This window comes from Klenkia taihuensis (assembly GCF_900112525.1).
Classification (GTDB): Bacteria; Actinomycetota; Actinomycetes; order Mycobacteriales; family Geodermatophilaceae; genus Klenkia; species Klenkia taihuensis.
In genome coordinates this window covers 619,915-734,840 of the sequence record NZ_FOMD01000002.1, presented here as the reverse complement: position 1 = coordinate 734,840, position 114,926 = coordinate 619,915, and the positions used below count along the sequence as shown (strand labels likewise).

The 114,926-nt window shown below is 74.8% G+C and carries 104 protein-coding genes, 1 tRNA gene and 1 pseudogene (2 of these 106 only partly in view); 62 read left to right on the top strand and 44 right to left on the bottom strand.

Annotation, left to right across the window (positions count from 1 at the left end; all coding sequences use genetic code 11):
• A tRNA-Ser gene (locus BM158_RS11450) sits at nt 1-2 on the top strand; it begins 85 nt to the left of the window's first position.
• Nucleotides 3-159: 157 nt separating this feature from the next.
• On the opposite strand, the gene BM158_RS11445 is transcribed toward BM158_RS11450, so the two are convergent.
• Entirely contained in the window at nt 160-354 is a 195-nt protein-coding gene (locus BM158_RS11445) for a hypothetical protein (protein WP_191328683.1), read from the bottom strand.
• Here BM158_RS11445 and BM158_RS11440 point away from each other — a divergent pair.
• From BM158_RS11440 to BM158_RS11425, 4 genes are all read left to right on the top strand, one after another.
• Nucleotides 319-960 (top strand): SpoIIE family protein phosphatase, encoded by a 642-nt coding sequence (locus tag BM158_RS11440; RefSeq protein WP_165628897.1) that lies wholly within the window; start codon nt 319-321, stop codon nt 958-960. The two genes, BM158_RS11445 and BM158_RS11440, sit on opposite strands and share 36 nt — an antisense overlap.
• Nucleotides 961-1,170: 210 nt before the next feature.
• On the top strand, nt 1,171-3,162 hold the full coding sequence (locus BM158_RS11435; RefSeq protein ID WP_091558146.1) for an oxidoreductase: 1,992 nt from the start codon (nt 1,171-1,173) through the stop codon (nt 3,160-3,162).
• Nucleotides 3,152-4,117, top strand: a complete 966-nt coding sequence (locus BM158_RS11430; RefSeq protein WP_131802026.1) for an MBL fold metallo-hydrolase — start codon at nt 3,152-3,154, stop codon at nt 4,115-4,117. The genes BM158_RS11435 and BM158_RS11430 overlap by 11 nt, the downstream gene beginning before the upstream one ends.
• Complete coding sequence (locus BM158_RS11425; protein ID WP_229827682.1) at nt 4,114-5,910, top strand: acyl-CoA dehydrogenase; 1,797 nt, start codon at nt 4,114-4,116, stop codon at nt 5,908-5,910. Before BM158_RS11430 ends, BM158_RS11425 begins: the two co-directional genes overlap by 4 nt.
• Nucleotides 5,911-5,920: 10 nt before the next feature.
• Here the strand turns inward: BM158_RS11425 and BM158_RS11420 are convergent, their stop codons facing one another.
• The 5 genes from BM158_RS11420 to BM158_RS11400 form a co-directional block, all read right to left on the bottom strand.
• Nucleotides 5,921-6,637 (bottom strand): TetR/AcrR family transcriptional regulator, encoded by a 717-nt coding sequence (locus BM158_RS11420; RefSeq protein WP_091558140.1) that lies wholly within the window; start codon nt 6,635-6,637, stop codon nt 5,921-5,923.
• Nucleotides 6,638-6,649: 12 nt separating this feature from the next.
• On the bottom strand, nt 6,650-7,075 hold the full coding sequence (locus tag BM158_RS11415; RefSeq protein ID WP_091558137.1) for a VOC family protein: 426 nt from the start codon (nt 7,073-7,075) through the stop codon (nt 6,650-6,652).
• 35 nt (nt 7,076-7,110) lie between these two features.
• A complete protein-coding gene (locus BM158_RS11410) occupies nt 7,111-7,881 on the bottom strand; it encodes an SDR family NAD(P)-dependent oxidoreductase (protein ID WP_091558133.1) in 771 nt (256 codons plus the stop codon).
• Nucleotides 7,878-9,290 carry a phenylacetate--CoA ligase family protein gene (locus tag BM158_RS11405; RefSeq protein ID WP_091558131.1) on the bottom strand — a complete coding sequence of 471 codons (1,413 nt, stop codon included), beginning with the start codon at nt 9,288-9,290 and terminating at the stop codon, nt 7,878-7,880. The genes BM158_RS11410 and BM158_RS11405 overlap by 4 nt, the downstream gene beginning before the upstream one ends.
• A gap of 96 nt (nt 9,291-9,386) precedes the next feature.
• Nucleotides 9,387-10,031 (bottom strand): TetR/AcrR family transcriptional regulator, encoded by a 645-nt coding sequence (locus BM158_RS11400; RefSeq protein WP_091558130.1) that lies wholly within the window; start codon nt 10,029-10,031, stop codon nt 9,387-9,389.
• Nucleotides 10,032-10,118: 87 nt separating this feature from the next.
• On the opposite strand from BM158_RS11400, the gene BM158_RS11395 reads away from it, so the two are divergent.
• The 3 genes from BM158_RS11395 to BM158_RS21785 all read left to right on the top strand — a co-directional run bounded on the left by BM158_RS11395 (nt 10,119) and on the right by BM158_RS21785 (nt 12,301).
• A complete protein-coding gene (locus BM158_RS11395; protein WP_091558127.1) occupies nt 10,119-11,324 on the top strand; it encodes an acetyl-CoA C-acyltransferase in 1,206 nt (401 codons plus the stop codon).
• Nucleotides 11,321-12,070, top strand: coding sequence for an SDR family oxidoreductase (locus BM158_RS11390; RefSeq protein ID WP_091558124.1), 750 nt, complete (start codon nt 11,321-11,323; stop codon nt 12,068-12,070). Before BM158_RS11395 ends, BM158_RS11390 begins: the two co-directional genes overlap by 4 nt.
• 69 nt (nt 12,071-12,139) lie before the next feature.
• Entirely contained in the window at nt 12,140-12,301 is a 162-nt protein-coding gene (locus BM158_RS21785) for a hypothetical protein (protein ID WP_165628896.1), read from the top strand.
• An 11-nt stretch (nt 12,302-12,312) separates the two neighbouring features.
• On the opposite strand, the gene BM158_RS11385 is transcribed toward BM158_RS21785, so the two are convergent.
• Nucleotides 12,313-13,203, bottom strand: coding sequence for an alpha/beta fold hydrolase (locus tag BM158_RS11385; RefSeq protein WP_091558121.1), 891 nt, complete (start codon nt 13,201-13,203; stop codon nt 12,313-12,315).
• Between the two features lie 104 nt (nt 13,204-13,307).
• On the opposite strand from BM158_RS11385, the gene BM158_RS11380 reads away from it, so the two are divergent.
• From BM158_RS11380 to BM158_RS11370, 3 genes are all read left to right on the top strand, one after another.
• Nucleotides 13,308-15,419 carry a hydantoinase/oxoprolinase family protein gene (locus tag BM158_RS11380; RefSeq protein ID WP_091558118.1) on the top strand — a complete coding sequence of 704 codons (2,112 nt, stop codon included), beginning with the start codon at nt 13,308-13,310 and terminating at the stop codon, nt 15,417-15,419.
• Nucleotides 15,416-17,740, top strand: coding sequence for a hydantoinase B/oxoprolinase family protein (locus BM158_RS11375; protein WP_091558115.1), 2,325 nt, complete (start codon nt 15,416-15,418; stop codon nt 17,738-17,740). The genes BM158_RS11380 and BM158_RS11375 overlap by 4 nt, the downstream gene beginning before the upstream one ends.
• Before the next feature lie 107 nt (nt 17,741-17,847).
• Nucleotides 17,848-18,540 carry a TetR/AcrR family transcriptional regulator gene (locus tag BM158_RS11370; RefSeq protein ID WP_091558870.1) on the top strand — a complete coding sequence of 231 codons (693 nt, stop codon included), beginning with the start codon at nt 17,848-17,850 and terminating at the stop codon, nt 18,538-18,540.
• A gap of 3 nt (nt 18,541-18,543) precedes the next feature.
• On the opposite strand, the gene BM158_RS11365 is transcribed toward BM158_RS11370, so the two are convergent.
• The 5 genes from BM158_RS11365 to BM158_RS11345 are packed head-to-tail and all read right to left on the bottom strand — an operon-like array spanning nt 18,544 to nt 23,220.
• Entirely contained in the window at nt 18,544-20,256 is a 1,713-nt protein-coding gene (locus BM158_RS11365; protein ID WP_091558111.1) for a (2,3-dihydroxybenzoyl)adenylate synthase, read from the bottom strand.
• A 43-nt stretch (nt 20,257-20,299) separates the two neighbouring features.
• Nucleotides 20,300-21,544 (bottom strand): alpha/beta hydrolase, encoded by a 1,245-nt coding sequence (locus BM158_RS11360; protein ID WP_091558107.1) that lies wholly within the window; start codon nt 21,542-21,544, stop codon nt 20,300-20,302.
• Complete coding sequence (locus BM158_RS11355; RefSeq protein WP_091558104.1) at nt 21,541-21,786, bottom strand: hypothetical protein; 246 nt, start codon at nt 21,784-21,786, stop codon at nt 21,541-21,543. The genes BM158_RS11360 and BM158_RS11355 overlap by 4 nt, the downstream gene beginning before the upstream one ends.
• On the bottom strand, nt 21,783-22,439 hold the full coding sequence (locus tag BM158_RS11350) for a VOC family protein (protein WP_091558100.1): 657 nt from the start codon (nt 22,437-22,439) through the stop codon (nt 21,783-21,785). Before BM158_RS11350 ends, BM158_RS11355 begins: the two co-directional genes overlap by 4 nt.
• 25 nt (nt 22,440-22,464) lie before the next feature.
• Nucleotides 22,465-23,220: a maleate cis-trans isomerase family protein gene (locus tag BM158_RS11345; protein WP_091558098.1), complete on the bottom strand. Its 756-nt coding sequence runs from the start codon at nt 23,218-23,220 to the stop codon at nt 22,465-22,467.
• Nucleotides 23,221-23,368: 148 nt separating this feature from the next.
• On the opposite strand from BM158_RS11345, the gene BM158_RS11340 reads away from it, so the two are divergent.
• Nucleotides 23,369-24,964 carry an FAD-dependent monooxygenase gene (locus tag BM158_RS11340; RefSeq protein ID WP_091558096.1) on the top strand — a complete coding sequence of 532 codons (1,596 nt, stop codon included), beginning with the start codon at nt 23,369-23,371 and terminating at the stop codon, nt 24,962-24,964.
• A gap of 41 nt (nt 24,965-25,005) precedes the next feature.
• Here BM158_RS11340 and BM158_RS11335 read toward each other — a convergent pair whose 3' ends face one another.
• Nucleotides 25,006-25,617: an NAD(P)H-dependent oxidoreductase gene (locus BM158_RS11335; protein ID WP_091558092.1), complete on the bottom strand. Its 612-nt coding sequence runs from the start codon at nt 25,615-25,617 to the stop codon at nt 25,006-25,008.
• Between the two features lie 71 nt (nt 25,618-25,688).
• Here BM158_RS11335 and BM158_RS11330 point away from each other — a divergent pair, with 71 nt between their 5' ends.
• Entirely contained in the window at nt 25,689-26,141 is a 453-nt protein-coding gene (locus tag BM158_RS11330; RefSeq protein WP_091558089.1) for a MarR family winged helix-turn-helix transcriptional regulator, read from the top strand.
• A gap of 37 nt (nt 26,142-26,178) precedes the next feature.
• On the top strand, nt 26,179-26,886 hold the full coding sequence (locus tag BM158_RS11325) for a dienelactone hydrolase family protein (protein ID WP_207506406.1): 708 nt from the start codon (nt 26,179-26,181) through the stop codon (nt 26,884-26,886).
• Nucleotides 26,887-26,888: 2 nt separating this feature from the next.
• On the opposite strand, the gene BM158_RS11320 is transcribed toward BM158_RS11325, so the two are convergent.
• Complete coding sequence (locus BM158_RS11320) at nt 26,889-28,772, bottom strand: helicase-related protein (RefSeq protein WP_091558082.1); 1,884 nt, start codon at nt 28,770-28,772, stop codon at nt 26,889-26,891.
• A gap of 198 nt (nt 28,773-28,970) precedes the next feature.
• On the opposite strand from BM158_RS11320, the gene BM158_RS11315 reads away from it, so the two are divergent.
• Together BM158_RS11315 and BM158_RS11310 are read left to right on the top strand one after the other, a co-directional pair.
• On the top strand, nt 28,971-30,077 hold the full coding sequence (locus tag BM158_RS11315; RefSeq protein WP_131802025.1) for a GGDEF domain-containing protein: 1,107 nt from the start codon (nt 28,971-28,973) through the stop codon (nt 30,075-30,077).
• 41 nt (nt 30,078-30,118) lie between these two features.
• Nucleotides 30,119-31,138, top strand: a complete 1,020-nt coding sequence (locus BM158_RS11310; RefSeq protein ID WP_091558074.1) for a GGDEF domain-containing protein — start codon at nt 30,119-30,121, stop codon at nt 31,136-31,138.
• Here the strand turns inward: BM158_RS11310 and BM158_RS11305 are convergent.
• The 6 genes from BM158_RS11305 to BM158_RS11280 all read right to left on the bottom strand — a co-directional run bounded on the left by BM158_RS11305 (nt 31,095) and on the right by BM158_RS11280 (nt 36,638).
• Nucleotides 31,095-32,237: an NAD(P)/FAD-dependent oxidoreductase gene (locus BM158_RS11305; protein ID WP_242657466.1), complete on the bottom strand. Its 1,143-nt coding sequence runs from the start codon at nt 32,235-32,237 to the stop codon at nt 31,095-31,097. The two genes, BM158_RS11310 and BM158_RS11305, sit on opposite strands and share 44 nt — an antisense overlap.
• On the bottom strand, nt 32,222-32,785 hold the full coding sequence (locus BM158_RS11300; protein WP_091558070.1) for an LOG family protein: 564 nt from the start codon (nt 32,783-32,785) through the stop codon (nt 32,222-32,224). Before BM158_RS11300 ends, BM158_RS11305 begins: the two co-directional genes overlap by 16 nt.
• Nucleotides 32,786-32,850: 65 nt before the next feature.
• The gene (locus tag BM158_RS11295) at nt 32,851-33,318 is read right to left on the bottom strand and encodes a MaoC family dehydratase (RefSeq protein ID WP_091558067.1); all 468 of its coding nucleotides are present in this window, start codon (nt 33,316-33,318) and stop codon (nt 32,851-32,853) included.
• Complete coding sequence (locus BM158_RS11290; RefSeq protein ID WP_091558063.1) at nt 33,315-34,859, bottom strand: acyl-CoA synthetase; 1,545 nt, start codon at nt 34,857-34,859, stop codon at nt 33,315-33,317. The genes BM158_RS11295 and BM158_RS11290 overlap by 4 nt, the downstream gene beginning before the upstream one ends.
• Nucleotides 34,856-35,719 carry an amidohydrolase family protein gene (locus tag BM158_RS11285; protein ID WP_091558865.1) on the bottom strand — a complete coding sequence of 288 codons (864 nt, stop codon included), beginning with the start codon at nt 35,717-35,719 and terminating at the stop codon, nt 34,856-34,858. The genes BM158_RS11290 and BM158_RS11285 overlap by 4 nt, the downstream gene beginning before the upstream one ends.
• A 13-nt stretch (nt 35,720-35,732) precedes the next feature.
• The gene (locus tag BM158_RS11280) at nt 35,733-36,638 is read right to left on the bottom strand and encodes an SDR family NAD(P)-dependent oxidoreductase (RefSeq protein WP_191328685.1); all 906 of its coding nucleotides are present in this window, start codon (nt 36,636-36,638) and stop codon (nt 35,733-35,735) included.
• 76 nt (nt 36,639-36,714) lie between these two features.
• Here BM158_RS11280 and BM158_RS11275 point away from each other — a divergent pair, with 76 nt between their 5' ends.
• The gene (locus BM158_RS11275) at nt 36,715-37,143 is read left to right on the top strand and encodes a MarR family winged helix-turn-helix transcriptional regulator (RefSeq protein WP_207506404.1); all 429 of its coding nucleotides are present in this window, start codon (nt 36,715-36,717) and stop codon (nt 37,141-37,143) included.
• Nucleotides 37,144-37,259: 116 nt separating this feature from the next.
• On the opposite strand, the gene BM158_RS11270 is transcribed toward BM158_RS11275, so the two are convergent.
• Nucleotides 37,260-38,084, bottom strand: coding sequence for a PaaX family transcriptional regulator (locus tag BM158_RS11270; RefSeq protein WP_091558059.1), 825 nt, complete (start codon nt 38,082-38,084; stop codon nt 37,260-37,262).
• A gap of 134 nt (nt 38,085-38,218) precedes the next feature.
• Between BM158_RS11270 and BM158_RS22970 the strand changes: the two genes are divergently transcribed.
• From BM158_RS22970 to BM158_RS11230, 8 genes are all read left to right on the top strand, one after another.
• Nucleotides 38,219-39,781 carry an ATP-binding cassette domain-containing protein gene (locus BM158_RS22970; RefSeq protein ID WP_091558056.1) on the top strand — a complete coding sequence of 521 codons (1,563 nt, stop codon included), beginning with the start codon at nt 38,219-38,221 and terminating at the stop codon, nt 39,779-39,781.
• Complete coding sequence (locus tag BM158_RS11260) at nt 39,778-40,671, top strand: branched-chain amino acid ABC transporter permease (RefSeq protein ID WP_091558053.1); 894 nt, start codon at nt 39,778-39,780, stop codon at nt 40,669-40,671. Before BM158_RS22970 ends, BM158_RS11260 begins: the two co-directional genes overlap by 4 nt.
• Complete coding sequence (locus BM158_RS11255) at nt 40,664-41,785, top strand: branched-chain amino acid ABC transporter permease (RefSeq protein WP_091558049.1); 1,122 nt, start codon at nt 40,664-40,666, stop codon at nt 41,783-41,785. The genes BM158_RS11260 and BM158_RS11255 overlap by 8 nt, the downstream gene beginning before the upstream one ends.
• The gene (locus BM158_RS11250) at nt 41,782-43,035 is read left to right on the top strand and encodes an ABC transporter substrate-binding protein (RefSeq protein ID WP_091558046.1); all 1,254 of its coding nucleotides are present in this window, start codon (nt 41,782-41,784) and stop codon (nt 43,033-43,035) included. The genes BM158_RS11255 and BM158_RS11250 overlap by 4 nt, the downstream gene beginning before the upstream one ends.
• Nucleotides 43,036-43,038: 3 nt before the next feature.
• Entirely contained in the window at nt 43,039-44,538 is a 1,500-nt protein-coding gene (locus BM158_RS11245; RefSeq protein ID WP_091558042.1) for a class I adenylate-forming enzyme family protein, read from the top strand.
• On the top strand, nt 44,535-45,263 hold the full coding sequence (locus tag BM158_RS11240) for an IclR family transcriptional regulator (protein ID WP_207506402.1): 729 nt from the start codon (nt 44,535-44,537) through the stop codon (nt 45,261-45,263). Before BM158_RS11245 ends, BM158_RS11240 begins: the two co-directional genes overlap by 4 nt.
• A 137-nt stretch (nt 45,264-45,400) precedes the next feature.
• The gene (locus BM158_RS11235) at nt 45,401-46,336 is read left to right on the top strand and encodes a PDR/VanB family oxidoreductase (RefSeq protein ID WP_091558039.1); all 936 of its coding nucleotides are present in this window, start codon (nt 45,401-45,403) and stop codon (nt 46,334-46,336) included.
• An 11-nt stretch (nt 46,337-46,347) separates the two neighbouring features.
• Nucleotides 46,348-47,544 (top strand): cytochrome P450, encoded by a 1,197-nt coding sequence (locus BM158_RS11230; RefSeq protein ID WP_229827683.1) that lies wholly within the window; start codon nt 46,348-46,350, stop codon nt 47,542-47,544.
• An 83-nt stretch (nt 47,545-47,627) separates the two neighbouring features.
• Here BM158_RS11230 and BM158_RS11225 read toward each other — a convergent pair whose 3' ends face one another.
• Nucleotides 47,628-48,506 (bottom strand): PaaX family transcriptional regulator, encoded by an 879-nt coding sequence (locus tag BM158_RS11225; RefSeq protein ID WP_091558035.1) that lies wholly within the window; start codon nt 48,504-48,506, stop codon nt 47,628-47,630.
• A 38-nt stretch (nt 48,507-48,544) separates the two neighbouring features.
• Nucleotides 48,545-49,942, bottom strand: coding sequence for an alpha/beta fold hydrolase domain-containing protein (locus BM158_RS11220; protein WP_207506398.1), 1,398 nt, complete (start codon nt 49,940-49,942; stop codon nt 48,545-48,547).
• Nucleotides 49,943-50,048: 106 nt separating this feature from the next.
• On the opposite strand from BM158_RS11220, the gene BM158_RS11215 reads away from it, so the two are divergent.
• The 11 genes and pseudogenes from BM158_RS11215 (at nt 50,049) to BM158_RS11165 (ending at nt 61,124) form a co-directional block, all read left to right on the top strand.
• Nucleotides 50,049-50,561 (top strand): MarR family winged helix-turn-helix transcriptional regulator, encoded by a 513-nt coding sequence (locus BM158_RS11215; RefSeq protein WP_165628895.1) that lies wholly within the window; start codon nt 50,049-50,051, stop codon nt 50,559-50,561.
• 141 nt (nt 50,562-50,702) lie between these two features.
• Nucleotides 50,703-51,587 (top strand): transporter substrate-binding domain-containing protein, encoded by an 885-nt coding sequence (locus tag BM158_RS11210; RefSeq protein WP_091558028.1) that lies wholly within the window; start codon nt 50,703-50,705, stop codon nt 51,585-51,587.
• 23 nt (nt 51,588-51,610) lie between these two features.
• The gene (locus tag BM158_RS11205) at nt 51,611-52,447 is read left to right on the top strand and encodes an amino acid ABC transporter permease (protein ID WP_091558025.1); all 837 of its coding nucleotides are present in this window, start codon (nt 51,611-51,613) and stop codon (nt 52,445-52,447) included.
• Between the two features lie 10 nt (nt 52,448-52,457).
• Nucleotides 52,458-53,237 (top strand): amino acid ABC transporter ATP-binding protein, encoded by a 780-nt coding sequence (locus BM158_RS11200; RefSeq protein WP_091558021.1) that lies wholly within the window; start codon nt 52,458-52,460, stop codon nt 53,235-53,237.
• Nucleotides 53,238-53,296: 59 nt separating this feature from the next.
• Nucleotides 53,297-54,544 carry a CaiB/BaiF CoA transferase family protein gene (locus BM158_RS11195; protein ID WP_091558018.1) on the top strand — a complete coding sequence of 416 codons (1,248 nt, stop codon included), beginning with the start codon at nt 53,297-53,299 and terminating at the stop codon, nt 54,542-54,544.
• Complete coding sequence (locus BM158_RS11190) at nt 54,544-56,844, top strand: 2-hydroxyacyl-CoA dehydratase family protein (protein WP_091558014.1); 2,301 nt, start codon at nt 54,544-54,546, stop codon at nt 56,842-56,844. Before BM158_RS11195 ends, BM158_RS11190 begins: the two co-directional genes overlap by 1 nt.
• Nucleotides 56,841-57,995 carry an MFS transporter gene (locus BM158_RS11185; protein ID WP_091558012.1) on the top strand — a complete coding sequence of 385 codons (1,155 nt, stop codon included), beginning with the start codon at nt 56,841-56,843 and terminating at the stop codon, nt 57,993-57,995. Before BM158_RS11190 ends, BM158_RS11185 begins: the two co-directional genes overlap by 4 nt.
• Before the next feature lie 90 nt (nt 57,996-58,085).
• Entirely contained in the window at nt 58,086-59,162 is a 1,077-nt protein-coding gene (locus tag BM158_RS11180) for an aromatic ring-hydroxylating oxygenase subunit alpha (RefSeq protein WP_091558849.1), read from the top strand.
• Complete coding sequence (locus tag BM158_RS11175; RefSeq protein WP_091558009.1) at nt 59,159-59,437, top strand: hypothetical protein; 279 nt, start codon at nt 59,159-59,161, stop codon at nt 59,435-59,437. Before BM158_RS11180 ends, BM158_RS11175 begins: the two co-directional genes overlap by 4 nt.
• Nucleotides 59,431-60,390, top strand: a pseudogene (locus BM158_RS11170) (PDR/VanB family oxidoreductase); the annotation flags it as partial. The gene BM158_RS11175 and the pseudogene BM158_RS11170, both read left to right, overlap by 7 nt.
• Before the next feature lie 2 nt (nt 60,391-60,392).
• Nucleotides 60,393-61,124: an IclR family transcriptional regulator gene (locus tag BM158_RS11165; RefSeq protein ID WP_091558002.1), complete on the top strand. Its 732-nt coding sequence runs from the start codon at nt 60,393-60,395 to the stop codon at nt 61,122-61,124.
• Here BM158_RS11165 and BM158_RS11160 read toward each other — a convergent pair.
• Nucleotides 61,102-62,700, bottom strand: coding sequence for a GGDEF domain-containing protein (locus BM158_RS11160; RefSeq protein WP_229827684.1), 1,599 nt, complete (start codon nt 62,698-62,700; stop codon nt 61,102-61,104). The genes BM158_RS11165 and BM158_RS11160 overlap by 23 nt on opposite strands.
• A gap of 140 nt (nt 62,701-62,840) precedes the next feature.
• On the opposite strand from BM158_RS11160, the gene BM158_RS11155 reads away from it, so the two are divergent.
• Nucleotides 62,841-63,971, top strand: a complete 1,131-nt coding sequence (locus BM158_RS11155; protein ID WP_091557995.1) for a hypothetical protein — start codon at nt 62,841-62,843, stop codon at nt 63,969-63,971.
• Here the strand turns inward: BM158_RS11155 and BM158_RS11150 are convergent.
• Together BM158_RS11150 and BM158_RS11145 are read right to left on the bottom strand one after the other, a co-directional pair.
• Entirely contained in the window at nt 63,931-64,230 is a 300-nt protein-coding gene (locus BM158_RS11150; protein WP_131802024.1) for a hypothetical protein, read from the bottom strand. The genes BM158_RS11155 and BM158_RS11150 overlap by 41 nt on opposite strands.
• A gap of 43 nt (nt 64,231-64,273) precedes the next feature.
• A complete protein-coding gene (locus BM158_RS11145; protein ID WP_165628894.1) occupies nt 64,274-64,627 on the bottom strand; it encodes a VOC family protein in 354 nt (117 codons plus the stop codon).
• Nucleotides 64,628-64,703: 76 nt separating this feature from the next.
• Between BM158_RS11145 and BM158_RS11140 the strand changes: the two genes are divergently transcribed.
• Entirely contained in the window at nt 64,704-65,990 is a 1,287-nt protein-coding gene (locus BM158_RS11140) for an O-acetylhomoserine aminocarboxypropyltransferase/cysteine synthase family protein (protein WP_091558844.1), read from the top strand.
• Nucleotides 65,987-66,469: a CoA-binding protein gene (locus tag BM158_RS11135; protein ID WP_091557991.1), complete on the top strand. Its 483-nt coding sequence runs from the start codon at nt 65,987-65,989 to the stop codon at nt 66,467-66,469. The genes BM158_RS11140 and BM158_RS11135 overlap by 4 nt, the downstream gene beginning before the upstream one ends.
• Nucleotides 66,470-66,578: 109 nt before the next feature.
• Here the strand turns inward: BM158_RS11135 and BM158_RS11130 are convergent, their stop codons facing one another.
• A complete protein-coding gene (locus BM158_RS11130) occupies nt 66,579-67,679 on the bottom strand; it encodes a hypothetical protein (RefSeq protein WP_091557988.1) in 1,101 nt (366 codons plus the stop codon).
• 259 nt (nt 67,680-67,938) lie between these two features.
• On the opposite strand from BM158_RS11130, the gene BM158_RS11125 reads away from it, so the two are divergent.
• Nucleotides 67,939-68,406: an NUDIX domain-containing protein gene (locus BM158_RS11125; RefSeq protein WP_091557985.1), complete on the top strand. Its 468-nt coding sequence runs from the start codon at nt 67,939-67,941 to the stop codon at nt 68,404-68,406.
• 897 nt (nt 68,407-69,303) lie between these two features.
• Nucleotides 69,304-69,939, top strand: coding sequence for a Pr6Pr family membrane protein (locus tag BM158_RS11120; RefSeq protein ID WP_091557981.1), 636 nt, complete (start codon nt 69,304-69,306; stop codon nt 69,937-69,939).
• Here the strand turns inward: BM158_RS11120 and BM158_RS11115 are convergent.
• Nucleotides 69,923-70,699: an endonuclease/exonuclease/phosphatase family protein gene (locus BM158_RS11115; RefSeq protein WP_229827685.1), complete on the bottom strand. Its 777-nt coding sequence runs from the start codon at nt 70,697-70,699 to the stop codon at nt 69,923-69,925. The genes BM158_RS11120 and BM158_RS11115 overlap by 17 nt on opposite strands.
• A gap of 78 nt (nt 70,700-70,777) precedes the next feature.
• Here BM158_RS11115 and BM158_RS11110 point away from each other — a divergent pair, with 78 nt between their 5' ends.
• The 3 genes from BM158_RS11110 (at nt 70,778) to BM158_RS11100 (ending at nt 74,228) form a co-directional block, all read left to right on the top strand.
• Nucleotides 70,778-72,604 (top strand): thiamine pyrophosphate-requiring protein, encoded by a 1,827-nt coding sequence (locus tag BM158_RS11110; RefSeq protein ID WP_091557975.1) that lies wholly within the window; start codon nt 70,778-70,780, stop codon nt 72,602-72,604.
• A gap of 10 nt (nt 72,605-72,614) precedes the next feature.
• Nucleotides 72,615-73,505, top strand: a complete 891-nt coding sequence (locus BM158_RS11105) for a 1,4-dihydroxy-2-naphthoyl-CoA synthase (protein ID WP_091557973.1) — start codon at nt 72,615-72,617, stop codon at nt 73,503-73,505.
• A gap of 111 nt (nt 73,506-73,616) precedes the next feature.
• Nucleotides 73,617-74,228 carry a TetR-like C-terminal domain-containing protein gene (locus BM158_RS11100; RefSeq protein WP_165628893.1) on the top strand — a complete coding sequence of 204 codons (612 nt, stop codon included), beginning with the start codon at nt 73,617-73,619 and terminating at the stop codon, nt 74,226-74,228.
• Nucleotides 74,229-74,231: 3 nt separating this feature from the next.
• On the opposite strand, the gene BM158_RS22045 is transcribed toward BM158_RS11100, so the two are convergent.
• Nucleotides 74,232-74,984, bottom strand: a complete 753-nt coding sequence (locus tag BM158_RS22045; protein WP_091557969.1) for a TetR/AcrR family transcriptional regulator — start codon at nt 74,982-74,984, stop codon at nt 74,232-74,234.
• 42 nt (nt 74,985-75,026) lie between these two features.
• Complete coding sequence (locus BM158_RS11090) at nt 75,027-75,476, bottom strand: DUF5946 family protein (protein ID WP_091557965.1); 450 nt, start codon at nt 75,474-75,476, stop codon at nt 75,027-75,029.
• A gap of 81 nt (nt 75,477-75,557) precedes the next feature.
• On the opposite strand from BM158_RS11090, the gene BM158_RS11085 reads away from it, so the two are divergent.
• Complete coding sequence (locus BM158_RS11085) at nt 75,558-76,232, top strand: HAD family hydrolase (protein ID WP_091558840.1); 675 nt, start codon at nt 75,558-75,560, stop codon at nt 76,230-76,232.
• Between the two features lie 98 nt (nt 76,233-76,330).
• Here the strand turns inward: BM158_RS11085 and BM158_RS11080 are convergent, their stop codons facing one another.
• The 7 genes from BM158_RS11080 to BM158_RS11050 form a co-directional block, all read right to left on the bottom strand.
• A complete protein-coding gene (locus BM158_RS11080; protein ID WP_091557961.1) occupies nt 76,331-77,311 on the bottom strand; it encodes a glucosyl-3-phosphoglycerate synthase in 981 nt (326 codons plus the stop codon).
• Between the two features lie 90 nt (nt 77,312-77,401).
• Nucleotides 77,402-77,803: a hypothetical protein gene (locus BM158_RS11075; protein ID WP_091557958.1), complete on the bottom strand. Its 402-nt coding sequence runs from the start codon at nt 77,801-77,803 to the stop codon at nt 77,402-77,404.
• A 117-nt stretch (nt 77,804-77,920) separates the two neighbouring features.
• Nucleotides 77,921-80,032: a phage holin family protein gene (locus tag BM158_RS11070; RefSeq protein WP_091558837.1), complete on the bottom strand. Its 2,112-nt coding sequence runs from the start codon at nt 80,030-80,032 to the stop codon at nt 77,921-77,923.
• On the bottom strand, nt 80,032-80,646 hold the full coding sequence (locus tag BM158_RS11065; RefSeq protein ID WP_091557955.1) for a DedA family protein: 615 nt from the start codon (nt 80,644-80,646) through the stop codon (nt 80,032-80,034). The genes BM158_RS11070 and BM158_RS11065 overlap by 1 nt, the downstream gene beginning before the upstream one ends.
• Nucleotides 80,643-81,404, bottom strand: coding sequence for an MBL fold metallo-hydrolase (locus tag BM158_RS11060; RefSeq protein ID WP_229827686.1), 762 nt, complete (start codon nt 81,402-81,404; stop codon nt 80,643-80,645). The genes BM158_RS11065 and BM158_RS11060 overlap by 4 nt, the downstream gene beginning before the upstream one ends.
• Nucleotides 81,401-83,947 (bottom strand): diguanylate cyclase domain-containing protein, encoded by a 2,547-nt coding sequence (locus tag BM158_RS11055; protein ID WP_091557951.1) that lies wholly within the window; start codon nt 83,945-83,947, stop codon nt 81,401-81,403. The genes BM158_RS11060 and BM158_RS11055 overlap by 4 nt, the downstream gene beginning before the upstream one ends.
• Nucleotides 83,944-86,577, bottom strand: coding sequence for a putative bifunctional diguanylate cyclase/phosphodiesterase (locus tag BM158_RS11050; protein ID WP_131802023.1), 2,634 nt, complete (start codon nt 86,575-86,577; stop codon nt 83,944-83,946). Before BM158_RS11050 ends, BM158_RS11055 begins: the two co-directional genes overlap by 4 nt.
• Nucleotides 86,578-86,743: 166 nt before the next feature.
• Here BM158_RS11050 and BM158_RS21780 point away from each other — a divergent pair, with 166 nt between their 5' ends.
• Nucleotides 86,744-86,890, top strand: coding sequence for a hypothetical protein (locus tag BM158_RS21780; RefSeq protein ID WP_165628892.1), 147 nt, complete (start codon nt 86,744-86,746; stop codon nt 86,888-86,890).
• Nucleotide 86,891: 1 nt separating this feature from the next.
• Here the strand turns inward: BM158_RS21780 and BM158_RS21355 are convergent, their stop codons facing one another.
• Both BM158_RS21355 and BM158_RS11035 read right to left on the bottom strand, forming a co-directional pair.
• On the bottom strand, nt 86,892-87,713 hold the full coding sequence (locus BM158_RS21355) for a hypothetical protein (RefSeq protein ID WP_109504845.1): 822 nt from the start codon (nt 87,711-87,713) through the stop codon (nt 86,892-86,894).
• Nucleotides 87,714-88,048: 335 nt separating this feature from the next.
• The gene (locus tag BM158_RS11035) at nt 88,049-89,437 is read right to left on the bottom strand and encodes a hypothetical protein (RefSeq protein WP_091557938.1); all 1,389 of its coding nucleotides are present in this window, start codon (nt 89,435-89,437) and stop codon (nt 88,049-88,051) included.
• Nucleotides 89,438-89,626: 189 nt separating this feature from the next.
• Here BM158_RS11035 and BM158_RS11030 point away from each other — a divergent pair, with 189 nt between their 5' ends.
• The 6 genes from BM158_RS11030 (at nt 89,627) to BM158_RS11005 (ending at nt 97,134) form a co-directional block, all read left to right on the top strand.
• Complete coding sequence (locus BM158_RS11030; RefSeq protein WP_131802022.1) at nt 89,627-89,833, top strand: hypothetical protein; 207 nt, start codon at nt 89,627-89,629, stop codon at nt 89,831-89,833.
• Nucleotides 89,834-89,881: 48 nt separating this feature from the next.
• Nucleotides 89,882-90,442: a molybdopterin-binding domain-containing protein gene (locus tag BM158_RS22965; RefSeq protein ID WP_091558829.1), complete on the top strand. Its 561-nt coding sequence runs from the start codon at nt 89,882-89,884 to the stop codon at nt 90,440-90,442.
• A 12-nt stretch (nt 90,443-90,454) separates the two neighbouring features.
• On the top strand, nt 90,455-93,163 hold the full coding sequence (gene fdh, locus BM158_RS11020) for a formate dehydrogenase (RefSeq protein ID WP_207506396.1): 2,709 nt from the start codon (nt 90,455-90,457) through the stop codon (nt 93,161-93,163).
• The gene (locus tag BM158_RS11015; protein ID WP_091557930.1) at nt 93,160-94,248 is read left to right on the top strand and encodes a 4Fe-4S dicluster domain-containing protein; all 1,089 of its coding nucleotides are present in this window, start codon (nt 93,160-93,162) and stop codon (nt 94,246-94,248) included. The genes fdh and BM158_RS11015 overlap by 4 nt, the downstream gene beginning before the upstream one ends.
• Entirely contained in the window at nt 94,245-95,405 is a 1,161-nt protein-coding gene (gene nrfD, locus BM158_RS11010) for an NrfD/PsrC family molybdoenzyme membrane anchor subunit (RefSeq protein ID WP_229827687.1), read from the top strand. The genes BM158_RS11015 and nrfD overlap by 4 nt, the downstream gene beginning before the upstream one ends.
• Nucleotides 95,406-95,601: 196 nt before the next feature.
• Nucleotides 95,602-97,134: a glycosyl hydrolase family 28-related protein gene (locus BM158_RS11005; protein WP_091557927.1), complete on the top strand. Its 1,533-nt coding sequence runs from the start codon at nt 95,602-95,604 to the stop codon at nt 97,132-97,134.
• Between the two features lie 14 nt (nt 97,135-97,148).
• Here the strand turns inward: BM158_RS11005 and BM158_RS11000 are convergent, their stop codons facing one another.
• Complete coding sequence (locus BM158_RS11000; protein WP_091557924.1) at nt 97,149-98,228, bottom strand: acyltransferase family protein; 1,080 nt, start codon at nt 98,226-98,228, stop codon at nt 97,149-97,151.
• A gap of 74 nt (nt 98,229-98,302) precedes the next feature.
• Here BM158_RS11000 and BM158_RS10995 point away from each other — a divergent pair, with 74 nt between their 5' ends.
• From BM158_RS10995 to BM158_RS10975, 5 genes are all read left to right on the top strand, one after another.
• Nucleotides 98,303-99,910: a GumC domain-containing protein gene (locus BM158_RS10995; protein WP_131802021.1), complete on the top strand. Its 1,608-nt coding sequence runs from the start codon at nt 98,303-98,305 to the stop codon at nt 99,908-99,910.
• The gene (locus BM158_RS10990; RefSeq protein ID WP_091557916.1) at nt 99,907-101,301 is read left to right on the top strand and encodes a lipopolysaccharide biosynthesis protein; all 1,395 of its coding nucleotides are present in this window, start codon (nt 99,907-99,909) and stop codon (nt 101,299-101,301) included. The genes BM158_RS10995 and BM158_RS10990 overlap by 4 nt, the downstream gene beginning before the upstream one ends.
• On the top strand, nt 101,298-102,620 hold the full coding sequence (locus BM158_RS10985; protein WP_091557912.1) for a hypothetical protein: 1,323 nt from the start codon (nt 101,298-101,300) through the stop codon (nt 102,618-102,620). The genes BM158_RS10990 and BM158_RS10985 overlap by 4 nt, the downstream gene beginning before the upstream one ends.
• 62 nt (nt 102,621-102,682) lie before the next feature.
• Entirely contained in the window at nt 102,683-103,717 is a 1,035-nt protein-coding gene (locus BM158_RS10980; protein WP_229827688.1) for a glycosyltransferase, read from the top strand.
• Nucleotides 103,714-104,166, top strand: a complete 453-nt coding sequence (locus BM158_RS10975; RefSeq protein ID WP_091557906.1) for a hypothetical protein — start codon at nt 103,714-103,716, stop codon at nt 104,164-104,166. The genes BM158_RS10980 and BM158_RS10975 overlap by 4 nt, the downstream gene beginning before the upstream one ends.
• A gap of 6 nt (nt 104,167-104,172) precedes the next feature.
• Here the strand turns inward: BM158_RS10975 and BM158_RS10970 are convergent, their stop codons facing one another.
• The gene (locus tag BM158_RS10970; protein ID WP_091557902.1) at nt 104,173-105,378 is read right to left on the bottom strand and encodes a right-handed parallel beta-helix repeat-containing protein; all 1,206 of its coding nucleotides are present in this window, start codon (nt 105,376-105,378) and stop codon (nt 104,173-104,175) included.
• 12 nt (nt 105,379-105,390) lie between these two features.
• Nucleotides 105,391-106,464 carry a glycosyltransferase gene (locus BM158_RS10965; RefSeq protein WP_207506394.1) on the bottom strand — a complete coding sequence of 358 codons (1,074 nt, stop codon included), beginning with the start codon at nt 106,462-106,464 and terminating at the stop codon, nt 105,391-105,393.
• Nucleotides 106,465-106,829: 365 nt separating this feature from the next.
• Here BM158_RS10965 and BM158_RS10960 point away from each other — a divergent pair, with 365 nt between their 5' ends.
• Nucleotides 106,830-108,392, top strand: coding sequence for a sugar transferase (locus BM158_RS10960; protein WP_091557895.1), 1,563 nt, complete (start codon nt 106,830-106,832; stop codon nt 108,390-108,392).
• A 369-nt stretch (nt 108,393-108,761) separates the two neighbouring features.
• On the opposite strand, the gene BM158_RS10955 is transcribed toward BM158_RS10960, so the two are convergent.
• Nucleotides 108,762-109,751: a hypothetical protein gene (locus BM158_RS10955; RefSeq protein WP_091557892.1), complete on the bottom strand. Its 990-nt coding sequence runs from the start codon at nt 109,749-109,751 to the stop codon at nt 108,762-108,764.
• A gap of 327 nt (nt 109,752-110,078) precedes the next feature.
• Here BM158_RS10955 and BM158_RS10950 point away from each other — a divergent pair, with 327 nt between their 5' ends.
• Both BM158_RS10950 and BM158_RS21775 read left to right on the top strand, forming a co-directional pair.
• The gene (locus tag BM158_RS10950) at nt 110,079-110,300 is read left to right on the top strand and encodes a hypothetical protein (RefSeq protein ID WP_091557886.1); all 222 of its coding nucleotides are present in this window, start codon (nt 110,079-110,081) and stop codon (nt 110,298-110,300) included.
• A 217-nt stretch (nt 110,301-110,517) separates the two neighbouring features.
• Nucleotides 110,518-110,664, top strand: coding sequence for a hypothetical protein (locus tag BM158_RS21775; RefSeq protein ID WP_165628891.1), 147 nt, complete (start codon nt 110,518-110,520; stop codon nt 110,662-110,664).
• Between the two features lie 140 nt (nt 110,665-110,804).
• On the opposite strand, the gene BM158_RS10945 is transcribed toward BM158_RS21775, so the two are convergent.
• Nucleotides 110,805-111,914 carry an LCP family protein gene (locus BM158_RS10945; protein WP_229827689.1) on the bottom strand — a complete coding sequence of 370 codons (1,110 nt, stop codon included), beginning with the start codon at nt 111,912-111,914 and terminating at the stop codon, nt 110,805-110,807.
• A gap of 401 nt (nt 111,915-112,315) precedes the next feature.
• On the opposite strand from BM158_RS10945, the gene BM158_RS10940 reads away from it, so the two are divergent.
• Nucleotides 112,316-113,797 carry a sugar transferase gene (locus BM158_RS10940; RefSeq protein WP_229827690.1) on the top strand — a complete coding sequence of 494 codons (1,482 nt, stop codon included), beginning with the start codon at nt 112,316-112,318 and terminating at the stop codon, nt 113,795-113,797.
• Between the two features lie 185 nt (nt 113,798-113,982).
• Nucleotides 113,983-114,926: the 5' portion of a DUF1972 domain-containing protein gene (locus BM158_RS10935; RefSeq protein WP_207506392.1), read on the top strand. 259 nt of this gene lie beyond the right edge of the window; only the first 944 of its 1,203 coding nucleotides appear in the window; the start codon lies at nt 113,983-113,985; the stop codon falls past the right edge of the window.

Here is a 114,926-nt window from a genome sequence, read left to right as displayed (position 1 = left end):
CGCTCCGACGTGCCCGTACGGGTTCCGCGTGTGCCCGCGGCTGGGTGACCGCCGACCTCCGTGCACGGTCCCGCGGTGCCGTGACGTGGTCCGGGACCGGTGCCATCCAGGTGTCGATTCCTGGGCGGCACCCCTGCACGCGAGGCCGGTCGTCGGGGATCAGTCCCCAGCGGCCACGTCGGCTCGTTCCTCGACGATCAGGTCCTTGCTGCGGACCAGCCGGAGGAGGGTGACGACGAGGAGGCCGCCGGCCATGTTGGCCAGGACCGTGTACCAGAGCCAGGCCAGCCAGTGGGCGTAGCCGAACGGGGCCCCGGCGTGCAGGGCGGCGAAGACGACGAGGGTGTCCAGCACGACCTGTTCGACTGGTCGGTCGACGGTGACCAGTTGTGGGCCTGCCTGGTGGAGTGCGCCGGTGCCGACGTGCCGGCCACCGACACCTCCCTGGCCATCGCTGCGGTCCGGCAGGCCCGCCGGACGGGTCTCGGCCTGCTCGACCAGGTCGCCTGCGTGGACGACGTCCTGGCCCGGGCCGGCGCCGTCGACCACCTGCGAGCGGTCTTCCTGCTGTCCAGCTGCAGGACGACCGAGGTCGACGTGGTCGTGGCCGGGGCGCCGCGGCTGTGGACCTCCGGTGGTACGGCCGCCCCCGTCGAACGGGTGCACCTCCCGCCCGGCCCGTTGCTGGGCAACCACGGGGTGCGCACGGTGCACACCGTCGACCTGGCACCCGGCGCTGCGGTGGTGGCCCTCAGCGACGGCGTCATGGCCGCCGGTGTGCACACGGGGCGGGGCATCACGGGCGCCGACATCACCCGACTGATCGCCTCCGCCGCCACCACCCAGGACGTCCCGCGGGCCCTGCTCGAGGAGGTGCGGCGCCGCGAGGCATCGACGGGGCTGCCCGACGACGCCACCTGCCTCGTCCTGGGCAGGGACGGACCGGCAGAACAGGCCTGACCGGCGGGGACCGCCGCCCCGCCGTCCTGCCGTTCCTGCGTGCCGATCGACACCGGCACGGTGCCGTCGTCGCGCCCGTGTGCGCTGCACGAGGTCCTTGACAAGTGTGTGCGGGCCCACAACAGTGACGGCATCCGACCGGGTGGTCGGTTTCTTGAACTACAAGTCGGATCAGCGACGGAGCTGCCGACTGGCCCGCGGAGGTCGGACATGGAGAAGTACGCGCCGTTGTGGGAGCCGCTGCAGGTGGGCTCCGTGACGCTGAAGAACCGCGTCGTGGTCACCGCGCACGCCCTGCAGTACGCGGTCGACAACCTGATGACCCAGCAGAGCGTCGACTACTACGAGGAGCGGGCCAAGGGCGGCGCCGGCCTCATCCTCACCGAGGCGCAGGCCGTCCTGCCCAACAGCCGCGGCCTCGCGCCCCGCACCCACCAGGGCTGGGACCCGGCGGTCATCCCCGTCTACCGGCGGCTCGCCGAGGCGGTCCACCGGCACGGCGCCAAGGTGTTCGTCGACCTGTCCCACTTCGGCGTCGAGGACCACAGCTCGATGTTCCTGGACAACTGGCGTGCCCTCTGGAGCGCCTCCGGCGTCCCCTCGTTCACCTACAACGAGATCGGCAAGCCGATGACCCGCGAGGACATCGCCGAGCTCGCCTCCGGGTTCGCCCGCAGCGCCCGCAACGCCAAGACCGCCGGCCTGGACGGCGCCGAGGTGCACGCGGCCCACGGCTACCTGCTGTGCAGCTTCCTGTCCCCGCTGACCAACCTGCGCACCGACGAGTACGGCGGCAACACCGAGAACCGCTGCCGCATCGTGCTGGAGTGCGCGCAGGCCGTCCGCGACGAGTGCGGTCCCGACTTCCCCGTCGGGGTCCGGCTCTCCCTGGTCGAGGGCGTGCCCGGTGGCATCGACGCCGAGGAGGGCGAGCGGATCGCCCGGTACCTGGCCGACTCCGGCCTCTTCGACTACTTCTCCATCAGCGCGGGGAACGCCTCGACCTTCGACCAGGTCGTCTCCCCGATGAGCATGCCGGGCGCCCGCCTGGTCGACCTCGCCGCCCGCGCCAAGAAGGTGGTCAACGGTCTGCCGGTGCTCACCGCGAACGGCATCACCGACCTCTCCATCGCCGCCGACATCGTCGAGCAGGGCCACGCCGACATGGTCGCCATGACCCGTGCGCACATCGCCGACCCGCACCTGGTCAGCAAGGCCCGGTCCGGCCGCGAGCAGGAGATCCGGCACTGCGTCAGCGCCAACCAGGGCTGCATCAACCGGATGGCCCAGGGCTGGTCGCTGACCTGCACCCAGAACCCGGCCGCCGGCCGCGAGGAGCTGCTCGGCATCGACACCTTCAGCCGCACCTCCACGCCGAAGAAGGTCGTCGTGGTCGGCGGCGGCCCGGCCGGCATGCGGGCCGCGGAGGTCGCGGCCTCCCGCGGGCACGAGGTGGTGCTGCTCGAGCGCGACGACCGGCTCGGCGGGCAGATCCGCTACGCCGCGCAGATCGCCACCCGCGGCCGCTGGAACGTGATGGTCAAGGACATGGAGCGCCAGCTCGCCCTGCACGGCGTCGACGTGCGGCTCGGGACCGACGCCACCGTGGACGACGTCCGCGCACTGGCGCCCGACCACGTGGTGCTCGCGACCGGGTCGACCTGGCGCACCGACGGGTTCAGCGCCAAGACCGCCTTCCGCCCGGGCATCCCCGGCCTGGAGCACGTGCGGGTGCTCGACCCGATCCAGGCCCTGGCGAACCCCGAGCTGTGCGGGGAGCGGGTGCTGGTGGTCGACGACACCGGCGAGTACACCGCGCTCGGCCTGGCCGAGACCCTGGCGCAGGCCGGCAAGACCGTCGAGGTCATCACCGCGGGCATGTACCTGGGCGAGAAGATCCTGCTCACCCTGGACGTCGGCCACCTCTACCCCCGGCTGCACGCCCTGGGCGTCACCCTCACCCCGCAGCACATCGTCGGGGCGGTCACCGAGGAGGGCGCCGTGCTCACCCGGGTGTGGGACTTCCAGAACCGGGTCCTGCCCGTCGACTCGGTCGTCACGGTCATGCTGCGCGACCCCGAGACCTCCCTGGCCGCCGGCCTGCGCGAGCACTTCGAGGTCAGCCAGATCGGCGACTGCTCGGCTCCCCGCCAGGTGGACCAGGCGATCTACGAGGGCGAGATGGCCGGCCGTGCCGTCTGACACCGCGACGACCGAGGAGCAGGGGACGACGATGCGCAGCTGGACGGTCGGCGACATCCGGATCACCCAGGTGCTGGAGATGCCGGTGGAGGTCGGGGTCCTGGACGGGCTGATCGCCGAGGCCACCCCGGAGGTCGTCCAGGGCATCGGCTGGCTGCACCCGGACTACGCCACCGCCGGCGGCCAGACCATCTGGAGCCTGCACTCCTACGTGGTGGACACCGGCTCCGCCGTCGTGGTGGTCGACACCGGCTGCGGCAACGGCAAGTCCGCCCCGCTCATCCCGGCCTGGGGAAAGCTCGACAACCCCTTCCTGGAGCGGCTGGCCGAGGCCGGGTACACCCGTGAGCAGGTCGACGTCGTCCTGTGCACGCACATGCACCTCGACCACGTCGGGTGGAACACCGTCGACGACGGCGGTCGCTGGGTCCCCACGTTCCCGAACGCCCGCTACGTCTACGTCGCCGACGAGTTCGCCTACCACCAGGGCATCGCCGAGGAGGCCGACATCTCCGACGACCTCGCCGGCGCCGTCGTCTACGAGGGGGCCAACCCCGACATCCACAACCAGACGCGGCTGGTGTTCGCGGAGTCCATCCAGCCCGTCGTCGACGCCGGGCTGCTGGACCTGGTCCCGGCCGACCACGTCGTGACCGAGGGCGTCCGGTACGTCTCCACCCCGGGGCACACCAAGTCCCACCACAGCGTCGTGGTCGAGTCGAAGGGGGAGCGGGCGTTCATCACGGGCGACTTCATCCACCACCCGGTGCAGATCGCCGAGCCGACCTGGAGCAGCCACGGCGACTTCGACCGGGCCCAGAGCGCCGCCCGCCGGGTGGAGTTCGTCGAGTCCGCCGCCGACACCGACCTGCTGGTCCTGGGCACGCACTTCGCCGGGACCAGCGCCGGCCGGGTCGTCCGCGACGGCGGGGGCTACCGCTTCGCACCGGCGTGAGCGGCTCGGTGGTGCAGCGCGGGCTGCTGCGGACGCTGGACTTCCTGCTGGTCGAGTGGCTGGAGCTGGGGTCGCTGCTGCGGCGGCCCCGCTTCGCCGACCACTCGGTGGACACCTGCACGGACCTGCTCGCCATGGCCTCGCAGATCGCCGAGGAGGTCTTCGAGCCGGCCGACCGGGTCAGCGACGTCGAGGAACCGCGCGTCGGCCCCGACGGCGGGGTCGTGCTCCCCGCCGCCACCCACCGCGCCTGGGAGGCCTACCGGTCGGCGGGGGTCGCCGGCGCCGGCCACGACCACGCGGACGGCGGGCTGCAGCTGCCCCGCACGGTGGACATGGCGGTGCGCGCGGTGTTCTCGGCGGCCGGCCCGAACCTGGTGCCGATGCTGCTGACCGAGGGCAACGCGGCGCTGCTGGCCGAGCACGGCTCGCCGGCCCAGCGCCGGGCCTTCGCCGTCCCCCAGGTCGAGGGCCGCTGGACCGGGACCATGGCGCTGTCGGAGTCCCAGGCCGGGTCGTCGCTGGCCGACGTCACCACCCGCGCCGTCCCCGACGGGCCGGACTCGGCCGGGGACCCGCTGGGCCCGCGGTACCGGGTCACCGGCGACAAGATGTGGATCAGCGGCGCCGAGCACCCGCTGACGGACAACATCGTCCACCTCGTGCTCGCCAAGATCGCCGACGACGACGGTGCGGTGCGGACCGGCACCGGGGCGCTGTCGCTGTTCGTCGTCCCCAAGGTGCGGGTCGGGCCGGACGGCGAGCCGGGGGAGCGCAACGGGGTCTCCCTCGTCGGGCTCAACCACAAGCTGGGCATGCGCGGCATCCCCAACACCGCGCTGTCCTTCGACCGGGCGGTCGGCCACCTGGTCGGCGCACCGGGCCAGGGGCTGGACCAGATGTTCCACATGATGAACGCCGCGCGCGCCGAGGTCGGCCTGCTCGCCGCTGCGCTGGGCTACGCCGGGTTCGCGGTCTCCCTGGACTACGCCCGCACCCGGCGCCAGGGCCGCCCGCGCGGGGTCCGGGACGGCGAGCAGGTGCCGCTCGTGGCGCACACCGACGTCAAGCGCATGCTCCTGGCGCAGAAGTCCTACGCCGAGGGCGCCCTGGCGCTGGCCCTGTACGTCGGCCGGCTGCTCGACGACCAGCGCACCGGGGACGACGGGGCGCGCACCCGGGCAGCCACCCTGCTGGAGGTGCTGACCCCCGTGCTGAAGAGCTGGCCGAGCGAGTGGTGCCTGGAGGGCAACAGCCTGGCGATCCAGGTGCTCGGCGGCGCCGGCTACACCCGGGACTTCCCCGTCGAGCAGTTCTGGCGGGACCAGCGGCTGAACATGATCCACGAGGGCACGCACGGCATCCAGGCGGTGGACCTGCTCGGCCGCAAGGTGCGGCTGCGCGACGGTGCCTGCCTGCGGGAGCTCGGTGCGGTGCTGTCGAGCACGGCGACCCGGGCGCGCGCCGCGGGCCTGGGCGGCTGGGCGGCGGACCTGGAGCAGGGCTGGGCCGACGTCCTCGCGGCGACCGACGCGGCCTGGCGGGACGGCGACGCCTCGGCCGCGCTGGCCAACGCCACGCCCTACCTGCAGGCGTTCGGCCACGTCGTGCTGGCCTGGGTGCACCTGGACCTCGCGGTGACCGCGGCCGGCTCCGCCCACCCCGAGGCGGCGGGCCGGACGGCGGCGGCGGCCTACTTCTTCGCCTACGAGCTGCCCCGCGTCGCCGCCTGGCTGGCACCGGTCGCCGGCGGCGAGGTGCTCTGCCGGGACCTGGACGCCGCGCTGCTCTGACCCGGGCCGATCAGGCCCCGGTGCCGCCCGGGCCGCCGAGGGTGGGCAGCAGCTGCTCGAGGCGCTCGCTGTGGAACCGGATGGCGCGGGCGTGGTACTCGGCCGTCGCGACCGCCCCGTGGGCGGGGCCGGAGTCGGTGGGGCCGTCGTCCTGCCGCACCAGGCCGCGCAGCAGCAGCTCGACGAAGTCGTCGGCGATCTGGGCGGGCGACTTCGGGCCGTCCGCGGCGTACCACTGGCTCAGCCAGTTGCACATGCCGTCGATGGCGAAGGCCATCACCTTCTCGTCGCGCGGCTCGAAGTCCCCGGCGGCCACCCCCGCGCGCAGGATGGCCTTGAGCACCGAGTCGCTGCGCCGCTTCAGCTGGCGGAACTCGGCCCGCACGTCGGGGGGCAGCTCGGCCTCGGAGGAGAAGGACAGGTGGTACAGGTCGATGTTCTGGGTGACCGACGTGACGTGGTACCGCACGTAGTCGCGCAATTGGGCCGTCGGGCCACCCGACCCCGAGGTGTGCGCGCGCAGGCTCTCGAACTCCTGGGTGATCCAGTCGCCGAACACCTGCCGCAGCAGGTCGTCGCGGTTGCTGAAGTAGTGGTAGAGCGCACCCTTGGTGAGCCCGACCTCGTCGGCGATGTCCTGCAGGGACACCCCGCGGATGCCGCGCTCCTTGAACAGCCTGGTGGCGGAGCGGACGACCTCGTCCCGCACCATCGCGCCTCTGGCCATCGGGGTCGGACCCTACCCCGCGGGCTGCCGCTCGACCTGGATCAGCTCGATCTGGATCCCGGCCATCTCCTTCGGGTGCAGGAAGTTGACCGGCGGGTGGCCGGGGCCCTCCTTGGCGGTCTCGAGCAACGGCTTCAGGCCCTGGTCGGTCAGGCGCCGGCCGGCGGCGTCCACGTCGTCCACCCCGAGGGAGAGCAGGAAGAAGCCGTCGCCGTTGCGCTCGAGGAAGCGGCCGACGGACGTGGTCGGGTCGGCGCTGGTGATCAGGTTGAGGAAGAACCCGCCGAGGTCGAAGGAGGAGCCCTCCATCCCGGGGAAGGCGAACCCGTCGGCGTCCACGGGGGTGCTGTCGACGCCGAGCACCTGCTCGTAGCGGCGGGTCCAGCGGGGCAGGTCGCGGACGGCGATGTTGATGCCGTTGACGTGGTCCAGGGGCATGGCGGGTCTCCTCGGTGGTGGGTGGTCGGGCGCGATCAGGTGGCGGACAGGCCGCCGTCGACCAGCAGGGTCTGGCCGGTGACGTAGCCGGCGGCGGGCGAGGCGAGCCAGACGGCGGTGGTCGCGAGCTCCTCCGCCGCGCCGGGGCGGTCGAGCAGGATGCGGGGGCGCAGCACGCCGTCGACGTACTCCGGGGTGTAGGTCTCCGTCATCTCGCTGGCGAAGAAGCCCGGGGCCAGGGCGTTCACCCGGATGCCCCGGCGGCGTCCCCACTGCTGGGCGAGGTCGCGGGTGAGCCCGACGAGGGCGGCCTTGCTCGCGGAGTAGGCGGCCTGCGGGAGCCCGGCGGTCGTGTAGGCCAGCACGCTGGAGATGTTGATGACCGCGCTGCCGGGTGCCATCACCCGCGCGCAGGCCTGCGCCGTCCAGTACGAGCCGTGCAGGTTGACGTCGACGACGGAGCGGAACTGCTCGGGGGTCTCCCGGGTGGCGGGCACGGCGGAGGCGGTGCCGGCGTTGTTGACCAGCACGTCGACCCGCCCGAACTCGGCCACCGCGGCGTCGACCAGGCGCTGGCAGTCCTCGGGACGGGACACGTCGGTCGGGACGGCGAGGGCCCGGCGGCCACGCGACCGCACCGCGTCGGCGGTGGCCCCCAGGCGGTCACCCCGGCGCGCGGCGACGACCACGTCGGAGCCGGCGCGGGCGAACGTCTCGGCGAACGCGACGCCGAGGCCGGCCGAGGCGCCCGTGACCACGGTGACCCGGTCCTCGAGGGAGAACCAGCCGGCGAGGTCGAAGGTCACCGGAGGTCCAGCAGGCGCTTGACCTTGCCCTCGCCGCCGAGGCCGGTGAGCGGGGCGAGGGCGCCCGAGGGCACGACCTCGACGTCGACCGCCACCCCGAACAGCACCTTGAGCTGCCTGACCATGTCCCCGTGCAGGGCGGCCCCGTCGGTGCCGGGCTTGGCCTCGACCCGCACGGTCATCCGCTCGCGGGCGGCCATGCCCTCGCCGACCTGGTCGACCACGCAGAGGAACTCGCCGGTCGAGCGGGGGTCGCCCTGCACGGTGTCCTGCGCGGCGCGGGGGTAGACGCTGGTGGCCCGCAGCTTGACCATCTCGTCGCTGCGGCCGAGGAACCCCGACAGCTTGGTGGTGCGGGCCCCGCAGCTGCACCCCGCGCGGGACGAGCGGTGCATCAGGTCCTTGAGGTCGTACCGGATGATCGGGGGCACCGACCGGTGCAGGCTCGTCACCACGATGTTGCCGGCCTGGCCGTCGTCCAGCGGTCGGCCGTCCTCGCGGTCCACGATCTGCAGGACGGCGGTGTCGTCGTTGACGTGCAGGCCGTCCTGGGCGCGGCACTCGTAGCCGATCAGCCCCACCTCGTGCGTCCCGTAGTTGTCGTAGACGGGGACGCCCCAGGCGTCCTCCAGCAGCCGGCGCAGGTGGCCGTCGGTGTCCACCCCGAGGTAGGTGTGGATGAACCGGGTGCGCAGGTCCCGGCGCAGGTCGACGCCGTTGCTCTCCGCGGTCTCGGCCAGGATCTTGAGGTACTCGCCGAAGGCCACCCAACCCGCGGTGCCCCACTCGCGGGCCAGCTCGAGCTGGCGCACCGAGCTGGTGACCGCACCCGACCCCGTGGTCAGCGGCACCATCCCGCTCCAGTGCATCGCCGCGGTCGAGGCGCACCAGGCCGTGTTGGCCAGGCTGTTGGTGAGCGTGATCTGCAGGACGTCGCCCACCTCGCCGCCCTGGGCGACGAAGGCGCGGGCGAACTGGACTGCCTGGACCTCCCAGGCGACCGGGTCGAAGAGGGTAGGCCGGGGGAGGCCCGACGTGCCGCCGCTGGACTGGATCTTCAGCGGGGTGGCCATGGCGTCCAGGGCGAAGGTCTGGTGGGTGCCGAACGGCGGCAGGGCCTCCGCGCTGCGCTTGAGGTCCTCGCTGGTGAAGGTGGGGATCGACGCCAGGTCGTCCAGGCCCCGGACGTCGCCGGGCTCCATCCCCGCCGCGGTCCACCGGTCGCGGTAGAAGGGCACCGCCCACGCCTCGGTCATCCGCTGCAGGAAGCGGGTCTCCTGCAGCTCGCGCAGCTCGTCGTCGGAGGTGCGGGCCATCTGCTGGTCGAACAGCGGTGGCGGCGGGTAGTCGGCCACGAACCGTGGCCAGTCGACGCTGGACCAGTAGTAGGGGATGGGCTTCGGCGACATCGACGGGCTCCATGCAAGTCATGCGGTTGATTTTTTGACCGCTGGGTCAAAGCATGGCTCCCGGGGGCGAGCGCCGTCAAGCACCCCCGGCGGCGGTCAGGGCAGCAGGCCGCCGAGGAGGACCGCGACGACCTGCTCGGCCAGCTCGGCGCGGGCAGCGTCGTCCTGGTCGGGGCGCGGCCGGTACCAGATCGCGACCCCGACGACGCCGCCGATGAGCGTGCGGGTGGCCAGCCGGGTGGGGAGGGGGCGCAGGGAACCGTCCTGCTGACCGGCGACCACGAGGGCGTGCACGAGCTCCTCGTGCGCCGCGCGCAGCTCGTCCAGCTCGGCCAGGCGCCGGCGGTCGGCGTCCTTGAGGGCCATCTGCCGCCGGTGCTCGACCCCGTTCTGGATCACCACGTGGTAGGTGAACGCGTCGAGGATGTTGCGGGCGTGGGCGACGCTGACGGCGCGCAGCCGCTCGGCCGCGGAGGCCCCACCGGTTGCGGTCAGTGCCTGCTCGACGCGGTCGGCCAGCAGCAGCATGCCGCGCTCGTAGACGGCCAGGAACAGGTCGAGCTTGGAGCGGTAGCTGTAGTAGACCGCACCCTTCGTCGCCCCGATGCGGGTCGCGACCTCGTCGATGCTCGTGGCGTCGTACCCGCGCTCCATGAAGGCCTCGGCGGCCGCGTCGACGATGCGCAGCTGGCCGGCCGGCAGGTGCAGGCGGTCAGCGGTGGGCGGCTGTGCGTGGTCCATGCGTCCTCGGGGTCGGTCGACAGGGAGACCCAGGCTAGTGAGCCGGACCCCTTCCGCTGGGCGTGATACTCCGTAGTATGCCGCCGCATGAGCACCCGTGAGGCGGCCGTCGTCGCCGTCGCCCGCACCCCCGTCGGCAAGGCCTACCGGGGTGCCTTCAACGACACCACCGGCCAGCAGCTGGCCGGGCACGCCGTCGAGCACGCCGTCCGCCGGGCCGGCATCGACCCGGCCGAGGTCGAGGACGTCCTGCTCGGCTGCGCCATGCAGGAGGGCACCACCGGCTTCAACGTCGCGCGGCAGGCCGCACTGCGGGCCGGCCTGCCCGTGACGGTGCCCGGGTCGACGGTCGACCGGCAGTGCGCCTCGGGCCTCATGGCCATCGCCGCCGCCGCCCGGCAGGTCGTGCACGAGGGCATGGACGTCGTCGTCGGTGGCGGCGTGGAGTCCATCTCGCTGGTGCAGGAGGCCCACCGCAACACCCACCGCACAGCCGACCCCTGGCTCGCCGAGCGGGTGCCCGGGGTCTACTGGCCGATGCTGCGCACCGCCGAGCTGGTCGCCGAGCGGTACGGGGTCACCCGGGAGGCGCAGGACCTCATGGGCCTGCAGTCCCAGACGCGGGCCGCGGCCGCCCGCGACGCCGGCCGGTTCGACGAGGAGATCGCGCCCATCACGGTCACGATGCAGGTGACCGACCGCGGCACCGGCGAGGTCGGCGCGCGCGAGGTGACGGTGGCGCACGACGAGGGCATCCGGGCCACGACGGCGGAGTCCCTGGCCGGTCTGCGACCCGTCCTCGCGCCCGGCGACGCCAGCGAGGTGCCGAGCGTGACCGCGGGCAACGCCTCCCAGCTCTCCGACGGCGCCGCCGCGGCCGTGCTGATGGAGGCCGGTGTCGCCGGCCGCCGCGGGATCGCCCCGCTGGGCTTCTACCGGGGCATGGCCGTCACCGGCTGCGCCCCGGAGGAGATGGGCATCGGCCCGGTCACCGCGATCCCGCTGCTGCTGCGCCGGCACGGGCTGTCGGTGGACGACATCGGCCTGTGGGAGCTGAACGAGGCCTTCGCCTCCCAGGCCGTGCACTGCCGCGACGTCCTGGGCATCGACCCGGAGCGGATGAACGTCGACGGCGGTGCGATCGCCCTCGGTCACCCCTACGGCATGACCGGTGCCCGCCTGGTCGGGCACGCGCTGGTCGAGGGCCGTCGACGCGGCGTGCGGTGGGTCGTGGTGTCCATGTGCGTCGGCGGCGGCATGGGTGCCGCCGGCCTGTTCGAGGTGGCGTCGTGACCGCCCCCGACGCCAACCTCACCTTCGACTTCACCGGCCAGACCGTCGTCGTCACCGGTGCGGGCCGCGGGGTGGGCCTGAGCACCGCCGCGCTGTTCGTCGCGTCCGGCGCCACCGTCGTCGCCGTCGACCTCGACGCGGACGTGCTCCACCACGCCGCCGCCGAGATCGGCGCGGTCCCGGTCGCCGCGGACATCTCCGACCGCGCGCAGGTGGACCGGGTGGTGGCGGCGGCGCTCGAGCGCACCGGCCGCGTCGACGTCCTGGTCAACAACGCCGGGGTGCTGCGCGACCGCCGGGTGTGGAAGCTGTCCGTCGAGGACTGGGACACCGTGCTCGCCGTGCACCTCACGGGCACCTTCCACCTGGTGCAGGCCTGCATCCCGGCCTTCCGCGCGCAGCAGTACGGGCGGATCGTCAACGTCACCTCCTACACCGGGCTGCACGGCAACGTCGGCCAGGCCAACTACGCCGCGGCCAAGGCCGGGGTCATCGGCTTCACCAAGACCGTGGCCAAGGAGCTGGCCGGGTTCGGGGTGACGGTCAACGCGATCTCCCCGAACGCCGACACCCGGATGGTCGCGTCGATCCCCGAGGAGGTGCGGGCCCGGACCGAGGAGGCCATCCCGGTGGGCCGCTTCGGCCGGCCGGACGAGATGGCCGCCGCCGTCGCGTTCCTCGCCTCCGCCGAGGCCGGGTACATCACCGGCGTCGTGCTCCCGGTCGACGGCGGGCTGTCGATGTGATGTCGAAGGGTCTGTCGAATTCCCGACACAGGTGTGGACAGCGGCGCGCGGGTGGGTGACAGTGCTGGCATGACGACGTCCCGGGACCTGCTGGAGCTCATCGCCGACTTCGTCGAGGCCAGGTCCGGCGACGGGTCGTCCGCCGACGAGCTCCAGGCGATCGCCCAGCGCTTCGACGTGGCGCTGACCGAGGCGGTCATCGACCGCGCCAGCGTGCAGAACGAGGCCTGACCGAGGTCGGATCAGGCCGGCGTCCCCGGCCGGGCGCCGGCCTCGGCGGCGACCTGCACCAGGACGTCGGCCAGGGCCCGGGGTCGCGTGCTCTGCACCGAGTGCGTCGCCCCGGCGAGCCGGTGCACCCGGCCCGGCCGCACCACCCGGCCGAGCCGGGTGAGGTCGGCGGGTGGGACGAACGACCCGTGCTCGGCCAGCACGAGGTGCAGTCGCGGGGCGAGCGCCTCGGTCTGCGGCCACAGGTCCACGAACGAGCCCACCCGGGCGTCCGGGTCGGCCCGCCACGCCCGGTCGCCGTCGCCGGCGTCGCGGGTCGCGTGCCAGATGCCGTGTCGGAGCGGAGCCGGGTCCCGCTCGGGGGACAGGCGGTGCACCTGCTCGACGAGGACGTCGAGCGGCGCCCGGGCCAAGCGCTGGGCTGCACCGACCGTGCTGCCGGGCGGGACCGCCGAGCCCGGGGCCACGTCCACCAGGACCAGCGCCTGCAGGTCGGGCAGCGACGCGGCGAGGTCGACGGCGACCATGCCCCCCAGGGACATCCCGACGAGGACGCGGCAGTCCGGCACCAGCTCGGCCAGCGCGCCGCGCACGGCGGGTGTCAGGCGCCGGGGCGAGTGGTCGTGGTCGGTCGTCCACGGCGAGCGGCCGTGCCCGGGCAGGTCCACCGCCACGCCGGCCAGGCCCGCGGCGGCCATGGTGACGTCCCAGGTGTGGGCGTTCTGGCCGCCCCCGTGCAGGAGGGCCACGGCGGGTCGGCCGGTGCCGTAGCGCAGGGCGGAGAGCCCGTTCCGTGCCTGCAGGCGGGCGAGCTCGAACCGTTCGACAGGCACCCCGAAGGCCGCCGCCGCGGCGGCCAGGTGGCTGTGCTCGGGACCGGCGTCGTCGGTCGGGACGGTCATGCGGCACCCCCTTGACGTGACGAAGGCAACGTCGAAAAATCTACGTGCATGTCAACGGATCGGCCAGCGAAGGCCGGACGGGCATCGACGCGAAGGAGCGCACCGTGGCGTACGTGATCGGGGTGGACGTCGGAGGGACGTTCACCGACGCGGTTCTCGACGACGACGCGGGGACGATCCTCGCGGCCAAGACGCCGTCCACCCCTCCGGACTACTCCCGCGGCGTCCTCGACGTCCTCGGTCTGCTGGCCGACCAGCTGGGCCGGCCCCTGGAGGACGTCCTCGCCGACACCCACCACATCGCGCACGGCACGACCTCGTCGCTCAACGCCCTGGTCATGGGGAACGTCCCGCCGGTCGGCTTCCTCACCACGGTCGGGCACCGCGACTCGATCTACATCATGAACGTCGAGGGCCGGTACCTGGGCAGCTCGCCGCACGAGCTGCAGCACGTGCTGGGCCAGACCAAGACCCACGGCCTGCTGCCCAAGCGGCACGCCCTGGAGGTGCGGGAGCGGATCGACCGCGACGGCACCGTCGTCGTCCCCCTGGACGAGGAGCACGCCCGCCAGGCCATCCGGACCCTGCTGGACGACGGGCTGCGCGCCATCGCGGTCTCGCTGCTGTGGTCCTTCCGCAACCCCGTCCACGAGCAGCGGCTGCGCGAGCTGGTGCACGAGATCGACCCCGACGTCTTCGTGTCGCTGTCCAGCGAGGTCAGCCCGCGGATCCGCGAGTTCGCCCGGAACGCCACCACCATCATGAGCACCCAGATCGGCCCGGGCCTGCGCGACTACCTGGGCACCCTGGAGGACGGCCTGCGCAGCCGGGGCCTGACCGGCCCGCTGCTGGTGATGCAGAGCAACGGCGGCGCCGTGGCGGCCCGGCAGGCCCCGGCCACCGCCATCAGCACTGTGGGGTCGGTGCTCACCGGTGGGGTCATCGGCTCGGTGGCCCTGGGCGAGCAGCTCGGCCACCGCAACATCATCTCCACCGACGTCGGCGGCACCACGTTCCTCGTGGGGCTGATCGTGGACGGCGAACCGGTGCGCGAGACCACCACGGTCATCAACCACCACCCGGTCAACGTGCCCACCCTCAAGGTGCACGCCATCGGCTCCGGCGGCGGCGCGATCGCCTGGCTCGACGCCGGCGGCAACCTGCAGATCGGCCCGCACAGCGCCCAGGCCGTCCCCGGCCCGGCCTGCTACGACCAGGGCGGCACCGAGCCCACCAACACCGACGCCAACCTGGTGCTGGGCATCCTGCCCGAGCGCGGCCTGCTGGGTGGGCGCAAGCCCCTGTCGCTGGACAAGGCCCGGGAGGCGATCCGCACCCGCATCGCCGACCCGCTGGGTCTGAGCGTCGAGGACGCCGCGGCAGCCATCTACGCGGTGCAGAACGCCCAGACCGGCGACCTGCTGCGCAAGACCGTCGTCGAGGCCGGCCACGACCCCCGCGACTTCGTGCTCTACGCCTTCGGCGGTGCCGGCCCCGCCCACTGCGGTGCCTACGCCGCCGAGGTCGGCGTCGGCGAGGTCGTCGTCCCCCTGGGGCAGGTCGCCTCCGCGTTCTCCGCCTACGGCCTCGCGTCCTCCGACATCGTGGTGGCCGCGGAGCTCTCAGACCCGGCCGCGATGCCGCTGGACCCGGTCCAGGTGGAGAAGAACTTCGCCGAGCTGGAGACCCGGGTGCGCGAGTCGCTGGAGCGCCAGGGCGTGCAGTACACCTCGGTGGACACCGAGCGCGAGATCGACATGCGCTTCTCCATGCAGCTGGCCGAGCTGGCCGTGCCCGTGCCGGCCGGCCCGGTCGACGAGGGCGTCGTCGCCGCCACCGGCGCTGCGTTCGAGCAGCGCTACGCCGACCTGTTCGGCGCCGGTACCGGGTTCGCCGCCGCCGGCATCCAGGCCATCACCTACCGGGTCCGGGGCACCGGCGTCCTGCCCTTCTCCCCGCGGCTGCCCGAGCTCGCCGCGGCCGAGGACGACGGGCCCTCGCCGATCGCCCACCGGCCGGTCAACCTGGCCGACGGTGCCGGCTTCGTCGACACCCCCGTCTACGACTACCGCACGCTGCGGGCCGGCCACGTCCTCCAGGGGCCGGCCGTCGTCGAGGTCCCCACGACGACCGTCGTCGTCCCCGCCTCGACCACCGGCACCGTCGACCAGCTCGGCAACCTGACCATCACCCCCCGCAAGGAGACCTCCCGATGAGCATGCCCATCCCCGGGTCGGAGCGGTTCAGCAGCCGGCCGGTCGACCCCGCCGAGCTCGCCGCCTCGCTGCCGGGCACCCTGCCGGTGCACACGGTCACCCAGGAGCAGATCGACGGGCTGGACCCGCTGACCTACGAGGTCATCCGGCACCGTCTGTGGTCCGTCACCGACGAGATGGGCGAGGCGCTCAAGCGGATGTCGGGCTCGCCCATCGTCACCGACGCCAACGACTTCGACTTCGCCATCAGCGACGAGCTGGGGCAGGAGGTCCAGGTCGGGCTGTACAACACCATGCTGGTCGGTGCCGTGGACCTGGCCGTCTACTGGACGCTGAAGCACCGGTCGACCAACCCGGGCATCGCCGAGGGCGACATGTTCCTGTGCAACGACCCCTGGGTCGGGGGCGGTCTGCACCAGAACGACGTCATCGTGTTCCAGCCGGTCTTCGTCGAGGGCGAGCTCTTCGCCTGGACCAGCGCCATCGCCCACGAGCCCGACCTCGGCGGCGTGGGCCTGGGCTCCTTCTCCCCGGGCGCGACCGACGTGTTCTCCGAGGCGCTGCCCACCCCGCCGGTCAAGGTGGTCCGCGGCTTCGAGCTGCAGGACGACGTGGCCGACCTGTGGGTCCGCCGCTCGCGCGTGCCGATGCTCGTCGGGCTGGACCTGCGCGCCAAGATCGGGGCCAACAGCATCGGTCGGCAGCGGCTGCTCAGCGTCATCGAGCAGTACGGCGCCGACACGGTCAAGGCCGTGATGAAGCGGATGATGGCCGACGCCGAGTCGCGGCTGCGGGACAAGCTGCGGGCACTGCCCGACGGCACCTGGAAGGCCACCGGCTACCAGGACCAGTCGCACTCCGGCGACCGGGCGCTGCACAAGATCACGGTGGCCATGAGCAAGCAGGACGACCACCTGACCTTCGACTTCACCGGCACCGACCCGCAGTCGGGCGTCATCAACTGCACCTACGCCGGGATGCGCGGCGGCGTCATCTCCGCGGTCCTGCCGATCTTGGCGGGCAACATCCCGTGGTCGGCCGGCGGGCTCATGCGGTGCTTCGACCTGGTGGCCGAGGAGGGGACCATCAACAACGCCACCTTCCCGGCCGCGGTCAGCCGGGGGCCGATCGGCCCGGCCTGGTTGACCGGCTCGCTGGTGGCCGAGTGCCTGTCCCAGATGCTGGACCGCTCGGTGGACCAGGAGCGCAGCGTGCAGGCCACCTGCTGCGGCACCTGGGACACGGCCGTCATCGCCGGGCTCGACGAGCGCGGCGCCCAGCCCGTGCCCTTCCTCAACCTGCTCATGGAGCCGATGGCGGGTGGGTACGGTGCGCGTCCGGCGGCGGACGGCATGGACACCGGGGGCCTGTTCTGCATCCCGATGGGCCGCATCCCCGACACCGAGATGACCGAGTACCTGTACCCCCTCCTGACGCTGTGGCGCCGGGAGGAGCCCGACTCCGGCGGCCCCGGTCGGCACCGCGGAGGCGTCAGCGCCTCGCTGGCCGTCACGCCGTACGGCACGAGCGTGCCGATGGGCCTGGTGCTCGCCTCGGCCGGCAAGTCCGTGGCCCAGAACAACGGCCTCGCCGGCGGGTACCCGGGCAACACCGGTGTCGAGGTGCTCGCCCGGGGAGCGGACATGGCGGCCCGGCTGGAGCGGGGCGAGCTGCCCGGGGACCTGGAGCAGGTGGGCGGGGAGCAGGAGTTCGGCGCCTGCTACGCCGAGTCCTACCTCGCGCCCGGGGACGTCTTCTACATGCACTGGCAGGGCGGCGGGGGCTACGGCGACCCGCTCCTGCGCGACCCGGCGGCCGTCGCCCGGGACCTGGCCGAGTTCAAGGTGACCGAGGACGGCGCCCGGCGGGTCTACGGCGTCGTCCTCCGTGACGGCCAGGTGGACGACGCGGCCACCGACCAGCTGCGGGACCGCATGCGGCAGGAGCGCCGCGACCGGAGCTCGTCGGTCGGCGACGCCCCGTCGATCGACCTGACCACGGCACGCCGGCTCGACGACAACCTCGTGGAGGGCCAGCACGACGGGGCCCCCGTCGTGGGCTGCGGGCACTGCGGCCGGGTGCTCGGCGACGCGCGGGCGGACTCGCGGCTGTCGCTGGCGCACTTCGACGGCCCCTCGTCCGCCGCGGGGCCCCAGGTCACCTCCGACCCGGCGCTCTACGTCGACGACGAGGTGGTGTTCCGGCAGCTCAGCTGCCCGGGCTGCGCCACCGCGATCTACTCCGGCGTGGTCCCCGCGGCGCACGAGGACCACGCGCTCGCACTGCACCGGCTGCTGGCGGCGGCCCCGACCGGGGCCTGAGCAGCACGGACGCCGCCGCGCAGGGACCGTCCACCCGGTCCCTGCGCGGCGGTGCGCCGTCCGGCCCGGGACTAGAGTCCGTGACCAGCCACCGGCGGAAGGCCCCGATGACCACGAGCTCGACCCCCAGGCCCAGCGCACGCCGGGACCTGGTCGAGGCGCAGATCCTCGAGCACGCGACCCGGCTGTTCGCCGAGCGCGGGTTCGCCGCCACCAGCCTGCAGGACATCGCCGAGGCCGCCGGCCTGACCCGGCCCGCGCTCTACCACTACGTCCGCAGCAAGGACGACCTGCTCTCCCGCCTGGTCGAGGAGCTCACCGAGGGCCCGGCCGACGAGCTCGGCCGCATCAACGCCGACACCTCCGTCCCCCCGCTGCGCCGGCTGCGCGACATGGCCTTCGCGGTGGCGCGCAACCAGACGCGCAACCCGGAACGGTTCCGGCTGCTGATCCGGTCCGAGGCCGAGCTGCCCGCCGAGCTCGCCGACGTGTACCGCCGCGGCCGGCGCCGGGTCCTGCGCGAGTTCACCGAGGTGATCGAGCAGGGCGTGCAGGCCGGTCAGCTGCGCCCGACCGACGCCCGGGTCGCCGCGCTGGGCATCATCGGCATGTGCAACTGGGTCGCCTGGTGGCACCGTCCCGGCCACGGCGACGACGCGGTCGCCGGCCAGCTCGCCGACATGGCGGCCGCGTCGCTGGCCGAGGCCGGCGACCGGCAGGTCACCGGCACCGGGCCGCAGCGGGCGCTGGCGCTGCTGCGGCAGGACCTGGACTACCTGGAGCGCGAGCTGGACCGCTGAGCGCTACTCGGCCCGCAGCCGGGCGGTGATGTCCTCCCGCAGCCGCTTCTTGTCCAGCTTCCCGACCAGGGTCTTGGGCAGCTCGGGCACCCACTCCAGGCGCTCGGGCCACTTGAACTTGGCGACCCCCAGCCCGTCCAGGTGCCGGCGCACGTCCTCCAGGCCGATCGGCGCGCCGGTCGCCACCAGGTAGGCGCACGCGCGCTCACCCAGCCGCGGGTCGGGCATGGCGACGACGGCGGCCGCCGCGACGGCGGGGTGCTGCAGCAGCAGGAGCTCGACCTCCTCGGCGTTGACCTTCTCCCCGCCGCGGTTGATCACGTCCTTGATGCGGCCCTCGATGCTCACCGCCGGCACCCCGTCCAGCTCGGTGACCGAGGCCAGGTCGCCGGTCCGGTAGAAGCCGTCGCCGGTGAAGGCGCGGGCGTTGTGCTCGGCTGCCCGGAAGTAGCCGCGGATCGTGTACGGCCCCCGGGTGGCCAGCTCGCCCACCGCGCCGGCCGGGACGGGCTCCTCGCTGGTGGGCTGCAGGATGCGGACCTCGTCCAGGGGGGACAGCGGCGTCCCGACGGTGTGGTTGCGGACCCGGCGCGACGTCCCGGGCGAGGTCGTGAGGAACATGCCCTCGCCCATGCCGAACAGCTGCCCGGTCCACAGCCCGGCGCGCTCGAAGGTCTCGAACAGCGCGGTCGGGACCTTGGTGCCGCTGAGCACGACGGTGCGCAGCGCGGCCGACGCGGCCGGGAAGGCGGGGTGGTCGACCGCGCCGAAGTGGCCGTGGCCGAACAGGACGTCGGTCGCCCCGGCGGCGGCCATCAGCGGCAGGGCCTGGTCGAGGTCGGCGGTGGTGAGGACCAGGCAGGCCCCCACGCTGTGCGGGGCGTGCAGGCCGCACACGACGCCGGCGTTGTGGATGATCGGGATCAGGTGCGCCACCCGGCTGGAGGTGTCCCACCGCCACTCGGCGGCGTAGGCCCGCGCGTTGTACCAGTACTCGGCGTGCAACCGGGGGATCACCTTGGGGACGCCGGTGGTGCCGCCGGAGAGCTGGAAGACCGCGACGTCGTCGGGGTCGATGCCGGCCTGCACCTCCTCCACCCAGGCGCGGGCGAGGGCCGGGTCGGTGCCGGCGCCGAGCGTCTCGACCGCCACCGGTTCCCCGGGACCGCCCGGCTCGCCCCCGGGCGCACCGGTCGTGAGCAGGATGCGCAGTGTGGGGTGTCCGGCGGCCTGCTCGCGCCCGAAGGCGACCAGGTCGAACGACCCGGTGCCCGCCTCGACCAGGTGGGCCACGGCGCCCACCTGGCGGGTGATCTGGGAGATCTCGTGGCCGCGGTGGAAGGCCAGCGAGCACACCGGGACGGCCCCGGCCTTGAGGACGGCGTACCAGGCCAGGACGGTCTCGACCCGGTTGGTCACCTGGAACACCACCGGGTCGCCCGGGCGCAGCCCCAGCCGGCCGAGCCCGTGGGCGATGCGGTCGGTCTGCTCGTCGAGGTCGGCGAAGGTCAGCGTGCCCGTCGCGGTGACCAGCGCCGGCCGGTCGGGGTGCGCGTCGGCCACGGCCCGGAACTCCTGCGCCAGGGTGGCGGTGCCCCACAGCCCGGCCGCGCGGTACCGGGCGACGTCCTCCTCCGGGAACGGGACGACCCCGGGCCGGTGGCGGGCCGGTCCGCCGTCGGCGGGTGCGTCGGCGAGGGGCGGGGCGTCGAGCACGGCAGGTCCTCCGCTGGGGGTGGGTGGGGTGGTGGGGGCCGGGTCAGCCCGGCTGGCCGGCAGGGAAGCGGTCGGCCAGCCAGCCGCCGATCTCGGCCGCGGCGAGGCTGGCGCCGGTGGGTTCGCCCGTGCCGATGGGGCCCCCGAAGTGCGTCCCGCGCACCCGCCGGGTGGTGAGGTCGGCCGCCCCCAGCCGCGCGGTCATGGCTGCGACGTCGGAGGGGAAGCAGGCCTGGTCGCCGGACAGCTCGACCAGCAGCGTGGGGACCGTGACCGACGGGGCGCAGCGCAGGAAGTCCGCGCGCGAGGTCGTCACCGACCAGGTCGACATCCAGGCGTCGGCGGTGCTGAAGCGGCCGAAGCCCACCAGGCCGTAGTCGGTGAGGTCGGGGCGGCGGCCGAACAGCGACCCGTAGGGCCGTTCGTTGGGGTCCAGCGACAGGTCCACCGAGCGGAGGTCGGCGTCGGTGCGGAACACGGTCAGCACCCGGGGGGCCAGGGACGCGCGGCGGTCGCGGGGGTCGCCGCCGTCGGCGGCCCGGGCGCGGGCGGTGGTCGCCTCCTGCACGAGGGCCGCGGCGTGCTCGTCGATCCTGGCCACCCGGGCCAGCTGGGCTGCCCGGTAGCGCTCGACGAAGGCGGGGTCGTAGGAGGCGCTCGTGCCGGGTGCGGCGAACCCGTTCGCCGGCGACCACGGGTCCAGGTCGGGGTCCACCGAGAGCGGGTCGGACTCGTCGGTGACCGAGGGGTCGACGAGGCGGGACAGCAGCACGCCCTGGCCGGGGTGCGGGGCCATGAACACGGCCGCGTCCGGCAGGGGCATGGCCCCGGTCAGGTCGACCGGTCGCCCGGCGGGGGTCGAGGACACCCGCTGGTCGTCGTCCAGCCCGGCCTGCTCGTGGTAGTAGGCGAACAGGGTGCCGCCGCCGGAGTGGCCGAGGGTGACCACGTGCTGGAAGCCCTGCTCGCGCAGGTGCACCTGGCCGGCGGCGACGTCGAGCAGGGTCTGCTCGTGCACGAGGGACAGGTCGTTGTTGACCGACCGGGACCCCTGGGTCCACACCGCGTAGCCGCGCGCGAGCAGCTCGGGGACCAGGACGTGGTGGGAGACGTCCTGGCGCGGGTGCATGATGCAGACGACGGTCCGGGCGCCGGGGACGGTGCGCAGCAGCCCGGTGACGCGGGCGCCGTCGGCGGTGGTCAGCTCGTGCGCCGTCGTGGTGGTGCGGGCCGGTTCGGCCGCCGCCTCGATCCACCGGCCCGCCCCCAGGCGGGCGGGGGCGGTCATGCGGGTTCCACCCGCAGGGCGTCCTTGTCGTGCTGGGTGATCCGGGACCGGCCCAGACCCGCGACGCTGGAGTACCAGACGGCGTGCCGGCAGCCGGTCGCCCGGCGGTCGATGACGATCGGGCCCTCCGCCGTGATCTCGAAGTAGGGCCCGATGCGGACCACGGTGACGGCGGGGTCGCGACCGGCCACCTCGGCGACGCCGGCGTTCTCGGGGACGTCGAGGACGTACAGCGCGGTCACGCCCCGCCGCTCCCGGCCGGGGCGGGGGTCGCCTGCTGGTCGGCCTCCCAGGCCGCCGCCCGCTCCACGATCAGCTCGGCCTTGCGGGCCAGCAGCGCCCCCAGGCTGGGGTCGGGGCCGTCCACGACGTCCAGCAGCGCGTCGATGGTCAGCTCGGCGTCCAGGTCCTCCTGCGGGGTGACCGGCCGCAGTGCCCGGGTGATCTCGATCATGTAGCCGTTGGGGTCGTGGGTGTAGATCGACTCGATGGTCTCGTGCTGGATCTGCATCTCCACGGGCCACTCGCTGAGGTCCAGCCGGCGGCGGTACTCCAGCAGGTCCTCCTCGCTGTCCACGTGGATCGCCAGGTGCCGGGAGCGGATGAAGTAGACCGGCACGTCCGCGGCGAAGCGCGAGTAGCTGTCGCCCTGCGGTCCGCCCTCGAACGGCTCGAGCCCGAAGTAGTAGAAGAAGGCCAGCCGGTCGTCGTTGCCGATGTCGAAGAAGAAGTGGATGAAGTCCGGGTGCTTCTCCGGGCCCCAGCCGGCCGCGCAGATGGAGTGCACGACGGGGAAGCCGAGGACGTCGCGGTAGAAGCGGACGGTCCCCTTGGGGTCGAAGGTGGGGTAGGCGACGTGGTCCACGCCGCGGACCCGGTGCTGCAGCTCGGTCACGGGTTCCTCCAGGGGGTGGGGGTGGTCAGGCCGCGGGGACGGCGGCGTCGGCGCGCAGCAGGCTGCCGGCGCCGGGGAGGTCCACCGGCAGGCCCACGGCGCGCAGGAGGCTGTAGGCGCCGGCGGTCGCCGCGGACAGCACGGGCAGGCCGAACTCCGCCTCCGCCGCGTCGATGAGGGACAGGGAGGGCATCTGCACGCAGCAGGACAGCACCAGGGCGTCGACGCCGTCCAGCGACATCGACCGGGCCGCCTCCATGACCCGCTCGCCGGGGATGCAGCCCACCTCGGCGTTGTCCGCCACCTCCAGTGCCCGGAAGTCGGCGACCTCGAAGCCCTCGGCCTCCAGGTACACGACGACCTGCTCGGCCAGCGGCCGCATGTAGGGGGTCACCAGGGCCACCCGCCGCGCGCCCAGGGCCCGCAACCCCTCGACCAGGGCGCCGGCGCTCGACCGGACGAGGCTCTCCGAGCCCCCGGTCGCCAGCTGCTCGGCGACGGCGCCCTCCACGCGCTGGTGCTCCCCGGGGCCGCCGGCCATCAGCGCCACCAGGCAGGCGTAGAGGATGACGTCGGGTGAGGCGTCGCCGAGCTCGAGCACGCACCGCTCGCGCTGGGCGTTCATCGCGCGCAGCTGCGCCGGGGACACCGCCGTCATGCGCATCCGGCTGGAGTGGAAGGAGAACTCCTCCGTCGGGTGGCGCCGGAGGAGGGCGGGCATCTCCGTCTCCACGGTCACGTTCGAGCTGGGCACGATGAGCCCGATGCGGTGGGCAGCCACGACCTGGGTCCTCCTCGGTTGACGACGACGACGAATATTCGACGCTCGCGCTGATCTGTCAAGGGGCGGCCGACCCGTTGACACGTCCGTCACTTGCGTCGAAGATTCGACTCAGGTGTCGAACGGTGTCGCGAGGAGGGAGCGGTCCATGCAGCTGCGCAGGGTCTCGGTCGTCGGCGGCGGCCCCGGCGGGCTGTACGCGGCGCGGCTGCTCAAGATCGCCCAGCCCGGCTGCGAGGTCGTCGTCCACGAGCAGGGCACCCCGGACACCACGTTCGGCTTCGGCGTCGGCCTCGCCGCCGGCACCCAGCGCAACCTGCTGGCGGCCGACCCGGACAGCCTCCGGGACATCGTGGCGGCCGGGTACCGGCACGACATGCAGATGCGCGTGCGCGGGCAGGTCAGCTCCGTGCGCAACGACGCGCTCATCGGGGTGGCCCGCACCGAGCTGCTGCTGGTCCTGCAGGACCACGCCCGGCGGGCCGGGGTGCAGCTGCGCTTCGGGGAGCGGGTGTCCGGCGACGACCTCGACGCCGACCTCGTCGTCGCCGCCGACGGCGTCAGCAGCCCCACCCGCGACCGGCACGCCGAGGCGTTCGGCGCCCGCGTGACCACCGGGGCGGGCCTCTACCTCTGGGCCGGCACGGACTTCGCCCTGCCGCACGCGCTGTTCGAGCCCGTGGAGACCGAGGCCGGCACCTTCGTCACGCACGCCTACCCCTACCGGGACGACCGCAGCACGTTCCTCGTCGAGACCGACGCGGACACCCTCGACCGTGCCGGCCTCACCCCGCCCGACGACCTGCCGTGGGACGCCGACGACGAGGCGAGCCTGCGTCACCTGGAGGGCGTCTTCGCCGATGCCCTGCAGGGGCACCGGCTCATCGGGAACCGCACGCGGTGGATGCGCTTCCGCACCGTCCACGCCGACCGGTGGCACGTCGGGCGCACCGTGCTGCTCGGGGACGCGGCGCACACCGCGCACTACTCCATCGGCTCGGGCACCAAGCTGGCGATGGAGGACGCCATCGAGCTGGTCGCCTCCCTCCAGGGCGCCACCGGGCTGCCCGAGGCGCTCGAGGCCTACGAGCGGGTCCGTCGACCCGCCGTCGCGCGCCTGCAGGAGGTGGCCCGCCGCAGCCAGCTGTGGTGGGAGAGCTTCCCGGACCGGCTCGACGTCCCGGTCGACCGGTTGATGGTGGCCTACATGTCACGGGCCGGGAACGTCCCCCTGGCCCGGTTCGCCGCGACCAGCCCCGACGTCGTGCACCAGGCGCTGGCGGACTACGCCGGGACGGATCCCGTCGACGTCCCGGCGGGGCCCGACCAGGTGGTCGACTGGGTGCTGGACCGGCCCGTGGAGACCGGAGGCCTCGAGCTCCCCACCCGGCGCCCGGACCCCGGCCAGTTGCCGGAGGCCGTCGACGTGCGCGACGCCGGGGCCGGCGACCTCGCGACCCTCGTCTGCCCGTCCGGCGACGCGTGGTCCGCGGCCGGCGACGAGGTCGTGCGGAGCGCCCGGACCGCCGCAGCCGCGTCGGTCGCCGGTCTCCTGCTCCAGGGCTCCGACGACCGCCCGGCCGTGCTCGACCGGCTCGACGTCGCCGAGCGGGTGCGCTCCGCGACGGGTCTGCCGACCCTCGCGTCCGTGCCGGCGGACCTGGCGGACGACGCCGCGGCCGCCCTGGTCAGCGCGCGGCTCGACGCCGTCGTGCTCACCGGCGGACCGGCCCGGGCCGGCTGACGACCGCTTCCGGCAGGGCCCGGGGGCGGCCGGACCGCACGTCAGGTCCCTCGCGCCCCGCTCCCGTGGATCGCCGACGCGATCGCCGCTGCGGCGTCCTGGACGGCGGCGGCGAGCAGGTCCGGGTCGCCGCCGTCGGAGTCGTGCACGAAGGCCGTCACGCCCATCGGCATGCCGCAGAAGCCGGCGATGCCGACCTCGACCTGGGTGGCGAAGGCCCGGTCGTAGCCGCGCCCGGCCCAGGCGCCGGCGGTGGCCCCGGCGATCGGCAGCAGGTGGAGCGTGCGGTCCTGCAGGCACCCCACGACCCGCCCGTCGGCGGCGGCGTCGAAGGCCCACCCGGTGATGAGGACGCGGTCGACCCAGCCCTTCAGCAGTGCCGGGAAGGACCACCAGTGCACCGGGAACACCAGCACGACGTGGTCGGCGGCGTCGATCCGCCGCTGCTCGGCGCGCACCTCGGCCGGCGCCGGCTCCAGCCCCCGGTAGGTGAGGTGGTCGGCGAGCCCGAACGCCGGGTCGAACCCCTCCTGGGCGAGGTGCGCCGTCGCCGTCCCCGGGCCGAGCCGGGCGACGAGCTCGGCGGCGGCCCGGTGGGTGAGGGAGTCGGGGTCGGGGTGGGCGGTGACGACGAGCGTGCGCGGGACGGCCATGACCCCAGCGTGCACCAGCTCATGCTTGACTTCAAGCGTGAAACAAAGATGGCCGCGTTAGGGTCGCCGGCGTGGCGGAGGACGACGTCCGGTGGCTGACGGCCGAGGAGGACGCGGCCTGGACCGGCCTGGTCTCCCTGGTCCTGCTGCTGCCCGGCCGGCTGGAGTCCGACCTGCAGCGCGCCGCCGGGGTGACGCTGTTCGAGTACCTCACCCTCAGCCACGTCTCCGAGGCCCCCGACCGGAGACTGCGCATGGGCGAGCTCGCCTACCTGGCCAGCGGGTCGCCGTCCCGGCTGTCCAACGTGGTCAAGCGGCTGGAGGGCCGCGGCCTGCTGCGCCGCTACCCCGACCCGGACGACGGCCGCCGCACCGTCGTCGAGCTCACCGACCCCGGCTGGGACCTCGTCGTCGTCGCCGCCCCGCCGCACCTGCGCTCGGTCCGGGCCCGCGTGCTGGACCACCTCGACCCCGCCGACCTGGCCGCGCTGACCGCGATCGCCGGCAAGCTCGGGGCTCACTGACCGCATGGGACGGCGGCTGCCGGGGCACGGGCCGCTGGTGACCACATCCCTCGACGGCTACCTCGCCGTCCCCGTGCCGACCTCCGACCGGCCCGGGCCGTGGCCGGGCGTGGTCCTGGTGCACGACGCGTTCGGCCCCGGGGACGACATGCACGAGCAGGCCGACTGGCTCGCCGCCGCCGGCTACGTCGTGCTCATGCCCGACCTGTACCGCGGCCGCTCGGCGGTCCGGTGCCTCAAGGGCACGTTCGCGCAGCTCTCCCAGCGGCACGGCCCGGCGTTCGACCAGCTCGAGGCCGCCCGCACGGCGCTGGCCGCCGACCCGCGGTGCACCGGGCGCGTCGGCGTCATCGGCTACTGCATGGGTGGCGGGTTCGCCCTGCTGCTCGCCGGCCGGCCGGGGTGGTCGGCCGCCGGCGTCAACTACGGCCAGGTCCCCGACGACGTCGCCGACGTGCTGTCCGGCGCCTGCCCCGTGGTGGCCAGCTTCGGCGGGAAGGACACCAGCCTGCCCGGCGCCGCGGCGAAGGTGCAGGCCGCCGCCGACGCGGCCGGGGTCACCGCCGACGTCCACGAGTACCCGCAGGCCCGGCACGGCTTCCTCAACCGGCTGGCCGCCGCGTCCCCGCTCGTGCCCCTGATGAAGGTCGCCGGCGTCGGCTACGACCACGGCGCCGCGGCCGACGCCAAGCGGCGCATCCTCGCCTTCTTCGACACCCACCTGCGGGCGACCGACCGGGACTGAGCTCAGCGGGCCCCGGCCGGCCCGCCCCCCGACCGCCCGCGCCGGCGGTGCTTGGGGCGGGCGGAGTCGGTGCGCGGCGGGCCGCCGTCCGAGCCCCGGCCACGGGCGGAGCGGTCGTGCGCCTGCGGGTCGGACCGGCCGCCGGCCCCGACGTCCGACCGGCGGGGCGACCGCCCCCCGGCCCCCCGCCCGGCCGGGGAGCCGCCACCGGACGAGCGGCCCGGACGGCGGTCGGACGAGCGGGACGGCGCACGGGTCCCGCAGTCGCGGCAGGTGGTGAACCACGGCGCGATGCCGACCCCGCAGGAGACGCACCGGGACGCCGAGGACAGCCCGATCGCCTCGGGCAGCAGCTCGGTGATCCGGGCGGCGCAGCGCTCCTCCACCCGCGCGGCGTCCTCGGCGACCAGCCCGCCCACGCCCGGGAACGAGCGCAGCAGGGTCTGCGCCTCCCGCGCCTGCGCGGCGACCAGCTCGTACTCCTGCACCGTGGTGCCGCGCGGCACCGGCGGCAGGACCAGCTCGCCGGGCACGTCCAGACCGGCGCGGTGCCGCAGCGCCGCCCGGGCCAGCGCCAGCCAGCGCACCTTGCGCGGCGGGTCGTGGTCGATGGCCAGGTTGACCAGCCGCCAGACGGTGAACAGGTCGGCGGCCAGCGGCCCGCGCATCATCGGCAGCAGCGCGTGCACCCGCAGCACCAGGCCGCTGACGTCGTCCGGCGTCATCGCCTGGGCGCGGGTGGCCGTGCGCGCCCACACCGACCAGCGCATCAGCGCCTCGGGCAGGTCGACCGGCTCGAAGGCACCGAGGTCGTCGAGCTCCGGGCGCAGCCGCGGCAGCCGGTTGGGCAGGTCGCTCATGGTGTCGCCGCGGGCCACCGAGGCGCCGGCGGTGACCAGCGACGCGACCGGCCGGAGCCCCGGGACCCCGCCGAGGACGCCGACCGACCCGTGGCCGGTGAGCCCGTAGCGGCCGGCGCGGCCGGCGATCTGCGCGGCCTCCCAGGTGCGCAGCGGGCGCAGCTCGGTGCCGTCGAACTTCTGCGTCTCGGCGAAGAGCACCGTGGTGGCCGGGACGTTGATGCCGTGGCCGATGACGTCGGTGGTGACCAGCACCTCCAGCTCGCCGCGGGTGAACCGGGCGATGACGTCGCGCCGGGTGGCCGGCGGCAGCGCCCCGTAGAGGACGCCGACCTTGCCGGTGCGGTGCCGGTCGAGCTGCGCGGCGACGGCGTAGACGGTCTTGCGGGAGAACGCCACGACCAGCGTCTGCGGGCGCACCTGCTGGGGCTTGACCGGGGCCGGCAGCACGTCCAGCCGCGACAGCCGCTTGTGGTTGACGACCTCGGTCTCGACCGCGTCGGCGACCAGCGGCTTGAGCAGCAGCAACGCCTCGGCCGCCGAGATCAGGTGCATCTCGCGGTACTCGCCGGTCAGCAGCAGGCGCGCCCAGTGGTGGCCGCGGTCGGGGTCGGCGACCCAGTGCGACTCGTCGAGCACCAGCAGCTCACCGGCCGGCGGCGCCTTCTCCACCGTGCAGCACACGATGGGCGCGCCCGGGTCGATCTCCTCCTCGCCGGTCGACAGGCCCACGGTGCCCGCGGGCAGGACGGCGGAGAGCTTGGCGTAGGCCTCGTGCGCCAGCTGGCGCAGCGGCGCGGCGTAGACGCCCGAGCCGACCTCGGCCAGCGCCTGCAGCGACTCGTAGGTCTTGCCGGAGTTGGTGGGGCCCAGGTGGAACACCACCCGCTGCGGCGGGGTGGACCGCACCGGCAGCTCCGGCTCGGCGCCGTCCACCCAGGTCTGCTGGGCGCGCTGCTCCTCGCGGCTGAGGGGTGCGCCGGGGGTGCGCACCCGGCGGCGGGCGGTGGGGGAGGGGGACGACACGGTGTCCTTCGGGTCGGGGGATCGCTGCCCGGTGCAACACCGGCGACCGGTCCCATCCTTCCGGGTGAGCGGTCCGCCCTGCGGCAGGAGTGCCGTGCCCGCCCGGCCGATCACCAGCACGTGACCCGTCACCGACCGCCGCGAGCGGACCGCCAGGCCCCCGCCTGGCTGCGCCCGCGGCTGCCCAAGGTCGGGCCCGTGGTGGCCGCGGTCCTGCTCGGGACGGCGTTCGTGCTGCTGCTCGGGATGATGCTGGCGCTGCCCCACCTCGGCGTGCCCGCACCGGCCTTCGGGTGGGTGGTGCTCGCCCTCTTCGTGCTCAACGGCGCGCTCTGCGTGCTGGCCCCGCGGGGGAGCGCGGCCAGCGACCTGTCCGTGCCGCTCGCGGCGCTGGTCGCCGTGCTCGCCTGCTCCTCGATGTGGGGTCTGCTGATCGGCCAACTGGACGCCGGGGTGTCGCTCATGGGCCTGCCGGTGGTCTTCGCGGTCAGCCAGCTGCAGCGGGCCGCCGCCGTCGTCGTCACGCTGCTCAGCTGCGGCGCGTCGGTCGCCGTCCTCGCCCTGGTCGGGCCGTGGAGCGGGCCGCGGGCGCTGGACGCCGCACTGGTCTGCGCCTCGCTGCTCATGCTGGCCGCGGCGATGACCCACCACGTGGAGGCCTCGCGGCGGCTGGTCGCCGAGCTGGAGCGGGTCGCCACCGTCGACGGGCTCACCGGCCTGGCCACCCGGCGGGTGCTCGACGACAGCATGGCCGACTCGCTGACCCGCTACCCGCGCACCGGCACCGCCCTGGTGCTGGTCGACCTCGACCACTTCAAGTCCGTCAACGACCAGCACGGCCACCCCGTCGGCGACGCCGCGCTGCGGCACGTCGGCGCCGTCCTCACCGCCGCCGTGCGCAGCACCGACGCCGTGGTGGGCCGGCTCGGCGGCGACGAGCTGGCCGTGCTGCTGCCCGGCTGCCCGGTGGGCGTCGCCGGCTCCCGCGCCGCCGACCTGGTCGCCGCCGTCCGGGCCGCGCCCCTGGTGCTGCCCGACGGCACCGAGCTGCGGCTGACCGTCAGCGTCGGCGTCGCGCACGCCCCCGAGCACGCCCGCGACGTCCGCACCCTCTACTCGGCGGCCGACTCCGCGCTCTACGTGGTCAAGCGGGCCGGGCGGGACGGGTGCGCCGTCGCCGCCGGCGCCCGGCCTGCCCGGCTGGCGCTGGGCTCCCGGCCCCCGCTGGCCGACGTCGTGCTGCCCCGCACCCGGCCGCTGCCGCCCCCGCCGCGGACCGCCCGCGTCCCTGCCCCGCAGGGGTGAGCGCCGCTCCGGCCGGTGCCGCCCCGCGCCGATGGGGAGGCATGCCCCCTGGTCTGCGTGCCCGCGACGCCGCGTCCGCCGCCCGCGCCGGCGCGACGCTCACCGCGTTCAGCGGGCTGGTGCTGCTGCCCTGGGCGCTGTTCCTGCCGCCGCGGCTGGACACCCCCACCATGGCTGCCTGCGTCGTCGTCGCGGTCGTGCTGCTCGCGGTGGCCGCGCTGCTGGTCCGCGGGGACGCCGGACGGCTGGACCGGGCCGGGGCGTCCTTCCTCGTCCCGGCCGTCGGCTCCGTGGTGGTCGGCACCTCCAACTGGCTCACCGGCGACACGTCGGCCGCCGGCCAGGTCTTCGTCGTCGTCCCGGTGCTGCTGGCCGCGATGCAGCTGCGCCGCGCCGGTGCCTGGCTGGCCAACGGCGTGGCCGTCCTGGCCACCGGGGGTGCCACGGTCCTCCTGGACCCCTCCGCGCAGGGCGTCACCGACGCGGTGGTGGTGGGCGCGGCCATGCTCGCCGTCACCGCCGTGCTGGTCCGTGCCGCCGACTCCCGCGAGCGCGCCTTCGACGCGCTGCACGAGCAGGCCACCGCCGACGGCCTCACCGGCCTGCTGCGCCGCCGCGCCGTGGACGGTGCCCTGGGGGCCGCGCTGGACCGCGGCCAGGTCGGCGTGCTCATGGTCGACGTCGACGGGTTCAAGCAGATCAACGACGTGCACGGCCACCTGGCCGGCGACCAGGCCCTGGTCCACCTGGCCACCGTGCTGCGCGGACAGGTCCGCCGCGAGGACTGCGTCGTCGGCCGGCTCGGCGGCGACGAGCTGGTCATGGTGCTGCCCGGCTGCAACCGCGAGGTCCTCGCCGAGCGGGCCGCCGAGCTGGTGGACGCCGTCCGCCGCTCACCGCTCGCGCTGCCCGACGGCGTGCTGGGCCTGACCGTCAGCGTCGGGGCCGCGCACGCGCCCACCGACGCCGCCGACCTCACCGGCCTCTACGGCGCCGCCGACGCCGCGCTCTACGAGGTCAAGCGGGCCGGCCGGGACGGGTTCGCGGTCGCAGCGCGCTGACCGCACCAATCAGGGTGCGGGCGGTGAGCCGCCCGTCGGCCAGACCGAGGGCGACGACGTCGTCGAACACCCGCTGGTCCGCCGCCGCCGCGCCGAAGGCGGCGTCCATCAGCCACGGCCGGCTGCTCAGCCGCGAGGCCGCCGACGTGTGCCGCAGGTGGGTGCCCAGCCGGTCGGCCAGCGCGGCCCGCAGCACCGCCCCCGCACCGGCCCCGTGCGCCGCCGCGGCACCGGCCAGCGCGCCGGAGAGCACCGCGTAGAAGATGCCCTCGCCGGTCATCGGGTTGATCAGCGACGCCGCGTCCCCGGCCAGCACCACCCGGCCGTCGGGTTGGCGCGGCCGCCCGGTGGACAGCGGCAGCCGGTGCGCCCGCAGGCCCTCGGGCGCCACCCCGGGCAGCAGCCGGTGCAGGCCCTCCAGCAGCCCGGCCCGGGTGGCGCCGCCGCTGACCAGCTCGCCGTAGCCGACGTTGGCCCGGCCGTCGCCGACCGGGAACGACCAGGCGTAGGCCGGCCAGCGCTGGTCGGTGGTGGTGATGACCTGCACGCCCTCCTCGGCGGCGGGCGCGTAGCCGCGGATGGCCACGGCCAGCCGGTCCGGGCGGTTCGCGCCGATCCCCAGCGCCCGCCGGACGACGGACTCGGCGCCGTCCGCACCCACCACGACGCCGGCGGTGAGCTCGCCGTCGACGTCGACCCCGTCGGGGCCCGGCGTCAGCCGGCGCACGGTGTGCCGGCCGAACGCGGCGCCCGCGGCGAGCGCGGCGTCCAGCACCCGGGCGTCCAGCACGGCCCGGGGGACGACGACGGCCGGCCGGTGCATGGTCCGCTCGACGGTCCGCCCGGACGGCGAGGTCAGCCGCAGCCGGGGGACGGCGGGGAACCCGTCGGTGACCGCGTCGACGTCGGCGCCGAGCGCGCCCAGCACGTCCAGGGCCTCCGGGGCGACGCCGTCCCCGCAGACCTTGTCGCGGGGGAAGTCCGCCCGGTCGAGCACCAGCACGGAGGCGCCGTGCCGGCGGGCGGCCAGCGCGGCGGCGGCGCCGGCCGGCCCGCCGCCGACCACGACGACGTCCCAGCGGGTCAGCTGCGCGTCCACTTGCGCTCGGGGTGGCGGTAGGCGGCGACGAACTCCAGCAGCGCGTCGGCGGTGTGCACCACGCCGAGGGCGTCGAGCCGGCGGCCGTCGAGGTAGCCGTCGTCGACCATCCGGTGCAGCTGCGTGAGCAGCGGCTGCCAGAAGCCGTCGACGTCGAGCAGCAGGGTGGGCTTGGCGTGCAGGCCGAGCATGCCCCAGGTCCAGGCCTCGAAGAGCTCCTCGAGGGTGCCGGCGGCACCGGGCAGGGCGACGAAGGCGTCGGCGAGGTCGGCCATCGCGGCCTTGCGCTCGTGCATGGTCGCCACGACGCGCAGGTCGGACAGGCCGGGGTGGGCCAGCTCGTCGTCCACCAGGTGCTGCGGGATGACGCCGACCACCTCGCCGCCGGCGGCCAGCGCGGCGTCGGCGACGGTGCCCATCAGCCCGACGTGCCCGCCGCCGTAGACGATGCCGACGCCGGCGCGGGCCAGGGACTCGGCGAAGGTGGCCGCGGCGTGCTGGTGCGGGGGCGGGCCGGCCTGCGACCCGGTGAACACGGCGATGCGCATGCCGGTGAGGTTGCCACCCCGGCCCGCCCCCGGCTGCGTCGCACCGGGGGCGGGCCGGGGAGCGGTCAGGAGGCGGGCTTGCCGTAGGCGCGGGTGACCCACTCGGCGATGCAGACGGGCTTGTCGCCGCCCTCGCGCTCGACCACCACGGCGATGGTGTTCTGCACGCCGCCGGGGACCTCCTCGACGTCCTTGAGGGTGGTGGTGGCGCGCACCCGGGAGCCGACCGGGACCGGCGCCGGGAAGCGCACCTTGTTCAGGCCGTAGTTCACGCCCATCACCGCGTCGCTGATCGTGTAGGTGGCGGTGGCCAGCGGCACCAGCAGCGACAGGGTCATGAAGCCGTGCGCGATCGGCCCGCCGAAGGGGCTCTCGGCCTTGGCGCGCTCGACGTCGACGTGGATCCACTGGTCGTCACCGGTGGCCTCGGCGAACTGGTTCACCGCCTCCTGGGTGATGTCGTACCAGTCGCTGGTGCCGAGCTCGGTGCCCTTGAGGCCGGGCATCTCGGCGATGGTGGCGGTGGTGGTCATGCGTCCTCCTCGGTGAGCACGTACGCGTGCCGTAGGTCGGGCTTGCGGATCTTGCCGGTCGCGGTCTTGGGCAGCTCGGCCGCCCACCGCACCTCCTTGGGCACCTTGAACCCGGCGAGGCGATCCCGCAGCGCGGTGCGCACGCCCTCGCCGTCGGGGTCGGTGGCCGGGTCGAAGCCCGGGGCGGGCACGAGGACGGCCAGGCCGACCTCGCCCCAGTGCTCGTGCGGGACGCCGATGACGGCGGCCTCGCCCACCTGCGGGAGCTCGCGCAGCGCGGACTCCACCTCGGCCGGGTACACGTTCTCCCCGCCGGAGATGATCATGTCCTTGTAGCGGTCGCGGATGTAGAGGTAGCCGTCCTCGTCCACCGAGCCGGCGTCGCCGGAGTGGTACCAGCCGTCGCGGATGACCTCGGCGGTCGCCTCGGGGGCCTCCCAGTAGCCGGCCATGATGTTGGCCCCCGACAGCACCACCTCGCCGACCTCGCCGGGGTCGCACTCGGTGCCGTCGGGCCGCACGACCCGGACGTCGACGAAGAACTGCTGCTTGCCCGCGGAGCCGACCTTGGCCACCGCGTCGGCGCTGTCCAGCACGGTGCCGGCCGGTGCGGACTCGGTCATGCCGTAGGCCTGCTGCACCGTCACGCCGCGGTCGAGCCAGGTGCGCAGCACGGGCAGCGGCAGCGGGGCGCCGGCGGCGCCGATGGTGCGCAGCGCCGACAGGTCCAGCGTCGCGAAGCCGGGCTGCTTGCTCATCGCGTCGAGCATGGTGGCGACGGCGAAGAACGACGTCACCCGCTGCTCGGCGATGACCTGCAGCGTGCCGGCCGGGTCGAAGCCGCGGACCAGGACGACGCAGCCCCCGCGCAGCAGCGTCGGGTTGAGCGTGCCGTTGAGCCCGCCGATGTGGAACAGCGGCGCCAGGCCCAGGGTGCGCTCGTCGGGGGTGAAGTCGAAGCCCAGCACCTGGTTCAGGCACGACCAGGTCATGTTGCCGTGGGTCAGCAGCGCACCCTTGGGCCGGCCGGTGGTGCCCGACGTGTACATGATCAGGCAGGGGTCGTCGTGCGTGACGGCCTCGTCGCGGGCCACCGGCTCGGCCGCGGCGACCCGGGCCTGCCAGTCGTCGGCCCCCTCCGCCGGCTCGGCGGACAGCCACGAACGGACCTGCGGCAGCTCGGCGCGCAGCGCCGCCGCCGTCCCCGCGTGCTCGGCGCCGTGGACGACGAGCGTGGTGCCCGAGTGCTCGAGCACGTAGCGCGCCTCCGCGGCCGACAGCCGGGCGTTCACCGGCACCCACACCGCGCCCAGCTGGCCGCAGGCGTACAGGGTGTGCAGCGCGGCGGGGTGGTTGGCGCCGAACCAGGCGACCCGGTCGCCCTTCTGCACTCCCAGCTCCTGCAGCACGGACGCCGCCCGCCGGACGTCGAGGGCGAACTCGCCGTGCGTCGCCGTCCTCCCCTCGAACCAGAGGGCCGGCCTGTGGGGGGAGATGCGGAGCCGGCGCTCGGGCCAGGACCCGATCCCCTGGTTCCTCACCGCAGCCCCAGGGCGCGGATCGCGTTCTCCTTGAAGATGAGCGGCTTGACCTCGGCCTTGATCTCCAGGGTCTCGAAGTCCGACATCCACCGGTCGGGGCGGATCAGCGGGTAGTCCGAGCCGAAGAGCACCTTGCGCTTGAGCAGGCCGTTGGCCGCCTTGACCAGCTGCGGCGGGAAGTACTTCGGCGACCAGCCCGACAGGTCGATGTAGACGTTGGCCTTGTGCGTGGCGATGGAGATCGCCTGGTCCTGCCACGGCACGGAGGGGTGGGCCATGATGATCGTCAGGTCCGGGAAGTCGGCCGCGACGTCGTCGAGCAGCATCGGGTCGGAGTAGCGCAGCTTGATGCCGCGCCCGCCCGGCAGGCCCGCGCCGATGCCGGTCTGCCCGGTGTGGAACAGCGCCGGGACGCCGAGGCTCTGCAGCTCCTCGTAGAGCGGGTAGACCGCCCGGTCGTTGGGCTCGAAGGCCTGGATCGACGGGTGGAACTTGAACCCGCGGACGTCGTGCTCCTGGACCAGCTTGCGGGCCAGCGCGATCCCCTTGGCGCCGCGGGCGGGGTCGACCGAGCCGAACGGGATCAGCACGTCGGGGTGCTGTGCGGCGAGGTCGGCGATCTCCTCGTTAGACAGCGCCGGGTGGCCCGTGGCGTGCTCGATGTCGACGGTGAACACGACCGCGGCCATGTTCCTGGCCCGGTAGTCCGCGGCGATGTCGGGGACGGTGGGGTCGTAGGGGTCGCCCTTGAAGTACTTCGACGCGGCCTCGTTGAGCTCGTCGTCGAGCGCCTTGTGGCCGTGGGTGTCGGCGTGCACGTGGGTGTGCACGTCGATGGCGACCAGGTTCTCCAGGTCCAGCTGCAGCGCCACGTCAGCTCTCCGGCTCGAACTGCTGGCCGACCGTCTGCTTCGAGCCCTCGAACCTCTGCCCCCAGACCTCGGCGATGGCCTCGGCCGACCAGCCGGTGCCGTCGGCGAACTCGACGACGGTCTCGGTGGGGTGGGTCCACAGCGCCAGCCTGTCGCCGCCGACGCCGATGGCCTGGCCGGTGATGCCGGCGGCCTCGTCGGAGGCGAGGAAGGCGACGAGGCCGGCGACGTCCTGCGCCGAGCCGAAGCCCAGCTGCTTGCGGGCGTAGGGCGGCAACGGGTCGCCGTTCTTGAGCGCGGTGACGTAGGGCTCGAGGAAGGGCACGGTCTCGGTCATCGCGGTGGCCGCGACCGGGACGACGGCGTTGACGGTGATCTGGGCGCGGGCCAGCTCCATCGCCCAGGTGCGCACCATGCCGACGATGCCGGCCTTGGCCGCGGCGTAGTTGGTCTGCCCGAAGTTGCCGACCTGCCCGGTGGGGGAGCCGATCGCGATGACCCGGCCGCCCTCGCCCTGCTCGCGCATGCGGATCGCGGCGGCGCGGGTGCAGGTGAAGGTGCCGCGCAGGTGGGTGGTGATGACGGCGTCGAACTGCTCGTCGGTCATCTTCCACAGCGTCGTGTCGCGCAGGATGCCGGCGTTGTTGACCAGCACGTCGAGGCGGCCGAACTCGCCGACCGCCCGGTCGACGAGGGCCTGGGCGGCCTCGCTGGTGCCGACGGGCACGACCTCCGCGACCGCGGTCCCGCCCGAGCCGCTGATGCTCTCGACGGCGGCCTGCGCGACGTCGGCGTCCACGTCGTTGACGACGACGGCGGCGCCGCGGCGGGCCAGCTCCTGGGCGTAGGCCAGGCCGAGGCCTCGGCCCGATCCGGTGACGACGGCGACCTTGCCGGTCAGGTCCACGGGTTCTCCTCGTGACAGGGGGTGGTGCCCGGACCGTAGGTCGGTATCGTGGAGGTTGTCAACGATGGAGGTGCTCATGGGTCACCCGCTGACCGACGACCTGGGATTCCTGCTCTCCCGGGCCAGCGGCGCGGTGGTGCGCGCGACCAACACCGCGCTCGCCGGGCACGGGCTGCGGGTGCGCCAGTACTCGGTGCTGGTGCTGGCCTGCGACGCCGCCGAGGGCGTCACCCAGCGCGAGCTGGCCGACGTCCTGGGCCTGGACCCCTCCCAGGTCGTGCTGCTGGTCGACGAGCTGGCCGGCCGCGGGCTGGTGGAGCGCCGTCCGTCCGAGGCCGACCGGCGCACCCGGCTGGTGCTGGCCACCGACGCCGGCCGGGCGCTGCGCGACGTGGCCGAGCGGGACGCGACCGCCGCGGTGGAGGCGCCGCTGGGCCTGCTGGCCGACGCCGAGCGCGACCGGCTGCGCGACGTGCTCACCCGCATCTGGACCGCCGCCGGCTGACGCCGGGCCCAGCGATGATCAGGGGAGTTGATCGAACTCCGTCCTGGTGCACGAGATCTGGTGAACCAGGACGGAGTTCGATCAACCTCCCTGATCAACGCTGAGCGGGAGGGGGGTCAGGCGACGCGGCCGGCGGCGCGCAGCGAGCGCTCCAGCGCGGCGCGGGCGGCCGGGGCCAGGGCCTCGCGGGCGCGCCGGTAGACCGCGGTGCTCGCCGGGGCGGGCCAGTCCGGGCCCAGGTGCTCGCCGGGCAGGCCGGGGTCGGTCTGCAGCAGGTGCAGCCAGTCGGCGCCCAGCAGCGTGAACTGGGCCATCGACCCGGCCACCCGCGGCGGGCGGCGCCAGGTGCGCACGAACCAGGTGTGCGCGTCGTGCACCGCCGGCACGTCCCACGCGCGGTGCACCAGGGCGGCGACGTCGGTGCCGGGCAGCGGCCGGGCGGAGAAGGCGTCGGCGAGCCCGGCGGCGTCGGTCAGCGGGGCCAGCACGGCGGCGACGTCGACGGTCCCCGGCGCCAGCCACAGCCCGTCGCGCACCCCGCCGAAGCCGGCCCAGGTCAGCGCCGCGCGCACCCGGTGCCGCAGGTCGCGGCGGCTCTCGGGGACCGAGTAGCTCAGCAGCGTCCACTCCCCGGCGGGGTGCTCGAAGGGCGTGGGCGAGCTGACCCGCTGGTCGGCCCGGCGCAGCACGGAGTCGATGCGGGGGGTGAGGGAGTACTCGGCGGTCCGGCCGACCTGGCCGCGCTCGAGCAGGCCGCGCTGGGTCATCCGCTGCAGCGTCGCCCGGCCGGCGGCCTCGGCGACCCCGAGGTCGGCCAGCAGGTCCAGCAGCACCGAGGACGGCAGCGGGGGCAGGTCCTCGTCGAGCACCAGGGAGCCCAGGAAGTTCAGCAGCAGCGTCTGCGGCCGGTGCGCCGGTGCGCCGTCCTCGGGCCCGTCCATGTGCCTCCTCGTCCCGGTGCATCCCAGCACATCACGAACTGGCATCGGGAACCTAGACAGGTTCTTGACGCACGTCCACATCGTCTCTAGCTTTCCCGTGACCTGGACCACCCGTCCGATCACGAAGGACCGTGATGTCCCCACCGCTGCTGTCCGTCGAGCACCTCGACGTCGTCTACGACGGCACGATCACCGCGCTGTCCGACGTCTCCCTCGTCGTCGAGCCCGGCCAGGTCGTGGCCGTGCTGGGCTCCAACGGCGCCGGCAAGACCTCCCTGCTGCGGGCGGTCTCCCGCTCCCTGCAGCCCTACGGCGGCACCGTCACCGGCGGCACCGTCCGCTTCGCCGGGGAGGACCTGGCCGGCCGGGACGCCGCCGACGTCGTCCGCCGCGGCCTGGTGCAGGTGCCCGAGGGACGGCGGATCTTCCGCGACCTCACCGTCGCCGAGAACCTCCGCGCCGGCGGCTACACCGTGAAGGACGCCCGGGCCCGCGCCGAGGCCCGCGACCGGGTCTTCGACCTCTTCCCGATCCTGGCCGAGCGGCGCGACCAGCCCGGCGGCCTGCTCTCGGGCGGCCAGCAGCAGATGCTCGCCATGGGCCGCGCGCTGATGGTCAGCCCCCAGCTGCTGCTGCTCGACGAGCCCTCCCTCGGCCTCGCGCCGCTGCTGGTCGACCAGATCGGCGAGATCGTCACCGAGATCAACAAGCAGGGCACCGCGGTGCTGCTCATCGAGCAGAACGCGGTCATGGGTCTGCGGGTCGCCGACGCCGCCTACGTGCTGGAGACCGGCCGGGTCACCGCCTCGGGGACGGCGGACGCGCTGGCCGCCAGCGACGAGGTGCAGGAGCGGTACCTGGGCGTCGCCGTCCCGGTCGTGGCCACCGAGGTCGCCCCGGCCGAGCCCGAGGTCCCCACCGCCGAGCCGCCGCAGCAGCTGCGGGTGGAGGGCCTGACCGTCCGGTTCGGCGGCATCACCGCGCTGTCCGAGGTCTCCTTCACCGTCGAGCCGGGCACCGTGCACGCCCTCATCGGCCCCAACGGCGCGGGCAAGTCCACCCTGGTCAACGTGCTGGGCGGGGCCTACCGGGCCACCGAGGGCGCCGTGCACTACGGCGACGCCGAGCTCACCGCGCTGCGCGCGGACAAGGTGGCCGGCCTGGGCGTGGCCCGCACCTTCCAGAACATCTCCCTGGCCCTCGAGGACACCGTCGAGGACAACCTGCTGGTCGGCCGGCACCGGCTGATGCGCCGCGGCCTGCTGCCCGGCGCGCTGAAGCTGTCCGGCGCCCGCCGCGAGGAGCGCGAGCACCGCGAGACCGTCGCCGGCATCGCCGAGCTGCTGGGCATCGCCCACCTGCTGCGCACCCCGGTGCACACGCTGGCCTACGGCGACCGCAAGCGGGTCGAGATGGGCCGCGCGCTGGCCGCCCGGCCCTCGCTGCTGCTGCTCGACGAGCCGGTCGCCGGCATGACCCACGGGGAGAGCCAGGACATGGCCGAGACCATCCGCCAGGTCCGCCGCGACCTCGGCCTCTCGATCGTGCTGGTCGAGCACGACATGCCCTTCGTCATGGGCCTGGCCGAGCAGGTCACGGTCCTGGACTTCGGCAAGAAGATCGCCGAGGGGACGCCGGCGCAGGTGCAGCGCGACCCCGAGGTGCTCCGCGCCTACCTGGGAGCGGCCGCCGCATGAGCTACTTCCTCGAGCAGGTCCTCAACGGGCTGTCCTACGGCCTGGTGCTCAGCCTCATCGCCGCCGGCTTCGCCATCGTCTTCACCTCCACCGGCGTGCTGAACTTCGCGCACGGCTCGGTGGTGCTGCTGGGCGCCTACCTGGTCGCCGTCCTGCACGACACCATCGGCTTCTGGCCCGCGGTGCTCGTCGGCCTGGTCGGCGCCGCCGTCGTCGGCGTGGCCATCAACGCCCTGCTGGTGCGCAACCTCGCCGACCCCAACCCGGGGACGGCGGCGATCCTCATGCTCGGCGTGGACATCGTGCTGCTCACCGAGCTCACCCGCCGGATCGGCAACCAGGTGCTCACCCTGGGCGCACCGTGGGGCGCCTCGGTGGTGCGGCTGGGCGACGTCACGCTGCCCACCGGCCGGGTGCTCGCCGCCGCCGTCACCCTGGTCGCCTTCGGCGCGCTCTGGTACCTGTTCTCCCGCACCGACCTGGGCGTCGGCATGCGGGCGGCGGCCGCCGACGGCCCCACCGCCTCGCTCATGGGCATCCGGCTGTCCCGGACGGCGGCCACCGGCTGGGCGCTGGCGGGCATCCTCGCCGCCGTCGCCGGCATCTTCCTCACCTCCTTCCCCGCCCCCGGCGTCGCGCCCACCGTGGCGCTGAGCGCCTTCGCGGCCATCCCGGCCTGGGTGCTGGGCGGCTTCGACTCCGTGCCCGGCGCGGTGGTCGGCGGCCTGCTCATCGGGCTGACCAGTGCCCTGGTCACCGGCTACGAGGCCGACCTGGAGCCCTTCCTGGGCGCCGGGTTCGGCGAGGTCGCGCCCTACGTCGTGATGATCGTCGTCCTGCTCGTGCGGCCCTCGGGCCTGCTGGGCAGCAAGGAGGCCGTCCGTGTCTGACGCCCCGAGGAAGCTCGTCGGCCTGGTGCTGCTGCTGGTCGCGCTCGCGCTGCCGTTCGTGCTCACCGACTTCTGGCTGCAGACCGGCCTGTTCGTGATGGCCACCGCCATCGGCGCGGTCGGGCTGACCCTGCTGGTCGGCGTCGCCGGGCAGCTGTCGCTGGGCCACGCCGCCTTCGCCGCGATCGGCGCCTACGTCTACGCCTTCACCACCGGCGAGTCGACGACGACCGTCGAGGGCCTGGGCCTGCCGCCGCTGCTGGGCCTGGTGCTGGCCGCGCTGGTCGCCGCCGGGGTGGGCGCGGCGTTCTCGCCGATCGCCGGGCGGCTGCGCGGCATCTACCTGGGCCTGGCGACGCTGGGGCTGGTCTTCGTCGTCCGGCACCTGCTGGTCAACCTCGACCAGTGGACCGGCGGGTTCGTCGGCCGCTCGGTGGAGCCCTTCGCCGTCCCCGGGTTCAGCTTCTCCAACCGCGACCCCGACTACCTCGCCGTCGCCGGCGTGGAGTTCGAGGGCCTGCACCGGCTCTGGTACCTGTTCGTGCTGCTCGCGGTCGTGGCCATCTGGCTGGCGTCGAACATGCGCAACGGGCGCACCGGCCGGGCCTGGGCCAACGTCCGCGACTCCGAGACCGCCGCGGCCGCGATGGGCGTCGGCGTCGCCGGGGCCAAGCGGTCGGCGTTCGTCGTCTCCTCGGCGTACGCCGGGGTGGCCGGCGCGATGCTGGCGCTGGCCTACGGCCGGGTCGCCCCCGACGTGTTCAGCCTGACCGCGTCGGTGGACTACCTGGTGATGATCGTGCTCGGCGGGCTCGGCTCGGTGGCCGGCGCCGTCGTCGGGGCGGTCTTCGTGACCTCGCTGCCGCTGGTGCTGGCGCAGTACAGCTCGGCGCTGCCCTTCCTCGCCGCGCCCGGCTCGGGCGGCCTGGACCCCTCCACCGCGTCCCGGATCGTCTACGGGCTGGCGATCATCGCCGTCCTCGTGTTCCTCCGCGGCGGGCTCGCGGGCGGCGCCCGGCGGCTCCGCGAGCGGCTCACCGGATCCACCCCTGTTCCCCCCGTCGACCGCCCGGTCGCCGAGGAGCCCTCCCGGTCGAAGGAGACCACCCGATGAAGCACCGCGTCCGCGCAGCCACGCTCGCCGCCGCCGCCCTGGCGCTGGCGGCCTGCAGCACCACCGCCCCGACCGCCTCCGGCGGAGGAGGCGGCGACGACGTCGAGACCGGCAACGGGGTGACGGCCGACGGCATCACCATCGGGATGATCACCGACCTGTCCGGCCCGTTCGCCGCCGGCGCCGCGGTGCAGGTGACCGAGACCCAGGCCTACTGGGACCAGGTCAACGCCGACGGCGGCATCTGCGACCGCGACGTGACCGTCGACGTGCAGGACCACGGCTACGACCCGCAGCGCGCGGTGACCCTCTACCGCTCGATGGCGCCCGACGTCATCGCGCTGCAGCAGGTGCTCGGCGGCCCGACCAGCGCCGCGGTGCTGCCGCTGGCCGAGCAGGACTCGGTCTACGTCGGCGGCGTGGGCTGGGCCGGGTCGGCGCTGGCCTACGAGAACAACCAGCTGCCCGGCGCCTCGAACGCCATCCAGGCGGCCAACGCCATCGACTACATGGTCGACGAGCTCGACGTCCCCGAGGGCTCGACCGTCGGCGTCGTCTACTTCACCGGCGACTACGGCGGCGACGCGCTGGCCGGCGCCGAGCACGCCGCCGAGGAGCGCGGCCTGGAGATCCTGGCCCAGGAGATCACCCCGGCGACCACCGACCTGTCCGCGCAGGCCTCCGCGCTGGCCCAGGCCGACGTCGCCGGCGTCGTGCTGGCCGCGGCCCCGACCCAGCTCGCCTCGCTGGCCGGCGTGCTGTCCTCCCAGGGCGCGGACGTGCCGATCATCGGCATGAACCCGACCTTCAACCCCTCGCTGCTGACCACCCCGGCCGCGGACGCGCTGCTGGCCAACGCCTACTCGATGACCAGCGTCTCGCCCTACGACAACCCCGACTCGCCCGGCGTGCAGGAGGCCAACGAGCTCTACGCCTCGGCCGACCCGGCCGGCGCGACCGGCTGGGAGGTGCCGCTGGCCTACGTGCAGGCCGAGCTGCTCCGCCAGGCGCTCGAGGGGGCCTGCGAGTCCGGTGACCTGACGCCGGAGGGCGTCGTCGCGGCCTTCCGCGACGGCGGCGAGGTCGACACCGAGGGCGTGCTGCCCGACGGCCTGGACTACTCGCAGGTCGGCCAGTCGCCGACCACCACGGTGTTCGTCTCCAAGGTGAGCGCGGACGCCGAGGCCGGCCTGGAGCTGCTGGACCAGGTCAGCGGGCCCAGCGCCGAGTCCTTCTCCTACGGGGGCTGACCGGTGCCCGCACTCGTGACCAGCGAGCTGCGGGCGCCGGCGACCGGCCCGGCGGACGGCGTCCTGGGTGACGTCCTCCGCCGGGCCGTCGAGCTGGGGCCGGACGACGTCCTGCTGTCCACCCCGGCGACCGGCGAGCGCTGGACGGCGGCGCAGCTGCTCGCCGACGCGACCTCCCTGGCCGCGGGCCTGCTCGCCGCGGCCGGCCCGGGGGCGCGGGTGGCCACCTGCCTGGCCAACGGGCCCGCGCCGGTGCTGGTGCAGCTCGGCGTCGCGCTGGCCGGGCAGACCCTGGTGCCGGTCAACCCGCGGTCCCGCCCGGCCGAGGTCGAGCACGCGGTCGCGCTGTCCGGGGCGTCGCTGGCCGTCGCGGACCCCGGGACGGCGATGGCCGGGCTGCCCGTGGTCGAGGACTGGCGCTCGCTGCTGGCCGACCCCGTCGAGCTGCCGGTCGTCGACCCCGGCTCGCTGGCCCAGGTGCAGTTCACCTCCGGCACCACCGGCCGGGCCAAGGGCGTGCGGATCACCCACGCCGGGATGGTCGCCACCGGGGCGGCGTTCGCCGACCGGCTGGGGCCCTCGGCGGGGCGGGTGTGGTGCAACCCGATGCCGCTGTTCCACACCGCCGGCAACGTGCTCGGCGTGGTGGGGGCGCTGTGGGCCCGGGCCGACCACGTGGTGCTGCCCTTCGCGCCCGGCCCGGTGCTCGGGGTGCTGGCCGCCTCCCGGGTCACCATGCTCTCGGCCGCGCCCACCCTGCTGGACCTGCTGGTAGCCGAAGGCGTGCCCGACCTGCCCGACCTCGCCGTGCTGTTCACCGGCGGGATGACCGTGACGCCGGCGTTCGTCGACCGCGTGGAGGCCGCGTTCGGCGCGCGGCTGGCCACCACCTTCGGGATGACCGAGACCTGCGGGTGCGCCCTGATGGCCGGCCCGGACGACCCGGACGAGGTCCGCCGCGGCACGGTGGGCGGCCCGGTGGCCGGCACCGAGGTCCGCATCGCCGCACCGGACGGCGCCCCGGTGCCGGTCGGGGAGGCCGGCGAGCTGTGGGTGCGGGGCGAGCGGATCAGCGACGGGTACCTCGACGACCCGGTGGCCACCGCCGAGGCGATCGACGCCGAGGGCTGGCTGCACACCGGCGACCTGGCCACGATGTCGGCGGCCGGGGGCTGCCAGGTGGTCGGCCGGCTGAAGGACATGCTGAAGACCGGCGGCGAGAACGTGTCGCCGGTGGAGGTCGAGGAGACCCTGGTCGCGCACCCCGCGGTGGCCCGCGCCGCCGTCGTCGGCCGGCCCGACGACCGCTGGGGCGAGCTGGTGGTGGCCTTCGTCGTCCCGGTCGGCGCCGACGTCGACCCTGCCGAGCTGGAGGCCTGGTGCCGGGAGCGGCTCTCGCCGTTCAAGGTCCCGCGGCGCTGGCACCTGGTGGACGATCTGCCCATGACGGCGTCCGGGAAGGTGCAGCGCGCCCTGCTGCGCACCACCGCCGCGCAGCGGTGACCCGCTCCACCGTCGCCCGGGCGGTGTCGGTGGTGGAGGCGTTCCGGCCGGGGGAGACCGTGCTCGGGGTCTCCGAGATCGCCCGGCGGTCGGGACTGCACGTGGCGACGGCGTCCCGGCTGGTCGCCGAGCTGGTGGACCTGGGCCTGCTGCGCCGCGAGACCGACCGGCGGGTGGGCCTGGGCCTGCGGCTGTGGGAGCTGGGCGCCCGGGCCTCGCCGGCGCTGTCGCTGCGCGAGGTCGCGATGCCGCTGATGGAGGACCTGCACGCCGTCGTCGGCCAGCACACCCAGCTCGGCGTGCTCGACGGCGACGAGGTGCTGTTCCTCGAGCGGCTGTCGGCACCCGGGGCGGTCGTCAACTACACCCGGATCGCCGGCCGGCTCCCGCTGCACGCGTCGTCCTCGGGCCTGGTGCTGCTCGCGCACGCCTCCCGTGACCTGCAGGAGCGCACGATCGCCGGCCCGCTGCGCACCTTCACCGCGGCGACGATCGGGACGCCGGCCCGGCTGCGGTCGGCGCTGGACCAGGTGCGCCGCGAGGGCGTGGCGTTCTGCCCGGGGCACATCCACCCCGACGCCTGCGGGATCGCGGTCCCGGTGCGCGACCCGGCCGGCGCCGTGGTGGCCGCGCTGGCGGTGATCGTGCCCAACGACGCCGACGCGCGTGCGCAGGTGCCCGCGCTGCGGGCCGCGGCGCGCGGGATCGGCCGCCAGCTGCGTTGACCATGCAGAACCGCACCGCCGCCACGCCGGTGCGCGGCGCGCCGCCGTTGCCGTTCTGCATGATCGACGCCGGCCCCTTTCTCGCTGGGTGAGAACGGCATGGCCCGCGTCACTCCGCGGCCGTCACGATCCCCGGCATGACCACCGCCGCCCGCTCCACGGTCCGCGTCGCCGCCAAGGAGCGGGTCGCCGACGGCGTCGTCGCGCTGACCCTGGTCGACCCGGACGGCGCCCGGCTGCCCGACTGGACGCCGGGCTCCCACGTCGACCTGGTGCTGCCCACCGGCGACACCCGCCAGTACTCGCTGTGCGGCGACCGGTGGGACGCCTTCGCCTACCGGGTCGCCGTACTGCGGGAGCCCGCCGGCCGCGGCGGCTCGGCGTGGGTGCACGACGAGCTCGCCGTCGGCGACCTGGTGGGGCTGGGCGGGCCGCGCAACCAGTTCCGCCTGGTCCCGGCGCCGCGCTACCTCTTCCTCGCCGGCGGCATCGGCATCACCCCGCTGCTGCCGATGGTCGACGCCGCCCGCCGGCTCGGCGCGGACTGGCGGCTGGTCCACGGCGGCCGCAGCCGGGCGTCGATGGCCTTCCTGGACGAGCTGGACGACCCCCGGGTGACCGTCTGGCCGCAGGACGAGCTCGGGCTGCTCCCGCTGGGCGACCTGCTCACCGGCCTGGACGACGGCACGCGGGTGTACTGCTGCGGCCCCGCCCCGTTGCTGGACGCGGTGGAGGCCGTCTGCCCGCCGGGGCTGCTGCGCACCGAGCGGTTCGTGGCCCGCGAGCAGGGTGCCCCCGTGCGGGACGAGCCGTTCACGGTGGTGCTGGACCGCACCGGCGCCGAGGTCGTGGTGACGCCGGAGGTCAGCGTGCTGGAGGCCGTGCGCGCCGCCGGGGCCGACGTCCTGTCCTCGTGCCGGCAGGGCACCTGCGGCACCTGCGAGACCACCGTGCTGGCCGGCGACCCCGACCACCGCGACTCCGTCCTCGACGAGGCCGAACGGGCCGCCGGGGACTGCCTGCTCGTCTGCGTGTCCCGCTCCCGCGGCGACCGCCTGGTGCTCGACCTGTGAGGGGACCGACCGTGACCGCCGTGCTGCCGACCCTGGACCTCGACCCCTTCGACCCCGAGGTGCTGCGCGACCCGCTGCCCGCGCAGGCCGCGCTGCGCGACGCCGGCCCGCTGGTGCGGCTGCCGCGGTACGACACCTGGGCGATCGCCCGGTACGCCGAGGTGCACGCCGCGCTCACCGACTGGCAGTCCTTCGAGTCCTCGGCCGGGGTGGGGCTGACGAACTTCCGCACCGGGACGCCGTGGCGGCCGCCGTCGCTGCTGCTGGAGGCCGACCCGCCGCACCACGACGCACCCCGCGCCGTGCTCGCGAAGGTGCTGGGCCCGCGGGCGCTGCGGAAGCTCCGGGCCGACTGGCTGGCCGACGCCGAGGCGCTGGTCGACGAGGTGCTCCCCGGCGGCACGGTCGAGCTGGACGCCGTCCCCGCGCTGGCCGCGGCCTTCCCGCTGCGGGTGTTCCCCGACGCGGTGGGCCTGGCGCGCGAGGGGCGGGAGCACCTGCTGCCCTACGGCGACCACGCGTTCAACGCCTTCGGGCCCACCGACAACGCGCTGGTGCTGGCCGGCAACGCGTCGATGCCCGAGCACGCCGGGTGGGTGGCGCGGCAGTGCGAGCGGGAGGTCCTGGCGCCGGCCGGGTTCGGCGCCGACATCTGGGCCGCCGCCGACCGCGGCGAGCTCACCCACGCCCAGGCCCCGCTGGTGGTGCGCTCGCTGCTCACCGCCGGGGTGGACACCACCGTGCACGGCATCGGCGCGGTGCTGCACGCCCTCGCCGTCACCCCCGGCGCCTGGCAGCTGCTGCGCGAGCGGCCCGAGCTGGTGCGGGTCGCCTTCGACGAGGCGGTGCGCTGGGAGTCCCCGGTGCAGGCCTTCTTCCGGACGACGGTCCGCGACGTGCCGGTGGGCGACGCGGTCGTCCCGGCGGGGGAGAAGGTGCTGGTCGTCTTCGCCGCGGCCAACCGCGACCCCCGGCGCTGGGCCGACCCGGACGCCTTCGACCTGACCCGCGACCCGTCGGGCCACGTCGGCTTCGGCATGGGCATCCACCAGTGCGTGGGGCAGCACGTCGCCCGGCTGGAGGCGGAGTCCCTGCTCACCGCCCTGCTGGCCCGGGTGACGTCGCTGGAGCTCGCCGGCGACCCGGTGCGGCACCTGAACAACACCCTCCGCTCCTGGGAGTCCCTGCCGGTGCGTCTGGTCTGCTGAGGCCCCCGCTGGATGTGACTCGTCGCGGTGTCCGGGCCATGGGACGCCGCTGGATGTCACATCGAGCGGGGCCGACCGGCGGGTCAGGGCTCGGGGATGGTGTCCAGGAGCTCGGCGGCGGCGGCGCGGGCGGCGGGCTCCACGCGGGCGTGCTCCCGGACGAAGAGCTCCTGCGCGGCCAGGCCCGGCCACGGCGAGGGCAGCAGCTCCAGCGGCAGCCGGGGGGTGTCGCGCAGGGCCAGCCGCCACTCCTCCTGCAGCGCGACCTGCCGGGCCAGCGGGTCGGTCCAGCGCTGGTCGGCGCCGCCGCCGTCCCAGCGTCGGGTGAAGGCGTCGAACACCTCGGCGACGGCGGGGACGTCCCACAGCTCGCCCAGCATGACCGCGGGGTCCAGGCCGGCGGCCGGGCGGGCGGTGAACACCTTGACGTGCGCGGCGGCCTCCAGGTCACCGACCGCGGCGGCGGTGTCCACCGCGCCCGGCGCCGCCCACAGCCCGCCCTGCAGCAGGCCGAACCCGGCGGCCTGCAGCGAGGTGCGCAGCTCGTGGCGCTGCCGCTGCCAGGTGTCGGGCAGGTGGAACGAGAGCAGGGTCCAGCTGCCGTCCCAGTGCCGCTCGGCGGTGGCGTCGGCCCGCCAGATCCGGCTCCAGCCCGCCCGCAGCGCGCTCACCGAGTAGTCGGTGAGCCCCAGGTAGACCTGCCGGCCGCGCTTGTGCCCGACCAGCCGGCCGCGGCGGACCATCCGGGTGATGGCCGACCGGGTGGCGTGCTCGGTGGCCCCCAGCCGGCCCATCACCTCGACCAGGCTGGGGGTGGCCACGAGCAGGCCGCGGTCGAGCACGTGCGCGCCGCAGAACGTCAGCAGCAGGCTCTCCGGGCGCAGCGCGACCTCGTCGGAGGGGCCCACGGGGTCCCCGCCGTCCCGCTGGCCCGGGCGCGCCTGCTGCTCGACGTCGTCCATCCGGCCCAGTGTCGCCGACGCACCGCCGGCGCGACCGGTCAGGCCAGCGGCCGGTTGAAGCGCGGCGGGGTGAAGGCCACGAACCGGGGCGCCGGGTCGGCCCCGGCGGCGGCGGCCCGGGCGTTCATCGCCGGCGCCGAGGTGGCCGGCCAGTGCCCGGTGTCCAGCCGCTGCACCATCGTGGCGATCGCCGCCTCCTGCTCGGCGGCGGAGAAGGTGCAGTGCCCGACGGTCTGCGTGTAGGTCTGCCGCAGCAGCGAGGCGTCACCGGCCCGGCGGACCAGCTGCTCGTAGTACTGCTGCTGGGCCACGGTGGAGATCTGGTCGCCGACCGGGGACATGGTCAGCACCGGGACGTCGAGCTCGCCGGTGAACACCAGGCCCTCGGCGAAGCGCTCCACCGCGCCGGGGTCGGCGGCGATGCGGGGCGCGCCGGCCAGCACGCCCAGGTCGGCCTCCAGGTCCAGCCCGGCCGCGGCGTAGGCCTCGCGGACCACGCGCCGGGCCTCGGGGTCGGCGGCCTGCAGCTGCCGGGCGTAGTCGACGCCGGTGTTCCAGGACGGGTTGCCGCCGACGACGGCGGTCAGCGCCGGCCGGCTGCTCATCGCCTGCCCGATGTAGGGCAGCGGCCCGCCGGCCAGGGCCAGGAAGGCGCCCTCCTGCTGCGCGGCCAGGTCCTGGCGGGCCGGCGGCGGGGGCTGGGTGCCGTCGGGGCGGACACCCCAGGCCGGCAGCTGGCCGATCGTGGCGGCCAGCGCGATGCGCGCCCGGCCCTCCGGGGTCTGCTGCGCGGCGGTGAGCGCCTGGATCCAGGCCCGCTGCGCGGCCGGCACGTCGGTCACCTCGAGCACCGGCAGGCCCGGCGCGACCAGCTGCTCGAGGACGAAGACGGTGTCCAGCTTCTGGTTCCACTGCGCCACCGACCCGCCGAGGCCGCCGCACATCGGCACGGCGCCGTCGAAGGCGTCGGGGTGCTCCTGCGCGGCGCCGGCGGAGACGAACCCGCCCATCGAGGTGCCCGAGGCGATGGCGTGCCGGGCCGGGCCGTAGGCGGCCTCGAAGCGGGCGAGGGCCTCGGCCTGGTTGTCCACGGCCGACCCGATGTCCCAGCCGGTGACCCCGCGCGTGGTGCCGCCGCGGGCGACGCCGTCGGCCAGCAGCCGCTGGGTGAGCGCATCGGTGGGGCCGGACCCGACGAAGTCCAGCGCGACGACGACGGTGCCGTCCCAGTCCGCGGGGACCACGAACCCGAACGGCGTGCCGTCGTCCAGGGTGCCGGTCAGGCAGGTGGGGTCGGACGGCGAGTCCGGCAGGCAGGGGACGCCGCCCGGGGGCGCCGCGGACGCCGGGACGGCGGCGCCGCCCAGCACGAGGGCGAGTGCGCCGGCGACGACGGCGAGCCGGCGCAGGGGTGCGGACGAGGGTCGGTCGGGCACGGCGGCCTCCACGGTGAGGTGTTGCTCCGGTGCGGGGGAGCCTGTCGTCGTCCCGCGACGGATGTCAAGCAGCTTGATAAAAGCGCTGGTGCAGGAGACTCGACCCGTGACCGACCCGCTCGACCCGCAGCGCCTGCCCCGCGCCGCCGCCGCTCGGGTGGAGTACGTCGTCCAGCGGCTGGCCCGCGCCCTCGGCCGGTCCACCGAGGCCGTCGTCGCCCGGCACGGGGTCTCCGTCCCCGGCTACCGGGTGCTGCTGCTGCTCAGCGACCAGGTGCCGCGCTCGAACGCCGAGCTGGCCCGGCTGGCCTTCGTGACCGCGCAGGCCACCCACCTGGTGCTGACCGAGCTGGTCGAGCGCGGCCTGGTCGAGCGGGGCGACCACCCGGGCAACCGGCGGATCCGGCTGCTGCGGCTCACCCCGGCCGGTGCCGACGTGCTGGCCGCCTGCCTGGCCGACGTCGTGGCGGTGGAGGAACGGCTGCTGGCCGGCCTGCCCGCGGCCGAGCGCGACGTCCTGCTGCCCGTCCTGACCCACGCCGCCGGCGTGCTCTCGGGCGGGTTCTTCGGCGACGCGGACGCCGAGCGCGCCGCCGCCGCGCTGCGCCGCCAGCCCTGACCTGCACCTTTCCGGCCAGGGTCGACGTGTCGACAGGAACCTGAGGCACTTCCTTGACGACCGTCACCGATCGGACTAGCTTTCGCACCCAGTGAGCGCTGGATCACATCGACGTGACCGTCCCGAGGACTGGAGTTCCCCATGAAGAGACTCGTCACCGCGGCGACCGCCGCAGCTCTGCTGGCCCTCTCCGCCTGCGGCGCCTCCGACGACACGACCGACGAGGCGGCCGCCACCGGCGGCGGGGACGCCGTCACGGCCGAGTTCTCCCAGGAGGCCGCCGACCTGCTGCCCCAGTCCATCCAGGACAGCGGCACGATGACCTGGACCGGCGCGCCCAAGCCGCCCTTCTACATCGACGGCGAGGACGGGTTCACCGGCCTGGGCCCGGACCTGCAGACCGCCATGGAGCAGGTCCTCGGGGTCGAGATCGAGTTCCAGCCCACCGACGGCCTGAACTCGGTGCTGCTGTCCCTGCAGTCGGGCCGGGCCGACTTCTTCGTCGGCGGCGTGCGGGCCACGCCCGAGCGGCAGCAGGACTTCGACCTGGTGGCCTGGCTGACCGTCGGGCCCTCCTACCTCATCGCGGCCGACCGGGCCGACGAGATCAGCACGCCCGAGGACCTGTGCGGGCTGACCGTCTCCTACGAGGAGGGCAGCTCGATGCAGTCCTTCGTCGAGGCGCTGGCCGAGGAGTGCGGCGACGACACCCTGACCCCGCTGCCGCTGACCGCCGACGGGTCCCGGCTGGCCGTCGACTCGGGCCGGGCCGACGCCTACGCGGCCAACGAGTCCGACGCCCGCTACATCCAGCTCCAGCGCGAGGGCCGCTACGAGGTGGTCGTCGAGGACACCGGCACCTCCGACCTCACCGCCGGCATGTCGCTGAAGGGCAGCGGGCTCGGCGAGGCGATGACCGCCGCCTTCCAGGCGCTCATCGACCAGGGCGTCTACCAGGACCTCATGGACCGCTGGAACCTCGGCGACAACGCGGTCGACGAGCCCGTCCTCAACCCGGCGTCGTGAGCCGGCCGGCTGCAGGAGCGGTGGTGGACCCCGCTCCGACCACGCAGGCCCCCGACGCCCGGGACAGCCGGCCCGAGCGGCGGCCCTGGCTGTGGGTGGCGTGGGTCGTGCTCGCCCTGCTCGCGGCCCAGGTCATCGCGTTCGTGCTGCGCAGCGACCGGCTCGAGCTGCCGGTCGTCGGGGAGTACCTGTTCGCCGCGCCGGTCCTCGACGGGCTGGTCACCACGATCTCGCTGACCGCCATCGCGACGGTGCTGGGCGCGCTGGTCTGCCTGGCCCGGCTGAGCTCGCTGGCCCCGCTGCGCTACCTGGCCGCGGCGTGGATCGCGGTGTTCCGCAGCGTGCCCCCGCTGGTGCAGTTGCTGTTCTGGTTCAACCTGGCCTACCTGGTGCCGGTGCTGTCGATCGGCATCCCGTTCGGCCCCAGCGTCGGGGAGTGGAGCGCCAACGACGTCATCACGCCCTGGACCGCCGCGGTGATCGGCCTGTCGCTCTACAACAGCCCCTACAGCGCCGAGATCATCCGGTCCGGGCTGTCCGCCGTCCCGCGGGGGCAGCTGGAGGCGGCCAGCTCGCTCGGCCTGCCCGCGCGGGACACCTTCTTCCGCATCCGGCTGCCCCAGGCGACCCGGATCATCCTGCCGCCGATGGGCAGCCAGGTGATCTCGCTGCTCAAGGGGACCTCGCTGGTCAGCGTCATCGCGATGACCGACCTGCTCGGCGCGGCCCGGGAGGTCTACACCCGGACCTTCGAGGTCGTGCCGCTGCTGATCGTCGCGATCGTCTGGTACATCGTCCTCGTGGCCGTCCTCACCGCAGGGCAGTCCTGGTTGGAACGGCGGTTCTCCCGTGGCTACTGAGCCCACCCCGATGACCACCCCCGTCCTGCGGGTCCGCGGCCTGGGCAAGCGGTTCGGCGACGTCACCGCACTGGCCGACGTCGACCTCGACGTGGCCGAGGGCGAGGTCGTCGTCGTGATCGGGCCCTCGGGCTCGGGCAAGTCGACCCTGGTGCGCTGCATCGACCTGCTCGAGGAGATCGACGCCGGCTCGGTCGAGCTGGACGGCGAGCTGCTGGGCCTGCGGGTCGACCGGCGCGGCGTCCTGCGCCGGATGCCGGCCCGCGCGACGGCGCCGCAGCGCCGCCGGATGGGCATGGTCTTCCAGTCCTTCAACCTGTTCTCCCACCTCACCGTCGAGCGCAACGTGTGGGAGGCGCCGGTCCGCTCGCTGGGCGAGCCCCTCGCCGAGGCCCGCGCCCGCGCGCAGCAGCTGCTGGAGCGGGTGGGCCTGGGCCACAAGGGCGACGCCTACCCCGTGCAGCTGTCCGGCGGCCAGCAGCAGCGGGTGGCCATCGCCCGCGCCCTGGCCATGCGCCCGCGGCTCATGCTGTTCGACGAGCCGACCAGCGCGCTGGACCCCGAGCTGGTGGGCGAGGTGCTGGCCGTGATGACCAGCCTCGCCCAGGAGCGCACCACGATGGTCGTGGTCACCCACGAGCTCCAGTTCGCCCGCGAGGTCGCCACCCGGGTCGTGTTCATGGACGCCGGCCGGGTGGTCGAGCAGGGCACCCCCGACGAGGTCTTCGGCAACCCGCGCACCGAGCGCCTGCAGACCTTCCTGCAGCGGTTCTCCGCCGCCGCCTCCTGATCCCGCCCACCCCGCCGGACGCCCGGCGTGCCCTCGGCATGCCCGCGAGAGGAACCCCCATGACGACGACGCAGACCGACGACCGACCGCTGGCCGGCATCCGGGTGCTCGACCTGACCCGCGCCCTGGCCGGGCCCTACGCCACGCTGCTGCTGGCCGGCCTCGGCGCCGAGGTGATCAAGCTCGAGGACCCCGACGGCGGCGACCTGGCCCGGGAGAACAGCCCGTACCTGGGCAAGGACGGCGTGACCGTGGGCCGCGCCGACCCCGACGACGTCTCCTTCTCCCACCTCACCCGCTCCCGCGGGAAGTCCGGCATCACGCTGGACCTCAAGCGCGAGGGCGCCGGCGAGGTGTTCGCCGACCTGGTGCGCGGCTGCGACGTCGTGGTGGAGAACTTCACCGCGGGGACGGCGGCCCGCCTCGGCGTCGACCACGCCACGGTCGCGGCGATCAACCCGCGGGTGGTCTACCTGTCGCTGAGCGGTTTCGGGCAGGACGCCAAGGCCGGCAGCAAGGCGATGGACGTGCTGGTCCAGGCGCTGAGCGGGGTCATGTACACCAGCGGCGAGCCCGGGGAGCCGCCGGTGCGGCTGGGCATCCCGGTGGCCGACATGCTCGCCCCGGTCTTCGGCGTCATCGGCGTGCTGGCCGCCCTGGAGCGCCGGCACCGCACCGGGACCGGCGACTGGGTCGACGTCTCGATGCTGGGCGCGCTGACCTCCTTCGTCGCGATCGAGAACTGGGGCGCGATGGCCGCGGCCGGCATGGAGGCCCGCACCGGGCGCACCGTGCACCGGCTCTCGCCCTTCGGCGTCTTCGAGTGCAAGGACGGCTGGGTCGCCGTCGTCGCGGTGCACGACAAGCTGGCCACCGGCCTGTTCGCCGCGATGGGCAGCCCCGAGCTGGGTGCGGACCCCCGGTTCGCCACCCGCGACGCCCGGGTCGCGCACGCCGTCGAGCTCGAGGCCCGGATCGAGGACTGGTCGCGCACCTGCACCCTGGCCGAGGCCCTCGCCGCGCTGGAGGCCCAGGGCGTGCCCGCGGCCCCGGTGCGCACGCCGGAGGAGGCGCTCACCGACCCCGACACGCTGCGCCGCCAGGAGTCGGTGCCGGTCGTGCACCCGGTGCACGGGCCGTCGGACCTGCACACCGCGGGCATCCCGATCACCTTCACCGAGGCCACCACCGGGTTCGACGACGTCCTCCCGCTGCACCTGGGCCAGCACAACGAGCAGGTCTACCGCGACCTGCTGGGCTACGACGACGACCGGCTGCGCGACCTGGCGGACCGCGGGGTCATCTGATGACCGCCTTCGGCCGGCTGCTCGCCGCGCACGCCGACCGCCGGGCGCCGGGGCCGGAGGGGGCCGTGCTGCTGGCCGGCCCGGTGCCCGCCGCCGCGCTGGTGGTGGCCGCCGGCCTGCACCCGGTCGAGCTGGTGCCCGACCCCGGCGCCCCGACGCCGATGCTCGACGCCCTCGCCGGCGACGTCGCGCTGACCGCCCGCGACCGGTCGGTGGTCGAGCAGGTGCTCGCCCGCGCCGGCACCGTCGCCGGGGTCCTGACCACGGGCCGGACGCCGGCCGACGCCGGTCTGTTCGCCGTGCTGCGCGAGCTGGGCCGGACCACCGGGACGCCGCTGCCGCCGTTGGCCCACCTGGACGCGCCGGGCCTGGACCGCCCCGCCTCGGCGGCCTACCGCGCCGCCCGCGAGGCCGAGGTGCTGCGCTGGCTGGGCGAGCTGGCCGGCCGGGCCGTCGACGACCGGGCGCTCGCCGCGGCCCGGGAGCTGGTCGCCACCCGGGACGCGGTGCTCGGCGAGCTGGCCCGCGACCGGCGCTCGGCGTCCCCGCGCACCACCGGCTGGGCCGCGGCGGTCGCCCGGCAGGCCGGCGCCGCGATCGGCCCGGCCGCGCACCTGGAGCTGCTGCGGGCGCTGGTCGAGGACGGCTTCGCCGGGGTGCCGCGCCCGGACCCCGCCGCGCGCCGGGTGGTGCTGGCCGGCAGCGCGCAGGACGACGCCGCCCTGGTCGCCGCCGTGGAGGAGCGCGGCCTGGTGGTGCTGGACGCCACCGACGGGGCCGAGCTCGGCTGGGCGGCCACCGGCCCCGGCCGGCCCGGTGACGAGCTGGTCGACCTGCTGCTGCGCGAGGCCCGGGAGCGGTCGGCCGCCGCGGTCGTGCACGTGTCCCGCGACGAGGACGAGGTGGCCCGCTGGGACGCCGCCCGGCTGGTCGCCCGCGCGCCCGCCGACGTCGAGGTCGTCGTCGTCCGTGGCGGGGCGGCCCAGCTGTCGGCCCCGGCGCCCGCGGTGCGCCCCGCCGGGGGTGCGCGGACCGCCTCCCCGCCGGGGCCGCGGTCGCGCAAGGTGCTGACGGTCGCGGAGTCCTACACCGCCTACCAGCGGGAGTGGTTCGCCGAGGTCACCGGCCGGGCCCGGGACGGCGAGCCGTTCGCGGTGGTCGGGGCCGACTACCCGCACGAGCTGCTGCGGGCCCTCGACGTCCCGTACGTGGTGACCCAGTGGTGGGCCTCGATCGTGGGGTCCAAGCGGATGACCGCGGGCAACCTGGCCGCGCTCGCCGCCGGCGGGTACGCCCCCGACGTCGAGCCCTACAGCGCGCAGGGCCTGGCCAGCCACCTGGCCGAGGAGGCGCCGTGGGGCGGGCTGCCGCGGCCGGCCGTGCTGGGGGCGGCGCTGGGCACCCCGGTCACCCACCGGATCTACACCGCGTGGGCGCACGAGACCGGTGCCCGCTACCTGCCGGTGGAGCGGACGGCGGAGTCCCGGGCGCGGCTGTCGCCCACCTGGTGGGCCGACCTGCCCGAGCACTGGGACGACGCGGTCGAGGCACCCCGGCTGGACCTGCTGCGCGCCGAGCTGGATGGCGTCGTCGCGGGGCTGGAGCAGGTCACCGGCCGGCGGCTGGACCACGACCGGCTGGCCGAGGTGCTGCAGCTGGCCAACGAGCAGGCGGTGGCGAACCGGGAGGCCCGCGACCTGCTGGCCGCCGCGCGCGCGGCGCCGGCCGGGGTGGTGGACACGATGCCGGCGACGATGGTCCCGCAGTGGCACCGCGGCACCGTCTGGGCGCGCGACGCCGCCCGCGCGCTGCGCGACGAGCTGGCCGCCCGGGTCGCCGCCGGGCAGGGCGTGGTGGACGACGAGCGGCTGCGGCTGATGTGGGTGGGCCGCGGCATGTGGGGCGACACCGGCCTCTACCAGCACCTGGAGGCCAGCCACGGCGCGGTCTTCGTCTGGTCGATGTACCTGGGCCTGGCCGCCGACGGCTACGAGCGCCGCTGCGCACCCGGCCAGGACCCGCTGCGGGCGCTGGCCAGCCGGTTCGTGGTGATGGGCGACGAGCTGCGGATGCCCGGGTGGGCCGGGCCGTGGCACGTCGAGGAGGCGCGCCGGCACGGGGTGGACGCCGCGGTGGCCATCGCCGACGCCGACCCGTTCGTCGTCCGGGCGCTGGAGGACGCCGGCGTGCCGGTGCTGCGGCTGGGCCTCGACAACACCGCGCACGACGCGGGGGCGGTGGCCCGGGCGCGGCTGGAGGAGTTCGTCGACGGCCTGGTGGGCGCCCGCGCCGGACGGTGAGCTGGTTCGGCGGCTACGTCCTGGGGACCCTGGGCTCGGGCACCGGCATCTGGATGCTGCGGCTGGGCCAGACCCTGGTGCTGCTGCAGGTGCCCGGCGCCGCGGGCTGGACCGTCGGGGTGCTCGCGGCGCTGCAGACGGTGCCGGTCGTGCTGCTGGCGCCGCTGCTGGGGGCGGTGGCCGACCGGGTGCCGCGGCTGGCGGTGTTGCTGGCCGGGCAGCTGGTGATGGCCGGCGTCGCGGTCACCGAGGCGGTGCGGGTGCTGGCGGGCACGCCCGTGCTGGCGCACTCGCTGGTGCTCGCCGGGGTGCTGGGCTGCGCCGCGGCCCTGGACCAGCCGGTGCGCACCTCCGCCGTCGCCGACCTGGTGCCCGCAGCCCGGCTGCCCCGGGGTGTGGGCGCCGTCGTCCTCACCACCCAGCTGGGCCGGGTGCTCGGGCCGGCCGCCGGGGCCGGGCTGATCGCACTGCGCGGCACCGGCGCGCTGTTCTCCGGCTGCGCGGCGCTGTTCGCGGGCTTCGCGGCGCTGCTGGCCACCCGGGCCGGGCGCCGCGCCGGCCGGGTGGTGCGGCCGGGCGGGTCCTCGGCGCGGGCGGCCCTGCGCCGGGACCCGCAGCTGCTGCTGGTGCTGTGGTTCGTCGGCTGGGGCGGGCTGGTGGGGCCGAACCTGACGACGCTGGCCACGCTCACCGTGGTCGAGGCGTTCGGCGGCGACGCGGTCGCGGTCAGCGGGGGAGCGCTGGCCCTGGCGGTGGGCGCGGTCGGCGGCGCGCTGTGGACGACGGCGGCCCGGCGCACCCCGACCACCCGGGCCGTCGGTGCCGGCGCGGTGGCGTGCGGGCTGAGCGCGGCGGTCTCCGGGGCGGCGCCGACGCTCCCGGTCTACCTCGGCGCGCTGGTGCTGTGCGGGGCGACGTCGGTGTTCATGGCCTCGCAGGGCAGCGCGCTGGTGCAGGTGCGGGTGCCCGACGAGGTGCGCGGGGCGGTGACCGGGTTGTTCACCGTGGCGCTGGTGGCCGGCGTCCCGCTGGGCGCACCGCTCATGGGGTGGGGCTCCGACGTCCTCGGCCCGCGGGCGACCGCCGCGCTGGCCGGCGGGGCGGTGGTGCTGGCGGCCGCCGCGGGCCTGCTCCGACGCGGTCGGCCCTGACCTTCCGCATGGTGGAAGTCCGGTTCTGCAGGCCGGGTGACCCGGCTCACCATGGTCCGCGTCACCGCCGACGCCCCCGGGAGGGACCGCATGACCTCGATCGTCCGCAACCAGTGGTACGTCGCCGCGTACGGCCGCGAGATCGGCCGCGAGGTCTTCGGCCGCACGATCTGCGGTGAGTCGATCCTGTTCTGGCGGCGCGAGGACGGCACCGTCACCGCGATGAGCGACCGCTGCGTGCACCGCCGGTTCCCGCTCTCCGAGAAGCCCTCCCACCTGGTCGGCGACACCGTCGTCTGCGGCTACCACGGGTTCACCTACGACGCGGACGGGAAGTGCGTCGCCGTCCCCGGCCAGACCCGGGTGCCCCGCACCGCGCGGCTGAAGAGCTACCCGGTGGTCGAGCAGGACAGCTTCGTGTGGGTGTTCATCGGTGACGACGACCGCAGCGACTCGGTGCCGATCCCGCGCGCGCCGTGGCTGGACCAGGAGGGCTACACCACGGTGAGCGGCATGGAGCCGCTGGCCGCGCGCGCCAGCCTGCTGGTCGACAACCTCATGGACCTCAGCCACGAGACCTACCTGCACGGCGGCTACATCGGGACCCCCGAGGTCGCGAACACCCCCATCACCACCGAGGTCGACGAGGACGCCCAGGTCGTCTACGTCTCCCGGCACATGGACGACGCCGACTGCCCGCCCTTCTACGCGAAGTCCACCGGCATCCAGGGCCGCATCGTGCGCTGGCAGGACATCGAGTTCCACCCGCCGTGCCTGTACCTGCTGCACAGCCGGGTGGCCCCGGTGGGCGTGCTGCCGGACGAGGACGGCAGCGACCCCGGCGGCTTCCACGTCGAGGTCGTCTACGCCATCACCCCCGAGACCGAGCACTCCACGCACGACTTCTGGGCCGTGGCCCGCGACTTCGCGCTCGAGGACGAGGGCGTCAGCGACTTCCTGCGCGAGAGCAACCGCACCGTCGTGCTGCAGGACGTCGTCGCCCTCGACGCGCTCGAGCGGGTGCTGGCCGGCGAGCCCGACGGCTACCAGGAGCTGTCGATCAACATCGACACCGGCGGTCTCGCCGCCCGCCGGATCATCGCCGCCCAGGCCGCCGCCGGCGCCGAGCAGGTCCCCGACTCCCCGGCGACGCTGGCGTCCCGGTGAGGGACACCGTGGCCCCCACCCGGGTGCTGGACGGCGACCGCGTCACCCGGGTGGCGTGGCTGCCCGGCAGCGACCGGCTGCTGGGGGAGTGCTCGTGCGGCTCGCGCGCCGAGGGGGGCGACCCGATCGGCATGTGGGAGTGGCTGCTGGCCCACCCCGACCACCCGGCCCAGGTCACCGAGCCCGACGCCGGCACGCCGGTCGACCACGTGCCCCCGCCGCACCGGGTGCTCCGCCCCGAGCAGGCGGCCGGCCCGCGGACCCCGCTGCGGTGAGCGAGCAGGAGCTGCGCCTGGTCGTCGCCTCCCGCGGCGACGGTGCCGAGGGCGTCGTCGTCCTCGAGCTGGCCGACCCCGACGGCGCCGCGCTGCCCGCCTGGACCCCGGGCGCGCACGTCGACCTGGTGCTCACCGTCGGGGGGGATCGGGGGGCAGGGCCGGGTCAGGAGCTGACCAGGCAGTACTCGCTGTGCGGGGACCCGGCCGACCGGTCGCGGTACCGGATCGGCGTGCTCCGCGAGCCCGCCGGTCGCGGCGGGTCCGCGCACGTGCACGACCACCTGCGCGAGGGCGACGAGGTCTGCGTGCGCGGCCCGCGCAACCACTTCGAGCTGGTGCCGGCGCCGCGGTACGTCTTCGTCGCCGGCGGCATCGGGATCACCCCGATCCTGCCGATGGTGGCCGCCGCGCGGGCGGCCGGCGTCCCGGCGGAGCTGCACTACGGCGGGCGCAGCCGCCGGTCGATGGCGTTCCTGGAGGAGCTGGAGGGCCACGTGCTGCACCCGCAGGACGAGGTCGGCCTCATCGACCTGGACGCGGTGCTCGGCGACCTGCCCGACGGCACGCTGGTCTACTGCTGCGGCCCCGAGCCGCTGCTGGCGGCGGTCGAGGAGCGGGTCGCGCCCGAGGTGCTGCACCTGGAGCGGTTCACGCCCAAGGACGTCGGCGACCCGGTGCGCAGCGACGCCTTCGAGGTGGAGCTGTCGCTGTCGGGCAGGACGCTCACGGTGCCGCCGGACCGCAGCATCATGGCCGTGCTCCGGGACAACGGCGTCGAGGTGCTCAGCTCCTGCGAGGAGGGCACCTGCGGCACCTGCGAGACCGGGGTGCTCGAGGGCGAGGTCGACCACCGCGACTCGCTGCTCACCCCCGCCGAGCAGGCCGCCAACGACGTCATGTTCGTCTGCGTCTCCCGCGCGGCCTGCCCGAGGCTCGTGCTGGAGTTGTAGGCATGCGGACGGCGAACACCAAGCTGCTCGCCGTCCTCGACGCCTTCACCCGGGACCGCCCGCGGCTGACGCTGTCCGAGATCGCCCGCGCGGCCGGCGTCCCGCTCTCGACCGCGCACCGGCTGGTCGCGGAGCTGTCGTCGTGGGGCGGGCTGGAGCGCGACGAGGACGGCGGCTACCGCGTCGGGCTCCGGATCTGGGAGCTGGGCGCGCTGGCCCCGCGCGGGCTGGGCCTGCGGGAGGCGGCGCTGCCGTTCATGGAGGACCTGTACGAGGTCACCCACGAGAACGTGCAGCTGGCCGTCCGCGAGGGCCACGAGGTGCTCTTCGTCGAGCGGTTCGCCGCGCGCGGGGCGGTCACGGTGCTCACCCAGGTCGGCGGCCGGTTCGCCCTCGCCCCGACCGGGGTGGGCCTGGTGCTGCTCGCGCACGCCCCCGCCGAGGTGCAGGACGCCGTGCTGGCCGGCCCGCTGGAGCGGTACACCCGGCAGACCGTCACCGACCCCGCCCGGCTGCGCCGGCTGCTGGCCGAGGTGCGCCGTGCCGGGCACGCGATCAGCGACCGGCAGGTCACCGACGACGCCGTCTCGGTGGCCGCGCCCGTGCGGCAGCGGGGCGCGGTGGTGGCGGCCCTGTCGATCGTGGTGCGCGGTGACGCAGCGGGCGTCGTCCGGCCCTACGTCAACGGCGTGATGGCCGCCGCGCGGGGGATCAGCCGGTCGCTCGGGGACTGAGCGCCGTCTGCGGCCCGACCACCCGGTCGCGGCCGGTGCGCTTGGCCTCGTAGAGCCGCGCGTCGGCCCGGCCGAGCAGCTCGGGGGTGTCCAGCGGCAGCGGGTTGGGGCTCACCGCCGCGCCGATGCTGACGGTGACCGGCAGCGCGCCGACCAGGTGGTCCCACCTCTTGTGCGCGATCCCGTGCCGCAGCTGCTCGAGCACCGCGGTCGCGTGGTCGATGCCGGTGCCGGGCATGACCAGCAGGAACTCCTCGCCGCCCATCCGCGCGGCGAAGGCGTCCTCGCCGACGGTGGAGGCGACGGCCTCCAGCACCCGGGCGACCTGGCGCAGCACCTCGTCGCCGACCTCGTGCGAGCAGGTGTCGTTGATCCGCTTGAAGTGGTCGAGGTCGACCAGGCCCACCGACAGCGGCCGGCCGGGCGAGGCACTGGCCAGCAAGCGGGGGAGCTGCTCGTCCAGGTGCCGGCGGTTGTGCAGCCCGGTCAGCGCGTCGCGCAGCGACAGCTCCCGGTAGCGGCGGCTCTGCTGGCGGGCCTCGGTGGCCTCGTACATGGCCTGCAGGGTGCGGGCGCGGACGTCGCGCTGCTCGGACTGCAGGGCCAGCGCCGCGTCGGCGTAGCGGACGTGCTCGGCGTACGCGGCCTGGAAGTCGCCGGCGTCGGCGTGCAGCGCGGCCTCCTCGCGGCGCGCGCGGATCCGGATGGAGGTCAGCCCGTGCGCCTCGCACCGCCGGATGCACTCCTCCAGCGAGCTGCGGGCCTCCTCCAGCCGGCCGCGGGCGCGCTGCACCTCGGCGTGGGTGAGCAGGAAGTCCGCGCCGGCGTCGCCGTCGGGGGAGCGGGCCAGGACGTCGGGGTCCAGTCCGGGCCGCAACGCCTCCTCCGCCTCGTCGAGGCGGCCCAGGCCCATGAGGACCCGGCCGATCGTGTCGGTGGTGGCCAGGTCGGTGGGCAGGTCGTGCTCCACGGCGAGCTCCTGCAGCCGGACGACGGCGGCCTGCGCGGTGTCGTGCAGCCCGGCCAGCGAGGCGGTGTAGGCGCTGTTGTTGAGGATCTGCGAGAGCCGGGTGACGTCGCCGAGCCGCTCGGCGAGCACCAGCACCTCGGCGTAGCGGTCCTGCGCGCCGGTGTCGCCCTGCAGGCCCAGGCAGTCGGCGAGCCGCTTGCGGTGGTCGATGCGCACGGTGACCGGGACCTCGTCGTCGAGCAGGTCGACGGAGTGCACGGCGTGCTCGAGGGCCTGCGAGAGGTCGCCCAGCTCCTGGAACACCGCGGCCATCAGGTGGTGCGCGCGGGCCTGCAGGAAGCGGGCCTGGTGCTCGACGGCCCACCGCTGCACCGCCTGCGCGGTGGAGCCGGCGTCGGCCAGGTGGCCACGGCGGCGGCGGACGTCGGCGCCGACCAGGTCCGCGCGCAGCGCCAGGTCGACCAGGCCCAGCTCGCGGGCGGCGGTGGCGGCACCCTCGGCGGAGGCGGCGACGCCGTCCAGGTCGGTGTCGAAGCGCGACAGGGCCTCGAGCCCGCCCACGGCCGCCTCGACGGCGGCACGGGACGACCCGTCCGCTGGTCGCACCGGCCCGGAGTCCACGTCGTCCCATCGTCGCGGGGGCGCCGGACGTTGAGCCCGGCCCGTCGGCACCCACCCGGACGGGTGGGTGTCGTTACCTTGCACCGTCCGGGGTTCATCGGGAACCCCGCAGGGCAGGTGGCGGTGTGATCTCCGCACTGCGCCGCCGGCTGGACCACCTCGTGCGGAGGCTGGACGCCGACCGCTTCCTGTTCGTCGTCCTGCTGGGCTTCGGCGGCTCGGTCGTGCTCACCCGGCTCTACCTGGAGCTGACCGGCTACCCGACCGTCGGCGGGGACACCCTGCACATCGCGCACGCGGTGTGGGGCGGGTTGCTGCTGTTCGTCGGCGGGCTGCTGCCGCTCGCCCTGGCCAACCGGTCCGCGCTGCTGGCCGCGGCGTGGGCCACCGGCATCGGGGCGGGGCTGTTCGTCGACGAGGTCGGCAAGTTCATCACCGTCGACAACGACTACTTCTTCCCGGCGGCCGCACCGGTGGCCTACGCGGTGTTCGTGCTGGCGCTGTGGCTCTACGTGCGGGTCCGCGGCCGCCGGGACCCCTCCCCGGCCTCGGAGATGCACGCCGCGCTGGAGCTGCTCGGCGACGTGGTGGACCGCGACCTGTCCGAGGCCGACCGGGAGGAGCTGGACCGCCGCCTGCAGGCGGCGTCGCGCTCGGAGCACGAGCGCATCGCCCGGCTGGCCGGCGACCTGCTGGAGCTGTCCCGCAGCGGCGCGCTGGAGGGCGGGGTGACCGAGCCCGGCCGGGTGCGCCGGCTGGTCACCGGCGCCGACGAGTGGGCGAACCGGCACCTGTCCGGCGCCCGCCTGCGCCGCGTCACCGCGGGGGCGCTGGTGCTGCTGGGGGTGGTCGCCGTCGCCGACCTCGCCGTCGTGGTGTTCATCGGCCTGGACCTGCTGGACGGCACCACGACCGGCCTGGCCGACGCGGCCAACGACTACGCCCGGGTGGGCATCCAGGACGGTCTGGGGACAGCGCTGCTGCTGGCCCGGGTGGGCCTGGACGTCGTGGTCGGCGTCCTGCTGCTGGTCGCCGCGGCCCACCTGCTGCGCGGCCGGGACCGGCGCGGCGTCGAGCTCGCGCAGGGCGCGCTGCTGCTGGCGCTGACGCTGGTCAACGTGCTGCTGTTCTACACCGACCAGTGGGTGGCGTCGGGGGCCGCGGTGACCGAGCTCGTCGTCCTCGGGCTGGTGTGGCGGACCCGCCGGGAGGTGCTCAGCGGGCGGGACGCACGAAGGAGTTCAGCTGGGCGGTGACGACCCCCGGGAAGGCCTCGAAGGCGGCGGCCCGCTCGGGGGAGGCGTTGTAGACCGCCTCGACCTCGCGGAAGCGGTCCTCGTCGCCGTCGAGGGCGACCGACCAGACGAAGGCGTCGTTGGCCTCGTCGACCCAGGCCTCCAGCACCCGGAACCCGTACTGCTCGCGCACCGGCAGGATCGAGGGGAACCAGGCGACGAAGTCGGCCATCCGGCCGGGCTCGACGGAGTAGCGGCGCAGCTGCACGGTCGTGGTCACGCCGCCGAGTCTGCCGGGGCCCGGCCGGGCCCCGGCAGCCGGATCAGGCGGGCGGTGCGTAGAACTGCAGGTCGTTGCCCTCGGAGTCCTTGAAGGGCGCGATCCGGCCCCACGGGTGGTCGCTGATCCCGCCGGTGAACTCCACCCCGGCGCCCTGCAGCCGCTGCACCTCGGCGTCGATCCCGCCGTCGGGCTGGAAGGTGATGACCGCGCCGCCGTCGGCGTGCCGCGCCGTCCCCTCGCGGGCGTTGAGGCCGATCATCAGGCCGCCCGCGTCGAACTCGCTCCACTCGTCGGTGACCTTGCCCTCGCTGAGCCCGAGGGTGTCCCGGTAGAACGCCCGGGCACGCTCCATGTCGTCGACCGGCACCCACACGCTCGCCACACCGCTGGCCATGACCTGCTCCTCTCGTCGGGTCCCGGGCCCCTGCCCCAGCGGGTGGGGGGCCCAACCGTCGGGTTCACTGGTGGCCATGGCCGACCGCAGCTGGGGCTTCCGCACCCGCGCCCTGCACGCCGGGGGGCAACCCGACCCGGTGACCGGCGCCCGGGCGGTGCCGATCTTCCAGACCACCAGCTACGTCTTCGAGAGCCCGGACGACGCCGCGGCGCTGTTCGCGCTGCAGAAGTACGGCAACGTCTACAGCCGCATCGGCAACCCGACCGTGGCGGCGTTCGAGGAGCGCATGGCCTCGCTGGAGGGCGGGCTGGGCGCGGTGGCGACGTCGTCCGGGCAGTCGGCGGAGTTCCTCACCTTCGCCTCGCTGGCCGGGGCCGGTGACGAGATCGTGGCGTCGGCGAACCTCTACGGCGGCACCGTCACCCAGCTCGACGTCACGCTGCGCCGGTTCGGGGTGTCCACCACGTTCGTGCGCGGCACCGACCCGGCCGACTACGCCGCGGCGATCACCGACCGCACCAAGCTGGTGTTCGCCGAGGTGGTGGCCAACCCGGGCAGCGAGGTCAGCGACATCCGCGGCCTGGCCGACGTCGCGCACGCCGCCGGCGTCCCGCTGGTGGTCGACGCGACCACCGCCACGCCCTACCTGTGCCGGCCGATCGAGCACGGCGCGGACATCGTGATCCACTCGGCCACCAAGTTCATCGGCGGCCACGGGACGACGATCGGCGGCGTGGTGGTCGACGCCGGCACCTTCCCGTGGGCCAACGGCCGGTTCCCGCAGATGACCGAGCCGACGCCGTCCTACGGCGGGCTGTCCTGGTGGGGCAACTTCGCCGAGTACGGCTTCCTGACCAAGCTGCGCAGCGAGCAGCTGCGCGACATCGGGGCGTCGCTGTCCCCGCACAGCGCGTTCCTGCTGCTGCAGGGCGTGGAGACGCTGCCCCAGCGGATGCGCGAGCACGTGGCCAACGCGCGCCGGGTCGCGGAGTGGCTCGAGGCCGACGACCGGGTGGCCTGGGTGCGGTACTCCGGCCTGCCCTCCCACCCCTCCCACGCACTGGCGCAGCGGTACCTGCCCGAGGGGCCGGGGGCGGTGTTCAGCTTCGGGGTGGTCGGCGGCCGCGAGGGCGGACGCCGGTTCATCGAGGCCGTGCAGCTGTGCAGCCACCTGGCCAACATCGGCGACGCCCGCACGCTGGTCATCCACCCCGGCTCGACCACGCACGGCCAGCTGTCGGCCGAGCAGCTGGAGACCGGCGGGGTGTCGGCGGACCTGGTGCGCATCTCGGTCGGCCTGGAGGACGTCGAGGACATCCTCTGGGACCTGGACCAGGCGCTGACGGCGGCGACGAAGTGACCCGCCCCGGACCCACCGCGGGCCAGCGGCAGGAGATCCTGGACCGCACCCGGACCGTCGCGGTGGTGGGTGCCTCGGACAACCCCTCCCGCGCCTCCTACTTCGTGGCCACCTACCTGCTGGCCAGCACCGGTTTCGAGGTCTGGTTCGTCAACCCGCGGGTCGACGAGATCCTCGGCCGGCCGGTGTACCCCTCGCTGGCCGAGTGCCCCGGGGTGCCCGACCTGGTCGACGTCTTCCGGCGGCCCGCGGACCTACCCGGGGTGCTGGACGAGACGATCGCGGTCGGGGCGCGCACGTTCTGGCTGCAGCTGGGCCTGTCCGACGACGCGCTGGCCGAGCGGGGCGAGGCGGCGGGCCTGGACGTGGTGATGGACCGCTGCCTGAAGATCGAGCACGCCCGGTTCCACGGCGGCCTGCACCTGGCCGGCTTCGACACCGGCGTCATCACCTCCCGCCGCCGCCCCCTCCGCACGTAGCTCTGTGCGGCGCCCTCCGCGGCCCCGCGGCGGCCCGGGGCCCCGCAGCGGGGTAGGAGGTGATCCCTGACGGTGGGAGGCGGTTGCGACCACCCCCGACCGTCGGCGATCACCTCCCACCCCCGGCCGTGGCCAGCCCGGTGAGCCCGCCGGCACCGCCGACGCGGTCCAGCGCCCGCCACAGCCAGCCGTCGTCCGGGGTGGTCTTCCCGCGCACCTTGCCGATCGCCCGCGGCTGCTCGCCGAAGACCCGGGTGGCCGGCCCGCCGGCGGCCAGCTCGCGCAGGACGCGTGCCCGGAGCTGCGCCCAGCCGCGGGTGAGCATCTCGTAGGTGATCCGCACGAACCGGATGCCGACCGACCGCAGCAGGTCCTCGATGCGCTTCTCCTCGCAGAGGTCGGCCGGCGTGCTGAGGACGTACTTCGACCGCCCGTCGAACTCGATCGCCAGCGCGGCATCGCCGTACCAGCCGTCGACCACCTTGAGCAGTTCGCCGTCGAGCCACAGCTCGACCTGCGGGACGAAGGGCGGCAGCCCACCGGCCGCGAAGGCCAGCCGACCGCACGTCTCCAGCCAGCTCTCCGCCCGGCCGTCGGCGAGCTCCAGCACCCGGCGGACGGCGGGGGTCCCGGCGACGGTGGCGTGCCGGGCCAAGGTCTCCAGCAGCTCCTCCTTCGTGGTCAGGCCTCGCAGCAGGGCGGCGTCCACGGCGGCGACGGCGTCGACCTCGGGCCAGTCGCGGGCAACGTCGACCACGGTCCTCGGCGCGGTGGTGAGGAGGTAGGCACCCCGGCGGGTGATCTCCTCGGGGGGCACCGCGGCCCGGTGCAGCACCCAATCCCGGCCGCGGGCACCCGGGCCGTCGGGGTTGACCAGGTGCACGGGCTCGGCCGGGCCGCGGCGGCGGGCGGGCCGGGGCAGCGCCCAGACCCAGGCCGCAGTGCCGGCGCACAGCGGCATCGTGCCGCCGCCCACGGCGTCGCACACCGCCAGTGCGTGCAGGCCGGGGAGGCGCCGGGTGCGTTCGACCTCGGCCCAGTCGGCGGCGGAGACGTAGGAGCCCGGTCGCACCCGGCGCAGGTCGCCGCGGCGGACCGCGGCCGCGATCTCGCGGTCGGTCATCCCGCGGTCGAGGAGCCCGCGCCGGGTCAGCAGGCCCAGCCGTGCGCGGGCGGTCTCCCGGGTCTCGAGAGGCAGCACGATCGACATGCCGGTGACGCTGGCGCACCGCGAGCCCGCGCGGGGGCGACGAGCGCGATCTGTGGACGGCGCCGGGCCCTGTGGACGGCGCCCGCGCGACGTCGGGCGGCCGGGGTAGGAGGTGATCCTGCACGGTCGGAGGCCGTTGCACGCACCTCCGACCGTCAGGGATCACCTCCCACCAGGGTGGGCCGGCGCGGGACCGGCGTGCGGCTTGCCCGGGTGGCCACCGGGCGGGCCGGGTGGCGCGGGCGGGGAGGATGGGGGCGTGCCGCACACCTCACCGACCGACGGGTGGACCACCTGCGCGCTGGGCCACCGGCACTGGGGGCTGGTGGGCGCGGCCGGGCTGCTGGTGCACCGGTCCGGGCCGGCGGGCACCGAGGCGCTGCTGCAGCACCGCGTCGGGTGGAGCCACCACGGCGGCACCTGGGGCACCCCGGGCGGGGCACTGGACCTGGGCGAGACCCCGGCCGACGGGGCGCTGCGGGAGGCGCGGGAGGAGCTCGGGCTGCTGCCCGAGCAGCTCGCCCTGGGCGCGGTGTCCGTCGACGACCACGGCGGGTGGAGCTACACCACCGTGCTGGCGGTGCCCACCGGCGAGCTCGACCCGTCGGGCCTGGTGCTCAACCGGGAGAGCACCGAGGTGGCGTGGTTGCCGCTGGCCGACCCCGGCGTCGAGCTCCACCCGGGGCTGGCGGCGAGCCTGCCCGCGCTGCGCGCGCTCATCGGCTGAACCGCCTCGACCAGCCGCACCCGCGCGGGCACGAACCCGGTCCGCCGCTGGTGGTAGCGGGTGCCCGCGGGGGTGAGCAGCATCGACCCGGAGACGACCAGCAGCCGCACGTCCTCGGCGAGCAGGTGCTCGACCACGGCCAGGTGCAGCAGGGAGCGCAGCGCCGCGCCCGCCGGGTTGCCCGGGGCGGTCACCAGTGTCGCGAGCCCGCCGACCTCGGCGTCCACGACGAGCTCGGCCAGCCCGACCGCCTCGCCCTCGGCCGTGCGGGCCACCAGCACGCGGGTCCGGACGTCGCCGGGCCGCTCGACCACCATCGCCGCCGGGTCCTGGTGCCGCAGCCGGGCGACCACGTCCACGGTCGTCCGCCGCTCGGCGTCGTCGGTGACGAGGGCGCAGGTCAGCCCCGCGTTCCTGGCCCGGGTGATGTTGGTCCGCAGCGCCTGCCGCGGGCGCCCGGCCAGGTGCTCCGCGGCCGTGGCCGGCAGCCGGAGCACCGCCACCGGGCCCCGGTCCCAGGCGGCGACCCGTGCGTCCCCGCCGAAGCAGCGGCGCAGCTCGGTGCCGGCCGGTCCGCGCGTCAGGGGGAGGTCCACGACGGGCAGGCCCCGGAGCACCCGGAGGGTGGCGACCAGGCCCGCGCGGGCCTCGGCGGTGCCGAGCGCGGTACGGGCCTTCGCGACCGGGCCGGGCGCGAGGTGCACGGCAGAGGCCCACTGGGCCGCCGCCTCCACGGCCGCGTCCCCGGGCCACGCGGAGGTCCTCCGTGCGTCGTCCGCCATGCCGCCCGACCCCCTCCGCGACCTGCCGGACCCCCCGGAGGCGGGCTGACGGTAGAAGGCGGACCTGGCAGTTCGCCGGCGACACGCAGGCGTTCCGTTCCGGCATGATCACCGCGTGAGCAACCGCGCCGCCCGGGTCTGCTGGGGTGTCCTCGCCGCCGTCGTCGTGCTGTCGGTGCTCACCGAGTTCGGCCGGTCCCTGGCCGGGGTCGGCGACCTCGAGGGCGGCACCGGCACCCGGGTGGTCCGGTTCTGGAGCTACTTCACGATCCAGAGCAACGTGCTGACCCTGCTGTCGGTGCTGCCGCTGGTGCGCGACCCGCAGCACGACGGGCGCTGGTGGCGGCCGCTGCGGCTGACCGCGCTGCTGGGCATCACGGTCACCGGGCTGGTCTACGCGGTCGTGCTGGCGCCGCTGCAGGACCCGACCGGGCTGGGCGCGCTCACCAACGCCGGGTTGCACTACGTCGCCCCGCCGCTGGCCCTCGTCGGCTGGCTGCTGCTCGGCCCGCGTCCGCGGGCCACCTGGCCGACGGTGGGCTGGGCGATGGTCTGGCCGCTGGCCTGGATCGCCTACACCCTGGCCCACGGCGCGGTCAGCGGCTGGTACCCCTACCCGTTCCTGGACGTCGGGGAGCTCGGCTACGCGGTGGCCCTGCGCAACACCGGGTTCGTCGCCGTCCTCGCGCTGGTCCTGCTGTCGCTGTGCCGCCTGCTGGACCGGCGGCTGCCGGTCACGGGCCGAGGGTGACCGCCACCAGCCGGTGGTCCCCGACGTCCAGCTGACGCACCTCGGGGTCGCGGCCGCGGGCCCCGTGCAGCGAGAGGACGTGGTCGAACTGCACCTTGGGGTCCGGCGCGGGCCAGGTGCGCTCGGCGACCAGCCGCCGCCCGCCGGTGACCAGCGCCGACAGCGACCCGCCCAGGTTGAGGTCGCCGGCGACGACGACCGGGCCGGGCAGGCCGGCCACCCAGCGGTGCACCCGGCGCAGCTGCCGGGCCGCGGTGGGCGCCGCGAAGGACAGGTGGGTGGCCACGACCATGAGCCCGTCCAGCTCGGCCGCGACGGCGGCCCGCGGCTCGTCGGGGAACCACCACAGCCTCCGCGCGCCGGTGCGGGGGTCGGGGGCGACCAACGGCAGCTTGAGCGGGCCGGGGTCCAGGTGCAGCACGTGCCAGCGGCGCACCGGCAGCCGCGACACCAGTGCGATCCCGTAGTGCGGCCCGGTCAGGGAGCCCTGGTCGAGCACCGGGTCCAGCCGCGACCAGGACGCGAACGGGTCGGGCGTGCCGGCCAGTGTCGGGGCGAACCGCCAGTCGGTCGCCCCGAGCGCGCCAGCGACCACGGCCGGCTGGTGCACCCGGTGCGAGCGGGGCTGGTCGACGTCGACCTCCTGCAGCGCCAGCACGTCGACGTCCAGGTCGGCGACGGCGGCGGCCAGCGCCCCGGCGTCGACGGAGCGCCCGGACGCGTCCCGGCCCGAGGCCAGGTTGAAGGAGCCGACGCGCACCGGCACAGGGTGCAGGTTGTGCGCACGTCCGGCACGCCGGTCGCGTCTGCCGGGCCTCCGCCCGGGTAGGGGCCGGGCATGACGACGGTGGGCGAGCACGTGGTGGCACGGCTGGGGGAGTGGGGCGTGCGGCGCTTCTACGGCTACCCCGGCGACGGGATCGGCGGCGTGATGAGCGCGCTGCGCAAGGCGGTGGACGCCGGCGACGCGGAGTTCGTGCAGGTCCGGCACGAGGAGACCGCCGCCTTCGCCGCCTGCGCCGACGTGAAGTACGGCGGGTCGCCGATCGGCTGCGCGGTGGTCACCAGCGGCCCGGGTGCGGTGCACGCGCTCAACGGCCTGTACGACGCCAAGCTCGACCACGTCCCGGTCGTCGCGCTGCTCGGGCACACCGCCCGCAACGCCCAGGGCAGCGGCTACTACCAGGAGGTCGACCTGCTCAACCTGGTCAAGGACGTCGCCGGGGCCTACGTCGCCCAGGTGAGCGAGCCCAGCCAGGTGCGGCACGTCGTCGACCGCGCGGCCCGGACCGCGCTGGCCCACCGCACCGTCACCGCCGTCGTCCTGCCCAGCGACGTCCTGGTCGAGGACGCAGTCGTGGAGCCGCCGGACGCGCACGGCTACGCGCACACCAGCGCCGTCCCCAGCACGACCGCGACCGTGCCGCCCGCGGCGGCGCTGCGCGAGGCGGCCGCCCTGCTCGACGGCTGCGAGAAGGTGGCGGTCCTGGCCGGGGCTGGCTGCCTGGGCGCGACGAGCGAGCTGACCGCCGTCGCCGACCGGCTGGACGCCGGGGTGGCCAAGGCGCTGCTGGGCAAGGCCGTGCTCGACGACCGGCTGCCCTGGGTCACCGGTGCGATCGGGTTGCTGGGCACCCGGGCCAGCTGGGACCTGATGCGGGAGTGCGACGGCCTGCTGATCGTCGGCTCGACCATGCCGTACTCGGACTTCTACCCCGCCCCCGGCCAGGCCCGGGCGGTGCAGATCGACATCGACGGCGCCAACTGCGGGCTGCGCTACGACACCGAGGTCAACCTGGTCGGCGACGCACAGCAGACCCTCGCCGCGCTGCTGCCCCTGCTGCGCACCGACCGCGACGGCAGCTGGCGCGAGCAGGTCGGGCAGTGGACGCACGCCTGGCGGGAGCAGTCCGCCGCCCGCGTGGGCGCGAGGACGCACGAGCTGAACCCGGAGTTCGTCGTCCGGGAGCTGTCGGACCGGCTGCCCGACGACGCGATGCTGGCCGTGGACTGCGGGACGGCGACCAGCCACTTCGCCCGGGACGTCGACCTGCGCCCCGGCATGCTGGCCAGCCTCAGCGGCACGCTGCTGTCGATGGGCGGGGCGCTGCCCTACGCCATCGCGGCCAAGGTCGCCCACCCCGACCGGCCGGTGTTCGCCCTCGTCGGCGACGGCGCCATGCAGATGAACGGCGTCAACGAGCTCATCACGGTCAGCCGGTACTGGCGCACCTGGGCCGACCCGACCTTCGTCGTCCTGGTGCTCAACAACCGCGACCTGTCGTTCGTGACCTGGGAGATGCGGGCAATGGTCGGCGACGTCCCCTTCGCCGAGAGCCAGGACCTCCCCGACGTGCCCTACGCCGACTGGGCGCACCTGCTGGGCCTGGGCGGGCGCCGGATCAGCGAACCCGGTGAGGTGGCCGGGCTGTGGGAGGAGGCGCTGGCGGCCGACCGCCCGTTCGTCGTGGACGCCGTGGTCGACGCGAACGTGCCGCTCATCCCGCCGCACCTGACCCTGGAGCAGGTGGTGAACACCGCGAAGTCCCAGCTGGAGGGCGACCCGTCCGCCCCGCTGGTCATCGCCGACGGGCTGCGCGAGGCGGTGGGGGCACCGGCGAAGGGGCTGTGGCACCGGGCGAAGCAGGCGCTCGGCGGCGAGTAGCGTCCGCCGGGTGAGTGCACTGGACGGCGTCTCGGAGACCTTCGACCCCGCGGCGTGGGAGCAGGTGCCGGGCTTCGAGGGCCTGACCGACCTGACCTACCACCGGGCGGTCGAGGGCGGTGTCGTCCGGGTCGCGTTCGACCGGCCCGAGGTGCGCAACGCTTTCCGGCCGCAGACGGTCGACCAGCTGCTGCAGGTGCTCGAGCACGCCCGGCTGGACACCTCCGTGGGCTGCGTCCTGCTCACCGGCAACGGGCCCAGCCCCCGCGACGGCGGCTGGGCGTTCTGCTCCGGCGGGGACCAGCGGGTCCGCGGCCGGTACGGCTACGAGGCCGGCGCCGGGGTGAACGGGCGGCTGCACATCCTGGAGGTGCAGCGGCTCATCCGGTTCATGCCGAAGGTCGTGGTGTGCGTCGTCCCCGGCTGGGCGGCCGGCGGCGGGCACAGCCTGCACGTGGTCAGCGACCTGACCCTCGCCAGCGAGGAGCACGCCCGGTTCAAGCAGACCGACGCCGACGTCGGCAGCTTCGACGGCGGCTACGGCTCGGCCTACCTGGCCCGGCAGGTCGGCCAGAAGTTCGCCCGCGAGATCTTCTTCCTGGGCAGCGAGTACTCCGCCGCCGACGCGCACCGGATGGGCATGGTCAACGCCGTCGTCCCGCACGCCGAGCTGGAGACCCGGGCGCTGGAGTGGGCGCGCACGATCGTGGCCAAGAGCCCCACCGCCCAGCGGATGCTGAAGTACTCGTTCAACCTGGTCGACGACGGCCTGGTCGGCCAGCAGCTCTTCGCCGGGGAGACGACCCGCCTCGCGTACATGGCCGAGGAGGCCGTCGAGGGCCGGGACTCCTTCCTGGAGAAGCGACCGGCCGACTTCTCCCGTTTCCCGTGGCACGTCTGACCTTCCGGCCGCACACGGGCCGTAGTGGCTTACCGTGTTACGTGTGACTCGCCGACGCTGGATGGTCTCGGTCGTTGTGGTGACTCCACTCAGTCGTGCACAGTGGACCCCGTGACGAGCACCGACCTGCCCGCCCGCGCCGCGCACCGCTCGCCGGGCCGCCCGCTGAGCCCTGAGCTGTCCGAGCAGCTGGTGGCCGTGGCCGTGGACATCCTGGCCGACGAGGGCTGGGGTCGGCTCAACAGCGACCGGGTCGCCGCCCGCGCCCGGGCCGGCAAGGCCGGCATCTACCGGCGCTGGCCCACCATGTCCGCCCTGGTGCGGCACGCGGTCACCGGCTTCGAGCTGGTCACCTGCCCCGAGGACACCGGCTCCCTGCGCGGTGACCTGGTGGCGCTGCTGCAGCCGTGGACGCGGGCGCTCTCGCGGGAGGAGCGCGCCGCGGCCGGTCTGGTCGGCGCGGCGCACCACGACGAGGAGCTGCGGGCCGGGCTGGACGCCGCCGTCGTGAAGCCGCTGGCCACCGTGCTCGACGAGCTGGCCGCCCGCGCCGCCGACCGCGGCGAGGGCATCAGCCCCGAGCGGCTGGCCCTGCTGCGCACCCTGGTGCAGGCGCTGTGGTGGGAGCGCTACACCGCGTTCTCCACGCCGCTGTCCGACGCCGAGGTCGCCGACCTGGTCGACTCCGTCCTGCTGCCCGCGGTCACCGCCCCCACCGCCTGACCGCTACGGGGTGGTCCGCCGGGCCACCCGCGGGTCCGGGGGCAGGTCGCGCTCGAGCTCGGCCACCCGCCGGAACGCCGGCGGGGCGTCGGCCCGGTCGGCCAGCTGGGCGAAGCCGTTGCCCACCGCGTCCAGGGCGGGCCGGCTGCGGCGCCGGGCCTCCTCGGCGACCGCCCTGCTGGCCCGCGCGGCCGGGTCCGCCGCGCGGATGACCGTCATCTGCTCGCCCAGGGCCACCCGGCCGGTCGTGAGCAGCAGGGCGCTGCTCAGCGCCGCCACCAGGCCGATGCCGTCCTCCTCGCCGACCTGCTCTACCCAGGTCGCCCGCAGCGCCCGGGCCAGGCGGTCCTCGCCGTCGCGCAGCAGCTCCCGCTGGTGCACCCGCAGGGAGGGGCTGGCCAGGGTCCCGGCGGCGAACGCGGCGCCGGTCGGACGGCGCAGCAACCCGGGGACGGCGAGCACGTGGCGGGTGATCCAGGCGTGGGCGGTGGCCACCGCACCGGTGCCCGGGGCGCGGTGCACCACGGCCCGCGCCGGACCCTCCACCCAGGGCGCCCGCCCGGCGAAGTAGAGGTCCTCCTTGGTCGGGTAGTGGTTGAAGACGGTCTGCACGGCGACGTCGGCGGCCTGCGCCACGTCGGCCACGGTCACCGCGTCGAAGCCCCGCTCGGTGAACAGCCGCTGCGCCACGACGCGCAGCTCGTCGTGCGTCCTGGCCTTCTTCCGGGCCCGGCGGTCGGCCGGCGCTGCCGTCATGGTTTGACATCGTAAAGTGACGACGGCCGTGGCGGGAGCAGCTCAGTCCGTATCGCCGGCCCAGTCCGCCGACACGGCCTGCGCCCACGAGCGCAGCAGCACCGGCAGGTCGACCACGTCGAGGTCGGCGGCGATGTCGGCGACCGTCGTGCGCCACTGCGCAGGTGGTCGCTCCAGCAGCGGCCGGCGGGCGCCCTCGCCGACCAGGGTGCGCAGCCGCTGCACGGTGTCGGCGTCCCCGCCGTGCTGGGCGTCGTAGGCGGCGGTGGCGAGCTGGACCAGCCCGGCCGCGCGCAGGTCGCTGGGCGCCTCGTCGCGCAGCCCGCGGACGGTGACGTCGAACAGCCGGGTGCAGCTGGGGGAGGCCCCCTCGTGCCGGGCCTCCAGACCGGGGACGGCGGCCAGCACGGCCCCGCACCCGGGGCACCGCGACACCACGGTGGGCGCCTGGGGGAGGGAGGGGGACCCGGCGGCGGGGCTGTCGGGCGTCACCCCGGCGATCCTGCCGCACGCCCGGGCGCGCCGCCGGAGGCAGGGGGTTCAGGCCCCGGGGTGTCCGGGCACCGGGTGCGGATGGCTCCCCGCATTGCCGTCCTCGACGTGGACGGCACCCTCGTCGACTCCAACTACCACCACGCGCTGGCCTGGTACCGCGCCTTCCGGTCGCTCGGCGAGACGGTGCCGGTGTGGCGGCTGCACCGGTTGATCGGCATGGGCGGGGACCAGCTGGTGGCCGCGGTGGGCGGCGACGAGCTGGAGGAGCGCCTCGGCGACGCCGCCCGCGAGCGGTGGGAGGAGGAGGTGCAGCCGCTGCTCGGCGAGCTGGCACCGCTGCCGGGGGCGCGGGACCTGCTGGTCGCCGTCCGGGAGCGGGGGCACCGCCTGGTGCTGGCCAGCTCGGGCAAGGCCGACCAGGTCGACCACTACCTGGACCTGCTCGACGCCCGGGACCTGGCCGAGGCGTGGACGACCAGCGACGACGTCGAGGCCTCCAAGCCCGCGCCCGACCTGCTGCGGACGGCGCTGGCCAAGCTCGGCGAGCCCGAGGACGCGCCGGCCGTCGTGGTGGGGGACTCGGTGTACGACGTCGAGGCGGCGAAGCGGGCGGGGATGCCCGCCTACGTCGTCCGGTCCGGCGGGTTCGGGGACGACGAGCTGCGGGCGGCGGGCGCGGTGGAGCTGTACGACACCCCCGCCGACCTCACCGCCGCCCTCGACTCCACCCGCTGGGCCGGTGAGCAGCGTTGATCAGGGAGGTTGATCCAACTCCGTCCTGGTCCACCAGATCTCGTGAGGGAGGACGGACGTCGATCAACTCCCCTGATCAACGCTGAGCAGGAGGGGCGTCAGGCGGCGCGCTCGACGTACTCGCGGACGGCGACCATCGGCGGGCGCTGGTCCACTGCCACCGGCACGCTGGTCGGCACGAAGCCGTCGCCGTCGTGCGCGAACTGGGTCAGCAGGCCACCGGGGGCGCTGCGGTGCCGGTCGCTGCTGCCGCGGGAGGCCCGGGCGAGCACGGTGGACACGATCTGGCCGGCCATCACGCCCAGCGCCTCGTCGGTCTGGTGCGAGTGCACCCGCGTGCCGAGGTCGACCTGGGCCAGCCCGGGCAGGCCGCACACCTGCAGCAGGTCGACCAGCAGGCCCACCTCCACGCCGTAGCCGGAGACGAAGGGCACCTGCTCCAGCGCCGAGCGGCGTCCGGCGTACTCCCCGCCCAGGGGCTGCACGAACCCGGCCAGCTCGGGCCACAGCGCGTTGAGCAGCGGGCGGGCGGTCAGCTCGGTGACCCGGCCGCCGCCGGCCGGACGGACCTGGCCGTCGACGGTGAGCGGGCGGGTGTAGCAGCCCTTGACGTAGGAGACCCGCGGCTGGGTGAGCAGCGGGGTCAGCAGCCCGGGGACGTAGTGCGCGGTGTCGTTGAGCAGGTCGGAGTCCATGAACACGACCAGGTCGCCGGTCGTGGTGGCCAGCGACTTCCACAACGCCTCGCCCTTGCCGGGGCGGGAGCCGTGGGCGGGCAGCACGTCGGCGGTGGCCACCACCTGCGCGCCGGCGGCCCGGGCGACCGCGGCGGTGTCGTCGGTGGAGTCGGAGTCCATCACGACCAGCTCGTCGACCAGGGGGACGTCGTCCACCCAGCGGGCGACCAGGTCGACGACCAGGCCCCCGACGGTGGCGGCCTCGTTGCGGGCGGGCAGCACGACGCTGACCCGGTGCCCGCCGGCGCGCTTGGCGGCCAGCAGGGCGGCGGTGTCGATCTCGGCCAACGAGGTGGCCGACGTGGTGCGGTGCTCGAACCAGGCGCGGGCGTCGGGTCGCATGGGCACCACTGTCGGCCACCGGTGCGCCCCGTGTCGCGCTGGTGGGACCGGGTTCACCTGATCTTCACAGGAGCGGAACAGCAGAGGTGCTCAGGGGTGGCGGACGACGCGGCCCCCGCCGCAGGCCCAGGCCACGCGCAGCCCGGTGCGGGCGCGGTCGAGCAGCTCGCCGGGGGAGCGGTCGCGGGACACCGCGGTCAGCCCCGCGGCTGCCGGGCGGCCGGCCACCCGCTCGGCGACCTCCAGCAGGCGGTCGGCGACGGCGTCCAGGTCGGCGGGGAGCACGGCGAGCACCACGAGGACGTCGTCCCCGTCGGTGCCGACCCAGTCCTCGGTCCGGGTCTCCCGGCGCAGCGCGGCGCGGACGGCGGTCGTGCGGTCCTCGTCGACGGCGATCACCAGCAGCGAGGCGAGCGGGCCGGCCAGGTGCAGGGCAGCCGCCAGCGAACCGGCGCGCAGGGGCGCGGTCGCGGGCTGCTCCAGCAGGGTCACACGGTGGTGATCGGCTCGCCGGCCTGCGCACTTGAGGGCCGTGCGGCGACGCGGGTCAACCCGTCCGGGCGGCCGTCGAACCGCGCCGTAGCACGGGTGGAGGGGCGCCGAGGCGGGTCAACCCACCTCGGTGCGGGTGGGGACGGCGGCCCGGGGGTCGGGGTGGCCCAGGTCGGTGAGCCAGCCGCGCAGCACCCGGTGCAGGTGCTCGGCGCCCACGATCTCGCCCGGGTCGGTGAACCCGGCCGGGTGCAGCAGGAAACCGCGCTGCTGCGGGCCGCCGAGGCCGCCGTGCGAGCCCACGTGCGGCTCGAAGGCCGAGGCCTCCTCCGTCGCCGGGTCGAACCGGCTGTTGATCATCACGTCGGCGCAGTGCGGGAAGGTCGAGGTGCGGGCCACCAGCCGGGCGGCGTGCTCGCCGTAGGGCGCCAGCGGGTCCTCCCCGATGACGACGCCGGAGTCCAGCCGGTGCACGCCGTCGCGGCCGAGCACCACCGGGCCGAACTCGGTGGAGTGCACCAGCAGGAACCCCACGCCCGGGTGGTCGACCAGGGAGGGCAGCAGGGCCGGCCAGCGGCGCTCGATCTCCTCGATCGGCACCCGGCCGGCCAGGTCGGTGAACGAGACCATCGCGGTGTGGCCGCTGACCACGCAGACCAAACCGGGGGCGACGCGGGCGACCTTGCCGGGTGCGCCGGCGGTGTCGCGGGGCGTGTGCTCGGCCGACCCGGCCCGCTCCACCCGGTCGCGCAGCCGGCGGGCCACGAAGCCCGGCCCGCTGGCCGCCTCGGCGAGCGCGGCGCCCACCTGCCAGCCCTCCGTCGCCCGCTGCCGGCCGTGCCCCCGGTGCGCGGCCGCCGTCGGCCCGCCGCACAGCCGGCCGACCAGCTCCTCGATCGTCTCGCCGAACCGCTGGGCGAACGACTGGCCCTGGGTCTGGCCGTGGTCGGACAGGCAGACCAGGTGGTAGGGCCGCGGCGCGAGCTGGGTGGCCCGCCACAGCCGGCCGATCTGCTGGTCGATGGAGCGCAGCACCTGCAGGGTGTCGAACCGCTCGATGCCGGAGTGGTGGGCGACCTCGTCGTAGCCGAGGAAGTCGGCGTAGGCCACCGGCCGGCCGGCCAGCATGTCCTCGATGAGGGCGGCCACCACCACGTCGCGGGCGATGACCGTCGTCCCCGGGCGGGCCAGCGGGTAGAGCCCCCCGCGGTCGATCCGCGGCCGGACGTCGGCCCGCCGCTGCTTGCCGGCGGCGACCAGCTCCCGGACGACGTCGACCAGGGACACCGTCAGGGTGCGCAGCGCGTTCACCGGGTTGGCGAAGTAGGCGTAGTAGCCCGCGCCCACCCGGTCGCGGCCGCGGCGGGCCCGCCGGGACCCCTGGGGGACGACGACGGCCAGCGAGCTCATGGTCAGCGAGACGTAGCGGGCGTCGCCGGTGAACAGGTTGCCCCGCCCGGCGCCGTCGGGGGCCAGCAGCCCGCCGCCGTCGGAGTGCCGGGCCTCGACCAGCGCGGCGTCCTCGGGGTGGGAGACGGCCAGCACCCGGTCGCGGTCCTTCTCGTACCAGCGGAACCCGACGACGTCGAAGTTGGAGCCCTGCAGGATGCCGCAGACGCTGGCGCCGGTCTGCGAGCTCCAGTCGGTGTGCCACCAGGTGAGCCGGTGGCTGCCCTCGCGCAGCCAGGCGGCCAGCGTGGGCATGGTGCCGTCGCGGACGGCGCGCTGCGCGGTGGCGTGGCCCAGCCCGTCGACCTGCAGGAACAGCACGCCGGGCACCGGGGTGGCCTCGCCGTCGGTCCGCTTGCGGCGGGCGCGGCGGAAGAACAGCTCGTCCTCGTCGATGGCCAGCAGGCTGCTGATCAGCGCGGCGACCCCGGCCATGGAGACCGCGACGACGACCGAGGTCTTGAACGAGGTGACCTCGACGCCGGGGATGGCGAGGAAGATGCCGAGCACCCCGGCGCCGAGCACGAGGAACCCGCCCAGGCCGAGGGTGAAGAAGGCGATGGGCAGCGCGATGCGCATCAGCAGGGGCCAGACGACGCCGGCCAGCACGCCCAGCAGCAGCGCGGCCACCGGGGGCTGCCACCAGTCGGTCATGCGGAAGCCGGTCAGCCAGCGGTCCAGCAGCAGCAGGGCGCCGGTGGTGAGCCCCCAGACCAGCAGCACGCGGGCGACGATGCGGCCGCCGGTGAGGACCCGGCCCGGCGGGGTGTGCGGGGGCATCACGACGAGTGCTCCCGCGCCGCCTTGGCCTTGCGCCGGCGGGAGGCGACCAGGTTGGACACCAGCCCGACCACCAGCACCAGGCCGGTGGCGACCAGCGTGGCGATCAGCGGGTTGTCGAAGATGCCGCCGCTGACCACGCCGAGGAGTGCGTAGGCGATCGCCCACAGCGCGGCGGCGGCGAAGGAGGCCGGCAGCAGCCGCCGCCACGGGTAGGCGAGCGCGCCGGCGGCGACCAGGACCGGGATGCGGCCGGCGGGCAGCAGCCGGCCGACCACGACGATCTGCCAGCCGTGCGCCGTGAACTGCCCGCGCACCTCCTCCAGCCGGTCGGCGTGCTGGCCGCGGGCGACCCAGCGCACCGCGGCGGGCCCGCCGAACCGGGCGATGGCGAAGGTGACGACGTCGCCGAGGAACGCGGCGAGCGTGGCCAGCAGCAGGACCAGCGCGATCTCCAGCCGGTCGGTGGTCATCGCCACGGCGGCCGCGACCGACAGCAGCGGCCCGGTGGGCACCACCGGCACGACCGAGCCCAGCAGGACGCCGCCGAACAGCACCGGGTAGCCCAGCGAGCTGCTGTCGGTCCATCCCGACGCCAGCACCTGCACGCTCACAGCTCGACCTCCGACCCGGGCTCGGTGACCAGCACGCGGGTGGGCAGGCCGGCCGCGGCGACGTCGGCGGCGAACCGGCGCGGCGGGTCGACCAGCAGCGAGCGCATCCGCCCCGTGCCGGCCACGCCGGGCAGCGCGAGGGTGCCCCAGTGCACGGGGACGGCGACCGCGGGCCGCAGCAGCGAGCAGGCCAGCGCCGCGCCGGCGGGGTCCATGTGGCCGGGGCCGAGGGTGAGGCCCCAGCCCCACACCGGCAGCAGGGCGACGTCGACCGGCGCGAGGTCGGTCATGGCGGGGAAGACGTCGGTGTCGCCGGCGGCGTAGACGGTGCGCCCGTCGCCGGAGACCAGGTGGCCCATGGCGACGGCGTCCGGGCCGCGGGTGGAGCGCGGGCCCCAGCGGTGCCCGCTGTGCACCGCCTCGACGCCGCGGACGGTCAGCCCGCCGTCCGTGAGCGTCTCCCCGGGCGCGAGCTCCTCGACGGCGGTGAACCCGTGCCCGCGCAGCCACGCGCCACCGCCGGGCGGCACCACGACCCGGGTGCCGGTGCCCAGCAGCCGCAGGGAGGGCAGGTGGGTGTGGTCGCCGTGCAGGTGGCTGAGCAGCACCAGGTCGACACCGGCCCACGTCGCGGGGGCCGGCGGGGGCACCACCCGCCGCAGCGGGCCGACCCGGCCGGTGAGCAGCGGGTCGGTGAGCACGGTGCGACCTGCCAGTTCGACCCGGACGGTGGAGTGTCCGAGGAACGTCAGGCTCACCCGGCCAGTATCCGGGTGCCGGTCGTCCCCGCAGCCAGCTCCTGCTGCACCCGGGACCAGGGCACCTGCTTCAGGTCGGCGCGGGTGCGCACCATCGACACCCCGCACGCCAGCACCGCGTCCAGCAGCGGCCCGGGGCCGATCCCGTGGGCGACGGTGCGCAGGCCGAACATGTCCGCGCTGCGCACGATGGCCTGCACCCGGCGCAGCAGGTCCTCGTCGTCCCGGGCGCCGAGCGCGGACACGTCGATCCGCACGCTGGTCAGGGGCACCCGCGACAGGTGGGCGTACAGCGTCTGCCCCATGCCGAAGTCGTCCAGGCACAGCCGGACGCCCAGCGCCCGCAGCTCGTGCAGGGCGGGCACCAGGTCCGCGGTCGAGGTGAGCAGGGCCTCCTCGGTGAAGGCCAGGGACAGCCGCTCGGCGGGCAGCCCGGAAACCTCGAGCGCGCCGCGGACGTCGTCCACAAGCCGGGCGGCCTGCACGTGCCCGGCGGGCAGGTCCAGGGCGAGCAGGGTGACCGCGGGCAGGGTCGCGGCGTGCCGGGTGGCCTGGGCGAGCACCCAGTGCTGCAGCTCGGCGTCGCAGCCCTGCCGGCCGGCGGCGGCCCACAGCTCCGCCGCGGGCAGCAGCGCGCCCGAGGGGTGCGCCCAGGCAGGCGCGCCGTGCAGCGCGCGCTCGTGGCCGGTGCGGCCGGTGACGCTGTAGCGCAGCTCGACCTCCCCGGCGGCGATGGCCGCGGCCACGGAACCCGCCGCGTCGCCGCCGGCGCCGCCGTCCCAGACCCGGACGCAGCCCTTGCCGGCGCGCTTGGCGGCCCGCAGCGCCGCGTCGGCCTCGCGGAAGGCCAGCTGGCCGCCGCCGGGGTGCAGCTCGGCGACCCCGACGCTGGCGCCGAGGGCGAAGGTGCGGTCGGCGGTGCGGTGCGGCAGCGCCATGGCGTCGACGACGCGCTGCGCGGCCTCCACCGCCTCGGCCGGGGTGCCGTCGACCACCACGGCGAACTCGTCGCCGCCGAGCCGGCAGACGACGTCCTGGTCGCGGACGACGGTGCGCAGCCGGCGGGCGACCTCGACCAGCAGCTGGTCGCCGGCCTCGTGGCCGGCCACGTCGTTGACCGCCTTGAACCCGTCGAGGTCCAGCACCAGCAGGCAGCGCTCGCCGGCGGGGGCGGCCAGCTCCTCGAACAGCAGGGCGCGGTTGGGCAGCCGGGTGAGGTGGTCGGTGTAGGCCATCCGCTCCAGCTCGCGCTCGCGGCGCAGCCGGACGGTGGCGTCGCGCAGGTGCAGCACCCGGCGGCCGGAGCCGGCCCGCTCGTGCTGGGTGACCTCGAGCTCGGCGGGCTGGCCGGCGTCGCCGGGGACCCGCAGGTGCAGGGTGGGGGTGCCGGCCGCGAGCGCGGCGCGGGCGGCCTCGCGGTCGGCGGGCAGCACCAGGTCCAGCAGGTCCCGGTCGGCGGCGTCGTCGCCCACGCCGAGCAGGGTGCGGGCCGCGGGGGAGGCGAAGCGCAGCCGCAGGTCGTCGTCGACGATGACCACGCCGTCGGTGCTGCCCTCGACCAGGGCGCGCAGGTCCTCCTCGTTGCGCACCAGGTCGGCGACCAGGCCGGCGCTGCTGCGGATGCGCAGGGTGCTGCGGACCATCAGCAGCGCGACGACGGCGGCCAGCGCGGCGGTGGACCACGGGGTGAGGTCCTGGTCGCGCAGCAGCGCCACGACCAGCGCGACGGGCACGCCGCCGAGGGCCAGCAGGGTGATGGCCAGACCGGTGGCGTTGACCCGTGGGCTGCGGGCGGCGACGTCGTCGGGGGAGGCCGGACGGCGGGGGGCGGTGGCGATCGCGGCCACGCCCGCCTCCAGGGCGACCAGGCAGGCGAGGTCCCCGATGCCCTGCCAGAGCAGGCCGGGCCGGTCCAGGCCGACGGCGAGCATGGCTGCGGCGACGGCCACCATCAGGTTCATGACCACCATCGCGGTGGCCGGGCGCTGCAGCTCGCGGGTGGTCACGGTCAGGACCGCGCCGGCCAGGCCGACGACGAGGACGGCGTACCCGGCGTAGCCGAGGGCGACCGGGGGAGGCGTGCGCAGCTGGTCGGGGGCCGAGAGCGCCAGGACGTCGACCACGAAGGCCAGCGCGAGCACCACCGAGGCGCCGTCCACCAGGAGGGCCAGGCTGCGGGCCATGCGCACCTCGGTGGCCAGCCGGACGCACACCAGCGGCGGGACGACGAGGACCGGCAGCAGCAGCAGGTCGCCGAGTCCGACGACGCCGAAGGAGCCGGCCAGCCCGCTGCCGGTGACCAGCGCGGCCAGGGAGAACAGCGCCCCGGACCAGGCGAGCAGCCGCCACGACGTCCCCCGCCGTCCGGTGGTGCCCCGGGCCAGCCGGTGCGCGCGGACGGCGGTGACCGCGGTGAGCAGGCCGAGCACGGTGTTGTCGGCCTGGAACCCGACGCTGGTCACCGGGGTGACGGCCAGCGCGGCCAGGATGGCCAGGGTCCCGGCCAGCACCAGGAGCGCGCCGCGGCGCAGCTGCCCGCTCACCGGTCGGCCCCCTGGACGGCGGCCAGCCCGGCGGGGACGGCGGCGGCCACCTCGGCCAGGGCGGTCACCTCGGTGGGCCGGGCGAGCAGGAAGCCCTGCACGAAGCGGTGGCCCATGTCGCGCAGCAGCTGCAGCTCGCGCGGGGTCTCCACGCCTTCGACGACGACGTCCAGGCCGAGGCTGGTGCCCAGGTGCAGCACCGAGCGGCACAGCGCCTGGTGCCGGGGGTCGGTCTCGACGGAGGCGAGGAAGGCACGGTCCATCTTGAGCACGTCGATGGGCAGGCCGACCAGGTAGGCCAGCGACGACCAGCCGGTGCCGAAGTCGTCGACGGCGATCCGGACGCCCATCCGGCGCAGCGCGGCCAGCTCGTCGGTCACGTGGGCCTCGTCGAGCAGCACCGACTCGGTGAGCTCGAGGACCAGCCGCTGCGGGGCCAGGCCGCTGGCGGCGAGCGCGTCGGAGACGTCGGTGAGCAGCTGGCCGCTGCGCACGTGCCGGGCGGCGACGTTGACCGCGACGCAGAGGTCGGGCCGGCCGAGGTCGGCGATGGCCGCGGTGGCGGTGTGCATGACCCAGCGGCCCAGCTCGGTGACCAGCGCCGACTCCTCGGCCAGCGGCACGAACTCGGCGGGTGAGACCGCGCCCCAGGTGGGGTGCTGCCAGCGCAGCAGCGCCTCGACGGAGACGACCTTCTGCAGGGCGAGGTCGACGACGGGTTGGTAGACCAGCCGCAGCTCGCCGCGGTCGAGGGCCTGCGCCAGGTCGGAGCGCAGCGCCTCGCGGCGGTTCTGCGCGATGAGCAGGGCGACGGAGTGCCGGCGCACCCGCCCGGGCCCGGCGCCGCGGGCGCTGCCCAGGGCGAGGGAGGCGCGGCGCAGCACCTCGACCGGCTCGTGGTCGGTGCCCTCCAGCGAGGTGAGGCCGGCGCAGGCGGTCAGCCGCAGGCCGTGCACCGGGGCGTCGGCGGGGACCGCGCCCACCAGCCGCTCGGCGAGGGTCTCGGCGTCGCTGATGGTGCCGTCGACGAGGACGGCGAACTCGTGCGGGCCCGAGCGCAGCAGCCGGTCGCCGCCGCGCAGCACGCGGGACAGCCGCCCGGCGACCTCGCGGACGACGTCGGCCGGCGGGGTGTCGGGCAGCCCGCCGATGCCGATCTTGACCAGGCCGACCTCGGCGCCGCCGCGGGCGAGCTCGGCCAGCCGGGCCACCAGGGCGCTGCGGTCGGGCAGGCCGGTCTCGAGGTCGGTGCCGCCCAGCGGGAGGGCGTCGGCGACGGCGGCGTGCTGCGGGGTGGCGCGGGTGAGGTCGCGGCAGTGCAGCACGAGGGCGCCGACGTCGGGGTCGTCGCGCAGGTCGCGGACCCGGGCCTGCAGCAGCAGCCAGCGGCCGTCGTCGTGGCGTACCCGGGCGGTGGCGGTGCGGCCCTCGCGCGTGTCGCCGACCTGGGGGGCCAGCAGCGCGGCGGTGAGCGCGGGCCGGTCGTCGGGGTGCACGGCGGTGCGGACGTCGCGGCCCACCAACCGCTCGGCGCTTCGGCCGATGATGTCGCCGAAACCGGGGGAGGACCACGTGATGGCGAGGTCGCCGGCCAGGATCACCACCGGGTCGACGGCGGAGCGGACCACCGCGCGGAAGTAGGCGTCGCTGCGCTGCAGGGATCGGGTGAGGTCGCGGCTGTCGCGCCAGGAGACGGTCTGGTGCGCCACGAGCAGGACGAGGCCGACGCCGCCGAGCACGGTCTGGGCGACGTCCAGGGTGCCGGTGATGAGCACGCCGGTGAGCAGCAGCGACCCGCCGGCGAGCGCGGTGAGGTGCGGCAGGACGGCGGCGACGAAGGACAGCGGCTCGTCCTGCGCCAGCGGCTCGCCGCGGGTGTGGTCCTGCAGGGCCGCGCTGACCAGCAGGGCCAGGCCGACGGTGGCGACGACCGCGGTGGCCACCAGGGGCGGGGTGGCGGCGTCGTCCTCGTCGGAGAAGGCCATCAGCACCAGGGCGCCGGTGATCGTCACCTGTCCGGAGAGCGCGAGCACGGCGACCCGGCGCAGCGCACCGGAGGTGCTGGCGACGACGAGCAGGCCCATCGCGGTGAGCAGCGCCAGCGTGGTGCCGAGGGCCACCAGGGTGATGTCGAAGACGGTGTCGAGGCCCAGCGACCGGCCGCTGACCAGCTCGAAGGTGGCCAGCGCGCAGAGCAGGCAGGCGTCGAGGAACAACAGCAGCGAGGTGACGAGCTGGGCGCGCAGCCGGCGCCAGGTGCCGGTCGGGATGAGCCGGAGCAGCGGCGGGACGGTGAGCAGCATCCCGGGGAGCGCGCCGACGGTCATCGGCACGGTCGACCCGGGTACGTGCAGCGCGAGGGCGGCCCCGACGCCGGCGGTCACGAGGGCGCCGGCGTACCAGCCCCACACGCCGGGGTGGCTGCTGCGCCGGGCGGCCGAGCGGGCCAGCAGGGCCCCGCCGAGGAGGGCGAGCACGGAGAACAGCGCGACGCCGAGGTCGGACAGCGGGGCCGGCTGGGCGGCGGACACGACGATGCCCGCGGACAGCACGACGGCCCCGGTGGCCACCCGACGGGGCGTCGCGGCCAGCGGGGGACCGCCGGGGAGCGCCGGAGGGCCTGGGTTCACCCGGTGGTCGTCGTCGTCGCGACCGGCTGCGTTGAGCGTCCCGCGCCCGTCGTCACCCCTCGGGGTTGGCCCGTCACCGGCGTTTCGCGGTGTTGCGCTCGTGGAACCCCGTGTTCACCTGTACGTTCCCGGCACCAGCCCTGCAGTAGCCCGCGAGGTCCCGATGATGTGGCTCTGGCTCCCCGTCCTGTGGTTGGCCCTCGCCTGTGCGCTGGGGGTGTGGCTGGGCCGCGTGCTGCGCACCGCGGAGCGCAACGAGGACGTCCGGCTGGACGTCGACCGCGCCCTGGAGCGCGAGCTCGCCGGTCTCTGACCTAGGGGCTGACGGCCTCGACCGCGGCGGCCTGCTCGGCGGCGGGCGCCTCGACCGGGGGCTGGGTGACGATCGCGGCCTCGGTGGGCGGGGCGACCTCGGTGCTCTGGGTGGCGGGAGCGGTCGAGGGGGCCGCGGAGGACACCTGCGGGGCACGACTGACCACCGCCGCTGCGGCGGAGACCGGGGCACCCGCCGACGGGACGGCGACGGCACCGCCGCCGCCGGGGACCGGCACGGGGACGCCGTCCACCACCACGACGGCCGCGGTGGGGTCGGCCGGGCCGACGACGGCGGGGTCCTGGCCGGTCACGGCGTCCTGCGCGGTGCCGTCCTGCGCCGGCCGGCCCGGCGCGGCGCTGCCGGAGGGGTCGGCCGCGGCGGCGTCGTCCCGGGTGCTGCCGTCGGCGGCGGGCGCGCCGTCCTCGGTGCCGCTGTCGGTGGTGTCGGCGGTGTTCTGCACGACGGTGTCGCCGTCGCTGACCGCCTGGTGCACCAGCACGGCGGCGGGGACGGCCAGGAAGCTGGCGATCCAGATGGCCAGCGCGACGGGCACCCAGCGCACGTCGCGGCCGGGGGCCCGGCGGGTGCCGGTGGCAGGGCCGGTCGCCCGGCGCGACCCGGTGGCGCCGCCGCCCGTGGTGGGCCCCGTGGTGGCGGGTCCGGCGGGGGCCGGGGCGGCGCGGCGGGCGCCGCCATCGGTGGCGATCTGCCCGAAGGCGGGGAAGGGCGATGCGTCGGCGGGGGTCTCGGCGACGACGCGGAGACCGGTCAGCGGGGGCAGCGGCGGGACGGGGGTCGGCCCGGACGGGACGCGGGCCACGCGGGCCTCGGTCTCGGGCTCGGCGTGCCGGCCTGCTGCAGCACGATGCCTGCTTCCCACGTTCGTCCCCCGGTGAATTGCACTCGTGTCATTCGTTGCTGACGGAGAGGCAACCTAACGGGGCTCTGAGTGACGGACCAGTCCCAGTCGGCGTGTCGACAAGGACACGCCGAGCGATGTTCACGCTCACAACGACCGGGCTGCTACCACCCGTCCCACCTGCCCCAACGCCGGCCGCCGCACGGGTCAACCCGCCGCGGCGTCCGTGGGTCCGCGTCGTGCAGCGGACGAAGGGGCGCCGGCGCGGGCCGACCCGCACGAGGGCGGCCGCGCCGTCAGTTGGTGTCGGATCCCGCGGCGCTGGAGGAGGGGGCCTCCTCGGTCGGCTCCTCGGTGGGCGTGCTGGGCGGCGAGGTGTTGCTGAGCGTCGCCGGGGTGCTGCTGGAGTCGCCGCCAGTCGTCGTCCCGCCGGTCGTCGTGCCGCCGCTGGTGGACCCGTTGCCGGTGGATCCGCCACCGGTGGTGCCGGTCCCCGACCCGCTGCCGGTCCCGGACCCTGAGCCGGTGCCCGCGCCGGCGCCGGGGACGACGGCCTGCGAGCCGGCGCGCACCGTGGTGGGCGGGGTGGCGACCTGGGGGGCGGCGTCGTCGACGTCGGGCTGGGCTGAGTCCGCGGTGCTCGGGGCGACGGTGCCCGACAGGTCGATCGTGTCCATCCCCGGCATGGTCGGCGCGGGGGTGGTGGTGGCCGGGGCCTCGGTGCCGGCCTCGCCGGTGCGGGCGGCCTCGTCGGTGCCGGTGGGGGCGCCGCCGCTGGCGAACCCGCTGGTGAGCAGGACCGCGGCGACGATGGACAGCACTCCCGCGCCGATGCCGGCGGGGATCCAGCGGCGGGCGCTGGAGGAGCGGGTGATCACGGTGCGGTGGGTGAGCGGCCCGGCGTCGTCGTCGTCGTCGGGCGTGACCTCGACCGCGTAGTGCCGGCCGGTGTCGGTGACGACGTGGTGGCGACCGGTGTCGGACAGCCACTCCTGGTCGAGGGCGTGCCGGCCGGTCTCGAGGAAGTCGTCGTGCCGGGCGAACTCGGCGGCGACGTCGACCTCGGTCACCGGCTCGGCCACCGGCTGCGGGGCGATGCGCAGGGACGCGGCGTGCGCGGTGCGCAGACCGGGCGCCGGCGGGGGAGCGTCGTCGTCCGGGTCCTCGTCGATCTCGTCGTCCAGCTCGCCCTCGAGGTCGTCCGCCTCGGTGAGGTCCGCGACGGGGGCGGCGACGGTCGCCGGGGCGGCGGCAGGGACCGGGGCCGCAGCCGCGACCGGGGGCGCGGCAACGACCGGGGCGGGCACGGGCGGGCGTGCGGGGGCAGGGGGAGCGGCGGCGACGGCCGAGGCGACGGCGGCAGCCGGCAGCGAGCCGGTGGGGGGCGCCGGGAGGTCGATCGTGACGGCGCGGCGGGCGGCGGCGGCCTTGGCGGCGGCGTCCAGCGCCTCGAGCAGTGCCTGGTCGAGCACCGGCTGGCGGGCGGAGTCGCGGATGAGGTCGCGGGCGGCGCCGGCGGCGGTGCCGTCGTCCAGCGGACCCAGCCGCATCGAGTCGACCATCGGGTCGAGGGCGTCGAACCAGGTCGTCTCGTCGGCGGGCGGCGCCAGCGTCGTGGTGGCCGACGGGCGGGCCGGGGGCGGCACCGGCGGCAGCGCGCGGCGGGGCGTCGGGCTCTGGTCCACCGTGGTCCTTCCCCGTTGCGGGTGCCTGTCCGAGGTCACCCGATCGGCGGAGATGGTGACACTCCGGAGGTGTCTGACAACAGTCTGTCCGGGCGTGTCGTCGCGACACGCGGCAGGAGTGACCCGGTGTGACTCGTGGGGCGGTGCGGTCCGCCACCGTCCACCGCCCCCTGCGCCTACCGTCCACCTGTGAGAACAGCGGCCGCCCTCGTCGTGGCGGCCGTGCTGACGGGCTTCGTCGGCCTGCTGCTGAACGGCACGTACCGGTTCGAAGGCCCCGTCGTCGTGCGGGTGACCCCCACGCACGGCCTGCACGCCGGCGACGTCCTCCTCCTGCTCGGCTGGCTGGCCGCGATGCTGGCGCTGACCGCTCTGGTGCGCAGCAGGCGGAACTGATCCAGGCCCGTGAGGCGGCCCACCGCACGCGGTGGCACAGTGGCGACGGTGAAGACGTGGCTCGACTCCTGGCCGGTGTTCCGCCAGCTCACCGGTCCCGATCCGCTGGGTCGCGGCCACGCCGCGCGCAGCAAGCGGACCGAGGCCGTCACGAGCCGGACGGCGACCGCCGACCGCGTCGTGAAGAGCATCTGCCCCTACTGCGCCGTCGGCTGCGGGCAGCGCGTGTTCGTCAAGGACGAGCAGATCGTGCAGATCGAGGGCGACCCCGACTCCCCGGTCAGCCGCGGTCGGCTCTGCCCCAAGGGCAGCGCCAGCAAGCAGCTGGTCACCAGTCCCACCCGGGTGACGACGGTGAAGTACCGCCGTCCGTACGGCACCGAGTGGGAGGACCTGGCCCTCGATGAGGCGATGGAGATGATCGCCGACCGCGTGCTCGCCGCGCGGGAGAAGGGCTGGCAGGAGCTCGACGGCGACCAGCGGGTCAACCGCACCATGGGGCTGGCCAGCCTTGGTGGCGCGACGCTGGACAACGAAGAGAACTACCTGATGAAGAAGCTGTACAGCGCCATGGGTGCGATCCAGATCGAGAACCAGGCGCGCATATAGCACTCCGCCACGGTGCCCGGTCTGGGTGCCACGTACGGGCGCGGCGGCGCCACCGGTTTCCAGCAGGACCTGGTCAACGCGGACTGCATCGTCATCGAGGGCTCGAACATGGCCGAGTGCCACCCGGTCGGGTTCCAATGGGTGATGGAGGCCAAGGCGCGCGGCGCGAAGGTGATCCACGTCGACCCCCGGTTCACCCGGACGTCGGCCGTGGCGGACACCCACGTGCCGCTGCGGGCGGGCACCGACATCGCCTTCCTCGGCGGCCTCATCTCCTACGTGCTGGAGAACGAGCTCGACTTCCGCGACTACGTGCTGGCCTACACCAACGCGTCGTCCCTGGTCGGTGAGGACTTCCAGGACACAGAAGACCTCGACGGCCTCTTCTCCGGCTGGGACCCCGAGTCCTCGTCCTACGACAAGACGTCGTGGCAGTTCGAGGGCGCGCACGAGCCGTCGGCGACGGGCACCGACGAGATCGACCCGGTGGCCCCGGACGCCGGGAAGGTCGGGAGCCCGGCCACCGACCCGACCCTGCAGCACCCGCGCAGCGTCTACCAGGTGCTCAAGCGGCACTTCGCCCGCTACACCCCCGAGATGGTGGGCGACATCTGCGGCGTCGAGCCGGAGGTGTTCCTCGACGTCGCCCGCGCGGTGACGGCGAACTCGGGCCGCGACCGGACGACGGCATGGGTCTACTCGGTGGGCTGGACGCACCACACGGTGGGCGTGCAGTACATCCGCACCGCCGGGATCCTGCAGGCGCTGCTGGGCAACATGGGCCGGCCGGGTGGCGGCATCCTGGCGCTGCGCGGGCACGCCTCCATCCAGGGGTCGACCGACATCCCGACGCTGTACAACCTGCTGCCGGGCTACCTGGCCATGCCGCACGCGGGCGAGCACTCCAGCCTCGACGAGTACTGCAAGGTCGGCGACGAGATGGTCGGGTTCTGGGGCGGCACCCGGGCCTACATGGTCAGCCTGCTCAAGGCGTGGTTCGGCGACGCCGCGACGGCGGAGAACGACTACTGCTTCGACCTGCTGCCGAAGATCAACGGTGACCACGGCTCCTACCGTCAGGTCGCCGACATGATCCAGGGGAAGATCCCCGGCTACTTCCTGGTCGGGGAGAACCCGGCGGTGGGCCACGCCAACGGCAAGATGCAACGCCTGGGCCTGGCCAACCTGGACTGGCTGGTCGTCCGCGACCTGCAGATGATCGAGTCGGCCACCTTCTGGAAGACCGCGCCGGAGATCGAGACCGGTGAGCTGGTCACCGACCAGATCGGCACCGAGGTCTTCTTCATGCCGGCCGCCACGCACACGGAGAAGGAAGGCACCTTCACCAACACCCAGCGGCTGCTGCAGTGGCACCGGCAGGCGATCGAGCCCCCGGACGACGCCCGCAGCGACCTCTGGTTCTACTTCCACCTGGGCCGCATCCTGCGCGACCGGCTGAAGGACTCCACCGACCCCCGCGACCGCGGCCTGCAGGCGCTGACCTGGGACTACCCGACGCACGGCCCGCTCGTCGAGCCCAGTGCAGAGGCGGTGCTGCGCGAGATCAACGGCGTGGGCCCCGACGGGAAGGCGCTGTCCTCCTACACCGAGCTCAAGGACGACGGGACGACGACGGCCGGCTGCTGGATCTACACCGGGGTCTACGCCGACGAGGTCAACCAGAGCGACCGCCGCAAGCCCGGGCGGGAGCAGAACTGGGTGGCCCCGGAGTGGGGCTGGGCGTGGCCGGCGAACCGCCGCACGCTCTACAACCGCGCCTCGGCCGACCCCGAGGGCAAGCCCTGGAGCGAGCGCAAGGCCTACGTCTGGTGGGACGAGGAGACGCAGAGGTGGACGGGGCACGACGTCCCGGACTTCGAGGCCACCAAGCCGCCGTCCTACCGGCCCGAGCCCGGCGCGAAGGGCCCGGACGGCATCAGCGGGGCCGACGCGTTCATCATGCAGAACGACGGCAAGGCCTGGCTGTTCGCGCCGTCCGGTCTGGCCGACGGGCCGCTGCCCACGCACTACGAGCCCGACGAGTCGCCGGTGCCCAACGCGCTGTACCGGCAGCAGGCCAACCCGGGCCGCGAGGTCATCGAGGCGGCCTGGAACCGCAGCAACCCGCCGACCAGCGACGTCTACCCGTACGTGTTCACCACCTACCGGCTGACCGAGCACCACACGGCCGGCGGGATGAGCCGCACGCTGCCCTACCTCGCCGAGCTGCAGCCGGAGTTCTTCGTCGAGGTCTCCCCGGAGCTCGCCGACGAGCGCGGCCTGGAGAACGCGGGCTGGGCGACGCTGGTCAGCGCCCGGACGGCGATCGAGGCGCGGGTGCTGGTCACCGAGCGGATGCGGCCGCTGAAGATGGGGCGCGGCCAGGTCGTGCACCAGATCGGCATCCCGTACCACTGGGGTGAGCAGGGCATCTCCACCGGCGACAGCGGCAACGACCTGTTCGGCGTGGTGATGGACCCGAACGTGCACATCCAGGAGTCCAAGGTCGCTACCTGCGACATCCAGCCCGGACGGCGTCCCCGCGGTCCCGCGCTGGTCGAGCTGGTGGAGTCCTACCGGCAGCGCGCCGGCGTCAAGAGCGGGCTGGTGCCCGTCGGTGGGCGCTCGCCCGTCGAGGAGACCAACATGACCGGCGAGGAGAAGGGGCAGACGCACACCACGCAGAGCGCCCCCGACCACGTCGCGGAGGCACAGCCGTGAGCCAGTTCAGCTCCGCCAGCCCGGCGTTCACCGGGCACGACCCGGAGAACCGGCTCTACGGGCCGCTGCCCGACGTCACCGGGGAGGCCGGGTACGAGCCCGACCACCCGGCGAGGGTCGGGTTCTTCACCGACACCAGCGTGTGCATCGGCTGCAAGGCCTGCGAGGTGGCCTGCAAGGAGTGGAACACGCTCCCGATGGACGACGCCGACGGCACCCGCGACGCCCTCGGGCTGTCCGGGATGAGCTACGACAACACCGGGATGCTCGGTGCGAACTCGTGGCGGCACGTGGCCTTCGTGGAGCAGTCACGCTCGGTGGACCTGCCGATGCCCTCGATGGGGGTCCCGGCGGCACCCGACCAGGGCGTGGGCTCCGCCGGTGGGTGCGGCGGCTCGTGCGGCTCGGAGTCCCCGGCGCACGGGAACGCCGACGGCACCACGATCGACCAGCACAGCGTGCTGAACGCGCAGGCGCTGTCGTCGTTCGACCCGCAGACCGCCCAGTCGGGCGACCGGGAGATCCGCTGGCTGATGTCCAGCGACGTGTGCAAGCACTGCACGCACGCCGGGTGCCTGGACGTCTGCCCGACCGGGGCGCTGTTCCGCACCGAGTTCGGCACCGTGGTGGTGCAGGACGACATCTGCAACGGGTGCGGCTACTGCGTGCCGGCCTGCCCGTACGGCGTGATCGACCAGCGCAAGGGCGACGGCCGGGTCTTCAAGTGCACGATGTGCTACGACCGGCTCACCGACGGTCTGCAGCCGGCGTGCGCCACGGCGTGCCCGACGCAGTCCATCCAGTTCGGTGACCTCGACGAGCTGCAGGCCCGCGCGGACGCCCGGCTGGCCACGTTGACCGAGCAGGGCGTGACGACGGCGCGGCTGTACGGCCGGGACACCGACGACGGCGTGGGCGGCGCGGGGGCGTTCTTCCTGCTGCTCGACGAGCCCGAGGTCTACGGCCTGCCGCCGGACCCGGTGGTGACCACCCGCGACCTGCCCTCGATGTGGCGGCACGCGGCGGGTGCGGCGGCGATGCTGGTCGGCGTCGCGCTGAGCGGCTTCCTGGGACGGCGGCGATGACGCGGCCCGACCCCGAGGTGGCCCAGGCCGACACCCCGGAGATGCGCACCAGTGGCCGCCCGGCCGAGGCGCTCGACGCCCCGCTGGACCACCGGCCGGGGACGTCGGGGGTGGCGACGCCGGGTGGTGGCTGGCGCCGCGCGGACGGCCCGACCCGGGGCCAGCAGCGCCGCAAGCGCAAGGGCGGCGGACGGCGGGGCGGCGCCCGCGACGGCGACCCGACGGTCGAGGACGCCGAGTTCCAGAGCTACTACGGCCGGCAGATCGTGAAGTCGGCGGTCTGGAAGACCCCGGACGTCCCCCTCTACCTGTTCCTGGGCGGCGCGGCGGGCTCGTCGGCGGTGCTGGGCGCGGCGGCGGAGTTCTCCGACCGTCCGGCGCTGGCCCGCACCGCGCACCTGATCGCCGGTGGGGGAGCGGTCGCCAGCGTCGGGTTCCTCATCCACGACCTGGGCCGGCCGGAGCGGTTCCTGCACATGCTGCGGGTGTTCAAGCCGACCAGTCCGCTGAGCGTGGGCTCCTACATCCTGTCGCCCTTCAGCGCGCTGACCGGGGCGGCGGCTGCGCTGACCCTGGCGGAGCGGGTGGACCGGGTGCCGGGCTGGGTGAAGGCGCCGTGGCTGCGGAGGACCGCCGGCGTCGGCGGCGCGGTGTTCGGCGGGCCGATGGCGGCCTACACCGCGGTGCTGCTGGCCAACACCGCGACGCCGTCGTGGCACGAGCCGGGCAACCAGCTGCCGTTCGTGTTCACGGGGTCGGGTCTGGCCGCCGGCGGCGGGCTGTGCATGGCGTTCACCCCGGTCGACCAGGCCGGCCCGGCACGCAAGGCCGCCGTCGTGGGTGCCGCGGTGGAGCTGGCCGCGATGCACAAGGTGGAGAACGACCACGGCATCGTGAGCGAGCCCTTCCACATCGGCCGGGCCGGGAAGCTGCTGCGCATCGCCAAGGCGTGCACGGCTGCGGGCGCGGTGGGTGCGGCGGTGCTGGGCGGGAAGCGGTGGGGTGCGGTGGCCTCCGGCGCGCTGCTGGCGGCGGGGTCGGCGCTGACCCGGTTCGGCGTGTTCGACGCGGGGATGGCGTCGTCGAAGGACCCGAAGTACGTCGTCGTCCCCCAGCGCGAGCGCCTGGCCGCCCGCGCAGCGGGCACGCAGACCTGAGCCCACTGGACGAGCTCGCAAGGTCTGCGGGCCCTTCGCCCTCGTCCCAGTCGACCAGGACGAGGGTGATGGCGACGGTTGGGCAGGGGTCGGAGTGCCGAGTGGCTTGCCCACCCGATCAGGTGATGGTGCTCAAGACCCCTCGGGTCTCAGCCGATGTCCACGGTGAAGCGCCGTCGACGTCTGGAGCCCCACCGTGTCCCTCGAGCGCTCCCTCTCGGGACGCCATCGCCTGCTCTGGACCGTCTCAGTGGTCGTCGCCCTCGCTGCGACCGTGACAGCAAGCGCGGGTCGGGCGGCACCCGGTGACGCCGTCTCGTCCGTAGTCCTCGCCGACCCAGGTGGCCTCGAGACGCCTCCCGCCAGTGACGACGGCACCACGTCATCGCGACCGACGGTCGCCGACCTGCCCGTCCTCGGCGCAACACCGGAAGGCCGCAGTTCGGCGGCGGCCGAAGTCACCCCCGACGGTCCGACCGCCACCTCGGGATCAGCCGCCCTCGCGCCGACGACGTCCGCCGACGCGGCCACGTCCACGGTCCCGGGGCTTGCGCCGACGCCGGCCGCTGCAGACCTGCCGCGGCCCGTGGCTGCTCAGAGCCCGGCGCCCCCCGCTGCGCCGGTCCCGACCGGCAGCATCCCTGCAGAAGGGGCAGTCAGATCATTGTCCGTTCTGGACTTCGGCGCGGTCGGCGACGGGGTGACCGACGACACCGTCGCCGTGCAGCGGGCCTTCGACGCTGCGATGCCTGGCGACCAGGTCTTCCTACCTGCTGGCCTCACCTTCGTGCAGAGTCAGGTGCTCGTCGTCCGCAACCCGGGCGTGACCGTGACCGGAGGCGGCACGCTGCTGGCCACGAGGGAGTCGGCGTCGTCGCTGACCCTCGCCGCCGACGGCGTCGTCCTGGACGGCATCACTCTCACCATCTCGGGCACCACTCGGCGGTGGGATGCCTACGAGCAGCACCGCGTCCGCATCGCCGGCCACTCCGGCATCGTGATCCGCCGAGTGACCGTCGACGGTTCAGCCGCCGCAGGCGTCTTCGTCGGCAACGCCGCCGCCAACTTCGTCGTGGACCGAGTCACGGTGCGGAACACGCGGGCTGACGGCGTACACGTCACCGAGTCCTCCCATGACGGACGCATCATTGCGCCGGTGGTGCGCAACTCCGGGGACGATGGCGTGGCTGTGGTCTCCTACCGCCGGGACGCTGCCCTGTGCGCCCGCATCGACATCCAGTCCCCCGACGTCGATGGCGTCACCGCCGGCCGCGGAATCTCCGTCGTCGGGGGTGAGGACATCACGTACCGGGACATCGCCGTGCGGAACACCTACGGAGCTGCGGTCTACATCGGCGCCGAAGACGTGTGGTCGACCCGCGGCACCGCCCGCGTGGCCGTCCTCGGGGGCACGATCACCGGCGCCAACTACCAGGCATCGGTCGATCACGGTGCCGTCATGGTGTACAACGGCACCTCCACGCAGGCGGTCAGCGACGTGTCGATCAGCGGGCTGTCCATCGTGGGGACCCGCCCGTCGGCGAGTTGGGTTGTCGGCCTCATCTCGGACAGCCCCGCCGGACCAGGGCTCCGCGCCGTTGTCCTCCAGCGCATCGCGGTGAGCAGCGGGGGGCCCGCGCGGCTCCTCACCAGCAACCGCGCCACCACGACCTTCACCGCCACGGGCTGGACCTCCGCCGGCTCGCAGGTTGCCGACCGCTGGGCCTGATACCCGCTCCAGGGTCAGTTCGGTGCGCGTTCGCTCCGGCGGACATCTGGGCGGGTCGCCCATCGGGGCAGGTCGAAGACCCAGGCGGTGAAAGCGGAGCGCCGGACGATCGCCCGGGCTGCCAACGGGATGGCCACGCCGAGGACGACGGCCACCCCGAGGATGAGGAGGGGGGAGGTCACCCCTGCTCCGACCATGCAGACCCGCACGCCGGCGACGACCATCACGTGGGCCAGGAATATCGGGAGCGTCTCCCTTCCGATCGACGCGAGCCTGCGGGCCAACGGTCCGGTCCGGGCCAACAGCGATGCCACCGCCAGCAGTGCGGCCATGCCCGCCACCGCCGCCACCATCGCTGCCAGCCGCTCGGGCACCGGTGCGGTGGGGCCCAGTCGGGTCGCTGGCGCGAGGTCCCACGGGCTGAGCAGGAGGAAGAGGGTCAGCGCCACGCCCGCAGTTGCGGCAACGAGCCGCGGATCTGCGGACAGCAGTTGGCTCACACGGTTCATCCCGATCGCACTGCCCGCGGCTGCGAAGAACAGCAGTGAGAGGCCGGTCAGTCCGACCACGTCGGAGTTCCACGACCAGGTCGTGACAGCCGTCGCGAAAAGCAGGACCAGGGACCCGGCCGCCCGGGAGCGGGAGCGCCATGGCGCCAAGACCGCCAGCACCACGGCTGTGACCACCAGGAACGGCAGGAACCAGAGGTGGGCGAAGGACTCCCACGGGCGGAGCGACTCCGCGATCCCGCGAGGGGTGTTGCGCAGGTCATTGGTGCCGAACTCGATGGCCCCCTGCAGAATGAACCAGACCAGGTACAGCCAGCCGAACAGGCGCACCCGGTCGAGGGCAGATGCCAGGCGCCCGCGCTTGACCGCCGAGAGGGGGACGAACACGCCCACCAGGAACACCAGCGTGGGCATCCGGAACACGTGCAGCGCAGCGTTGGCGTCGTGCAGCCACCCGCCGGGTGGCGCCAACCCGGCCGCGACGAGACCGTCGATGCTGTGATTGATCACCACTCCCACGATCGCCAGCGCCCGGGCGACGTCGATGGCGACCACCCGTCGACGGGTCGGTACGGCGGCGGTCATCTTGTGCCACGCTACGCGCCAGGATGACGCTCGGTGACCTCGGTGGTTCAGGGTGAGGTCAGCATCACGGGCAGATGGTCACCCCGACGAGGGACGGATCACCGCGCAGAACGGGTCTGCGTGCTCCGATGGAGACCGGACCGCGACGTACCATTCATGACTGCGTAACCGCCGTCGCCGGCCACCGCCGTGATGGATCCGAAAAGGAAGAGCCCTGGATGACGACGAGCCACCGGCAGCAGGCGTCCCTGCGAGGCAGCCGCACCGCCGTCCCAGGGACGAACGAGACCGACTCCTGGCCCGGCCCCGGCCTGCCGACCCGACTGCTCGCAGGGCTGCTCGTGGTGGGTGCGTTGATCGGCGGCACCCTCGGAGCGTTGACTACGCTAGGTGATGATGGGACCACGGTCGTCGTCGGTATGGAGGTCGTCCCCGACGTCACCACGCTCACGGGCCCCCTGGAGACGAGCAACTCGGTCGTCAACGACACGTCGTTCATCCTGAGCGAGATCGCCTACCTCGACTTCGAGCGCGACGCTCAGCAGGACGTCGACCCCGACACGGCGTTGTCGGTGACCCGCGTCGGCACGTCACAAGTCGTGGAGATCGCCGGGACGTCCGCGTCCGAGACGCAGGCCACGGCCGCTGTCGACCGCATCTTCGACGCCTACGTCGAGCGCCGCGTCACGGGGGCGACCAACGCGGTGCAGGGTGACCTCACGGTCGTCCAGCAGCGGTTGGCCGCCCTCGGGGCCGCCGCCGACGACGAGTCCGGTGCCCTGCTGCAGGAGCGGCAGCGACTCCTCGCGCAGGAGGCGGACCTGCAGTCCGCGCTCCAGCGCGCTCAGTTCGTCGTCCCGGTGCTCTACGGCCCCGCGACCCAGCCGGCGGCCGCAGCCTCCTCCACGCTGCTCGCCGCCATCATCGGTGCGGTCGGCGGCATGGTGGTGGCGCTGGTGCTGGTGCTGGGACGACGACTGGTCACCCGGCGACTCCTGGACGCCCGCGAGCTCGCGACGGTCGGCATCAGCCTGCTGCCCCCACGCGTGCCGGCCGGCCGGCCGGGGCAGCGTGGACGAGGTGTTCCGTTGCGCCGTCCGGTCCCTGCCGTCGCCGAGGCGGCGCGGGCCATCTCCGGCCAGCTGCTGCCACCGGGCAGTGGGCCGGCGTCCGTCGTCCTCGTGGACGGCGACCGCAGCTCGGGTGCCGCCGAGGTGGCGTGGTCCGTCGCTTGGGTCAACGCCGCTGCCGGGTCCGCGGTCACGCTCTACGTACCGGCAGAGGACCACGCCGCGTCGACGGTCCCCACAGTCGTGCTCCCCACGTTGTCCGTGGTCGATGTCGCCGCGGGGACGGACGGGGGGTGGCTGCAGCACGAGGTGGCTGCCCAGCTCGCCGCCGGGCGACACGTGCTGCTTGCGGCCACGTGGGGAGCGCCGGAGGCGGTGCTCGACAGCTTCCTGCCGCTCGCCGAGCGCGCCGTCGTCGTCGTCGGCGAGGGCGTCGCGCGCAAGGAGAGCGTCATCGCCACCACCAACGGGCTCGGTTCGCTGGGGGACACCGACTTCGTCGGAGCCGTTGTGACCACTGACCGCCGGGCCTGGGGCGCGCCGGTCGAGCTGGGCGGTCCCGGGTCCCACCGAGACGTCGACCCACGCCGGGTCGAGGCCGCAGAGGCGTGAGCGGTCCCGACCGGGGAGCTGACGGGGGCCGGGAGTTCCGCCGGAGCTTCGCCGCGCGTCTGGTGTTCGCTGTCCTCGGTCTCCTGGCCACCCTCGGTACGTCTGTGGTGGCTGTCCGCGTCCTGGACACCGCCGACGCCGCAGCATTCCTGGCGATCCTCGCCGCCCTCATGCTCGGACCCATGCTCGGCCGCCTGGGCCTGGGGCCGCACCTCATCCGCACCGTCGCCGCCGCTCGGTCCGAGCGCGAGATCGCCCAAGCGGTGACCAGCCACCTCGTGGCGGTCCTCCTGCTCAGTGTGCTCACCGCGCCTCTGGTCGCCTTCCTGGCCACCCCGGCCGTGCGCGAGGGTCGTGGCGCAGTGGTGCTGCTCGTCGTCGTCCTGGTGGTTGCCGAGTCACTGCGCCTGACGGTCAGCGACGTCTACGCCGCAGTCGGCCGGGTGGGATGGGCCGTGCTGGGAACCCACCACGTGCGCGCTCTCTGCTCGCTCTTGGTCGTCCTGGTCGTGGTCGTGTCCGCCGACGACGTCGACCTCATCGCCGTGCTGCTCACCTACACCGGAGCCTCCGTCGTGCTGCTCGCCGTCTCGCTCGTGCGGCTGCCCGTGCGCGGGCACGGCGCGCGCATCGGGCGGTTGACCGGTCTGTTCGCGATCGTCCTGGCGGGAAGTCAGTTCTTCGCTCTCGAGCTGGGGGCGTTCCTGGTCGGGCGGGCCGACGTGTGGGTCGCGGGTTTCAGCTTCAGCGCCCGCGACGCCCTGCTGTACTCGGCAGCCAGTGTGCTGGCGATGCAGGTGGCTTTCGTGGAAGGTCTCGCCAACATCGCTCTGACACCCGTGGCCGCGCGCCTCTGGGCGGCTGGCAAGCGGGACCGCGTAGTGGCTCTGCTGTCGGCGAGCTCGACGCTCACCACCACCGTGACCGTGTTCGGCGTCGGCGTGGTCGCGCTCGCCGCTCCCTGGCTGCTCCGGCTGTACGGCGACGGTCTCGAAGATGCCGCGGCCCTGCTGACGATCCTTGCGGTCGGCGCTCTGGGCATGGCCGCGTTCGGCGGTTGCGCTGTTCTCCTGGTGGCCTCCGGGAACGGCCGCGCCGCCGCGCTCTCGGTCGTGTCGGTGCTCGTCGTCATGGTCCCGGTGGTTGCCGTTGCCACCTGGTGGGGCGGACCTGCTGGTCTCGCCGCGACCAGCGCCAGCGCCACCATCGCGCTGTTCGCGTCGTACACGGTCGCCTGCCGGCGGGCGGTCGGTAGGGTGCCACTGCCGACCTTCCGCGTCGTGCACAGCATCCGGGTGATCCGTGGTGGCCTCACCGCCGACGAGGACGCTGCCGCCGCCCCGGCGGCTGGGGCGGTCGGAGCCAAGGCTGAGGGAACGGTCTCGCGATGACCGCCGTGCTGGGCCCCCCCGCAGAAGCCGCGGTCGGCCCCCGCCGCACCATCTCGGTCTGGTGGCTCTCCCCGGCCGTCATCATCGGGGCGGTCGCCCTGCCGACCACCGTGCTGAGCGGGCTCGTCGCAGATGACCGCTACCGCGCGCTGTGGCGCACACCCAAGGTCGTCGACGCCACCCTCGTCGGCCTCTTCTCTCTGGGCCTGCTGCTGTTCATCCTCGGTGCCCTCCTGCCCGCACTGCGGGGCGCCGCCCCTCCCGCCCGGACCTGGCCCGGCTTCACCGCACGGGACCTGAGGCTGCTCGGGCGGGCTCAGGCCACGCTCTTCGCCCTCACGATGCTCGGTTACGTCGGCTTCGCCTTCGCCACGGCCCGGGCAGGTATCGGCCTGGACGTCTTCGTCCGGGTACTGGTCGACCAGGAGCTCTACGGCGTCGGCATCCGGGACAGCATCGGGACCATCCCCGGTGTGACCACGATGACCCAGTTCGGGGTCGCCTTCGTCGTGGTCACGGGCCTGCTCGTGTCCGCCGAGGGGTGGCGGCGGAGGCACGCCGTGTGGGTCGCGGTCGTCCTGTTCCTGGCGCTCGTGCGGGCCTACTTCGTGACCGAGCGCCTGGCGCTGCTCGAGCTCGTGGTCCCGCTCGTCGTCGTCCTCGTCCTCGGGTGGTCGCGCACTCGTGCCGGGGCCCGGCGGGCAGGGCTCCTGCCGCTCGTCATGCTGCCCGTCGTCGTCGGGGTGTTCGCGGCCTTCGAGTACTCGCGCAGCTGGATCTTCTACCAGGCGCAGGGTGGTCAGTCGTTCCCCGTCTTCGTGGTCGAGCGGTTCGCCGGCTACTACCTCACCGCCTACAACAACGGCGCGATCCGGCTGCTGCACCAGCCCGACTCGGGGCTGCCCTACGACCTCTGGGCAGCGTTCTGGACGGCTCCCGGGATTGCGGACCTCGACCTGTATCGCCGGCTGACAGGGCTGGACGAGCTGCAGGTCTACGGCGAGGCGCTGGCCTCGTTCGGCAACCCCGAGTTCAACAACACGGGCGGTGTGGCCAGCCCGTTCGTAGACCTCGGGTGGGTGGGTGGGCTGCTGTTCTTCCTGCTGGCCGGGTTCCTGTGCGGAGTCCTCTACCGGTCGGTCCGCGCCGGGCGGGCCACCGGTCTCCTCTTCTACCCCTTGGTGGTGCTGACCCTGCTCGAGCTGCCCCGCTACGTCTACATCGCCCAGGGCCGGGCCACGCCCGCGCTGCTCGCCTTCCTCGTCATCGGGGTTCTGCTCAACCGGTCGCGCCGCAACTCCGCCGGGGCGCCGGCATGAGCCCCCGGCTGCGCTACCTGTTCATAGCCACACACGTGCCGAGGTCGGGTGGGGGCGGGGGCATGGTGCGGTACGCAGTGGAGATGGCCCGGGCGCTGGCCGCGCGCGACGACATCGACCTGCACGTGCTGGTCAACGGTGACGGCGACCAGGCCTTCACCGGCCTGGAACTCGGCGGGGTGCACCACACCCGCGGCGGCGGCCAGGTGGGTGCCGCCCTGGAAGGGTTCAGCGGCATGACGACCGGTTGGCGCGGGTTCGACGTCGTCCACGGCACCAAGCACCTGCTCCCCTGGCGCGTGGTCGGCACGCGGGTGCTCACCGTGCACGACATGCTCGTCCTCGACCGGCCGCGCGACTTCGGCCTGGCCAAGCGGGCGCTCGTCCGTACGCCCTACCTGGCCGCCCTTCGATCGGCGGACCTGCTCGTGTGCGTCTCCCGGGCTACCCGCCGCCGGGTTGTCGACTACCTTCCCGAGACCGCCGGACGCACAGCCGTCGTCGGGCACGCAACCCGTTCGGCCCTGCGCGACCAGCCAGCAGCAGAGGTGCCCGCACTCACCGACCGCCGTTTCGCCCTGGTGGTGGGCGACCCCTCGCCACGCAAGAACCTGCGCACAGTCGTGGACGCGTGGCCTGGTGTCATGGCCCGGGACCCCGACGCGGTGCTCGCCGTCGTAGGGCCCTCCGGCTGGGGAACCACCGACCGCGGCGTCGCCTTCGACCGGCTCGTCGCCGACGGCCACGTCCTCCCGCTCGGCCACGTCCCCGACCCAGAGTTGCGCTGGCTCTACGAGAACGCCGCCACGGTCCTGTGCCCCAGCATCGCCGAGGGGTTCGGGCTCCCCGCCAGCGAGGCCCTCGAGCTGGGCGCCCGGGTCATCAGCTCCGAGGACCCCGCGCTCGCCGAAGCAGCCGCCGGCCGCGCGCAGGTCGTGTCCGGTCGCCGTCCGCAGGCGTGGACCGAGGCCGTGGTGGCGCACCTGTCCGCACCGCCCGACGACGGGGCCGACGTCGACACAGGGTCCGGCCGGGACTGGGACCAGGTCGCCGACGAGACCGTCGCGGCCATCCGGCAGCAGCGAGGTCGGCTGTGAGCGCCGACCAGGTCCGCGACCCCGAGCTGCTGTCCACGCCCGTGTACGCAGAGTCCTTGCGCGTACGGCACGTTGCCCACGGCCGCCTCGCCGGGACGGCGCGCGCGGTTGCCCGCCACCAAGCGGCGGCCGGCTGGACTGCGGACCTCGGCGAGGCCGCGGAGTGCGACGTGCTCGTGTTCTGGGGGCGCGTGCCCAGGGCGACGGACATCGTCGGCGCGGGGTCGGTCGTCGTCGTGCTGGACGAAGCCGCCGGACCGGCTTGGCTTGCGACGCGACGGTCCCTGCGCGGGGTGAATGTCGTCCTGCTCCCGCCCCGTCAGCTGCAGCGGTGGCTGCGGTGGGGGCCCGTGGTGCCCTTGGCGCCGCTGCCGGCCCACCTCGCGGACGCGGTGGGTGCCGGCCAGATGTCGGCCTGGATCGCTCGCGCCTACGCCTTCGGGGGCTGAGCCGAACTAGCGGTCGCCGCGGTCAGGTAGTCGGCGCCCGTCGGCCGTGCTGCCGGTCAGCAGGACAGCGTCCTCCGCGTTGGTCCAGAACGCCTGGTCCGGCCCGCCCTCGATCGTCAGCCCTGCCAGGGTGACATCGGCGATCTCGGTGCCCGGGCCTCGCAGCACGCCGACGTCCCAGGACGCGCTGGCCCGGGAGTCGACCAGCTGGAGGTCGCGGACAGTTATTCGCTCAGCGCCTGTGCGCTCGTTGCCCGTGTACACCAGCACCGATCCGTGGTCCTTGTCCGAGTTGGTGTTCGCGCCCGTGACACGGCCGCCCTCGACGAGCACGTCCTGGGAGCCGTAGGTGAAGTACGGGTCGCCCTCGCTGCCGATGTAGACGCCTGCCGCGTCCGTGTCCCTGACGTCGATGTCCCGGTAGGTCACGTCCTGGCCCCCGACCACCGACAGTCCGCGGCCCCACGTGGTGCCCTCCACGACGGGTGACTCGACGACGATGCGCGCCGTGACCGCCTCGTCGGCCAGGTAGGAGACCACGGCCACGCCGTCGTCGCCCGTGCGACGGGTGACCGGTGACACGACCCGTCCGTCGTGCGCGCCGCCCGTCATGTGGATGCCGTCGGCGCGGGAGTCCTCCACGACGACGTCCTCCAGCAGGAAGTCGCCGGCGCCGTTGCCCACGTAGACGCCGGCTGCGGCCGCACCGAGCACGGTCACCCGCCGGACCTGGACACCGTCGCCCGAGATGCGGAGCTTCATCTGCTCCCACGCGTGGAACCGCTGCGTCGAGGTCTCCAGCTGGAGCGTCAGGTCCTCGATCTCGACGTCGTCGCCACTGATGTGCACCGCTGAGGTGAGCTCCCTGGTGGCCAGCAGCGCGGCGCCGTTGCCCTCGAGGTGCACCCCGGACGTCGCCAGCTCGAGGACCTCGGCATGGGGGTAGACGGCGCCGTCCCGGAGCTCGAGCGTGTCGCCCTCCTCCAGCGCCGCGAGGGTCCGCTGGAGCGCTGCGGTGTCGTCGGTGCGGCCGTCGCCGACCGCGCCGTGCTCCTCGGGTGTCACCGTCGTGCCGCGCCCGACCACGACGAGGAGGCCGACGACCAGAGTGGCGCAGGCGACCACCACGGCCATCACGAGCACCGGCCGCCGCGGGGGGGATGGCCGCTGGCCGATGTCGGACGTGCTGGTGGCGCTGGTGTGGTCGTCCATGGGATCCCCCGGTCAGCGGTGGAGCTGCAGCAGCTCCTCGGTCAGGCGGGCGATGTCGGCGTGTGAACGAGTCGCGGTGAAGAGTTCGAACACCCGGCCCCGTCCGGTTCGACCCTCTGCGTCAGCTGCGGGCTCGTCGACGAGCCGCTCGACCAGGGCGCGCGCGAGGGCTGCGGTGTCCTCGGCGGGGACCGCCTCACCAGAGTCTCCCAGGCCGGACCCGATCCCGGCAACGTCGAAGGCGACCACGCTGCGCGCGGTGCTCATCGCCTCCATGGCGACCAGCGGCAACCCGGCCTCCCACCGGGAGGGGACGGCGACGACGGTGGCGGCGGCGTACCAGTCGGCGAGGTCGGAGTTGGGGGCGACGTGCACACCGGCCGGCGCCGCGGCCAGGAGCTCGGGGTGGTCGACCCCGTCGCCGACGAAGACGAGACGAGCACCCGGTACCTGCGCGACCACGGTCCGCCAGGCCTCGACCAGAAGATCTTGCCCCTTCTGCCGTGCGTAGCGTCCGACGCACACGACCGTCGGGGCCTCCGGGACCCCCAGCCGGGCCCGGCTCGCTGCACGGTCACCCGTGGGCCAGCGAGCCGTGTCGATGCCGTTCGGGGTCACCTCGAGACGGCCGTGGACGCCGACGGCCCGACCCGCGGCCGCTTCGGCCTCGCTGACACAGACCGTGAGGTGGGTCCAGCGGGATGCCCGCCGCTCCCATTCCTGGGACAACCGGCGGACCGGCCCGCTGACGGCGTCGAACGACCAGGCGTGCGGCTGGAACACCGTGGGCCGACGTCCGCGCACCGCCAGCCGTCCCGCGAGGCCGGCCTTGGCGCTGTGGAGGTGGACGACGTCCGGGTCCACCTGCCGAATGAGGGCGGACAGCGACCGCGTCTCCGTCACCACCGAAAGACCCGGCGAGCGGGTCGCCTCCCACCGGACGACGTCCACGCCGGTCGCGGTCAACGCCTCCGGCAACCAGCCCTGTGCCGGACAGGCCACCGTCACCTGCCAGCCCCGCGCGACCTGATCGGACGCCAGCCCCGCGACGACCCGGGCGACCCCGGCGTGCACGGGCTGGCTCACGTGAAGGACGTGGGGCGGTCTGCTCGGCATACCCGCCAGCATGCGTGATGGGGTGGAGATGTCGGGGGCAGGGCGCCTGGATGAACGAGGGATGTCCTATACGGAACCCCGGACGAATGTAGGACAAGTCACAAAGAAACTTATAACGGCCTCAGCGGCGCGACACCCCGCTCACAGCTACTCAGTGTCACTGGATGTACTCGAAGGTGGACACTACTAGCTGGTAAGGGTGCAGATCCGCACGGAAGAGATTGCTCCACGATCGCGCAGAGTGACCCCCTCGCCTACCCTGGCCACGCCAGCGTCCAAAGGAGGGCGGCAGTCAGACGACGACGGCCGGGTCCGTCACGGGGGTCAGCACTGTCTTGAGCACGACCACGGATCACGATCCTGCATCGGCGACCGTCGACGGGACGGCGCCGGCGGGGCCTGTTGGTTCGCCGCATGCGCAGTCCCGACGGCGGTTGAGCTGGGCGGCCGCATCTCGCTTGCGCGGGTCTGGCACCGACTCCCGCCGTGCATGGCGCGCCAGTTACCGGCGTCGCATCGCGTTGTGGGACGTGGTGGCCGCCGTGGTGGCGAGCGGGTTCAGCTACTGGGTCCACTTCGGGGCGGATGCACCGCTCGAGGGCGCCCCGCAGTCGGCCGCACGGGTCCTGGCTCTTGCCATGCCGGCCGTCTGGCTCCTGTTGATGGTCGCTGCCCGCACGTACGAGGAGCGGTTCCTCTGGATCGGCCCGGAGGAGTTCCGCCGGGTCGCCCGGGCGACGTTGGTGCTGCTTGCCGGCGCCGCATTCGTGTCCTGGGCGTTCAAGGCCGACCTTGCTCGTGGGTTCACCATGACGGCGATCCCGCTGGCGGGGTTGTTGACCCTGGCGGCCCGCTGGGCGCACCGGAAAGCGCTGCACCGGTCCCGAGTAGCGGGTCGACACGTGCAGACCACGATCATCGTGGGGCACCGCTCAGGCGTGGCGCATCTGCGTGCCCAGATCGACCGCGAGGCCCACCACGGCTACCGGGTCATCGGGTGCGTCGTCCCCGGGGGCGACGTGGACGGGGACGCGGCGTTCGACGGACTGCCGGTGCTGGGGGACATGACCCAGGTCGCGGAGGTCGTCCGGCACTACGAGGTCGACACGGTCGCGGTGCTGCCTTCGCCCGAGCTCGACGGACCTGAACTGCGTCGGCTGGGCTGGCAGCTCGAGGCGACCAAGGCAGAGCTGCTGCTGGCACCCGCGGTGACCGAGATCGTCGGCACCCGCGTCGCCATCCGGCCGGTGTCCGGCCTGCCGCTGCTGCACATGGACAGCCCCGAGTTCAGCGGCCCGCGCCGCTGGGCGAAGTCGGCGTTCGACCGTACCGTGGCCGGGCTCCTGGTGCTGATGACCGCGCCGGCGCTCCTGGCGATCGCGATCGCGGTCAAGGTGACCAGCCCGGGGCCCGTGTTCTACCGGCACCAGCGCATCGGCATGGACGGCGAGCCGTTCGAGGTGCTGAAGTTCCGCAGCATGCGGCCGGGCTCCGACCGCGAGGTCGACGAGCTGTTCGCCACCTCCAACGAGGGCAACGACGTCCAGTTCAAGATGAAGGCCGATCCCCGCATCACCGGGGTCGGCGCGGTGCTGCGGCGCTACTCGCTCGACGAGCTGCCCCAGCTGTTCAACGTGCTGGGCGGCAGCATGTCGCTCGTCGGGCCCCGGCCGCACGTGACCCGCGAGGTCGAGGCCTACGGCGTCGACATGCGGCGCAGGCTGCTGGTCAAGCCGGGCATCACCGGTCTGTGGCAGATCAGCGGCCGGTCGGACCTGTCGTGGGACGAGTCGGTGCGCATCGACGTGCGCTACGTCGAGAACTGGTCGCTGTCGTTCGACTTCATGATCCTGGCCAAGACCTTCGGTGCCGTCGTCAGGGGTTCCGGGGCGTACTGACCCCACCGGGAGCGATCATTCGGTGACACGCCGTCACAGATCCGCCCGTCCCGGGGTGCGGGACGGGCATCCTGTCGCGGTGATGTGGTGGGCGGTGGCCGGTCTGGTCGGTTGGTGCGCGAGCGCACCCCTGGTGGCCGTCGCGACGGGCCGGGTGCTGCGCCGGCGGACCCCCGGCGTCGCGGTCGAGGATCTGCTCCGCGTGCCCGAGGCCTGGGCTGCCGACCGGCTGGACCCCGCCGGAGCCTGATCGCCGGCACCTCCCTGCGGGGACGGGTCCGTGCCGGCACCCCGACGCGCACCCGCTGGTGGGGGAGGGGTCCGGCCCGGTGGGCCCTCGGCGACACCGCGTCAGCTGATCTGCTCGGGTCAGTCCTCGTCGAAGGGGACGTAGATGCAGGTCCCCGACGCCAGCGCATCCAGCCGGCCGCCGCACGTCGAGCCGTACCACTCGTAGAACGTCCCGCCCGGGGTCGAGTAGTAGAGGTCGTCGCAGGACCCGACCGCGCCGTCGAAGCAGCTCTGCGCGAAGGGGTCCAGCTGCTCGTCGTACTCCGGGTCACCGGTGGCGGGCGGGGGGACGGCTGCGCCGTCCTGGTACAGGTCGGCGTACTGGGTCGTGTCCGGTTCGAGCAGCGGCTCGCCGGGCCCGTAGCCCAGCCCGTACGGGTCGGTGGCGTACGGGTCCGTCGCGTACGGGTCGAACCCCGGGATCGGGCCGGCGGCGAACCAGCCGTACGAGGCCTCCTCGGCCGGCGACGTCCCCGGCGCGGTCGCGAGCACCAGCACGGTGGCCACGGCCAGCGCACCGACCGGCGCGAGGACGGCGAGGGCCGGACCGGGGGCGCGGCGCGGGGTGACCCACTGCCCGGTCTCGGGCTGCCACACCGGCGCAGCCGCGCGACGGGAGGTGAGCCAGGTGGCCACGGACCGCTGCAGGACCAGGACCAGCCGCACGACGGGCGTCGCCAGCGACACCACCACCGCCCCGATGACGACGCCGCGCAACGGGTCGGTGAACCCGAACGGGTCGTCGCCCACCGCGACGAGGACGGCGACGGCGAGCGCCACGGTCACCGCGATCTGCAGGACGGCGCCGACGACGAGCAGGGTCCGTCCGGTACCGCGGAGCAGGGCGAGGCTGCCGAGCAGCAGGACGGCGGCCACCGCGAGGGCGAGTGCGGAACCGAGGGCGATGGCCGCACCGGCCCCGTCGGTCCCGCTGGCCGCGGTCCCGGCGAGGACGAACACCACGATGCTCAGCACGGAGGCGGCGTCGACGAACCCGAGGACGGCAGCGGCAACCGCGACGCCGGGCGTGCGCGGCTGCGGGGCGTGCCCCGGGCAGAACTGTGACATCGTGCCGTACCCCCGTCTGACCAGGCCGGACGTCCGCCGGTGGGAAGCGAGCATGCGTGAGGGCCACGAGCCGGTCAACGCGGCTCACCGCAGGCCGCCCGCCGACGACACCGCGCTGCACGGTGCGGGCCCGGTCCTCCTGGCGCAGCCGATCGGCTCCTCGGTGGACGCCCCGCGTTCGGGTCGACAACCGCCCGGGACGGCTGAGGCGGGTGGGGACGACACGGGGCGACACCTGTGCCGATGACCCGCTGTAGCCGTCTGATCACGCTAGCTTCGGTGCTGCCGGCCGATGCTCCGCCGGCCCAGGATGGTGAGGAGTCCACAGTGGGTGCAGACGTGCACGAGGTGCTGCGGCAGGGTCGCTGGTTGCTGGTCCTGGGGCTGCTCACCGGTCTGGCCGTCGCCCTGGGTGTCGGGCTCCTCCTCGGGTCCACGGGCGGAGACCTCGTGCTGACGGCCGTGGCCGGTCTGCTCGCCGGCAACTCCGGCGGCCTCGTCGCCGCAGTGGTCCTCCTGCGCGGCGCACTCCGCCCCGCCGGGCGCTGACCGCCGTCCTGGCGACGCCGGTCGCCGGCAACTGGTCCCGCGGCGCCGCCGACGTGCTCGCCGGGCGCGGCGCCACCTCCGACGGTTCCCCGGCCCGCGCGGTCCTCGGCCTGCCGTGCCCACCTGACGGGGACCGTCGCGCTGGGTGACCGCGCACCCCCTCGCGACCCCCTTCTGGGGTCTACAGCTCCGTCGGGCACAGGTCGATGCTGGGGAGGTGCTCGTCCTGCTCCTCGCCGCCTGGGTCGTCGGCGGTCTGCTGCTCGCCCTGGGCATCGGCGCCGCGATCCGTGTCGCGGAGGCTCGCCGTGGGTGGGTGCAGGACGACGCCGCGGTGGAGCCCGAGGTGCTGACCTCCGCCTGACCCGGCTCAGCCCAGGACGGGCGCATCCGGGGCCCAGGGCCGGCCCGGTGCCCGTTCCGCCGGCAGGGTTCCGGCACCGGGCCGCTCGACCGCTCGACCGCTCAAGCGCTCGGGCGCGTCGGTGGGTCAGCAGCGCCGGGTCAGCGCGGGACGTCGGGCAGCGCCTGGTCGGCGAACTCGGCCGCGTTCTGGCCGAGGGAGTCACTGTTCAGGTACCCCCACATGCGGGCGCCGTCGACCGGGTCGAGGTAGACCACGCTCGCTGCTCCCTCCGTGCCGGTGCCGAGCACGGGCGCGGTGAAGAAGTCGACGTCCTCGGGGGTCACGCTGCGAGCGGACAGCGCGAGCTCGAGCAGGTCGGTGGTGCCGAGGGAGTCGTCGACCGCCACCGAGCCGGTGATGATCCGCAGCACCGAGTCCACCTGGCCGACGCTGTCGAAGGTGCCGGCGGCGAAGAGCTTGCCGAACATCGAGCGCAGGTAGTTCTGCTGCCGCCGCACCCGGTCGAAGTCGCCCCCGGCCAGGTCGTAGCGCTGCCCGACGTACCAGCGGGCCATGTCACCGTCCAGGTGGTTAACCCCCGCGGTGAACGTGTAGGGCCCGTTGGTGGTGGTCTCGGCGACCTCGACGTCGACCCCGCCCAGCTGGTCGGTCATCGAGATGAGCTCGTCGAAGCTGATCGCGGCGAAGTGGTCGATGCGCACGCCGGTGAGCTGCTCGACGGTCTGGATGAGCAGGCTCGGCCCACCGAACGCGTACGCCGCGTTGATCTTGTTCTTGCCCCGGCCGGGGATGTCCACCCAGGAGTCCCGCGGGATCGAGATGAACTGCACGTGCTGCCGGTCACCGGACAGCCGGGCGATCATGATCGCGTCGGAGCGGGCATCGGGCAGCTGGCCGTCGACCACCTCGGCGCGGGTGTCCGAGCCCACCAGCAGGAAGGTGACCGGGTCGGCGTCCGTCGCCGTGGCGGGGGTCGCCGCGGCCGGGCGGGCCGACGGGTCCAGGCCGGTGAAGACGTCCTGCACGCGGGCGACGTTCCCGCCGTAGCGGTCGGCGAGGAACCAGGCCCCGCCACCGACCAGCAGCGCGAGCGCCAGGGCCAGGACGCCGATGGACAGCAGAGCGGTGCGCAGCGCGCGACGCCGGCGGGACCGGCCGAGTGCCGGCGCGGGCCGGTCCTCGTCCTCGGCCGAGCCGAAGACCGGGTGGTGGTCCGGTTCGTCGGCGGGCTGCTGGTCGTCGCGCACGGTCGTCCCCTGTCTCCGTCCCCTGTCTCGTGGTCGCGCCGAGGTTAGACGCAGGGGACCGTCACCGACCCCGACCGCGTGCGCTGCACCACTCGAAGGGGTCTCCCCGTGATGCCGCACAGCGACCGCCCCATGACCACGAGTAGTGCAACGGCGGTCGTCACCTTCTGTCATGCCCCGCGTCGACACACGTTGGTGTGGTCCGCGCGAGAACCCCTTGCCCGACACCTCACGGACGGTCACTGTGTTCCCGGACGTCGGGTGGTGTTCATCCGTCGATCGTGTGGTCACGGGGCCGGGGGCTTCTGCAGCAGTGACGACGAGTGAGGGGACGACGCATGCGGGTGGAGCTGCGCGGCGGGGGGCCGACAGCGGCGGGCGAGGGCGGGCACACCTCCTTCGTGACCCAGCGTGCACTGCTGGCCCGTCCGGGTGACGAGCTCGCCCGGCCCGGCCCGGTCGGTGACCCCGGCCGTGCCGACCGGTCGCCCCGTCCCGGGTCCTGGGTCCGCGGCTACCTCGCCGGGCTCATCGGCGCCGATGCCGCGCTCGGCGCGCTGGCCGGCGTCGTCGTGGTCACCCAGACCTGGAGCGACCCGCGCGACGTGCTCTTCTGGGTGTGCGCGGCGCTGCCGCTGCTGTGGCCGGTGCTCGTCGGCCTCGCCGGCGGGTACGCCGCCCGGGTCGCGGCGCTGGGCCGCGAGGAGCTCTCCCGCGTGCTGCGCGCCGGGGTGGTCGTGCTGGCGGCCACCGGCTTCACCTCCTACGCCTTCGAGCTCGCGCTGTCCCGTCTGCTCGTCGCCGTCGTGCTGCCCGGCCTCGTCGTGGCCTCCCTGGTCGTCCGCTACGTCGCCCGCGCCCGGCTGCGCGCCCTGCGGCGCGCCGGGCGCTGCACCAAGCGGGTGCTGCTCGTGGGCCGGGGGGCCGCGGTGCTCGGGCTCGCCGAGCGGCTGGCCGCCGACCCGTCGTCCGGGCTCGACGTGGTCGGCGCGTGCGTCACCGAGGCCGACCGGCGGCACGTCGCGGGTGTCACCGGCTTGCCGGTGGCGGGCCTGGAGGACGTCCGGGACCTCGCGCTGCAGGTCGGCGCGGACACCGTCGCGGTCACCAGTGCCAGCGAGACCGCGGCCCAGTACCTGCGCCGGCTGTCGTGGGGCCTCGAGGGCACCGGGTTGGAGCTGCTGGTGGCCCCCGGGCTGATCGAGGTCGCCGGCCCGCGACTGCACATCCGCCCCTACGACGGCCTGCCCCTGCTGGCCGTCGAGCAGCCGCGCTTCGAGGGGTGGCGCCGGGTGGTGAAGACCTCGGTCGACCGCGGTCTCGCGCTGGGTGCGGTCGTGCTGCTCGCGCCGCTGCTCCTCGCCCTCGCCGTCGCCGTCCGGCTGGACAGCCCGGGGCCGGTGCTCTTCCGCCAGGAGCGGGTCGGCAAGGACGGCCGCACCTTCTCGATGATCAAGTTCCGCAGCATGGTCGTGGACGCCGAGGTCCAGCTGGCGCGGCTGCAGGCGGTCAACGAGTCCGACGGGCTGCTGTTCAAGATGCGGCGCGACCCGCGGATCACCCGGGTCGGGCGCTGGCTGCGCAGGCTCTCCCTGGACGAGCTGCCCCAGCTGTTCAACGTCCTCGGTGGGTCGATGTCGCTGGTCGGGCCCCGGCCACCGCTGCCCGTCGAGGTGGCCCGCTACGACGGCTCGACCACCCGGCGGCTGCTGGTCAAGCCCGGCCTCACCGGGCTGTGGCAGATCTCCGGGCGCAGCGACCTGTCGTGGGAGGAGTCGGTCCGGCTGGACCTGCGCTACGTGGAGAACTGGTCGCTGGCGATGGACGCCTCCATCCTGTGGCGCACCGGGCGGGCCGTGCTGTCCTCCTCGGGCGCCTACTGACCGGTTCGGCGACGCGGGGCGCCCCCCGCGCGGGTGACACCGCCGGGCCGGATCCGGGTCACCTGCCGCCCGCGGACGGCTCCTGGACCCACCCGGGCGGGTGACGGTCGCCTCCAGACCGGCTGCACCTGGGCCGATGGGTCCGAGACTCAGCACTCCCGCAACGAGAACGGATGGAGGCGCCCGTGCGCATCGCACTGGTGGGCACCCGAGGTGTCCCGGCCGCGTACGGCGGATTCGAGACGGCCGTCGAGGAGGTGGGCCGCCGGCTCGCCGACTCCGGCCACGACGTCGTCGTGTACTGCCGCACCACCCCCGGCGCCACCGAGCAGCCGGCCACGCACCTCGGCATGCGCCTGGTGCACCTGCCCGCCGCCCGCAAGCGGGCGCTGGAGACCCTGTCGCACACCGCGCTGTCCGTCGGGCACCTGGTCACCCACCGCACCGACGCCGCGTTCGTCTTCAACGCCGCCAACGCCCCGCTGCTGCCGGTCATCCGCGCCGCACGCATCCCCGTCGCCACGCACGTCGACGGCCTGGAGTGGAAGCGCACCAAGTGGAGCGGCACCGGCCAGAAGTACTACCGGATGGCCGAGTCCCTCGCCGTCCGCTGGTCCGACGCCCTCATCGCCGACGCCCAGGGCATCGCCGACTACTACACGGAGGAGTTCGGCGCCCCGACCGACCTCATCACCTACGGCGCGCCGGTCATCGACCCGCCCGCCGACCGCCTCGCCGAGGTCGGCCTGACCGCCCGCGGCTACCACCTGGTCGTCGCCCGCTTCGAGCCCGAGAACCACGTCGCCGAGATCGTCGAGGGCTACACCGCCAGCGGCGCCACCCAGCCGCTCGTCGTCGTCGGCTCGGCCCCCTACTCCGACGAGTACACCGCCCGGGTGCACGGCCTGGCCGACGGCCGCGTCCGCTTCCTCGGCGGCGTCTGGGACCAGGAGCTGCTCGACGTCCTCTACGCCCACGCCACCACCTACCTGCACGGGCACTCCGTCGGTGGCACCAACCCCTCGCTGCTGCGCGCGCTGGGCGCCGGCGCGACCGTGCTGGCCTTCGACGTGTCCTTCAACCGCGAGGTGCTGGGCGTCGCCGGACGGTTCTTCGCGACCGCAGGTGA

Bases quoted from the DNA above. Each gene is read 5' to 3' on its own strand.
- BM158_RS22970 (WP_091558056.1), top strand. From the start codon at position 38,219: ATGTCCCCACCGCTGCTGTCCGTCGAGCACCTCGACGTCGTCTACGAC.
- BM158_RS11310 (WP_091558074.1), top strand. From the start codon at position 30,119: ATGCCCCCTGGTCTGCGTGCCCGCGACGCCGCGTCCGCCGCCCGCGCC.
- BM158_RS11085 (WP_091558840.1), top strand. From the start codon at position 75,558: ATGGCTCCCCGCATTGCCGTCCTCGACGTGGACGGCACCCTCGTCGAC.
- BM158_RS11275 (WP_207506404.1), top strand. From the start codon at position 36,715: ATGGGTCACCCGCTGACCGACGACCTGGGATTCCTGCTCTCCCGGGCC.
- BM158_RS11165 (WP_091558002.1), top strand. From the start codon at position 60,393: ATGCGGACGGCGAACACCAAGCTGCTCGCCGTCCTCGACGCCTTCACC.
- BM158_RS11140 (WP_091558844.1), top strand. From the start codon at position 64,704: ATGGCCGACCGCAGCTGGGGCTTCCGCACCCGCGCCCTGCACGCCGGG.
- BM158_RS11395 (WP_091558127.1), top strand. From the start codon at position 10,119: ATGAGCACCCGTGAGGCGGCCGTCGTCGCCGTCGCCCGCACCCCCGTC.
- BM158_RS21785 (WP_165628896.1), top strand. From the start codon at position 12,140: ATGACGACGTCCCGGGACCTGCTGGAGCTCATCGCCGACTTCGTCGAG.
- BM158_RS11195 (WP_091558018.1), top strand. From the start codon at position 53,297: ATGACGACGACGCAGACCGACGACCGACCGCTGGCCGGCATCCGGGTG.
- BM158_RS11145 (WP_165628894.1), bottom strand. From the start codon at position 64,627: ATGGCCAGCGGTGTGGCGAGCGTGTGGGTGCCGGTCGACGACATGGAG.
- BM158_RS11370 (WP_091558870.1), top strand. From the start codon at position 17,848: ATGACCACGAGCTCGACCCCCAGGCCCAGCGCACGCCGGGACCTGGTC.
- BM158_RS11235 (WP_091558039.1), top strand. From the start codon at position 45,401: ATGACCACCGCCGCCCGCTCCACGGTCCGCGTCGCCGCCAAGGAGCGG.
- BM158_RS11110 (WP_091557975.1), top strand. From the start codon at position 70,778: ATGACGACGGTGGGCGAGCACGTGGTGGCACGGCTGGGGGAGTGGGGC.
- BM158_RS11000 (WP_091557924.1), bottom strand. From the start codon at position 98,228: ATGACCGCCGCCGTACCGACCCGTCGACGGGTGGTCGCCATCGACGTC.
- BM158_RS11335 (WP_091558092.1), bottom strand. From the start codon at position 25,617: ATGGCCGTCCCGCGCACGCTCGTCGTCACCGCCCACCCCGACCCCGAC.
- BM158_RS11210 (WP_091558028.1), top strand. From the start codon at position 50,703: ATGAAGAGACTCGTCACCGCGGCGACCGCCGCAGCTCTGCTGGCCCTC.
- BM158_RS11270 (WP_091558059.1), bottom strand. From the start codon at position 38,084: ATGGACGGGCCCGAGGACGGCGCACCGGCGCACCGGCCGCAGACGCTG.
- BM158_RS22045 (WP_091557969.1), bottom strand. From the start codon at position 74,984: ATGACGGCAGCGCCGGCCGACCGCCGGGCCCGGAAGAAGGCCAGGACG.
- BM158_RS11435 (WP_091558146.1), top strand. From the start codon at position 1,171: ATGGAGAAGTACGCGCCGTTGTGGGAGCCGCTGCAGGTGGGCTCCGTG.
- BM158_RS10995 (WP_131802021.1), top strand. From the start codon at position 98,303: ATGGTCACCCCGACGAGGGACGGATCACCGCGCAGAACGGGTCTGCGT.
- BM158_RS10980 (WP_229827688.1), top strand. From the start codon at position 102,683: ATGGTGCGGTACGCAGTGGAGATGGCCCGGGCGCTGGCCGCGCGCGAC.
- BM158_RS11360 (WP_091558107.1), bottom strand. From the start codon at position 21,544: ATGACCGCCCCCGCCCGCCTGGGGGCGGGCCGGTGGATCGAGGCGGCG.
- BM158_RS11180 (WP_091558849.1), top strand. From the start codon at position 58,086: ATGACCTCGATCGTCCGCAACCAGTGGTACGTCGCCGCGTACGGCCGC.
- BM158_RS10985 (WP_091557912.1), top strand. From the start codon at position 101,298: ATGACCGCCGTGCTGGGCCCCCCCGCAGAAGCCGCGGTCGGCCCCCGC.
- BM158_RS11405 (WP_091558131.1), bottom strand. From the start codon at position 9,290: ATGTCGCCGAAGCCCATCCCCTACTACTGGTCCAGCGTCGACTGGCCA.
- BM158_RS11375 (WP_091558115.1), top strand. From the start codon at position 15,416: ATGAGCATGCCCATCCCCGGGTCGGAGCGGTTCAGCAGCCGGCCGGTC.
- BM158_RS21780 (WP_165628892.1), top strand. From the start codon at position 86,744: ATGTGGCTCTGGCTCCCCGTCCTGTGGTTGGCCCTCGCCTGTGCGCTG.
- BM158_RS11385 (WP_091558121.1), bottom strand. From the start codon at position 13,203: ATGACCGTCCCGACCGACGACGCCGGTCCCGAGCACAGCCACCTGGCC.
- BM158_RS11400 (WP_091558130.1), bottom strand. From the start codon at position 10,031: ATGGACCACGCACAGCCGCCCACCGCTGACCGCCTGCACCTGCCGGCC.
- BM158_RS11190 (WP_091558014.1), top strand. From the start codon at position 54,544: ATGACCGCCTTCGGCCGGCTGCTCGCCGCGCACGCCGACCGCCGGGCG.
- BM158_RS11225 (WP_091558035.1), bottom strand. From the start codon at position 48,506: ATGGACGACGTCGAGCAGCAGGCGCGCCCGGGCCAGCGGGACGGCGGG.
- BM158_RS11200 (WP_091558021.1), top strand. From the start codon at position 52,458: ATGACCACCCCCGTCCTGCGGGTCCGCGGCCTGGGCAAGCGGTTCGGC.
- BM158_RS11420 (WP_091558140.1), bottom strand. From the start codon at position 6,637: ATGGCCAGAGGCGCGATGGTGCGGGACGAGGTCGTCCGCTCCGCCACC.
- BM158_RS11300 (WP_091558070.1), bottom strand. From the start codon at position 32,785: ATGCGCATCGCCGTGTTCACCGGGTCGCAGGCCGGCCCGCCCCCGCAC.
- BM158_RS11260 (WP_091558053.1), top strand. From the start codon at position 39,778: ATGAGCTACTTCCTCGAGCAGGTCCTCAACGGGCTGTCCTACGGCCTG.
- BM158_RS10955 (WP_091557892.1), bottom strand. From the start codon at position 109,751: ATGTCACAGTTCTGCCCGGGGCACGCCCCGCAGCCGCGCACGCCCGGC.
- BM158_RS11130 (WP_091557988.1), bottom strand. From the start codon at position 67,679: ATGTCGATCGTGCTGCCTCTCGAGACCCGGGAGACCGCCCGCGCACGG.
- BM158_RS11415 (WP_091558137.1), bottom strand. From the start codon at position 7,075: ATGCCCCTGGACCACGTCAACGGCATCAACATCGCCGTCCGCGACCTG.
- BM158_RS11070 (WP_091558837.1), bottom strand. From the start codon at position 80,032: ATGCCCCCGCACACCCCGCCGGGCCGGGTCCTCACCGGCGGCCGCATC.
- BM158_RS10970 (WP_091557902.1), bottom strand. From the start codon at position 105,378: ATGGACGACCACACCAGCGCCACCAGCACGTCCGACATCGGCCAGCGG.
- BM158_RS11080 (WP_091557961.1), bottom strand. From the start codon at position 77,311: ATGCGACCCGACGCCCGCGCCTGGTTCGAGCACCGCACCACGTCGGCC.
- nrfD (WP_229827687.1), top strand. From the start codon at position 94,245: ATGACGCGGCCCGACCCCGAGGTGGCCCAGGCCGACACCCCGGAGATG.
- BM158_RS11295 (WP_091558067.1), bottom strand. From the start codon at position 33,318: ATGACCACCACCGCCACCATCGCCGAGATGCCCGGCCTCAAGGGCACC.
- BM158_RS11340 (WP_091558096.1), top strand. From the start codon at position 23,369: ATGCAGCTGCGCAGGGTCTCGGTCGTCGGCGGCGGCCCCGGCGGGCTG.
- BM158_RS11250 (WP_091558046.1), top strand. From the start codon at position 41,782: ATGAAGCACCGCGTCCGCGCAGCCACGCTCGCCGCCGCCGCCCTGGCG.